Below are 102,195 nucleotides of genomic sequence, written 5' to 3' on the forward strand. Positions count from 1 at the left end.
GGATCGCGGTATCGGCATTGTCCTTCAGCGGCACCGGCTTGCCGCCGCGCACGCCCTCGTCGCAGGTGATGATGAACGTCGAACCACAGTCGACGATACGTCCGGCAAGCGCTTCCGGCGAGAAGCCACCGAAGACGACAGAATGCACGGCGCCGATGCGGGCACAGGCGAGCATGGCATAGGCNGCTTCGGGTATCATCGGCATATAGATGGTGACGCGGTCACCCTTCTTGACGCCATGCTTCTTCAACACGTTCGCCATGCGGCAGACATGCTCGTAAAGCTAGTTGTAGGTGATCTTCATGTGGAGCGAGGGATCGTCCCCCTCCCAGATTATCGCGACCTGGTCGCCGTGGTCCTTCAGGTGTCTATCGATGCAGTTATGTGAGACATTGGTTTCGCCGTCCTCGAACCACTTGATCGAGACATTGCCCTCAAAGGACGCGTTCTTGACTTTGGTGAAGGGCTTCGACCAGTCGATGCGCTTGCCATGTTCGGCCCAGAAGGCATCGGGATTTTCGACGCTTTCCCTATACCATTCGAGATAAGCCTCATTGTCGACAAGCGTTCGTGTCTTTACGGACTCCAGTACAGGGTAACGATGGGATGCCACGAAATACTCCTCGGATTGTCTGAGTTGGCTTTGCGCTGCGATCGCAGCGCTACTCCATTACGCTTTGCTTAGGGTCTCGCCGCGCGTTGGCCCGATCATGCTTTGCGGATCAAGCAATTCGCCAAGTTCATCGGCACTCAACAAACCTTCCGCCAAGACCACGTCGGCGACCGGCCGCCCCGATCTCTGGGCAAGCGTCGCGATGCGCGTTGCGTTTTCATAACCAATGCGCGGATTGAGGACCGTGACGATGGCCAGACTGTTTGTCACCAGCTCGTGGCAATGTTGCTCCTCCGCAGTGATGCCCTTAACGCATCGTTCTGTGAGCGCTTCAATCGCGCGCGTCAGCATCCGAATAGACTGCAATATGTCGAAAGCGATCACCGGCTCGAAAGCGTTCAGCTGTAGCTGCCCGGCCTCGGCGGCAAATGTCACGGTCAGATCGTGCCCAATAACCTGATAGGCCACCTGGTTGACCACCTCGGGAATAACTGGATTGACCTTGCCCGGCATGATGGACGAGCCAGGCTGCACCGCTGGCAGCCGGATTTCGCCCAATCCGGTTCGGGGGCCACTCGAAAGCAGACGCAAGTCGTTGCAGATCTTCGACAGCTTGACAGCAATGCGCTTGAGGACGCTCGAGAAGCTCACGAACGCGCCGGTATCGGATGTTGCTTCGATGAGGTCGGGGCAAGGGACGAGCTCTTCGCCGCTCAACGTCGACAACACTTCAATCACTGTCTCGGAATAGCCGATCGGACTGTTGATGCCCGTTCCGATCGCCGTCGCGCCCATGTTCACCTCGCGGAAGAGGCGGGCGGCCTCATCAAGGCGGGCGATATCCTCCCCGATCGTGGTCGCAAAGCTCGAAAATTCCTGACCGAGCGTCATCGGCACGGCGTCTTGAAGCTGGGTGCGGCCCATTTTTACGATGTGCCGGAACTCTTCGCCCTTGGCTTGCATAGCGAGCCTGAGCTCGTCCATGCGACCGCGCAGATCACCATAGCTACGAAGAATGCAAAGTCGAACTGCCGTCGGGTAGACGTCATTGGTCGACTGGGACAGATTCACATGATTGTTTGGATGGAGCGCAGAGTATTCACCCTTGCCGTGGCCCAGAAGTTCAAGGGCACGGTTGGCAATAACCTCGTTGGCATTCATGTTGGTCGATGTGCCGGCGCCTCCCTGGATCATGTCGACCACGAACTGATCATGCAGACTTCCTGCAATGATCTCGTCGCAGGCTTCGGAAATCGCCTCCTCGTGCGCATCGCTCAAAATACCAAACTTGCGATTGGCGCGCGCCGCAGCCTTTTTCACCATCGCCAACGCGGCTACGAGATGCGGGAAATCCGACAGCTTAATGCCCGTGATGCGGAAATTCTCCAAAGCACGCGCCGTCTGTACGCCGTAATAGCGGTCAGCAGGCAACGCGAAGTCTCCGAGCAGATCGTGCTCGATACGCACGACGGGTTTTTCGATCGGCTCGCAGAGCGGGATGGCCGCCATGGATGCTTACCTCCCCAGGCAGGACAGATTGAGTTCGATCAGCCGAGTGTGTGGCTAGCGAGCGCGTAGGTTCTGGGCTCGCGTGGCCCATCACCTCGACGTATAGCGAGCCAACGTCGCCCGAGCGACATGGTTGTCACCGTGTCGTAGACCGGAAGACCGCAGCGGGACAGAAACTCGGAAAACCTCCCGTCCTTTTCGCGGGTGTCGAGCCGTAGGAAGGAGGCGGCATGTCGGGTGGCGTGCGGATGAACCACGGCGATTGCATCCTCGTCTCTGGCGGCCACAACAGGCCCGATGACGTGGCCACGCCCGAACGGCCGACAAAGCGAAAAAGCCTCGATCTTGCCGCCGCGCATCAGTGCGATGCCCTTGGAGCATGTCAGCAGTCGGGCCAGCAATATCCGGCGATCTGCACCGAAGGCAGCCTTGTCTAACTCGGCGATGGCATCAAGATCCCCGGGCTCCAACGCCCGCAGCACGCTGCCGACCGGTGGATCAAGTTCCGGCGGAGCGATCGCTTCGCCATTGCACTGGTAGACAGTCCCCTCTCGAGTGAAATTCAGGGATTGGTACAGACGCCGCGCGGCTCGCGTGGCATTGAGCCCAAGGTCACGCCCTTCAAGCCGATCCAGCACATGGCCCATCAGCCATTGCCCGGCACCGTTCGATTGCAGACGGGGAGAGGTGATCACCATGCCGATCGTGGCAAAATGCACATCATAGGGAAACCACATCGCAGAGCCCATTATGCGGCCGATTTCGTCCATCGCAACGATGCCCTCGCCGATTTCCCGCAGCAACTGCCAGTCTTCGGCGCGATGCGGCCATCCGACAGAAATCGATAGCGCATGCAGCCGATCGAGATCTGTGGTGCTGAGATCGGCAATACGCATATCGAAACTGTCGACAACTCTCGATTCCTTTGGAACCACGTGCGTTTCTCCTGAACACCGATCTTCACGCCGAGCGCGATCCACGCTTCGGCAGGGCGACTGAATGGTATGCCAAGGCAACCGACAGAAATTGCTTGTGAGGCTACTGGAAACACAACAATCGACCAAATCTTGCGTGATTTCGGCATGTAACGTCTGGGTTGATGTCTAGACTCAACGAAACTGGCTCGAACCGGCGGCACCGCCGTGAAAGTTAAGAGATTAGAGATGTCGCCTCCGGTTAGTCCCGTTTCCAGTGCCTCCACGATCCCGTCCCGTATCGATGTCGTCGTCATTGGTGGCGGCATGGCTGGCGTGGCTGCAGGCTATGAACTCGCGCGCCGAGGAACCTCTGTCGCCATCGTCGAGAAAGGCCTGGTTTCGGGCGAGCAGTCGAGCCGCAATTGGGGATGGTGTCGCCAGCAGAACCGTGATCCGCGCGAACTGCCGCTCGCCCAGCTCGCGATGCGTATCTGGGCTGGTCTGAATGCTGACCTCGGCGAAGAAACCGGCTTTCGCCGCACGGGCCTTGTTTACGCTTCCGGCAATCCAGCAGATATCGCAAGTTGGGAGAAATGGAGCCAAATCGCTCGTGCTTTCGATGTCGATACGCGCATGCTAACCACTGCCGAGACGGCCGCCCTCTTGCCTGGAAACAGCCGCAACTGGGTCGGCGGCGTGCATTCCCCTACGGACGGCCGCGCCGAGCCGCAGCTTGCGGTTCCCGCTCTTGCCCGCGCCGCCCAGCGCGCCGGCGCCGTCATCGTGCAGAACTGCGCCGTACGCGCATTCGAGACCGAGGCCGGCCGCCTATCCGGCGTGGTGACGGAACAGGGCCCGATCCGCTGCTCGGCCGTGCTCGTCGCTGGAGGCGCCTGGAGCGGCATGTTGCTGCGTCATCACGGCGTCCGCTTCTTGCAGGCCTCGGTGAAATCGACGTGCTTCTACACGGAACCCGCCGCAGCGGTGACCGAAGGCGGAATTTCAATGCAGAACGTCGCGCTGCGCCGCCGCCTCGACGGCGGCTACACGGTGGGCTTGAGTGGTCAAGGTCAGTTGCAGATCGCGCCCTGGGGCTTGATGCAGGCGAAGGCCTTCTGGCCGACCTTCCGGGCGCGCCGCAAGGGGCTCACCTTCGCGATCGGACGTCAGTTTTTCGAAGGACCGGAAGCGTTTTCGCGCTGGCGGGCCGACAGTGTCTCGCCCTTCGAACGCGTCCGCGTGCTGAATCCGGCGCCCGACCGGCGCCTGATCGACAAGGGGCTCGAAAGACTGCGCAACATCTATCCGCAGCTTGCCGGCCTCAAGGTCGCGCAGGCCTGGGGTGGCATGGTAGATTCGACCCCGGACGCGATCCCGGTTATTGCTCCGGTCAAGGCGCAGCCGGGCCTTTTCATCGCCTCCGGTTTCAGCGGTCACGGCTTCGGCATCGGTCCGGCGGCCGGGCGCCTCGCGGCCGACCTCATCCGGGATGACGCGCCCTGCGTCGATCCGACACCATATCGCTACGAACGCATGATCGACGGCACCGATTTCGGCAACCCGGGTATGCTTTGAGGACCACAATAATGCAGGCAATGGAAATCCTTGAAGCGCTCGTTGGCTTCCCCTCCGTTGTCGGCACGCCCAATGCCGGGATCGTAGCCTGGATCCGCGACTATTTGCAAAACCACGGCATCGACGTCACGATCCTTCCCGGCCCGGAGGGTGACCGATCGAACCTCTTCGCCACCATCGGACCGAGGGACGTGCCGGGCTACATCCTTTCGGGCCATATGGACGTGGTCCCGGCTGCCGAGAGCGGCTGGACGAGCGACCCCTTCCGGCTGCGCGCCGAAGCGGGCCGCCTATATGGTCGCGGCGCAACCGACATGAAGGGTTTCCTTGCCGCCTGTCTTGCTGCCGCTCCGGGCCTCGCGCAGGCGCCGCTCCGGCGTCCGATCCACTTCGCTTTCTCCTACGACGAAGAGGCGGGCTGCCGAGGGGTACCGCATATGATCGCGCGCCTGCCTGAGCTCTGTAAAACCCCGCTCGGCGCCGTCATCGGCGAGCCGAGCGGCATGCGCGCGATCCGTGCGCACAAGGGCAAGGCTGCCGCCCGGCTGACGGTCAACGGTCGTTCCGGTCATTCCTCTCGGCCGGACCAGGGGTTGAATGCCATTCACGCCATCGCCGGCGTGCTCGCCCAAACGGTGACGGAAGCCGACCGGCTGGCACGAGGCCCGTTCGAGCACGTTTTCGAGCCACCCTATTCCTCTCTCCAGATTGGCACGCTGAGGGGCGGACAGGCGGTCAACATTATTCCGGATTCGTGCGAAGCCGAGTTCGAGGCGCGCGCAATTTCCGGCGTTGATCCCGTCGGGCTGCTCGCACCCGTCCGTGCCGCGGCCGAAGCGCTGACGGAACACGGCTTCAAGGTTGAATGGCAGGAACTCAGTGCCTATCCGGCGCTTTCGCTTGACGCCGATGCGCCGCTTGCAACGCTATTTGCGGACCTGACCGGGTGCGCGCCGCTCGCCGCCGTCAGCTATGGTACGGAAGCCGGGCTTTTCCAGCGGGCGGGCATCGATGCGATCATTTGCGGGCCTGGCGACATCGGTCGTGCCCACAAGCCGGACGAATTCATCTGCGCAGACGAACTCTTCGCCTGCCAGGCGGTGATCGAGGCGCTCGGCGCCCGCTGCAGCGCCTGACCATCACGAAGGAACTACGATGACCTTCCTCTTTAACTCCGACGCCAAGCGCGGCGCAATTTTCGCCGAAGCGTTTGCGCACGAACTGCCCGACATTCCCTTTTCACTGGACCCGCAGACAGTCGATCCGGACGCGGTGCGCTACCTGATCACCTGGACGGTGCCGGAAAATCTCGCGCGCTATCGCAATCTCGAGGTACTCTTTTCCATCGGCGCCGGCGTCGACCAATTCCGCATCGATGCCGTCCCGGCGCATGTGAAGGTGGTACGCATGGTCGAGGACGGCATCGTCCGGATGATGCAGGAATACGTGGCGCTCGCCGTGCTCGCGCTGCATCGCAACCTACCAGCCTATTTCGAGCAACAGAGACGAAAATTCTGGCAGGCGATTGCTCCGGTTCAGGCTCAAGAACGCCGTGTCGGCGTGCTTGGCCTCGGCATGCTCGGCACCGCAGTGCTCGAACGTCTGAGGCCGTTCGGTTTCCCGATGTCCGGCTGGAGCCGCAGCCCGCGCGAAATCGACGGAATCAGGTGCCTGAGCGACCGGGACGGCCTCGATACACTGCTGCGCTCCACCGACATTCTTGTCTGCCTGCTGCCGCTGACGGACGAAACGCGCGGCTTTCTCAGCACAAAGCTCTTTGCGCTGCTCCCGGCCGGTGCCACGCTCGTCCATGTCGGCCGCGGCCCGCAGCTCGACCATCAGGCACTGCTCAACGCCCTCGACAGTGGGCATCTCGCAGGCGCCGTGATCGACGTCACCGATCCAGAGCCGCTCCCCGCAGACCATCCCTTCTGGATCCATCCGAAAATCCTGCTGACGCCGCATATCGCCAGCGTCACCCAACCCGAAACCGCCGCGATGGCGGTGATCGAAAACATCAAGCGCATCCAAGCCGGCCTCGACCCCATCGGGCTGGTCGATCGCCACCGCGGCTACTAAATTATCAACCCACAGGAAAGAAAAGCCATGTCCCTGTTGAAGACTATCGAAACCAACCCGACCTTTGCGCCGCGCGAGTCCGACCCTCTTCCCGAACGGCTGATCTCCGGCAATCCCTCCTTCAAGACCTGGGCTCAGGACGTCGCCCGCGGAGAGATGGTCCATACCGGTGTCTGGGAAGCGACCCCCGGTGAGACTCGCTCGATCAAGGGCGAAACCTTCGAATTCTGCCATATCCTTTCAGGCGTCGTCGAGCTCACCCAGGAAGGCGGCGAGCCGGTCATCTATAAGACCGGCGACAGTTTCGTCATGAAGCCAGGCTTTGTCGGGGTCTGGAAGACGATCGAGACCGTGCGCAAGATTTATGTGACCGTGATGTGACGCCGATGCCGCGCGACCCGATTGTCTTCGAGTCTTCCCGGTACGGCTACATCCTCAGCACGGATCGCGCCCGCCTCGATCCGGCAACGGTCCACCGCTTCCTGGCAGCCGATTCCTACTGGGCGCGCGGCATGACACTGGACCAGTTGCAGCGAGCGCTAGAACATTCGCTGCCGATTGGCGTCTACGCCGAAGACGGCACCCTCGCCGCCTTCGGCCGCGTCGTCACCGACTATGCCGTCTTCGCCTATCTGCGCGATGTCTTCACGCTGCCGACCCACCGTGGCAGAGGGCTCGCCTGCTGGCTCGCCAAAGAGATCCGCAACCATCCGGAGCTCGCCGGCGTCACCAGTTGGGTGCTGGCGACCCGTGACGCGCACGCCGTCTACGAGAAGGCCGGCTACCGTCCGGCTCCGCATCCCGAATATTATATGACCGTTCCGAAGCCGGACGAGGCAGAGCCGCGCGAGCCATAACCGCAGGTTATGGATTCCTTTCATGTCTTTCGTGGTCTCAACGGCTGCCTGCGCGCATCCTGTCATTGATCACACAAGGAGGTGCGCCATGACCTATCGCATTGGCGTCGACGTCGGCGGGTCCTTTACGGACTTCGCCGTGTTCGACACGGGCACGGGAAAACTCGCCACACTGAAGGTCTTCTCGCGGCCGGATGCGCCTGGCGAGGAGATTCTCTCTGCTCTCGACATCCTCTCCGAGCGCGACGGAATTGAGCCGAGCGAGGTTTCGTATTTCACGCATGGAACGACCGTCGGCGTAAATACTGTCATTGAGCGCAACGGCCATGAAATCGCTCTTTTCACCACCAAAAATTTCGAAGACGTGCTGCAGGTCGCGCGTCTCAAGATCCCCGAGATACACAACCTCTATTCCGTGCGGCCGGAACCGTTGGTCAGCCGCGACCGGGTTTTCGGTATCGATGAGCGCATCCTGGCGACCGGCGAGGTTCTGAAGACGCCTGATGAGACGGACGTTGCGTGCGCCGTCCAGGCGGCGATCGAAGCCGGTTGCAAGGGGATCGTGCTCGCCTTTCTGCATTCCTACCGCAATCCCGCCAACGAGGATGCCGTCACGTCGATCATCGAGCGGCTTTCACCGGGGCTGCCGGTCATATCCTCGGCTGCCACCTGGCCGATCATGCGCGAGTACGAACGCACCATCACGGCCGTGATCAGCGGCTACGTTCAGCCGCGTGTCGCCAATTATCTCGACCGCTTCGAAAAGGTCCTGCGCGAGCGCGGCGTCACCTGCCCGCTGTTGATTACCAAGACCAATGGCGGCGTCATGGGTATCGACCAGGCTCGTTCAGAAAGCGTCCAGATGATCCTGTCGGGCACCGCCTCGGGCGTCATCGGTGCCGGCTATCTCGCCAAGGCGAGCGGCTTCGACCGCATCATGAGCCTCGATATCGGCGGCACCAGCGCCGACGTCGCCGTCATTATCGATGGCGAGGCCCAATACGGCACAGGCGAATTGATTGGCGATTTCCAGATCCACGTACCGTCGGTATCGGTAACCTCCGTCGGTCAGGGAGGCGGTTCAGTCGCCTGGATTGATCGGCTTGGACTTCTCCATGTCGGGCCCGAGAGTGCCGGCTCTACTCCCGGTCCCGCGTGCTACGGGCGCGGCGGTACGAGGCCGACGATCACTGACGCAATGGCGGCCGCCAATCTCATCGGCCATATGCCGCTCGGCTATGGCGCCGTGAATGTCGATCACGCCGCATCGCAAGCGGCTCTTGCCCCGCTTGCCGAAAGGCTCGGCACCAGCGTCGAGGAACTTGCCGGAAATATCGTCGATATCTCGGTGTCCGGCATGTATGCGGAGGTGAGCGCGCTCGTCTCGCGGTTTGCCATCGACCCGCGCGAGTTCCACCTTTTTGCCTTCGGCGGTGCCGGCGCGATGCTCGCCTGCTTTCTCGCCAAGGAGCTCGACATGCGGGGCGTCGTGGTGCCGCCGACCGCTGGTGTCGTTTCTGCCTATGGCGGGATCGTCGCCGATCTCAAGAATGACTTCATCCGCACCGTCTATCGCGAGGTGACGGCCGAGGCGCTCGCGGAACTTTGTGCAACATTCGAGGCGCTCGAAGTGGAGGCGCGCGCCTGGCTCGAGACGCAGGGCTACAGCGGCCGCGGCAGCATTCGTCTCTCCGCGGACATGCGTTACCTCGGTCAATCCTTCGAGATCGAAACGCCGATCCAGCCTGCGTGGCTCCGCCAGGGCGATGCCGCTGCGATAAGGGCCGCCTTCCACCAGGAGCACGATCGTCTCTACGGCCACCGTGACGAGAACGCCGACGTCCAGATGGTCAGCCTGCGTCTCGTCATTGCGGGCGCCACGCAGAAGCCGCCGCTCAATCCCATTGCCGTCGCGCAGGCTCCCGCCGAGCCGCGCTTTCACGTCGAGGGCTGGTTTTCGGGCCGCAGTTGGATGACCGGCGTCTATCATCGCGCCGACCTAGCCGCAGGACATCGCTTCCGCGGCCCGGCGATCGTCGCCCAGGACGACACGACCACCGTCGTGCCGCCTGCCTTCGAGGTCCTCGTAGACCGCTTCGGCAATCTCGTTATAACCAAGACGGAGCTCTGATCATGGCCATCGACCGCCGCAATCTGAAGGTGCTCGCAAACTTCTGCTCGGCCGCCGCCGACGCGATGGCCTTCACGCTGATGCGCACCGCCCATTCCGCCTTCGTCAAGGAGACGGAAGACTTCTCCTGCCAGATCGTCACGCGCGAGGGGCTCGCCTTCGCCAATCCGCGCCAGTTCGGTGCGCCCTGGTACAGCGGCATCGACTATGGCCCGCTGCTCGAGGCCTTCAAGGACTATGAGGAGGGCGACATCTGCATCACCAACGATCCCTATTCAGGCTTTGTTGCCACCCATTCGCCCGACATTCACATCTGGAAACCGGTTTTCTTCGAGGGAGAGATCGCCTGCTTCGTCGTCGGCCACATCCATAACACCGATGTTGGCGGCGCCGTTCCGGCCTCGCTCTCGCGGTCCTTGAGCGAGGTCGAGCAGGAGGGGCTGCGCATCCCCCCAACGAAGCTTGTCTCGAAGGGCGAAATGAACCGCTTCGTCCTCGACGTGATCCGCGCCAACGTCCGCCTGCCCGAACAAAATCTAGGCGATCTCCATGCGCAGATCGCTTCTGTCAATGTCGGCGAGCGCAAGATCCGGGAGGTCATAGGCCGCTTCGGTTACCGTACCTTCCTCGAGGGTGTCGCGCAGATCCTCGACTATGCCGAGGCGCAAACGCGCAGTATCCTCGCGCGCGTGCCAGACGGCGATTATTTCTTCGCCGATTATGCTGACGAGGATTCCGTCGGCGGCAAGCCCTGCAGGATCGCGCTCACCCTCAAGATCCGCGGCGATGAGGTCGTGCTCGACTATACCGGCTCCGACCCACAACTCGGCTCCTCGCTCAACATGCCGACCGGCGGACGCGACCGCCATCCGCTGGTCATGGTCGGGTTGACCTATGTGCTTTACACGCTGGACACCAGCCTGCTCCTCAACGCCGGCACACTGAGGCCCGCACGTGCGATCCTGCCCGAGGGCTCGGTCGTCAACTGCAGCCGGCCCGCAGCCGTCGGCATGCGCTCGCTCACATGCGCCATGACCCAGATCGTCACCGTTGGCGCCTTCGTCCAGGCGCTGCCCAACCTGATGCCCGCCGCCTCGCCGGGCGGCAACGCCATCATGAACATCAAGACGACAAGTCGGGCCGGGCGCTCGATCATGGCCTCGATCGGGCCGGTCGGCGGAGGCGGCGGAGGCACGCCTGTCGGTGACGGCAGCGATGGTGCAGGTGGCGCCACGGGGTTTCTACGCAATACGCCGATCGAGATCAGCGAGGCAGAGGTGCCGATCCGCTTCCTGCGCTACGGCCTGGAGCGCGATACGGGCGCGCCCGGGCGGCATCGCGGCGGTCTATCGGCCATCATGGAGTTTGAGATCTCGGCGCCGGAAACCATCGTCACCGCCCGCAACCGCAATCGCTCGATCATGCCGGCCTGGGGCGTGAACGGGGCATATGCCGGCAGCATTTCCCGGTTCCTTCGCAATCCGGGTCGGTCCGACGAGGTCTCGCTCGGCAATACTGATGTCGTCCATTGCGGTCCCGGCGACGTGATCCGCGTCGTCGGTCCCGGCGCCGGTGGCTATGGCGATCCCCTGTCGCGGCCGGCGGGTGCAGTTCTGCAAGACGTGCGCCGCGGCGCCGTCAGCGTTGCAAGCGCCGAGCGGGATTACGGGCTCGTCATTCGCGCCGGCAGCATCGACGAGGAAGCGACCGCGGAAATCCGTTCAGGCCGCAGGCCCGCAGTGCGAGAGGTCATCACCCATGGCCTCGAACGGCGCGCCTTCGAAGCGATCTGGAACCGCGAGCGCTACGACCTCCTGACCGCCTTCCTCGCCTCTCAGCCAGTCGGCTGGCGCTATTTCCTGAAGCATCGGATCTTCGAGGCGGTCGAGAAGGTCGCGGGCGATCGCCCTCCTGTTGCGGACGAAATGCGGATGCTGTTTGAAACAATACGAATCCGCTACCTCTTACCTGAGGAAGAAACCGCCGGAGGCGCCGTGCCATGAACATCCGCCAGCTCGAAGTCTTCCGGGCGATCATGCGCGACGGCACCATCACTGCGGCCGCCAATTCGCTCGGCATTTCGCAGCCGGCAGTCAGCAAGCTGCTCGCCTATCTCGAAGATCAGCTTGGCTATCCCCTTTTCGAAAGGATCGGCGGCCGGCTCGCGCCGACGACCGAGGCGCATATCCTTTATGGCGATGCCGACCACGTCTTTCGGCAACTGGAGGCGCTTTCATCCCTTGCCCGCGATGTCGGCGCCAGCAAGATCGGGCTCATCCGCATCGGTGCGAGCCTGCCGCTCGCCTATTCGGTCCTGCCGGTGACACTCGCCGCTTTCGGCAACCACCATCCCGAGGTGAAAATCCATCTTCATACGCTGCCGAAGCGCGAGATCGCCGAGGCGTTATCGCTCGGTGACGTTGACGTCGGCGTCACACTGTCACCGATCCTGGCCCCGACCATGCGGGTGGAGAAGCTGTTTTCTGCAAAGGTTGTGGCGGTCCTGCCCGCGACCGATCCACTTGCTGCCGAAGCGACGCTTACACCGTCCATGCTCGCCGGCCGCCGGCTCATCTCTTATGGCTCGCATGCGGAATTCGGCGCGGCTCTCGATGAAGCATTCGCATCGGAGGGACAGAGGCGCGACGTCTCGATCCAGATCGCGTCCTCGGTCGGCGCCCTGCCGCTGGTCCGTCAGGGACTTGGCATCGCGCTTGTCGACGAACTTGCGCTATGGAGCCCAATCGAGGGGATTGTCTCCCGCCCTTTTCGTCCGACGGTCCCGACGCCCGTGTCGCTCACGATCAACCAGGCCCGGCCGCAGTCACGGTTCGTAGCATCGTTTTCCGATTGCCTCAGGCAAGCTTTTGCCGGCGCTTCGCAATCTAGCATCGGCGCCACCGCCGAAGATTCGACTGCGGCGTCACGCAAAACGTAATTTTCCGCCGTCCCGGCATCGCCAGTCGATGCATGCTGCTTCTGTTATCGCCCTATCCTCGCCTTTAAGCCACCCAGAGGACGCGCAATGACACTAAGCTTTGATCCGGACAAACTTCCCTTGCCGGTCGGACACTTCATCGGCGACCGGCTGGTAGCGGCCGAAGGCGTCATCGACATGCATCGCCCATCCGATGCCAAGGCCTATGGCGGCTGCCCGGTCGCTGACGAGAACCTGGTTGATCGCGCTGTCCAATCCGCCAAACAGACCTTGAAGGTGAGCAACTGGGGCGGCGTACGCCCGCGCGAGCGTACTGTCGCGCTGCAGCGTTGGGCGGACCTCATCGAGAGCGAGGCCGAAACGCTTGCGAAACTCGAAGCGCTTTCCTCAACACGCCCCGTCGGCCAGCTTGTCTCCGGCGACATTGCCGTCACCGCAGAGCAGATCCGTTTCTTCGCCGAATTCGCCGATAAGGAGGGAAGCGATCTCGTGCCGACGGACGATAGCAATCTCGGCATGATCATGGCGGAACCTTACGGCGTCGTCGGTGCCATCACGCCCTGGAATTTTCCTGTTTCCATGGCTGGCTGGAAGCTTGGTCCGGCACTTGCGGCCGGCAATGCGGTGGTTCTAAAGCCGTCCGAAATGACGCCGTTTTCGACCATTTATCTCGCCGAACTGGCAATCCGGGCCGGCCTGCCGGCAGGTCTCATCAACATCGTCCTTGGCGACGGCCAGGTCACGGGCAATGCCATTACCGGCCACCCGGAGATCGCCAAGATTAGCTTCACCGGCTCGACCGCAGCCGGTTCTGCCATCATGGCCAATATCGCCCGCACGGGCGTCAAGCCGATGACACTGGAACTCGGTGGAAAGAGCCCGCAACTGGTGTTCGCAGATGCTGATCTCGACAAGGCCGCCTTGGTAATTTCCCAAGGCATACTTTCCAATGCCGGGCAGGCCTGTGTCGCCGGCTCCCGGCTGATCGTCGAGGAATCCATTGCTGCACCTCTCGCCGAAGCGATCGTCGCGCGTATGAAGATGGTGAAGGCGGCGCCGACCTGGGACGAGACGAGCCAATATTCGCCGATCATATCCAAGCGCCAGTTGGACCGCATCCATAGCATTGTCGAGTCAGCTGTTTCGGCGGGGGGCGAATGCTTGTTGGGCGGCGCACCGATGGATGCGCCGGGCTATTTTTACCAGCCGACATTGATCGCCGTTCGCGACGCGTTCTCACCAGCAGTCAGCGAAGAAATCTTCGGACCCGTCCTCACCCTACAGACCTTTGCCGACGAGGAGGAGGCGTTGACGCTGGCCGATCACCCAACCTATGGACTTGCGGCCGGACTCTTCACTCGCGATCTTTCCCGAGCGATCCGGGTCACCCGCCGCCTGCAGGCGGGCACTATCTGGGTTAACCGTTTCAGTCGCTCACGCGACCACATACTGCCGACCGGCGGCTACAAGCAATCCGGCATCGGCAAAGATCTCGGCCGCGAAGCCTATCTTGCCAACCGCAAGAGCAAAAGCGTGCTCATCAGCCTGTAAGGACCTGCGATGAAAACCTACAAGATCGCCCTTCTGCCCGGAGACGGAATCGGCCGCGACGTGACGGAAGCAGCCTGGGCCGTGCTCGAAAAGACGGCGCGCCCGAACGGATTTTCTCTTGATGCAACCAGCTATCCCTGGTCCTGCGACTTCTATCTGGAGAACGGCAGCATGATGCCCGCCGACGGCATCGAAACGCTCAGATCCTTCGATGCCATCCTGCTCGGCGCGGTCGGCTGGCCGGCGAAAGTGCCGGATTCGGTCTCGCTACACGGGCTTCTCCTGCCCATCCGCAAGGCCTTCGTGCAATATGCCAATATCCGCCCGCACCGGCTGCTGCCCGGTGTGCAGGGGCCATTAAGGGCCGACGGATTCGACATCCTCTGCATTCGTGAAAATACCGAGGGCGAATATTCCGGCGCCGGTGGCCGCGTCCATCAGGGCGCTGACAATGAAGTGGCGGTCGAGACCTCGATCTTCACCCGCAAGGGCGTAGAGCGCATCCTTCGCTTCGGCTTCGAACAGGCGCGCGCACGTCGCGGCAAGCTCGCTTCTGTCACCAAGTCCAATGCGCAGAAATATTCAATGGTGTTCTGGGACGAGATCACCCAGAGGCTTTCCGCCGAATATCCCGATGTCGAGGTGACCAGCTATCATATCGACGCCATGGCCGCCCGCATGGTCATGGCGCCGGAAAGCCTCGACGTCGTGGTCGCCTCCAACCTGTTCGGCGATATCCTCACCGACCTTGGCGCCGCCATCCATGGCGGACTCGGCTTTGCAGCCTCCGCCAATATCAATCCGGACCGCTCGGCGCCCTCCATGTTCGAACCCGTCCACGGCTCGGCGCCAGACATTGCCCATCTCGGCATCGCCAATCCGATCGCCGCCATCTGGTCAGGCGCGATGATGCTGGAGCATCTCGGAGAAACGGCTGCCGCCGGAAAGGTGATGGCCGCAATCGGGACGACGACGGCACGCGGCATCGGCGCAGTTCCTGGCAAGGACAAGACCGACGCGATCACGGCATCGGTGCTTTCGGCACTCAACTAAAGCAATTCCAGCAAAAGTACGCAGCGGCTTTGCGATCGGAATTGTAGAAACGGAATGCTCTGATGAAAGAGGATGGAATGAACGGATTGAGAGATAGCAGCCTGCTTCGCCAAAAAGGGCTGATCGACGGTGAATGGCGCGGGGCGGCAGCCGGGTGCACGATCGAGGTGATCGACCCGGCGACGCAGCATGTGCTGGGCACGGTGCCCGACATGGACGGAGCCGATACGAGGGCGGCAATCACCGCGGCGGAAAAGGCCTTTGGTCCGTGGCGCGCAAAGACCAATGCCGAGCGTGCCGCGTTGCTGGAGGCCTGGCACGATCTGATGCTCGAAAATATCGAGGATCTGGCGCTGATCCTCACCCGGGAGCAGGGCAAGCCGCTCACGGAGGCGCGCGGCGAAATCCGCTACGGCGCCTCATTCATCAAATGGTTCTCCGAGGAGGCGCGCCGCATCGGCGGAACGACCATTCCCTCCCCGACGGCCGACCGACGGATCGTCGTTCTGAAGGAGCCTGTCGGCGTGTCGGCGATCATCACGCCGTGGAATTTTCCCAATGCGATGATCACTCGCAAGGCGGGGCCGGCGCTCGCCGCAGGCTGCACGGTCGTCGTCAAGCCATCGGACCTGACCCCCTATTCGGCACTGGCCCTCGGCGTCCTGGCTGAGCGCGCCGGCATCCCCAAGGGCGTGATCAATATCGTCACAGGCATGCCGGCCGCCATCGGCGACGAACTGATGGCGAACCAGACCGTCCGCAAGATCTCTTTCACCGGCTCGACCCGCGTCGGCTCGCTGCTGATGCGCGGCGCAGCCGACAGCGTCAAGCGGCTCAGCCTCGAACTCGGCGGCAATGCGCCCTTCATCGTCTTTGACGATGCCGATCTCGATCTTGCCGTGGAAGGCGCAATCGCATCGAAATTCCGCAATGGCGGGCAGACCTGTGTCTGCGCCAACCGCCTTCTCGTCCAGTCGGGTGTCTACGAGGCCTTTGCCGCCAAACTTTGCGCACGCGTATCGGCCATGAAGGTTGGGGCCGGCACGGATGCCGACACGGATATCGGGCCGATGATCAACAAGGCGGCGATCGAGAAGATCAATCGTCACGTGGACGATGCGGTAAAAAAGGGAGCAAAGATCCTCACCACCGCGGGCTCCATGCCGGCAGGCGATCAATATGCGGCACCTATGGTGCTTGGCGGTGCGACGACAGACATGCAGCTTGCCAGCGAAGAGACCTTCGGACCTGTTGCCCCGCTTTTCCGTTTTGACAGCGAGGAAGAGGCAATCGTCATTGCCAACGCCACGCCTTTCGGCCTTGCGGCCTATTTCTACACAGAGAGCCTGAAACGCTCCTGGCGTGTCGGCGAAGCACTCGAATTCGGCATGATCGGCCTGAATACAGGGGCCATTTCGACCGAGGTCGCTCCCTTCGGCGGCGTCAAACAGTCCGGCCTTGGCCGGGAGGGGGCGCAATGCGGCATCGAGGAATATCTCGAAATGAAAAGCTTTCACATCGGCGGGCTCGCCTGACCAACCGGTGAGAGCGAATGGAGACGGGCGCCGGTGAACTCAACCTGGCGCCCTGTCTCATTGGCGCAATTTGAGTCAGTTGTGGATTCAGCCGATTCGGTTGCTCCGGAACGGGCTGGAGCGTAGTGTTGCGGCCGCTATTGGAGCGGCAAAATGGACGATCTGGTCGAGAGGCTGAAGGCGAGCGTGGCGGAGCAACTTGATCCGGCGCAATGCCTGGGCTTTTCCGAACCGCTGCGGCGCTTGGCTCGTGCTCGGCTCGGTGACATTGCCATCGAACGCCGGCCCCAGATGGTGCTCGAGAACCGCAAGTGTTCCTATTGCGGCCATACCGATGTCGTGAAGCACGGCCGCGACGGCGGCCGCCAGCGCTTTCGATGCCGCAGCAGCTTCACTGAGGATGATGAAGTCCTCGGCTGCGAGCTGTTCGACACGCTCATCCATACCTATCTGCCGAACCCACCACATACGCCGGAAATGCTATGAGCGGACCACTGTTCCACAAGATCGATTGCGTGATGCTCAAGGTGGCGGACCTGGACGCCGCTCTGGGGTTCTACTCTGAAGCCCTTGGGCATCCGCTTCTCTGGCGTTCGCCAGAGGCAGCTGGGTTGGGAATGCCAGGAACGGACGCGGAGCTTGTCCTGCATACCGATCTGGGTCCCGAGGTGGACCTGCTTGTGGAGAGTGTCGACGCCGCGCTGGAGCGCTTCGTCGAAGCTGGCGGCACGATCATCAAGAAGCCGTTCGACATCCCGATCGGCCGTTGCGCCGTCGTTCGTGATCCGTTTGGCAATGCCCTGGTGATGCTTGACCAAACCAAAGGCACCTTCGTCACCGATGCGACCGGCCTGGTGCTGCGCGTCGAGTAAGTCCGAGCGACGGAAGGTCGGCGGATGCTACGAAAACTGCGTGGATTCCTATAAATCCGCAGCTAACTTGGATTGCACCTTCTCGTTTCTCGCTGACCTTTGCTATTGAAACCGGTCCAGCGTCTTGTAGTACAGGCCGACCAACGGCAGGAACCAGGGTTTGCCGAAGTGGCCAGGAACGGCCGGCCAGTCGAGGCCCTTGATCGGGTTGCGATCAGCCTTGCCGAGGATGGCGTCGGCCATGATCATGCCGAGATGCGTGGACAGCTGTGCCCCGTGGCCGGAATAGCCCATGGCGTACCAGACACCATTGACGTAACCGGCACGCGGATAACGGTCCTTGGTCATATCGACGAGCCCGCCCCAGCAATAGTCGATCTCAACGCCCGAAAGTTGCGGAAAAATCTGAAGCAGGTTCGCCCGGAGGATTTCTCCGCTCTTTGCATCCGAATTCTGGTCGGATGTCGCCGAAAACCGCGCGCGGCCGCCGAAGATCAGCCGTTTATCGGGCGCCAGCCGGAAATAGTTGCCGATATTCATCGACGTCACGCAGGTCCGGTTTCCAGGCATCGTCGCTGCAATTTCGGCATCAGTCAGCGGGCGCGTGGCGATAATGAAGCTGCCGACCGAAACGATCCTGCGGCGGAAGTAGCCAAAGATCGGAGGCGTGTAAGCACCTGTCGCCACGAGAACATGATCGGCCGTCACTGTCCCCCGAGGCGTCGTCAGGCTGTGCCGTCCGTTACCCTGCCGATGTTCGGTCACCGCTGCCTTTTCGAAGGTGATCGCGCCATGGCGAGCGGCTGCATCGGCAAGCCCCACGACATAGCGTCCCATATGCATCATCGCGCTCTTTTTCGACAGCATGGCGCCATGAAAAGGCGAGCCGATTTCACCCTTGAGATCAGCCGCAGTCAGAAGTGCCGTGTCCGGATCGACCTCGGCGTGGACAGCCTCGAAATTGCGGGCAATGGCATCGAAATGCTGCGGCTTGGACGCGAGCTTCAGTTTTCCCGCCCGACGGAAATCGCAGTCGATCCCCTCCTCGGCGACAATCGCTTCGATCGTGTCGATGGAATCGTCGAACGCCTTATAGAGGGCGACGGCCCGCTCCACGCCGAGTGCAGCCTTGGCGGACAGGAAACTGTGAGCAAGGCCGTTGTTTAGGTGTCCGCCATTGCGTCCCGATGCCCCCCAGCCAATCCGTTCCGCCTCCAGCACCGCGACCTTGGCGCCCGCTTTCGCAAGGTGGCGCGCCGCGGCAAGCCCGGTGAAGCCGGCGCCGATGACGGCGACGTCATAATGTCCCTCGACAGGGCCTTGCACGGCGCCTTGAAAGGTGGGCGCCGTGTCGTGCCAGTAGGATTTGAATTTCATCGCCATGTCCCCGTCAGAGCCCGACGACGCCAGGCAGGCCCGAGATATCCGGGATTTCGACATAGCCGTAATAGGGGTTGGCTGGCTCGTGGCCGCGATTGACCCAAACCTTGTTCCTGATACCGAGATCGTGCGCCGACATCAGATCGTAGCGGAATGAGGACGAGCAGTGAAGAATGTCCTCAGGCCCGCAGCCCAGCATATCAAGCATGTATTCGAAGCCCTTGAAGCGTGGCTTGTAGGATTGCGCCTGCTCGGCGGTATAAACGGCATGAAATGGTGCGCCGAGCTTTTCCACATTCGACATGATCTGTGAATTCATCGCGTTGGAAAGGATGACCAGCGGAATTTCCTTGGCAACCCTGGCAAGACCTTCCGTTACATCCGGATGCGGCCCCCAGGTCGGCACGCGCTCGTAGACCATCTGCGCGGCTGCCTCGTGGAATTTTATGCCGTTGCGCTTGCAGGTCCGCTCAAGCGAATTGTGAACCACCTCGCTGTACGGTTTCCAATCGCCGAGGATCTCGTCGAGACGGTAGGCGGCAAAGTTCTTGATGAACTCAGCCATGCGCGGCTCGTCGAGCTCTTCGCCGTAAAGATCGCGCGCCGCTTCCGCCATCTGGAAGTTGGTCAGCGTGCCATAGCAGTCGAAGGTGATGTATTTCGGACGGAAGTGAGTCATGACCTGATCCTAAACTGTGGCGGTTTCATCTGTAGCCATCATAGGCCGGGGTTGATCCTGCAGCTCGACTGAAATCCGAACGATCAAAGCAGATTCTTTCGTATCCAAAGCCGGCTTTGGCAGAAGGTTGTGCGCCTTGGGTGCGGTTTGCGCTCCCTTCCGGGACAACGCATCTCTCGCGCGTGTCCCAGCCAGCATAAGATGCGGCGGCATGCGGGTGCAAAGCCATAAGATACCGTCCGGGCAGCGTCCTTCAGACGATCTTCCGGCCGACACTGCCTCACACTTGCGAGCAGAAACGAAGGACATTCCAATGCAAACAAGTCAGGTCGACCTTGTGACTTTCGGGCCCGAACACCTTGGGGCCGCCATCAACCTCTCTCGGCAGGCAGGCTGGCCGCACCGGCCGGAAGACTGGGCCATGGTGCTTTCATTGAGCAGCGGCGTCGTGGCCCTCGAGGATAAAGGCCGCGTCGTCGGGACCGTGCTTGTGACCCCTTATGGCGACAATTGTGCAACGATCAACATGGTCATAGTCGATGAAGCCATGCGCGGCCGCGGTCTTGGCCGAAAGCTGATGGATTGCGCCATGACGATCGCGGGGAACAGGCCACTTCGTCTGGTCGCGACGAGCGATGGCCTGCCGCTTTATGAGAAGCTCGGCTTCCGGGAAACCGGTTCGGTGCTGCAGTATCAGGGCAGTGTGCCTGCAATCGACCGTCCAGATGGCGTAGTGCCTGCCAAACAAGATGATCTCGCTGACATCGTGGCGCTCGACCGCGCAGCCTTCGGCGCCGAGCGCCGCAGCCTCCTCGAATTTATCGCAAAGGTCGGGCAGTTCGCTGTGATACGCCAAGCTGGTGAAGTTCGGGGGTTTGCTGCCCTTCGCACCTTCGGCCGCGGCGAAGTGATCGGGCCTGTCGCCGCCGCACATGCCAGCGATGCCCGTGCCCTGATTTCCTTTTTCATTGCCAGCCGTCCAGGCGCTTTCCTGCGCATCGACACGACGGCTGATGCTGGTCTTGCGCCCTGGCTTGCCGAACGCGGCTTTGCCCATGCCGGCGGCGGCATCGCCATGGCCAAGCCGCAGATCCACCACCTCGCAGATCGTGCTGCCGCCACTTTTGCCCTCGCCAACCAAGCCCTAGGCTGACCTGGAGACCGTCATGTTTAGCAATTCCCTGATCGAACTCGACCGCGCGCACCTCGTTCATCCGGTCGCCTCCTATCGCAGCCACGAAAATCTGGGCGTGCGGGTTCTCGCGTCCGCCTCCGGCGCAACCATCACCGATGCGAGCGGCAAGCAATTGATCGACGGCTTTGCCGGCCTGTGGTGCGTCAATGCGGGCTATGGCCATGACAGCATCGTCGAGGCCGCGGCAAGGCAGATGCGGGAGCTTCCTTACGCGACCGCCTATTTCGGCCTCGGCTCCGAGCCGGCAATCCGGCTCGCTGCCGAACTCGCCGAGCGCGCGCCAGGCGACCTCAACCACGTCTATTTCACGCTCGGTGGTTCGGATGCCGTCGACAGCACGATCCGTTTCATCCGCTACTATTGGAATGCGCGCGGACGGCCCGGGAAAGACCAGTTCATCTCAGTCGAACAGGGCTATCACGGCTCCTCGACAGTTGGAGCCGGCCTGACGGCCCTGCCAGCCTTTCATGCCGGTTTCGGCCTGCCTTTCGACTGGCAGCACAAGATTCCATCCCATTACGCCTATCGAAACCCCGCCGGCCCTGACCCTGAGGCCATCATCGCTGCCTCTGTTGCCGCATTGAAACAGAAGATCGAAGAGTTGGGCGGCGCCGATCGCGTTGCGGCATTCTATGCCGAGCCGATCCAGGGATCGGGCGGCGTGCTCGTGCCACCCAGAGGCTGGATGAAGGCGATGCGCGACCTTTGCCGCGATCTCGATATCCTCTTTGTCGCCGATGAAGTCATCACCGCCTTCGGCCGCACCGGCCCGCTGTTTGCCTGCTCACAGGACGAGATCGTGCCGGACTTCCTGACGGTCGCCAAAGGCCTCACCTCCGGCTACGTGCCGATGGGTGCCCTCTTCATGTCCGAGCATGTCTACCAGACAATCGCCGACGGCGCCGGCACGTCTGCTGTCGGGCATGGCTATACCTATTCGGCCCATCCCGTCAGCGCCGCCGTTGGCCTTGAGGTTCTGCGGCTCTACGAGGGCGGCCTGCTCGAAAACGGCCGGAAGGCAGGAGCGCGCCTGATGGCTGGGCTTGAGAGCCTGAAGGATCATCCCCTCGTCGGCGATGTCCGCGGCCGCGGCATGCTGGCGGCCGTCGAGCTCGTCGTCGACAAAGAGCGCAAGACACCCCTGCCGGCCGACGCCGAGCCGGCACGCCGCATCTTTGACCGTGCCTGGAACAACGGTCTCGTCATCCGCGCCTTCACCCATGGCGTGCTCGGCTACGCCCCGCCGCTCTGCTGCACGGAAGCGGAAATCGACGCAATCGTCGAACGCACGCGGCAGACGCTCGACGAGACGCTCGCGGACACCGATGTCCGGCGTGCCCTTATGGGCTGAGAATGCCGACCGTAAAATGTCGCGGAACCGTCATCTTCGGTATTTTGTGCCGCGCAGCGGCGTAATTTCGGAGACTCTGGTTCGGGACAGCTGCCAAACTCAATTCCAGAAAAAGGCCGGATCCCAGGAGCATGTGCCTTTTCACCAAGAGCGGGAACATCATCCCGCCAGGGAACAGAATATCCTTCTTCACGTAGCCGGCCTTCCCTTGGAAGGCCGAGAACTGGGGATTTGCAAATGCGCAAGAGCCTTCCGGACTTCAAGTATCTGACTTTCGATGTCGTCGGCACGCTGATTGATTTCGAGGGCGGTCTTACGGAGTGTCTCGCCGGCATCGCCGCTGACGCGGGCGTCGCCATCGACGGTGAAGAGGCGCTGAGCCTTTACCGAGCAGCGCGCTACTCCAGGGATGCCGACCTCTTCCCGGATGATCTCGTTCGCGTCTATCTGGCGATCGCGCCAAAGCTCGGCCTGCCGGTCGAGCGGAAATACGGCGAGCGGCTGCGCGATTCCGCAAAACGCTGGAAAGCCTTTAGCGACAGCGCCGAAGCACTGGCACGGCTCGGCAAGGACTACCGCCTGGTGGCCATGACCAATGCACGTCGATGGGCCTTCGATTTCTTCGCCAAGGAACTGGGAAGCCCGTTTTACGCCGCCTTTACCGCCGATGACACTGGCACTGAAAAGCCCGACCCCGCCTTCTTCGAGAAGGTTTTCGACTTCGTAGCCTCTGAAGGAAGTTCAAAGCACGAAATCCTGCATGTTGCCCAAAGCCAGTACCACGATATCGGGATTTCGCGGGAGCTAGGGATCAGTAATTGTTGGATCGAGCGACGCCACGGACAGAAAGGATATGGCGGCACCATTGAGCCGGCCAAATTCACCGAGCCCGACTACCACTTCACCTCCATGGCCGGCCTCGCCAATGCAGTGGCCGCTGCGCGGGGTGAATGAGAATCTTGAACGCGAGACTGAACTCCGCACCAAGACGAAGACCTGCCAATCAAACCACGAAAAGGGGAATGCCATGAACGACAAGATCACAAACTGGACCACATCCGACGACACGATGGTCGAAAATGCGATCCGCCGTGGCGCGACGCGTCGAGAATTGCTTCACATGATGCTGGCCGGCGGTGTGGCGATGTCGGCGGGCGGCCTCATCCTCGGTCGCGCCTCGCGGGCGCTCGCCGCCACGCCGGTTTCCGGCGGCGCGCTGAAGGCGGCGGGATGGTCGTCGTCGACCGCCGATACGCTCGACCCGGCCAAGGCATCGCTTTCGACGGACTATGTCCGTTGCTGCTCCTTTTACAATCGTCTCACTTTCCTCGACCAGGCCGGCGTCCCACAGATGGAGCTTGCGGAAGCAATCGAATCCAAGGATGCAAAGACCTGGACCGTCAAGCTCAGGAGCGGCGTTACTTTCCACGACGGCAAGCCGCTGACGGCAGAGGACGTCATCTTTTCGCTGAAGCGCCACCTCGACCCGGCGGTCGGTTCGAAGGTCGCGAAAATCGCCGCCCAAATGACGAGCTTCAAGGCAGTCGACAAACAGACCGTTGAGATTACCCTCGCCGATGCGAACGCGGACCTGCCGACCATCCTATCGATGCACCACTTCATGATCGTCGCCGACGGGACCACCGATTTCTCGAAGGCAAACGGCACCGGCGCCTTCGTCAAGGAAGCCTTCGAGCCCGGCGTGCGGTCGATCGGGGTCAAGAACAAGAACTACTGGAAGTCGGGGCCGAACGTGGACTCCTTCGAGTATTTTGCCATCAGCGACGACAATGCGCGCGTCAACGCACTGCTTTCGGGTGACATTCATCTTGCCGCCTCGATCAATCCCCGCTCGATGCGCTTGGTCGAGACGCAGGGGGACGCTTTCGTGCTGTCGAAGACGACTTCCGGCAACTACACCAACCTCAACATGCGGCTCGACATGGAGCCTGGCAGCAAGCGAGACTTCATCGAAGGCATGAAGTTTCTCGTCAACCGCGAGCAGATCGTCAAGTCGGCGCTCCGGGGGTTGGCTGAGGTCGGCAACGACCAGCCGGTGTCGCCCGCGAACTTTTATCATAATGCAGACCTAAAGGCGCGGGCATTCGATCCCGAAAAGGCAAAGTTCCATTTCGAAAAGGCCGGCGTTCTGGGTCAGTCCATCCCGGTGATCGCCTCCGACGCAGCGACCTCCTCAATCGACATGGCGATGATCATCCAGGCGGCCGGTGCCGAAATCGGCATGAAGCTTGACGTCCAGCGCGTACCGTCCGACGGTTATTGGGACAATTATTGGCTGAAGGCCCCCGTCCATTTCGGCAACATTAATCCGCGCCCGACACCGGACATCCTGTTCTCGCTGCTCTACGCTTCCGAAGCGCCGTGGAACGAGAGCCAGTACAAGTCCGAGAAGTTCGACAAGATGCTGATCGAGGCGCGCGGTTCGCTCGACCAGGACAGGCGAAAGGCCATCTACAACGACATGCAGGTTATGGTCGCCCAAGAGGCTGGCACGATCATTCCGGCTTATATTTCGAACGTCGATGCCACCACGGCAAAACTCAAAGGCCTGAAAGCGAACCCGCTGGGCGGCCAGATGGGCTATGCCTTTGCCGAATACGTCTGGCTTGAGGCCTGACGAAGCGACTGGCCACGGGGCTCTCCGCACTGGGTAGCCCCGGGCATCTTTGGATGCGGAACACCATCTCGAACGCTGAAAGGGAACGCGTGTGAAAAACCCGGTCCTATCGCTTGTCCTTGGCAGATTGCTCATTGCCGTGGTCACATTGCTGATCGTTTCCTTCGCAGTGTTCTTCGCGACGACACTGCTGCCGGGCGACACGGCAACCATCCTTCTCGGCCAGGCTGCCACACCCGAGGCCGTCGCCGGTCTGCGCACCGCGATGCACCTCGACGAACCGGCGCTCTTCCGTTTCCTGCGCTGGATTGTCGGCCTGTTGCATGGCGATCTCGGCACCTCCTATGCCAACGACATGCCCATTGCCGATCTTATTGCCGGACGTTTCATCAACACCATGAAGCTTGCCGGCGTGACCGCCCTGTTCTCGGTCCCGATCGCACTGACGCTCGGAATCACCGCTGCCATGCTGCGCGGCTCGCTCTATGACCGGATTGTCACCATTTTGACGATCGGCGTAATCTCCGTCCCAGAATTCATGGTCGCGACGTCCGCCGTGCTGATCTTCGCCGTCTACCTGAAATGGCTGCCGGCGCTCTCTTTCGCCAACGAAGTCCACAGCTTGAGCGATCTGCTGAGAGTCTATGCCATGCCGGTGATCACGCTGACCTTCGTCGTCTCGGCGCAGATGATAAGGATGACGCGCGCTGCAGTCATCGAGACGCTCAACACGCCTTACGTTGAGATGGCGCTACTCAAGGGGGCCTCCCGACCGCGCATTGTCTTTCGTCACGCGCTGCCCAATGCGCTCGGGCCGATCGTTAATGCCGTTGCGCTCTCACTTTCATATCTGCTGGGTGGCGTGATCATCGTTGAGACGATTTTCAACTATCCCGGGATTGCCAAGCTCATGGTCGACGCCGTCGCCACCCGCGACCTACCGCTGATCCAAAGCTGCGCGATGATCTTCTGTCTCGGCTACCTAATCCTGATCACGGCTGCCGACATCATCGCCATTCTTTCCAATCCGAGGCTCCGATGACAATGACGACTTCAAGCACGTCGACACCCGCCGGGAAATTTGGAATCCGGTTTGGCTATCGCTTCAACGTCGTGGGCATGATTGGCCTTGCGATCATCCTGTTCTGGGCGCTCGTTGCCATCTTCGCGCCGCTCGTAATCCCCTACTCGGTCGGTGAAATCATTGATGTCGACTATTTCGGCCCGATGAGCCGGGATCTTTGGTTCGGCTCCGACTATCTCGGCCGCGACATGCTCTCGCGAATCCTGATGGGCGCGCGCTATACCGTCGGCATCTCGCTTGCAGCCGTGACGATTGCCTGTTTCAGCGGCGTGGTTCTTGGCATGATCGCCGCCGTCACTGGAGGCTGGATTGATACGATCTTAAGCCGCTTCCTCGACGCGCTGAATTCCATACCAAGCAAGCTCTTCGGGCTTGTGGTCGTTGCGGCCGTCGGCTCCTCGATCCCGGTGCTGATTTTGACGCTGTCGGTCATCTACATTCCTGGATCCTACCGCTTCGCTCGCGCACTTGCCGTCAATATTAACGCGATGGACTTCATCACCGTCGCGCGTATCCGTGGGGAGAGCACCCTCTATCTCATTCGATCCGAAATTCTACCCAACATCGTCGGGCCAGTGCTCGCTGATCTGGGCCTTCGTTTCGTATTCATCGTGTTGCTTTTATCCGGCCTGTCATTCCTCGGCCTCGGTGTTCAGCCGCCCTATGCCGACTGGGGCGCACTTGTCCGCGAGAATATCGGCGGCCTGCCTTTCGGCGCACCGGCCGTCATGTTCCCGTCGATTGCGATCGCCAGCCTCACGATCAGCGTCAATCTGCTGATAGACAACCTCCCGCAGAAGATCCGAGATCGGAGCGAATGATGACCAATCTCGTCGAAATCTGTGACCTGAAGGTCGAAGCAACCACCGATTCCGGACGCCGCATCGAAATCATCAAGGGCGTCAGCCTGACAATCGCTGAAGGCGAAATAGTCGCCCTGATCGGGGAAAGCGGTTCGGGAAAGACCACGATTGCATTGACGTTGATGGGTCACGCGCGCCCAGGCTGTCGTATTTCGGGTGGCACTGTTTCAGTCGCCGGCAAGAACCTAGTCGCGCTCACGGAAAAGCAGCGCGCCAGGATACGCGGCACCGAGGTCGCTTACGTACCACAATCGGCTGCCGCCGCCTTTAATCCTGCCGCCACCATCATGGACCAGGTCATAGAGGTCACCCGCATCCATGGCCTCATGTCGCCGGACGACGCTCGCATCCATGCCGTCGAGCTCTTCCGCGCACTGTCGTTGCCCGAGCCGGAGACGATCGGCAGCCGCTATCCGCATCAGGTTTCCGGCGGGCAGTTGCAGCGCCTAGCAGCCGCCATGGCCCTGATCGGCGACCCGAAGCTCGTCATCTTCGACGAGCCGACGACGGCACTCGACGTGACCACGCAGATCGAGGTGCTGCGCGCCTTCAAGGCCGTCATGAAGAAGGGCGGGATCGCCGGGGTCTATGTCTCGCACGACCTTGCTGTCGTCGCCCAGATCGCCGACCGCATCGTCGTTCTGAAAGGCGGCGAGACGCAGGAGACCGGCACGACCGAGGAAATCCTCAGCGCTGCGAAACATCCCTATACGCGGGAGTTGCTCGCCGCGTTCGAGCCGAAGGCGCGCGGGCCCGTCAATCCTTCCGAGGCTCTGCCCGTTCCGCTTCTAAGGATCGACGACCTTGTCGCCGGTTACGGCCAGCGTCAGAGCGACGGGCTGCCGCTGGTGCGCGCCGTGGAGCACGTGAGCCTCAAGGTGGAGAAGGGTCGTAACCTCGGCATCATCGGCGAATCCGGTTGCGGGAAGTCGACGCTCGCCCGCGCCATAGCCGGCATCTTGCCGGCCGCCGTCGGCAAGATCGTCTTCGATGGCAAGGAACTTGGCCGCAACGCACGCGAGCGCTCGCGCGACCAACTGCGCCAGATGCAAATCGTCTTCCAATATGCTGACACCGCGCTCAATCCCGCAAAGTCCGTCGAGGACATCCTCGACCGACCTCTCGTCTTTTACCATGGCATGGACAGAAAGGCGCGGAGCGCCCGCATCGACCAATTGCTCGATATGGTGCGCCTGCCGCGCAATCTGCGCCACCGGCGCCCGGGAGAGCTTTCCGGCGGTCAAAAGCAGCGCGTGAACTTTGCCCGGGCATTGGCCGCTGACCCGAAGTTGATCCTTTGCGACGAGATCACCTCGGCACTCGATACTGTTGTCGCCGCCGCGGTTATCGACCTCCTCAAGGAATTGCAACGCGACCTCGGACTCTCCTACATTTTCATCAGCCACGACCTGTCCGTGGTCGAGGCGATTTGCGACGAGATCGTTGTGATGTATGGCGGCAGAAAGGTCGAGGAAATCACGCCGGCCGAGGTCAAGACTCCGCAGCACCCCTATTCGCAATTGCTGTTTTCCTCGGTGCCGAAGCTCGACCCCGCCTGGCTCGACGGACTCGAGCAGGACGCGGAGTTGGTTCGGGCCTATTGCCGGCGCTGAGGCGCCGGCGTTTCGTGTTCAATCAGGGTGATGGAGAGCATACGCAAAGCAAGATTGCCTTACATCGGAAACAGGCTGGTCAGTGGCATGTGCGCCTTTACGATCGGCGACTTCAAAACGACGAAGCTGAAATATTTGTCGATGCCGACGTCCATGTCGGTGAGGCGTTCCATGATAGTTTGATACTCGCCGATTCCGGCAGTCACGAATTTCAGCAGATAATCGTACCCGCCAGAGACCAGGTGGCACTCGATCACATTATCAATTTTCTCGATCGCGGCGAGAAATCGGGCAAAGTCTACCTGCCGGTGGTTCTTCAGTGTGATCTCAGTGAAAACGGTAAGCGTCTGACCCAGCTTGCCGACATTGATCTGCGCAGCGTAACCTCCGATGTAACCCTCCGACTGGAGCTTCTTCACCCGCATCAGGCAGGGGCTCGGCGAAAGAGCAACAAGCTCAGCAAGCTCCACATTGGTGATGCGTCCGTTCTTCTGCAGTTCGTAGAGAATCTTGATGTCAATCCTGTCCAGCTTCATGGGCCACCTTTTCGGATCGTCTACCTCAGCCAATGGCGCAGCAGATTCTGCTGCGGACACCTTTCGCTGAACCTAGCACACAGAACGTGTCTGTCGATTCATTCTGCCCCATGTGTTCAAGCACAAAGGCCTGAGCACATTTGACTAGACAGAATTTTCTGCTGCCATCGCCCGAAGTCCGGCAACGCTGGGGCAAAGAAACCGCTAGACTGCGTTCGAAACGGAGACCATGCCATGCCTGCACCGCTGAAATTTGTCGCTACATCCACGGAGCTGCCCGCTGCTGCCGACGCGGTGATCATCGGCGGCGGTATCGTCGGTGTCTTTGCGGCCTATTATCTGGCCCAACGCGGGTTGAAGGTGGCGCTCGTCGAAAAAGGTCGGATCGGCGCGGAACAATCGAGCCGCAACTGGGGCTGGTGCCGCCAGCAAAACCGCGATGCTCGCGAACTCCCCATGGCCACAAAGAGCCTCGACCTCTGGGAGAGCTTTGCCGCCGAAACGGGAGAGGACACGGGCTTTCGCCGCTGCGGGCTCTTCTATTTGAGCAACAGTGACGAGGAACTGGCCGGCTGGGCGCGCTGGCGCGACTTCGCCCGCACCACCGGGGTCACAACACATATGCTCGACAGTGCCGCAGCGACGGAGCGCGGCCGCGCGACCGGCAGGACTTGGAAGGGTGGTGTCTTTTCGCCGACCGACGGCACCGCCGATCCGGCGTCCGCAGCACCGGCCGTCGCGGCCGCGCTCCTGAAGCTCGGAGGAACGGTCCACCAATCCTGTGCCGCCCGCGGTCTTGAGACCGAAGGTGGTCGAGTCTGCGCCGTTGTCACCGAACACGGCACAATTCGCACTAAAATCGCGGTCCTTGCCGGCGGTGCCTGGGCCTCCTCGTTCTGCCATCAGCTTGGCGTCCGCTTTCCCCAAGCCTCTGTCCGCTCTTCGATCCTTTCCGTCTCGCCTGGCGCCACTGGCCTGCCAGACGCGCTGCATACGACGGCTGTTTCTGCCACCCGTCGCCGCGACGGCGGCTATACCCTGGCAATCAGCGGCGGCGGCCGCGTCGATCTGACGCCGCAACAGTTCCGCTTCGCGCCGCAGTTCCTGCCAATGTTCGTCCGGCGCTGGCGCAGCCTAGCGCCGGGTGGATTGGAGGGAATTCGATCTGGACATGAGACACTGACACGCTGGCGGCTGGACGCGCCAACGCCGATGGAGCGGATGCGTATCCTCGATCCGGCCATCGATAAACGGACCATTCGCATTACCCATTCGCGCGCCCTCGGATTGTTGCCTGCTTTGAAGAACACCAAGATTGCTGCCGCCTGGGCAGGCTATGTCGACAGCACCCCCGATGGGGTGCCGGGGATCGGCGAAATAACGAGCGTTCCCGGCTTCATCTTGGCCGCCGGCTTCAGCGGTCACGGTTTCGGCATCGGGCCGGGCGCGGGTCACCTGATTGCCGATATCGTCACAGGCGGCGAGCCGATCGTCGATCCTCGGCCCTACCATCCAGACCGCTTCTTAAAATCCGCCTGGGGGAAAGTGGCTGATTTCTGAGCGGTGACGCCCACAAATTTGAGTCTGGGCCGCAGCAAAAAAGCTCTCGTGTGACGCGTCAATGGTCAAACCTGCCTCTTCTCCACGATCATGGATGCCCGGAAACGTTCGATCCATCCGCCTGTACAGTCAACTGCCAAACATTCAGGGACCCCATGAAGAACGCTCACAGGTTCTATATCGACGGTGAATGGATCGAACCCGAGATTTCAAGGAAGCTCGAGGTCATTGATCCATCGACCGAGCAGGCGATTGGGACCATCGCGATCGGCAGCGCGGCCGACGCGGAAAAAGCGATCAAAGCCGCGCGGAATGCCTTTGCCGACTTCTCGAAGACAACGAAGGAAGATCGGCTTGCGCTGCTGAAGCGGATTGTCACAATCCTGAAGCGTCGCAAGGATGAAATCGGCGACATCATATCCCGAGAGATGGGGGCGCCGCTCATCATGGCCCGGGCAGAACAGGCTGGTCTCGGCGCTGCCCATTTCGAGGAGACGGTTCGCGCTCTCGAAACATTCGATCTTGAATACATGCAAGGCTCGACCCGGATCCTCCATGAACCCGTTGGGGTCGTGGCGATGATCACGCCCTGGAACTGGCCGATCAACCAGATTGCCTGCAAGGTGGCTCCCGCACTCGCCACGGGCTGTACAATGGTGCTCAAGCCTTCTGAGATCGCTCCATTCAATGCCATCATCCTGGCGGAGATCATGCACGAGGCGGGCGTCCCCAAAGGGGTCTTCAACTTGGTTCAGGGCGATGGCCCGACGGTCGGTGCAGCGCTCGCCAGCCATCCGGACGTGGACATGGTGTCCTTCACCGGCTCAACGCGCGCCGGGATTGCCGTCGCGCAAGCGGCAGCGCCCACGGTTAAGAGAGTCCATCAGGAGCTCGGCGGCAAGTCGCCGAATATCATATTGCGAAGTGCCGATCTTGCCGCCGCAGTCAGGGCCGGCGTTCGCCGATGCTTTGCCAATTCCGGTCAGTCGTGCAATGCGCCGACGCGGATGCTCGTACCTGCAGAGCGTATGGAAGAAGCAAGCGCTGTCGCGGCGCGAGAAGCAGCAGCCCTCATCGTGGGTCCTCCATCCGATCCTCGTACCGCCATCGGTCCGGTCGCAAGCGCTGCCCAGTTTGAAAAGATCCAGGCGCTGATCGAGAAGGGTATCGCGGAAGGAGCAGAGCTTGCTGCCGGCGGACCGGGCCGGCCATCGCATCTCAATTCGGGTTACTACGTGCGCCCAACCGTGTTTTCGCGCGTTGCCAATTCAATGACGATCGCTCGCGAGGAGATCTTCGGTCCGGTGCTATCCATCATCGGCTACGAAACCGAGGATGATGCGGTGGCGATCGCCAACGACACGCCATATGGCCTCGCGTCATTCATCCATGGCACTGCCTCGGAAGCGCGGACGCTTGCACGCCGATTGCGCGCCGGCACTGTTCGCATCAACGGCCCTGCCTGGGATGGTGCGGCCCCCTTCGGAGGTTACAAGCAATCGGGAAACGGCCGGGAATACGGAAAATTCGGACTCCATGAGTTTACTGAGATCAAGGGCATCGTCGGATATGCGATAGACTGAGGGATTGATCCCTGCCGCGGATCCAAACGAGAGGCCCTACAACCTACGATTTTTAGAGCACCTGTTCGTTGACGAAGAGTCGGACAAGCGCAGGCAGCAAAGGTCGGAAGACTAGCAAATTTACTGGGTGAGGTGGCGCATGGTTTGCCGGATTGCCACATGAATGCGGAAGCGTTTCGGCTTCGTTTTTCTATCAAGTTGAATTTGTTGCATTTTTATGGTGCCCAGAGCCGGAATCGAACCAGCGACACGCGGATTTTCAATCCGCTGCTCTACCAACTGAGCTATCTGGGCATCCGCGCTTCGCAGTACATTCTTCGTTGAAAGAAGTGCGGGGCCTTGGTTCGCCCCGGAAGCGAGCGGGGTTATAGCATCTTGTCCGGCCATGGCAAGCATCAAATGACAGTTTTTTGCCAACCGGAGATATTTTGCGGATTCACAAGCAAATTGAAGGGGTTCGCTGTGGATTTTCGCGCTACTTTTCGTCGTCGTAGTCCGTCTTCTTCTCGTCTTCGGCAACCGGAATGGCATAGGCGCCGTTCAGCCAGCGGGAGAGGTCGACCTCGCGGCATCGGTTCGAACAGAAAGGGTAGTGATCGCGGTGCGAGGGCTTGCCGCATTCCGGGCAAGGGCGCGTCTTGCGCAGCGGTTCGACCTTGGCGGTGGTTTTATTCTCTTCGGGCACGGTGATCTTCCTCCGGGCTCAGCCCTCGGGCCACCGGCTATGCACGTCGAAGCCTTCGCCGGTCAGCAGCAGGATTGTTTCATAAAGCGGCAGGCCGACGACATTGGTGTAGGAGCCCACCATTTTCTGCACGAAGCTGCCGGCCAGCCCCTGGATGCCATAGGCACCCGCCTTGCCACGCCACTGGCCAGAGGCAAGATAGTTCTCGATCTCGAAACCGGAAAGGCGCTTGAAGCGTACTTTCGTCTCGGCGATCTTCTGGCGGATCTTGCGGTCGGGCGTCACCAGGCAGACGCCGGTGTAGACCCAGTGGCTGCGGCCGGAAAGCAAATGCAGCGAGGCGGAAGCCTCGTCGGCGAACTCGGCCTTGCCAAGAATGCGGCGGCCGACGGCAACCACAGTGTCGGCAGCAAGGATATAGCTGCCCTTCCAGGCCATGTCGCTCTTGATCGCGGCAAGGGCCGCCTCGGCCTTTTCCGTCGACAGGCGCCGGGCAAGCGAACGCGGATGCTCGGATTTCCTCGGCGTCTCGTCGATATCCATCGGCATCAGGCGCGAGGGCTCGATGCCTGCCTGGTTGAGCAGGTCGACACGGCGCGGCGAGCCGGAAGCCAGGATGAGCTTGTATGTGAGCGCCATGGACCCTCGACCGGAAACGGAAGCCCTTGAGGCTTCCGGGCCAAGCCTATTTGAAGCGATAGGTGATGCGGCCCTTCGTGAGATCGTAAGGCGTCATTTCCACAAGAACCTTGTCGCCGGCGAGAACGCGGATGCGGTTCTTGCGCATGCGGCCCGCCGTGTGGGCGATGATTTCGTGCTCGTTTTCGAGCTTCACGCGAAAGGTCGCGTTCGGCAGAAGTTCGGTCACAATACCCGGGAATTCGAGGACTTCTTCTTTAGGCATATAAAGGTTTTCTTCCTGTCGGTTGAGATGACGGCATTGGCCGCCTTAAAATTTTCGCGGAAACTACACAATCAGGGGTCATTTGTGAACCTTGTTGATCGGGCTTTCTTCCTTTTGTTTCACGCCGATTGCGCCGCGATGCCATTTCTCCTGACGAGCCGTGTTTCGATGAGCATCTCAAGGTGATCACGCACCTCACGGTAGGCGTCAAGAATCTGCTCTCGTGTCCCGGTTGTGACCGTCGGATCCATCGTCGGCCAATAGATCACGTCGACGGCGCTCGACCGCGTCAGTTCCAGTGCGGCGTGATGGGCCTGCGGCGAGAGCGTGATAATCAGATCGAAGTAGTCATCCTCGAGCTCGTCAAGCGTCTGCGGCTGGCGACGCCCGAGCGAAAGGCCGATTTCATCGAGCACGACATCCACAAAGGGATCGCGCTCGCCGGCGCGAACGCCTGCGGAACGTATATAGGTATTCCTGGGCAGGATGCTACGGGCGATCACTTCGGCGATCGGCGAGCGGATGGCGTTCAGCCCGCACATGAAGAGAATCGCGCCGGGCGCCTTTCCTTCTGCCGTGGTCGGAGCCGGCGCCATCGCCGTCATCCGCGCCAGTAGAGCACGCAGACGAGCGTGAAGATGCGGCGCGCCGTGTCGAAATCGACCTCGATCTTGCCGGCAAGCCGGTCCTTCAATGTCTGCGAGCCCTCGTTGTGGATGCCGCGCCGTCCCATGTCGATCGCCTCGATGCGGCTTGGCGAGGCAGAGCGGATCGCCTCGTAATAGCTTTCGCAGATCATGAAATAGTCCTTCACGAGCCGGCGGAAGGGGGTCAGTGACAGGATGTGGGTCGCAACATCCCGTCCGTCTTCCGTGGTGATCGCAAAGACGAGCTTGGAATCGACCAGCGAAATCTTCAGCCGGTAGGGTCCGCCGCTGTGACCGACCGGCTCGAAGCTGTTTTCCTCGATGAGATCGAAGATCGCGACGGCGCGCTCGTGCTCGACATCAGGCGTCGAACGGCCGATCGTATCGTCAAGGACGATATCTGAGAGCCGGAAGTCGCCCTTCGTCATGCCTCACCTTTCGAGATTGAGACGGATCGCGACCGATCGCGCATGGGCGTCGAGGCCCTCGCAGACCGCGAGGGCGATCGCCGCCGGACCGAGATCGCGAAGCTGCTGTGGACCGAGCCGGAGGATCGAGGTGCGCTTGACGAAGTCGAGCACGGAAAGGCCGGAAGAGAAGCGGGCAGAGCGCGCGGTCGGCAGGACATGGTTCGAGCCGCCGACATAATCGCCGATCACTTCCGGGGTATGGGCGCCGATGAAGATCGCGCCGGCATTGCGGATTCCGTCGAGCAGCGCATCTGGATCGGCAACCGCGAGCTCCAGATGCTCAGCGGCGATGCGGTTAGCAAGCGGTATCGCATCCTTAAGGTCCTTCACCAGGATGACCGCACCGAAATCACGCCAGCTGCGGGCGGCGGTTTCCGCACGGTTCAAAGTCTTCAGCTGCTCCTCGACGGCGACTTCGACGGCCTTGCCGAATTCGGCATTATCGGTGACCAGGATCGCCTGGGCACTTGCATCATGTTCGGCTTGGGCCAGAAGGTCAGCGGCGATCCAGTCCGGGTTGTTATCCTTGTCTGCGATCACCAGCACTTCCGACGGGCCGGCGATCATGTCGATGCCGACCGTGCCGAAGACGTGGCGCTTGGCGGCAGCAACATAGGCGTTGCCCGGGCCGGTGATCTTTGCGACCGGTGCGATCGTCTCCGTGCCGTAGGCAAGCGCGGCAATAGCCTGTGCACCGCTGACACGGTAGATTTCCGAAACACCGGCAAGCTTGGCCGCAGCAAGTACGGCCGGATTGACCGCACCGCCCGTTGCCGGCACCGCAATGACGATGCGCTCGACGCCTGCGACCTTTGCTGGCACCGCATTCATCAGCACCGAGCTCGGATAGCTTGCCGTGCCGCCCGGTACGTAGAGGCCGACCGCCTCGATCGCCGTCCAGCGCGAGCCGAGCCCGACGCCCATGGCATCCTCGTAGATATCGTCCTTCGGCAGCTGGCGGCGATGATGGGATTCGATGCGGACGGCCGCAACCTTCAGCGCGCCGAGCACTTCGGAAGGCACTGCTTCCACCGCGGCATCGATTTCCGCTTCGGTCACGCGCATCGGCACGTCGGCAAAATCGATGCCGTCGAATTTCTTGCAATATTCGGCGAGCGCTTCATCACCGCGGGCGCGCACGTCGTCGATGATCGTGCGCACGGCCGCGTTCACGTCTTCTGAAACTTCCCGCTTGGTTGTCAGAAACGCGGCGAAGCGCTGCTCGAAACCGTCCGATGTCTGATCCAGCCAGATTGCCAACGCAGATATTCCTTCTCAATTCGACACGGGGACGTCTTCACGCACCGGGATGGCGGGGCTTGGAGGCGGTTTCCCATGCCCCACCAATATCCGCAAGCTGCACTTCGATGCATTCGACGTCGAGGACGATCTCGGCTGCGCCGGCAAGCGTCAGCTCGATCGTGCCATCCGGCCCCTCGCCCTTCTGTTCGAAGCCGACGGACAGCAGGGACAGTACATCGTCCCGCCGCTCGCGGTCGATCCCGGTGGAGCGGACGGCCAGAACGCGCTTGAAGATCAGCGCCGCCCGGTGGCGCTCAAAGCCCTTGCGCTTGTTGAGGGCATCTTCCCAGACAAAGCGGTTGGCGGCTATCGAAAACTGCCCGTCCCGCGGCGACCAGGCCATGTCCCCGACCTTGAAGACGCTGTCCTGCATATGGGCGGAGACCACGGCAAGGTCTTCACTATCGAGCGCAAGAAGCTTCAAATCGGTCATGCAGGCAAAACCCCAGGGTCTATCGCGCACCGCCGGGATGGCGATGCGTTCGACAAGGGAAATAGGATGCCGCGGCTAAATGCGCAACCGGAATAAAGGGCGTACAACCGCCCTTTCCTATTCGCTGACGCGCTCGACGATCGCGCCGCAGCGGGTGAGCTTTTCTTCCAGCCGCTCGAAGCCGCGATCGAGGTGATAGACGCGCGACACCATGGTCTCGCCTTCGGCGGCAAGACCGGCGATCACCAGCGAAACCGAAGCACGAAGGTCCGTTGCCATCACCGGAGCGCCCTTCAGCCGCGGCACGCCCTCGATCTTCGCCGTCTGGCCGGAAAGCGAAATCTTCGCGCCGAGGCGGGCAAGCTCCTGCACATGCATGAAGCGGTTTTCGAAGATGGTTTCCGTCACATGCGAAATGCCCGACGAGCGCGTCATCAGTGCCATGAACTGCGCCTGCAGGTCCGTCGGGAAGCCGGGGAACGGATCGGTCACGACATCGACCGGCCTGATGCCGGCACCATTGCGCCTGACGCGCACGCCGTTGTTGGTCGGCGAGATTTCCGCACCGGCACGGCGGAGGGTCTCGAATGCCGTTTCGAGCAGAGCAGCATCGGTGTTTTCCAGAACGACGTCGCCCCCGGTCATCGCGACGGCCATGGCATAGGTGCCGGTCTCGATGCGGTCCGGCAGGACGCGGTGGCGCGCACCGGAAAGCGACTGCACGCCTTCGATGGTGATCGTCGAGGTGCCCTGGCCGGAAATCTTCGCGCCCATGGCGTTCAGGCAGTTGGCGAGGTCGACGACTTCCGGTTCGCGGGCGGCATTGCCGATGATCGTGGTGCCGCGGGCAAGCGTTGCCGCCATCATCATTACATGGGTCGCACCGACGGATACTTTCGGGAACGTGTAGCGCGTGCCGATCAGGCCTCCGTTGGGTGCCGTCGCGTTGATATAGCCACCGTCGATTTCGAGGTTCGCGCCGAGCGCTGCCAGTCCTTCGAGAAAGAGATCCACCGGACGCGTGCCGATGGCGCAGCCGCCCGGCAACGAGACGCGGCAGTGGCCCTCGCGCGCGAGCAGCGGTCCGATGACCCAGAACGAAGCGCGCATCTTCGAGACCAGCTCATAGGGCGCGGTCGTATCGACGATGGTGCGGCAGGTGAAGTGGATCGTGCGTGCATAGGAGTCTTCCTGGCGCTCGCGGCGGCCGTTGACGGCAACGTCGACACCATGATTGCCGAGGATGCGCATCAAAAGCTCGACATCCGCCAGATGAGGGACGTTTTCGAGCGTCAAGGTATCGCTGGTCAAAAGCGAGGCGATCATCAGCGGCAAGGCAGCATTCTTAGCGCCGGAAATCGGAATGATGCCATTGAGCTCATTACCGCCGACAATTCTGATACGATCCATATGGGCTTACGGGCTGTGCCCGCCTTTCTGAAAGTTCTGCCTTTAAAAGGGATGGGGGTCTTTAGACGAATTCCGGGTAGGCTTCAATTCGTCGTGAACCGAACATTACGATTCGTCCATTTTTGCGGCAGGAAGCCCATTTGTCTCGTCCGCCTGGCCGGAGCGGCGCGCCCTTGTCTGCTGTTTGCGGCGAGCGAGATTTTCGCGAAGCTTTTCGGCAGCGCGTTCGCGGCGCAGTTTCGCCTGCTCTTCGATCACCGCCTTGCGGCCCTTTGCGGCGTTTTCCATCTTGTCGTCCATGCTTGATGTTTAGCGGATTCCGCCTCACGCAAAAAGGGCCTTGGCCTTAATACATGCGAAGTTGGAATTTGCGGCTTGCGCTTATCAAGAAGCTGTGGCAATAGGCCCCCCGTTCACGCAATGCAGCCGTCCGGCTCATGCGTCCTGGTCCTGCTGCCGTAGCTCAGTGGTAGAGCACACCCTTGGTAAGGGTGAGGTCGGTGGTTCAATCCCACTCGGCAGCACCAGTTTTCCGGCAAAAAGCCATTTTCGTGATCCCTCTCATGGTGACGCGTGGTCACAGCCTTCGCTCAACTCCTTGTGATCGAACCATCTCCCGCGGACTGCGGTTCTATGACTAGACAATGGAGGATGCCCTCATGTTTATTCGTTTTATCGCGAGCTCGATCGTGGCGGTTGCTGCCGCAACCTCTGCTTTCGCACAAACGACCGGCGCCCAAGGAGGGTCAGGTGGCGGAACCACGATAGCTCCTACTCCCAACAATACCGGCTCGGGCACGACCCGCACGGATCCCGGCATTACCAACAGCACGATCAATTCCGGTGCCGTCGATCTGAACAGGAGCGGGAGCACCATCAACCCAAGAGGCGTCAACCCCGCGATCCCGTCATCGCCTGGCTGCGCGAATGTAACGGGGCAGCAGGACAACGCAGCAAGCGGGACCTCCGGGCTCGGCTGCCCGCCTCTTCCTCGATGAGGTCGCGAGACGCCAATCCGGCTTTAAGAGCGCCCTGATTGCAAAAAGCGAGCGGTCACCTGGCAAGCGCGACCGGCCCGGCGGCATCATTTCTGCCAAAAGATTCAATCCCCCGTCGCATCTCCCCCATCTGCCGCATCAAACCCGATTGCCGGCGACAAATATCCCGCTAATATATCCGTGTGCACGGTCCTTGCTAGGGGAACGCAAAGGGCTGGATGCGCGTTTTGGCGTAAACACTGGAGGAATACGCCTATGGCAACGGAAAGATGGGGAAATCCGGTCAGGGTCGGCTTCGAAAACGCCGATGCGCGAACTGTCAACGGCCCGTTCGATGCACTGAAATGCCTTACTGATCTTTGGCCCGCAAACCGCGGGCTTCGTTATCTTAAGGCCCGCAGCGTCTGCCGCGCGGCGCTCGATGGACGCAAGACCGCCGAGGAGGCCCGCGCCGAGTTTCTGGCGGCGGCGGAAGAAGCTAAGCTGAAGCTGCACTGACGGGTGCCCTCGGCCGACTGTTATCGGTAATTGCTGCCCTGTGCCGTTTAGGCATGGTTGTTCATTTTCATTAACTCTTGAAGCAGGACAGGCTGGAAACCCGCTCCAACGGCGTTGCACACTGGCGCTCACTACCCGTAAAACACCGCAGCCATCATGATGATGGTCAGAGGCTCGTTCCCTCAGCCATGCGCAGGAGAGCCTCGTCCAGGCAGAATCCCCATAATCTTGCTCTTCAGCAGCTGCTGTCGCTTTCTATCTCGAGATAGCCGACGCCGATGATGGTGCCGTCCGGAGCACGGATGAAGGATGGCAGATAATGCGGGTCGGCCGGCTCGCAGGCAGGCGCGCTGGTATATTCATTGAGCGCAATCTGATCCTGCGGCAATGCCGAATAATAATCGATATCGGTTTCGAGTGAGGCGGATGCAGGTGTGGCAAATGCGGCGGATGCAACAAGAAGGGCGGCAGCGCCCAGACGGAATGTCGTCCTCATAACAATCTCCGGCGTTGAATTCAGACGATCAAACACGTGAGATGCAGTTTTTGTTCCCGCTTTTTCTTGTGGATGCTCGCGCGAATCTTTTGGAACTATTTTTTCGCTTGAAAAAGTTTAATTGAATCGTCCCAAATCACGTTTCTCGAAGTAGAAATTGCCATGAGAACACTGATGCTTATCATTATTGCAGCGATGATCGCCTCGATTCTCAGTATCCTGGTGGTCAAACCTTTCGACAAGGGCGGGGGAAAAGACGACACGCCACCGGAGACGATCCAGCAGCTAGAACCGAATTGACCGGGCGCCGCCGCAGCAGTGGCTTTGACGCTCCAAATCGGTCTTCCGTTGCATACCGGCACCACGAGCTGATGGGGACGTCAAGCACTGTCCTTGAAACCACCCTTGGCGTGCGGTGGCAGGTGGCCCATATGCAATGGATCGAAAGCCGGGGTCGAAAGTGATGGTTTCGGCAATTCTCGCCGCGGTTCTGCTCTGTGCCTGCACATCCTCCGGCGCATCAGAACCCACGCCCATTCCCGGCAGCTTGACGTATGGCGGGCAGCCGCGAACCGAACTGACTAAATCGCCCGTCGGCAGCGCCTTTACAACAATTTCTACAATTCAAGCGGCAACCGGGTGCGGGAAACCTACATTCTCCAGCCAGATCGGGGCTTGAAACTCATGCGGCGGGAAGTGGTGTCCGCCGTTCACCAAAGCTTGCGCTTGACAGGAATCATTATCGAGAACATTCAAGGAACGCCTAATCTGTCCGCGCCGCCATTGCGTGCGGGCGCCAACCGGATGGCTGGATGTATCTCGAAAAGCTCAATCCACAGCAGCGCATGGCGGTCGAACACGGCACGCTTGCCGGCGGCAGCCATATTGCAGGTCCGCTTCTGGTGATCGCCGGCGCGGGTTCCGGCAAGACCAACACGCTGGCGCACCGCGTTGCGCATCTGATCGTTAAGGGAGCGGATCCGCGCCGCATCCTGCTGATGACCTTCTCCCGCCGGGCGGCTTCCGAGATGGCTCGCCGCGTCGAGCGGATTTGCGCTGAGGTCCTTGGCGGCAATTCCGGCGTCATGGCCGATGCGCTGGCCTGGAGCGGTACCTTCCATGGGATCGGCGCGCGGCTGCTTCGCGATTATGCCGAGCAGATCGGGGTTGACCCCGCCTTCACCATCCATGACCGGGAAGACAGCGCCGACCTGATGAACCTCATTCGTCACGAGCTCGGCTTCTCGAAAATGGAGAGCCGTTTCCCGACCAAGGGTACCTGCCTTGCGATCTATTCCCGGGCCGTGAATTCGCAGACGGAACTGCCTTTGGTCCTGCGTGACGCCTTCCCCTGGTGTGGCGCATGGGAAAAGCAGCTCCGCGAACTTTTCGCCGCCTATGTCGAGGCCAAGCAGACCCAGAACGTCCTCGACTATGACGACCTGCTCCTCTACTGGGCGCAGATGGTTGCCGAACCGCTGATTGCCGAGGATATCGGCGGCCGCTTCGATCATGTGCTCGTCGACGAATATCAGGATACGAACCGCCTGCAGGCCTCCATCCTGCTTGCTTTGAAGCCTGAGGGACAGGGGCTGACCGTCGTCGGCGACGATGCACAGTCGATCTATTCCTTCCGCGCCGCCACAGTCCGCAACATTCTCGATTTCCCGGCCTCATTCAGCCCGGCAGCCAATATTGTCACGCTCGATCGCAACTACCGTTCGACGCAACCTATTCTCGCCGCGGCCAATGCGGTCATTGATCTTGCCTCGGAGCGCTTCACCAAGAACCTATGGACGGAGCGGCAATCGGGTGAGCGTCCGCGCCTCGTCACCGTGCGCGAGGAGGCCGACCAGGCCCGGTATGTTGCCGACAAGGTTCTGGAGAACCGCGAAGAGGGCACGCGGCTGAAGAGCCAGGCGGTGCTTTTCCGCGCCTCGCACCACAGCGGCGCGCTGGAAGTCGAGCTTACCCGCCGTAACATTCCCTTCGTGAAATTCGGCGGTCTGAAATTTCTCGACAGCGCGCATGTCAAGGACATGCTGGCCGTCCTGCGCTTTGCGCTCAATCCGCGCGACCGGGTCGCCGGCTTCCGGCTGATGCAGATCCTGCCGGGCGTCGGACCTTCGACGGCCCAGCGGGCACTCGACCAGATGGCTGAGGATCCAAGCCCCTTGCAGGCCCTCGCCGCCATGCCCGCCCCGCCGCGCGCCGGCGAGGATTGGACCTCCTTCGTTTCGGTCATGCAGGAACTGAGATCCGGGAAAGCCGGCTGGCCCGCCGAAATCGGCCTGGTCCGAGAATGGTATCAGCCGCATCTCGAGCGGCTGCACGAAGATGCCGCAACGCGTCAGGCCGATCTCCTGCAGCTCGAGCAAATCGCCGGCGGCTATCCGTCGCGCGAACGCTTCCTGACCGAACTGACGCTCGATCCGCCGGATGCGACCAGCGACCAGGCGGGCGTGCCGTTGCTCGACGAGGACTATCTGATCCTCTCGACGATCCATTCGGCCAAGGGTCAGGAGTGGACCAAGGTCTTCATGTTGAACGTTGTCGACGGCTGCATTCCGTCCGACCTCGGCGTTGGCACCAGCGCAGAAATAGAGGAGGAGCGGCGCCTGCTTTATGTCGCGATGACGCGCGCCAGGGACAATCTCGATCTCGTCGTCCCGCAGCGCTTCTTCACGCACGGGCAGAATGCGCAGGGCGACCGCCACGTCTATGCCTCGCGCACCCGCTTCATCCCGGCGACGCTACTGCAATTTTTCGAGGTCTGCGGCTGGCCGCAGGTCAAGAGCGAAAGCGCCTCAGCGCAACAGGCGCGCCAAGTCCGCATCGACGTCGGCGCCCGCATGCGCGGTATGTGGCGCTAGAGGGCAAGAGGGCGATCGGCCGGTTTGAAGAACGGCGCGAGCACCTCTGCGTTCACCGCCTCGATGGTCGAAGGCGACCATTTCGGATTTCGATCCTTGTCGATCACCGCCGCCCGCACGCCCTCGTAAAAGTCCGCGGATTTCAATATCTGCATACAGGCCGCTAACTCACGGTTCAGGCAGGCGGCGAGATTGACGCTCTGCCGTCCTTCCCTCAGCAGACGCAGAGTCAATTTCAGGCTCGTCGGCGAGCGCGTCTGCAGGGTCTTCCGTGTCTTGGCGGCGAATTCGCCTTCGACAGCGGCGAGCGCTTCCAGAACCTCTTCGATCCGATCGAAACAGAAGGCATGGTCGATCAACGGCCGAACGGCCTGCAGGCGGCTTTCGGTCGCCTTGCCGGCAAGATGCTTCAGCAGAGCCTCGCAAGCGACCGGCGATGACCCGACCGGCAGCCGAGCCAACGCGTCGATGACATCCGGCAGCCGCGACGACGAGATCTCAAAATCGGCAAGGCCGGCATAGATGGCATCCGCCGCATTCAGCTCCTGGCCGGTCAATCCTGCCCATGTTCCCGTCTCGCCGGGCATGCGCGGCAGCAGCCAGGTCGCTCCGACATCCGGGAAATAGCCGATGCCGGTTTCCGGCATCGCAAGCCTCGTCCGCTCCGTCACGATGCGGTGCCGCCCATGTGCGGAAAGGCCGACGCCGCCGCCCATGGTGATACCATCCATCAGGGCGACATAGGGTTTAGCGTAGCTTGCGATGCGGTGGTTGAGCGTGAATTCCTCGCGCCAGAACGACTCCGCAAGCTCGGAACCCGAGCACCCGCTTTTGTGAAGTGCACGAATATCGCCGCCGGCGCAGAAGCCGCGATCGCCCTCACCCGTCACCACCACGCTTGCAACGCCGTCATCGTCCGCGAATTCGTCGAGCGCCGCATCGATCATGCGCACCATGCCGAGCGTCAGGCTGTTCAGCGCCTTCGGTCGATTGAGGCGGATGATCCCCGCCGTGCCGCGCCGTTCGATAATGACTTCCCGTTCGTGATTGTTCTGCATGTCCTTCGTCCACCCTCGATTGACCTCCCATCAATAAACAGAGGGAGCGCTTCGTTCCAGTGGACTTTGCGTCGAAAAACAGGGGTAATCGCGTTTAGAAGGAAGCCGCGGCAAGGGCGCGGTGCACTCCGTGCAGATCCCCGACCCTGCGGTTGATCAGCGCCAGCTCCCAGTCCAGTGCACTGCGAACGATCGTCTCCAGCGAATCGTATTTCGGTGTCCAGTCCAGCACGCGATGCGCCAAGGTGGCGTCGGCGACGACACTTGCGGCATCGCCCGGGCGACGTGGCGCCATATGAATCTTGAACGCGTGGCCGTGCAGGCGCACCACCATGTTCAGCACGTCGAGCACCGTATAGCCGGAACCATAGCCACAATTCGCGACCAACGATCCCTTGCCCTTGCGCAGATGCTGCAGCGCCTTCAGGTGAGCCTCGGCAAGATCAGTGACATGGATATAGTCGCGCACGCCAGTGCCGTCATGCGTCGGATAGTCGATGCCGTAGACATGCACGCTGTCGCGCTTGCCGAAGGCTGCCTCGCAGGCGACCTTGATGAGGTGCGTCGCGCCGCTCGTGGATTGTCCGGCACGGCCGCGCGGATCGGCACCTGCAACGTTGAAGTAGCGGAGCGCCACATAGTCGAAATCATAGGCTGCAGCAGCGTCGCGCAGCATGAACTCCGTCATCAGCTTCGACTGGCCATAAGGATTTTCCGGGTTGAGCGGCGCGGTTTCCTTGACCGGATCGGAAGTCTTCTGCGGACCGTAGACCGCCGCCGTCGACGAGAAGACGAAATGGCGCACACCGGCAGCGATCGCCGCGCTCAGGAGCGCACGCGTCTTGCCGGAATTGTTGTCGTAATAGGAAAGCGGATCGGCAACCGAAGCCGGAACCACCGCGGAGCCTGCAAAATGGATGATCGCCTCGATGTCGTTCTCGATGAAGATCGTCTTCAGGACCTCGGCATCGGCGATATCCCCAAGGTAGAAGCGCGCAGCAGGCGCGACCGCCCAGCGAAAGCCTGTGGAAAGGCGATCGAGCACGACGACGTTCTCGCCTGCATCGAGCAGTGCCCACACCATGTGGCTGCCGATGTAGCCGGCGCCGCCTGTCACCAAAATTGCCATGTCCCGTTCCCTGTTTAATCGGACAGGGCATCTGACGCGGTTTTTCCTTTCAGATATTCTTATCAGGCACCCGTTCGGACGCCTTTGAACCGGTAAGTTTGCTGCTGTGGTTAGAAGCTGATTTCCGCCTTTGCTACAATTTTAGCGAACGACCGTTTCCGACATCAAAATGGCCCGGCTGCGACGGCCGGGCCATGAGCGTCAAAGCTTCAGAATGTAATCGCAGAGCTTGTCGGCTGCTGCTTTGACCTGTAGCGGATCGCGCAGGAAACAGGCTCGCAGGAAAAGCTCGCCGCCTGCGCCGAAGGCGGTTCCGGGCGCCAGGCCGACACCCGTCTTGTCGACGATATCCAGCGCTGCTTTGCGGCTGTCGGTGACGCCGTCAATCTTCAGAAAGGCGTAGAGCGCACCGTCCGGCTTCAACGTCTCGACGCGGTTCGTGGCAATCAGCGCATCGCAGAGGATGTCGCGCGAAAGAGCCGCCTTCCGGATATTGGCCTCGACGAACCCATCGCCCTCGTTGAGGGCTGCCACCGCACCCTTCTGCATGAATTGCGCAACGCCCGAGGTCGAATATTGGATCAGGTTTTCGAGCACCTGCCCCGTTTCCGGCGGCGCCACGATCCAGCCGACACGCCAGCCGGTCATCGACCAGTTCTTCGAGAAGGAATTGACGAACATGACCTTGTCGCCCGGTACCATGATTTCAAGGAAAGAAGGCGCACGGGTGCCGGCGTAGAAATAGCGAGCGTAAATTTCATCCGCCATGATCCAGAGATCGTTCTTTCTGGCAAGTTCAAGGATGTCAGCGAGATCCCTCTTCGTCGCGGTCCACCCAGTCGGATTGGATGGCGTATTGATGAACAGCGCTCTTGTCTTCGGAGTGATTGCTGCTTCGATGCGGTTGAGATCGACCGCCCATTTGCCGCCTTCGAACTGAAGCTCAACCCCGACCGAGCGGGCACCGGCAATTTCCAACGCAGCGGCGATATTCGGCCAGGCGGGCGTCAGATAGACCAGTTCGTCGTCCGGCGACGTCAATGCCTGCACCGCAATCTGGATCGCCTGCATGCCTGAACCGGTGACATAGAAATGCTCCGCCGGCAGGCTGATGCCGAAATGCCGGGCGTAATAGTTGGATAGCGCGTCACGAAGCTGCGGAATGCCGCGCTGCCAGGTATAGAAGGTCTCTCCCGCTGCCAGCGCGTCCATTGCCGCCCGGCTGATGAAATCCGGTGTCGGAAGATCGCCCTCGCCGACCCAGAGCGGCAGCAGGCCATCGCGGCCCCGGGCATAATTGACGACTTCGACGATCCCGCTTTCTGGCGCCGAAACGGCGCGCGGGCTGAGGCTGTTCATAATCGACATGCAGATCTCCGGTTTTCGCTTTCATAAAACAAAACCGGGCGCAAATCCCATGAGAATGCGTGATGCCGTATCGATTTTCGTTATGAATCAACTTCGCAAAATACGGGGCTGCGATGCCTTGATCAGACCGCCGGACGCTTGGCCAGCAGATCGCGGATTTCGGTGAGGAGCGCGACATCGGCCGGCGGGGGCGCCTCTTCGGCTGCCTTTTGCTCGTTGCGCTCGACCTGCCTGCGCAGCATATTCACGCCCTTGATCATCAGGAAGATGATCCAGGCAAGGATCAGGAAATTGATGACCACGGTGATGAAATTGCCATAGGCGAAGACAGCACCCTGCGCGCGGGCCGCAGCAAGCGTCGGCGCGTTGACCGCAGACGAAAGACCGAAGAAGTAGTTGGAAAAATCGAAACCTCCGAAAAGGGCACCGACGACCGGCATGATGATATCGTCGACCAGCGATTTGACGATGCCGCCGAAAGCACCGCCGATGATGACGCCGACGGCAAGGTCCATGACGTTGCCTCGGGCGATAAAGGCCTTGAACTCATTGAGCATCCGATCTGTCTCCCTCTGATGCGCTCTCACGGACGGTCCGTTGTGTTATTAGCTACATCTCTTGATTGTTTATTCAATTGCAAAAGTGAAACAACCAGGACCTTCCTGCGCCTTGGACTTAATGCCTAGATCATCGCAATTTCCAAGACAGACGATTTCCCCTAGTCTTGATGTCTTTTGGGAGAACCGGCGGTGAGTGCGCCGGTGGAGGGTCGATGCTTCAAGGCTGGGTCATCATCGCGTTTGCCTTCGGCTATCTGCTGCTTTTGTTTGCGGTCGCAAGCTACGGCGACCGTAGAAGCCAGAGGCTGGGCATACCGGACGGCGGCTGGCCGATCGTCTATGCGCTGAGCCTTGCGATCTACTGCACCTCCTGGACCTATTTCGGCGGCGTCGGGCTCGCCTCGCAGCGCGGCCTTGAATTTGCCGGGATCTATATCGGCCCGATCCTCGTCTTCACGCTCGGCATGCCAGTGCTGCGGCGGATCATCGAACTTGCCAAGGCCGAAAAGCTTACCTCCGTCGCGGACTTCCTCGCCGCCCGCTATGGGAAGAATCCCACGGTCGCAACGATCGTGGCGCTGATCTCGCTCATTGGCACGATTCCTTACATCGCACTGCAGCTGAAGGCGATCAGCAGCACGGTGACCGCGATGGTCAATCCTTCGGATTATGGCATCGGCAGCGGCAACCTCTACTTCCTCGACCTGCCGCTGATCGCAACCCTGGTGCTTGCCTGCTTCGCCGTGATGTTCGGCACGCGGCATACCGATGCGACAGAGCACCAGGACGGCCTGATCCTCGCCGTTTCGATGGAATCGCTGGTCAAGCTCGTCGCCTTCCTGACCGCCGGCATCTGCGTCATCTGGTTTTTGTTCGATGGGCCCGCCGACCTTTGGCGGAAAAGCGTGGACAACCAGTTGGTCAACGCAACCCTCGACTACAAGACGCCGATCAGCCGCTGGATCACGCTGATACTGCTGTCGGCCGTTGCAATCATCATGCTACCGCGCCAGTTTCACGTCACCGTCGTCGAAAACCGCTCGGCGAAACAGCTGCGGCTCGCCGGCTATCTCTTCCCGCTCTATCTCATCGCCATCAATCTCTTCGTGCTGCCAGTGGCGATCGGCGGCCTGCTGACCTTCGGCGGCACGGGCAATGCCGACTTTTACGTACTGTCCCTGCCGCTTGCGGGGCAGATGCAGATCGTTTCGCTGATCACCTTCATCGGCGGCTTTTCGGCGGCCACTGCAATGGTCATCGTCGATTCCGTTGCGCTTTCGATCATGGTGTCGAACGACATCATCATGCCGATCTTCCTGCGCAGGAAGCTTGCCGGACGTGCCGGCCAGCGCGATGACTTCGCGAAAAGCCTGCTCAACATCCGCCGCAGCGCGATCTTCGCCGTCCTGCTGCTCGGCTATGCCTATTACCGCTCGACCGACAGCACGGCCGGCCTTGCCTCGATCGGCCTTTTGTCCTTCGCCGCGATCGCACAGATCGCACCCGCCTTCTTCGGCGGTCTTATCTGGCGGCGTGCGAATGCACGCGGCGCCATTCTCGGCCTTACGTCGGGTTTCGTCATCTGGTTCTACCTGCTCTTTCTGCCTTCGCTCGGCGGGCCGGATTATTCCTATGTCGCGACCGCCTTCCTCAGCTTCATCTTCCCGGGCACGGCGCTTTTTGCAGCAGCGGATGCCGATCCGCTCGTCAACGCCACAGCGATGAGCCTGCTTATCAATACCGCCTTCTTCATCGTCGGCTCGATGACGCGCAACGCCCGTCCGCTGGAGCGCATCCAGGCAGGCATCTTCGTGAAGGGGCAGTCGCGCTCGCAATTTGCGACCCGCGGATGGAAGACCCGCATCAGCGTCGGCGACCTGAAAACGGCAATCGCGCGCTATCTCGGCGAAGAGCGCATGCAGCGATCGCTTGCGACATACGAGCAGAATTCCGGCCGCAAGCTGGAGGACGACCAGCCGGCCGACATGGCGCTCATCCACTTCACCGAACAACTGCTCGGCAGCGCCATCGGATCCTCCTCCGCGCGGTTGGTGCTTTCGCTGATCCTGCAGAAGACCGAGGACGCTTCTGCCGACACGGCATGGCTGCTCGACCAGGCAAGCGAGGCGCTGCAATATAACCAGGACATGCTGCAGACGGCGCTCTCGCAGATGGACCAGGGCATTGCCGTCTTCGACAGCTCCAACCAGCTGACGATCTGGAACCGGCGCTTCCGCCAGCTTCTCGACCTGCCGGAGGATGTCGGCCGTGTCGGCTTTCCGCTTTCGGAAATCGTGGCGATCTTGAGCCAGCGCGGTGACGTGCCAGCCGCCGAACTCAGCCAGACGGTGCGGCATTTCCTGACGCTCGACAAACCCTTCTCGCTCGTTCTCGGCGGCGGCGAACGGATCATCGAAGTGCGGTCCAACGCCATGCCCGACAAGGGCATCGTGGCGACCTTTACCGACATTACCCAGCGTGTTGCGGCCGACCAGGCGTTGAAGCAGGCAAACGAGACGCTGGAGCAGCGCGTTGCCGAGCGAACGGCGGAGCTGACGCGGGTAAACCGCGAACTCGGCGAGGCGCGAGCGGCCGCCGATGAAGCAAATATCGGCAAGACCCGCTTCTTTGCCGCTGCCGGCCACGACATCCTACAGCCGCTGAATGCGGCGCGGCTTTATTCCTCCGCCCTCGTCGAACGTATCGCGCAGTCCGAAAACGGGCCGATCGTGCGCAATATCGATTCCGCACTGGAATCGGTCGAAACCATTCTGGGGGCCGTTCTCGACATCTCGCGGCTTGATACGGGTGCGATGCGGCCGCGGCTGACCTCCGTGCCGCTGGCCGGCCTGCTGGAGCGCATCGAGACCGATTTTGCGCCGATTGCCCGGGCGAAGAAGCTGAAGCTTGTCGTGATGCCGACATCACTGCGGGTCCGCTCCGATCCCAACCTGCTGCGGCGCCTCGTGCAGAACCTTGTTTCCAACGCCATCAAATATACGTTGACTGGCAAGGTGCTGGTCGGCGCCCGGCGGCGGGGAAACCAGGTGGTGATCCAGGTGATGGATTCCGGCATCGGCATTCCGCCCTCGAAATTCCGCACGGTCTTTAAGGAATTCGCGCGGCTCGACGAAGGCGCGAAAACGGCCTCCGGCCTCGGCCTCGGCCTTTCGATCGTCGACCGCATCGCCCGCGTCCTCAACCATCCGGTCGAGCTGCATTCGACGCACGGCAAGGGCACGGATTTCCGCATCGTCATGCCGCTCGATGTTTCCAAGGCCGGCGCGGCACCGCCCTCCGCAGCGCCGACCGATCGGTTGCCGCAACCGCTCAAGGGATTAAGGATCCTTTGCATCGACAACGAGCCGAAGATCCTCGAGGGCATGCGGCTCTTGATTTCCGGCTGGGGTTGCGAGGTGGAGGCTATCGACTCTTTGGCCACGGCTTCGGGTTTCGAAACGCGTCAGCCCGCGCCCGATCTCATCATCGCGGACTATCATCTCGGCGACGGGACCGGAATTTCCGCGATCCTGAATTTGCGGGAATGCTTCGGGACCGATCTCCCGGCGCTGCTGGTGACCGCCGACCGGACGCCGGAGGTCAGGGCGGAGGCGGAGCGCCACGGCATCGCGATCCAGCACAAGCCGGTGCGCCCGGCCGCCCTTCGCGCCTTCATCACGCAGATTTCCGGGCTGAAGCGTGCCGCGGCGGAGTGATATCCATGCCGCTTCGCGCGCAAAACGAAAAAAAGGCCGGGCTAACCCGACCTTCCTGCCATCTCGACGAAACGTGCCAGTACATCCGTGGTCACGTTCCGGAGATGATATTCTCAAGCCTTGGGAGGCTCAGGCCGCCTGAAGACGGTCTGCCGACATCTTGCCCGAACGCTTGTCGGAAACGAGCTCGTAGGAAAGCTTCTGGCCTTCCTGGAGGTCGCGCATTCCGGCGCGCTCGACAGCGGAGATGTGGACGAAAACGTCGGCTGCGCCGTCATCCGGCTGAATGAAGCCGAAGCCCTTGGTTGCGTTGAACCACTTAACGGTACCTGTGTTCATGACGATATCCTTTAAAAATCGTAGGTAGAAGATAACGCACCGACCAAAGCCGACGCGCGATGAAGACCGATTTTGGAGGAAGTTCGCCAGGAACGGCACAAATGGCCGAAACAAAGTCCATCTAGCAAGATCGATGTGCGCGCTTCTACGCGAAAATTGTCTCCAGTGCAAGACGGAACGAGACGGAGCGCAATTTTCGTTCCTTATGCGCCAGTCCTCCTGCATCGGCGTTCCTCACCCCGTCCGGCACTTTCATGCACCGGCTTCCTCATCCTCCGCGTCGCGCAGACGGCTTTTGCTGATCTGCGCAAGGCTCGTTTTATCTCGCAGGCACGATGCAGAACTGATTGCCTTCCGGGTCCTTCATCACCGTATAGCCTGGTTCCCTTCGCTGGATGCTGCCACCAAGCGCGGTGATGCGTTCGATTGCGGTTGGAACATCATCGACGGCAATATCCAGATGGACCCGGTTGTTGCTGTAATCGCGCAGCCGGACGCGCTGGAAACAGAGAGACGGGCCGGGACCGTCCACCATCACCGTCGGGTCCGTCTTCGGCGCAAACCCAAGCTTCGCCAGCCGGCCGATTTCGGCGTCGTCATAGGGACGGACCTGATAGCCATCGAGAATTGCCGCCCAGAAGGCGGCGAGGCGCGAGGGGGTCTCAGCTTCGACGACGATTTCGGCGATAGTGGCCATGAAAAGTCTCCTGGGCAGCGGCGCGCCCCTTGCTCCGTCACCCTGAGGCTTAACAGACTAAGCGCAAACCATGAGGCGGCTTACGCCGCCTCCTTCTCCTTTGCATACGGATCAAACCGCCCATAAAACGTCTCGCCCTTCGCGGCCATATCCTTCAGCAGCGACGTCGGCTTGAAATGCGGTCCGTAAGAAATGGCTAACGTTTCGCACAAGTCCACGAACTTCTTGGCGCCCATGCCGTCGATGTAGCTGAGCGCGCCGCCAGTATAAGGCGCGAAGCCGAAGCCGAGGATGGAGCCGACGTCGGCTTCGCGGGGGTCGGTGACGATGCCTTCTTCGACCGTGCGGGCGGCTTCGAGCGCGATGGTGACCAGGAAGCGCTGCTTGAGGGTGTTGACGTCCACGTCCTCGGCCTTCTTCTGCGGGTAGAAGGACTTGAGTTCCGGCCAGAGGAACTTCTTGGCGGGCTTGGGAGGGTAATCGTAGAAGCCCTTGGAGTTCTTGCGGCCGAAGCGGCCTTCCTTTTCCACCATGCGGGAAACGAGCTCCATGTGGCGGGGGTCGATCGCCTTTTCTCCCAAGTCCGCGACCGTGGCCCTGAGGATCTTCAGCGACAAGTCGATGGCGACCTCGTCGTTCAGCGCCAACGGGCCGACCGGCATGCCGGCCATCTTGGCGGCGTTCTCGATCATCGCAGGCGGCACGCCTTCGATGAGCATGTCATAGCTTTCGGCCATGTAGCGCAGCACGCAGCGATTGACGAAGAAGCCGCGGGTGTCGTTGACGACGATCGGGGTCTTCTTGATGGCGGCGACATAATCCAGCGCCACGGCGAGCGCCTTGTCGGCGCTTTCCTCGCCGAGGATGACTTCGGTCAGCATCATCTTTTCGACCGGCGAGAAAAAGTGGATGCCGATGAAATTTTCCGGGCGTTTCGAATTTTTTGCCAGGCCGGTGATCGGCAGGGTCGAGGTGTTGGAGGCGAAGATCGCGCCTTCAGGAAGCACTTCCTCAACGGCTTCGATGACGTCCTTCTTGACCTCGCGATCTTCGAAGACGGCTTCGATGACGAGATTGGCGTCCTTCAGATCGGCGTAATCGGCAGACGGGGTGATGCGGGAGAGGATGGCGGCACCCTCTTCCTGCGTAAGGCGTCCCTTACCGATGGACTCCTTTACCAAGCCTTCGCCGGTCGCCTTGCCCTTGTTGGCGGCGTCCATATCGCGATCGATCAGGATGACGTCGATACCGGCGGCGGCCGTAACATAGGCGATCGAGGCGCCCATGAAGCCGGCGCCGACGACGCCGACTTTCTTCAGCTCGGTCTTGGGCACGTCTGCCGGGCGGCGGGCCCCCTTGCCGAGCTCCTGCATGGATATGAAGAGCGAGCGGATCATCGAGAAGGCTTCGGTGGTCTGCAGCACCTGCGTGAAATAGCGCTGCTCGATCTTCAGCGCCGTATCGAAAGGCACCTGCAGGCCTTCATAGACGCATTTGAGGATGGCAAGCGCGCCTGGATAGTTCCCGGCAGTCTCGCGGCGCAGGATCGCGGGAGCGGCGGGCCACAGCTGTGCGGAAGCAGGCGTCCAGATGCCGCCGCCAGGCGCCTTGAAGCCTTTCTCATCCCAAGGAGCGACGGGCTTCAGGCCGTCCTTGATCATCTGCTTGGCAGCCGGGATGAGCTGGTCCGGCTCGACCACCTGATGCACGAGATTCATTGCCTTGGCGCGGGAGGCAGAGAGCGACTGGCCGGTCGTCATCATCTGCAGTGCGGACTGGGCATCGGCCAGGCGCGCGACGCGCTGCGTGCCGCCCGCCCCCGGGAAGATGCCGACCTTGACCTCGGGCAGCGCGATCTTCACCGACTTGGCATTGGAGGCGACGCGGCCATGGCAGGCGAGCGACATTTCCAAGGCGCCGCCCATGCAGGTGCCGTTGATCGCCGAGACCCAGGGCTTGCCGCAGGTTTCGAGCTTGCGGAAGAGGCCGGTCATGCGGCCGACGAGATCGAAGAGTTTCTGCGCAGCGGTCTGCGGGTTTGCGGCCTTCTCCTGCTGGTAGAGGGTAAACATCGACTTGATCATCGACAGGTCCGCTCCGCCGGAGAAGGTGGACTTGCCGGAGGTGATGACGACGCCCTTGACGGCGGTATCGGCAACCGTGGCATCGACGATGGCGTTCAGCTCGTCCATGACCTCTTCGGTGAAGACGTTCATGGACTTGCCGGGCATATCCCAGGTGACGAGCGCAATGCCGTCGGCGTCGGTTCTGACGGTGAAGTTCTTGTAGGTATTCATGGCGGGACTCCTCTCCCTTGTAATCTCTTCCAGCAGTGCGGCCTTGTACGGCCCCTTTCTCCTCCGTCATGGTCGGGCTTGACCCGACCATCCAGCCCTTGGGCGGTGGATCCCCGGGTCAAGCCCGAGGATGACGGACATAAGCGAGCGGGCCGCCCGAAAGGCTTCCGCGACTAAACTCTCTCGATCACCGTCGCCGTGCCCATGCCGGCGCCGATGCACAGCGTGACGAGCGCGGTATTGAGATCGCGGCGTTCGAGCTCGTCCAACACGGTGCCGAGGATCATCGCGCCGGTGGCGCCGAGCGGGTGCCCCATGGCGATGGCGCCGCCATTGACGTTCATCCGGTCGTGCGAAATGTCGAAAGCCTGCATGTAGCGCAGCACGACGGCGGCGAAGGCTTCGTTGAGTTCGAAGAGATCGATGTCGGAAAGCTGCATGCCGGTGCGCTTCAGCAGCTTTTCCGTGACGTCGACGGGGCCGGTCAGCATCAGCGCCGGGTCGGAGCCGATATTGGCGAAGGCCTTGATGCGGCCGCGGGGTTTGAGGCCCATCGTTTCGCCGCCGGCCTTGGAGCCGAGCAGCACGGCAGCGGCGCCATCGACGATACCCGAGGAATTGCCGGCGTGATGGACGTAGTTGATGCGCTCGACCTCCGGATGGGCCTGGATGCCGACAGCCTCGAAACCGCCCATTTCGCCGGGCATCTGGAACGACGGATTGAGCGAGGCCAGCGCCTGCATATCGGTGCCGGGGCGCATGTGTTCGTCATGGGCAAGGATCGTCAGGCCGTTCTGGTCCGTCACCGGAATGACGGAATTCTTGAAGTAGCCCTTTTCCCAGGCATTGGCGGCGCGCTTCTGGCTTTCGACGGCATAGGCGTCGACGTCGTCGCGGGAGAAGCCGTATTTGGTGGCGATGAGATCGGCCGAGACGCCCTGCGGCATGAAATAGGCGGGGAAATTAACCGACGGGTCCATGAACCAGGCGCCGCCAGACATGCCGAGGCCGACGCGTGACATGCTTTCGACGCCGCCGGAAATCACGATGTCATCGGCCCCTTGCGAAATCTTGCCGGCCGCAAGGTTCACGGCATCGAGGCCGGAGGCGCAGAAGCGGGAGATCTGGATGCCGGGGACGTGCGTCGAATACCCGGCCTCGAAGGCTGCGGCCTTGGGAATGACGGCGCCGGCATCCATCACCGGGTCGACGCAGCCCATGATGATGTCGTCGACCGTCTTCGTGTCGAGCCCGTTGCGGTCACGGATCGCCTCCAGGGTCTTGGCGGCGAGGCGGACGGAGGGCACTTCGTGCAGCGAGCCATCCTTCTTGCCGCGGCCGCGCGGCGTGCGGACGTGATCGTAAATGAAAACCTCGGTCATAGTCTCATCTCCCTATCGGCCGGGTGGCCGTTGAATTCTTTCTCTTGCCTTCTCCCCAGCCGGGAGAAGTGCCGAACAAAGCGAGGCGATAAGGATCTCCGGCAAAGCCGGAGCCTGAAGAAAGCCGCGCCTGCGGTGCGTCCCCGCATCCGGCCCTTCGGGCTACCATCTCCCCGGCGGGGAGAAGCGGCAACTCCAATCAAAACGCCTCGGCCGGCAAGGTCATCATCGTCTCGGCGCCTGTCTCGATGCGGGCCTTGCGCAGCGCGGTTTCCGGCATGATGCGCTCCATGAAGAAGCGGGCGGTCACAAGCTTGTTCCTGAGATAGCTTTCGCGCGGCGTATCGCCGCTCGCAAGGCCATCCTCTGCGGCTTTCGCCATCTTCCCCCACATATAGCCCAGAACGACGAGACCGAAGAGATGCATGTAATCCGTCGAGCCGGCGCCGGCATTGTCAGGCTTTGCCATCGCATGCTGCATGAACCACATGGTCGCCGCCTGCACGTCGTTCAAGCCCTTCTTCAGGTTCTTGGTGAAGAAGGTCATCTTCTCGTCGTTGCGGTTCTCCTCGCAGAAATCGCCGATCTCCTTGAAGAGCGCCATGACGGCGCGGCCGCCGTTGAGACCCAGCTTGCGGCCGACGAGATCGAGCGCCTGGATGCCGTTGGCACCCTCGTAGATCATCGCGATGCGGGCGTCGCGCACGTACTGGCTCATGCCATGCTCTTCGATATAGCCGTGACCGCCGAAGATCTGCTGGGCCATGACGGCGTGATCGAAGCCCTTGTCGGTCATCACGCCCTTGAGGATCGGGGTGACGAGGCCGAGGATGTCATCCGCCGTCTGGCGCTCGGCATCGCTCGCGGAGCGGTGGGCGATGTCGGATTTCAGCGCTGTCCAGAGGAGGAACGCGCGGCCGGCCTCGTTGAAGGCGCGAATGGTCATCAGCGTGCGGCGGATATCCGGATGAACGATGATCGGATCGGCCTTCTTGTCCGGCGCCTTCGGGCCGGAGAGCGAACGGCCCTGGATGCGCTCGCGGGCGTAGTTCACGGCGTTCTGATAGGCGATTTCCGAGATCGAGAGGCCCTGCAGGCCGACGCCGAGGCGCGCCTCGTTCATCATCACGAACATGGCGTTCAGGCCGCGGTTTTCCGCCCCGATCAGGAAGCCGGTCGCCTCGTCATAGTTCATGACGCAGGTGGCATTGCCGTGAATGCCCATCTTGTGCTCGATCGCGCCGCAGGAGACGGCGTTGCGGTCACCCGGCGTGCCGTCGGCAGTGACCAGGAACTTCGGCACGATGAAGAGCGAGATGCCCTTGGTGCCTTCCGGCGCGCCCTCGATGCGGGCGAGCACGAGATGGACGATATTGTCCGTCATGTCGTGCTCGCCGGCGGAGATGAAGATCTTCTGGCCGGAAATCTTGTAGCTGCCGTCACGCTGCGGCACGGCCTTGGTGCGGAGCAGGCCGAGATCGGTGCCGCAATGCGGTTCGGTGAGGTTCATGGTGCCCGACCATTCGCCGGCAACCATCTTTGGCAGATAGGTCTGCTTCTGCTCGTCCGACCCGTGGACGACGATCGCCGCAATGGCGCCCTGCGTCAGCCCCGGATACATCATCAGCGACATGTTCGCCGCGGAGGTATATTCGCCGACTGCGGCATGCAGCGTGTAGGGAAGGCCCTGGCCGCCGAATTCCTCCGGCACGGCAAGACCGGTCCAGCCGCCTTCGCAATAGGTCTTGTAAGCTTGCCTGAAGCCCTTCGGCGTCGTGACCGAGCCGTCGTCCGCCCGCCTGCAGCCTTCCTGATCGCCGGAATAATTCAGCGGGAAGAGCACTTCCTCTGCCACCTTTGCCGCCTCGCCCAGAATGGCCTCGATCATATCCGGCGTCGCATCGGCAAAACCCGGCAGGTTGTTGTAGCGCTCGATGCCTAGCACGTCGTTCAGCACGAACAGCGTATCGTTAACCGGAGCCTTGTAGACGGGCATTGTTCGAATTCCTCCAATTCGGCAACCGGACGGGACCGGCATTTGAGAGTCTCTTACAAAATATTGACGTTTGCGTAAACGTCAAATTCTGCATTCGGGCAAATTTTTGGAAAGAACCTTTACGCCTGTCGGATGACTCCCGCTTGAAACGTCCTTCGGCTGTCAGACAGTGTCAGCAAATAGACGAGGAGACTATCCAATGACCAAGGTCAGCACGAATATCTGGTTCGAAAAGAACGCAAAGGAAGCCGTCGAATTTTATGTCTCGATGGTGCCTAATTCTTCGATCCGGCGCACGACCGTAATTCCCGCGGATACGCCCAGCGGGCCGGAGGGCAGCTGCAAGGTGATCGAGTTCAGGCTTGGCGATCAGGAGTTCACGGCGCTGGAGGCCGGGCCGCTCGATCCGCTCAATCATTCGTTTTCGATCGTCGTCGCATGCGAGACGCAGGCCGAGATCGACCGGCTCTGGGATGGCTTCCTGCAAAACGGCGGCGTGCAGGAGGCATGCGGCTGGCTGAAGGACCGCTGGGGGCTTTCCTGGCAGGTCGTGCCGCGCGTGCTCGGCGAGATGATGGCCGACCCGGACCGGGCCAAGGCGCGACGCATGACCGAAGTCATGCTGCAGATGGTCAAGCTCGATGTCGCGAAGCTTGAAGCGGCATTCCGAGGCTAAGCGGGATGCCGGATGATTCAGGCGGAGCCGTAGTTCCGCCCGCTGCTCTATCGCGCAAATTTCTTCGCGCCAGCAACGCAGGCCACGACGGCCAGCGTGACAGCAAACATGCTTAGGCTCACCTTCTCATGAAGCAGCACAGCCGCAAGTGCCAGGCTGAAGAAGGGCTGCAGCAATTGCAGTTGGCCGACGGCTGCGATACCGCCGAGCGCAAGTCCGCGATACCAGAATATGAAGCCGATCAGCATGCTGAAGAGGGAGACATAAGCAAGACCGATCCAAGACGTGCTTGCTGCATCCGGGAAGGACGGCGGCATGACGACGAGTGACAGCATGAGCATGACCGGCAGCGAGAGAACGAGCGCCCAGGAAATAACCTGCCAGCCGCCCAGCTTGCGCGACAGCCGGCCCCCTTCCGCATAACCCAGCCCGCAGACGATGATCGCCGCGAGCATCAAGAGATCGCCGACCGAGGATGCGGCATCCTCGCGCATCAGCGCAAAGCCCGCGACGGTGGCGCTGCCGAGGCAGGAAAACAGCCAGAAGACCGGCCGTGGTCGCTCGCCGCCGCGCAGCACGCCAAAGACGGCCGTCGCCAGTGGCAGAAGGCCGATGAAAACTGTCGAGTGGGCCGAAGTGATATGCTTCAGCGCAAATGCGGTGAGCAGCGGAAAGCCGATGACCACGCCCAGCGACACCACAAGGAGCGAGACAAGATCGGCGCGGCCAGGACGCTTTTCGCGAAAGGCGAGCAGCAAGCATAAGGCAAGTATGCCAGCGATCGCGGCGCGGGCGACGGTAAGGAACAGCGGATCGAAATTTGCAACCGCAACGCGCGTCGCCGGAAGCGATCCGCTGAAGATCAATACTCCCAGAAACCCGTTGATCCAGCCGCCTGTCCTGTCCATCGCCATGCTCCCGTGTTTTCATCGCTATCGACCGCAAGGGCTGGAACCGCCAGAGACAGTGCTATACAATCACCACAAACTGTTATGGATACGGATGCAGTACAGATGGATCAACAATCGGCGAAGCGCGAGAGCGGCGGCAAGCGCATAGAAGGCGTCATGGCGGAAATCCGCAGCAGGATCGCAGCTCGCGGGCTGGTGCCGGGATCCCGCCTGCCCTCGGTGCGCGCCTTCGCAAAGACGATGCAGGTCTCGCCTTCGACTGTCGTGGAAGCCTATGAACGGCTGGCCGGCGAAGGCCTGATCCGTTCGCGGCCGGGTTCCGGCTTCTACGTTTCGAGCCCGCTTGCGCCGCTTACGCTTTCCGAGATCGGGCCGAAGCTCGATCGGGCGATCGATCCATTGTGGGTCTACCGACAGTCACTGGAAGACGCACCCGAACTGCTGAAGCCCGGATGCGGCTGGCTGCCGGCAAGCTGGATGCCGCAGGTAGCAATACGGAAGGCGCTTCGCGCGATCTCCCGCGGCGAAGGGCGGGTACTCGTAGATTATGGAACGCCGCTTGGGCTGCCGCAGCTAAGGCAACTGCTCTCGCGCCGCATGGGCGAGCGCGGCATTGCAGCAGCTCCCGACCACATCATTCTGACGGAGTCGGGCACGCAGGCGATCGACCTTCTGTGCCGTTTTCTGATCGAGCCGGGTGATGGCGTATTGGTGGACGACCCCTGCTATTTCAATTTCCATGCACTGTTGCGCGCTCACCGGGCGAACGCCATTGGCGTTCCGATGACGCCCAGCGGGCCGGATATCGAGGCATTCGAGCGGGCGATCGATGAGCACCGGCCGCGGCTCTACATCACCAACTCATCAATCCATAACCCGACAGGCGCGACGTGTTCACCTGTTGTGGCACACCGCCTGCTGAAGCTTGCCGAGCGCGCCGGCCTGACAATCATCGAAGACGATATCTTCGCCGATCTCGAGCATGAGCCGGCTCCTCGTCTCGCCGCATTCGACGGGCTGGAGCGTGTGGTCCATATCGGCAGCTTCTCCAAGACGCTTTCTGCTTCTGTCCGTTGCGGCTTCATAGCCGCGAGAGCGGACTGGATCGAGCCGCTCACCGATCTCAAGATGGCGACAAGTATCGGCGGCGGGCGGCTGTCGTCCGAACTGATCCTGCTGCTTTTGAAGGATGGCAGCTACCGCAAACATCTGGACGCACTGCGCGTTCGCCTTTCAAGAGCGATGGACGAGACGGCAGCGCGGCTTGCGCCGCTCGGCATCACACCATGGATAAGGCCGCAGGCGGGCATGTTTGTCTGGTGTAAGTTGCCGGACGGCATAGACGCTGCCGATATCGCGCAAGCCTGCCTTGCCGACAACGTCGTCTTAGCGCCGGGCAATGCCTTCAGTCTGTCGCAGACAGCACGCGGTTTCCTTCGCTTCAATGTCGCCCAGTCGGATGATCCGAGGATATTCCGGTCGCTTGAGAGAGCGCTGAAGAATGCGGCGCGCAGTCCCGGCCTGCTGACTGGCAATCGCTGACTGAAAGCAGCGTTTGCTTCTGCGGGCGAACACGCTACATTTCGCTGGCTAACCGAAGAGAGCCCTGGGAGGAGCGATTTCATGAGACGGATGTGGCCTGAGGAGTTCAATTCCATCCTGGACGGCGCAGAGGAAGTGACGCTGACGCTTTCGGCGATCGTCCACGAGGACGGATCGCGCAGCGAGGCGATCAGCAGGCAGGCCCTGAAAGTCCGCATTCCGATGGAGGATTACGAGCGTATCTGGCCATTGGCGGAAGCCCGCTACCGGCTCGGCGGAAAATTCGCCGGCAAGGCGATCACGCTGATCACCACCAATCCGCATTACCATGCCTGGCACCCGGCTGACGGCGGCAGTATCGAGAACACCTCCGATAGTGGCAGGCACTACAGGACGAATTACATCGTCGCGCATTTCCTGCTCGATGATGTGCGCGAGACGGCGGCCGCCTAACGCCACCTGCCCCTTAAGCTTCGTCCAGAGCGAGCGCCAGATCGGCGATCAGATCGTCCGGATGCTCGATGCCGATCGACAGCCGGATGGTCGATTCCAGAACGCCGATGCGCTGGCGCACATCTGCCGGAACCCCGGAATGGGTCATCGCGGCCGGATGGCTGGCGAGCGATTCCGTGCCGCCGAGGCTGACGGCAAGCTTGAAGATCTTCAGCGCGTTCAGGAACTTGAAGGAGGCCGGCTGGCCACCCTTGATATCGAAAGAGAAGGTGGAGCCGGCGCCCGTGCACTGCGCGGCAAAGGTGCGGCCGAGTGGCGATTCCGGATCATGGTAGGGCAGATAGTGGATCTTGTCGACCTTCGGGTGGTCGCGGAGAAAATCGGCAACGGCGCGCGCATTGCTGTTGGCCCGCTCCATACGGATCTGCAGCGTTTCCAGCGAGCGCCCGAGCATCCAGCAGGAATGCGGATCGAGCTGCGTGCCGATCGAGCCGCGAAGCGCCTTCACCTGTTTGATCACCGCTTTGGGGCCGAGGACAGCGCCGGCGATGAGGTCCGAATGGCCGCCGACATATTTGGTCAGCGAATAAAGCGAGATATCCGCGCCATGTTCGATCGGGCGCTGGAAGACCGGGCCGAGCAGCGTGTTGTCGCAGACGACAATTGGCTTGTGGTCCTGCGTTTTTCCAATCGCATCCGCGATGCGGCGGATCATGGCGACATCGACGAGGCTGTTGGTGGGATTGGCGGGCGTTTCGACGAGGATGACCGAGACCCGGCCTTTCGACATAGCTTCTTCTGCAGCCGCTTTTACCGATGCCTCGCTGACGCCATCGGCGAAGCCGACGGCGGAAACGCCAAGATTGAGGAAGGTCTTCGCCAGCAGCGTCTCGGTGCCGCCATAGAGCGGCTGCGAATGAAGGATCGCATCGCCGGGCCGGACGAAGGCAAGCAGCGTGGTTGCGATCGCCGCCATGCCGGAGGAAAAGAGCGCGCCGCTTTCCGTCCGCTCATAGACGGCGAGCCTGTCTTCGACGATCTCGCTGTTCGGGTGGTTGAAGCGCGAATAGACAAGGCCGGCACCCTTGCCTGCCGGCGGTTCGCGGCGGCCCGACACATAATCGAAGAAATCGCGGCCATCCTCGGCGGTGTTGAAGACGAAGGTCGAGGTCAGGAAGACCGGCGGCTTGACCGCGCCTTCGGAAAGCTCCGGATCGTACCCGTAGTTCAGCATCAGTGTTTCCGGATGCAGCGCGTGATTGCCGATATGGGTTCTCGAAGGGTGGGGCGCGGTCATTGACGGTCTCCTCAGGCCGATGGATTGGAACTGAAACAGCAAATTATATCAAATGCGGAGGCACGTTCTTGCTATTTGGCGCAGGAGGATGTCTTTGGAAGCAACTTCCTGCGGAGCAATCTGAAATATGGCGCAGAAAATTGCCGATGAGACGGACCGGCGTATCCTGAAGGAACTGACGGCCGATGCGCGGATCACCAACAACGAGCTTGCCGAGCGCGTGGGGCTTTCAGCTTCCGCCTGCCTTCGCCGGCTGCGGCGACTGGAGGAGACGGGCGTCATAAAGGGCTACACGGCGCTGGTCGATCCGACCGCGGAAGGCTGGACGATGACGGCAATCGCCTCCGTACGGCTCAGCCGCCAGAACGAGGACGAGATCGAGATGTTCGAGACTGCCGTACGCAGCTGGGACGAAGTGCTCGAGTGCCATCTTGTCACCGGCTCGCGCGACTATGTCCTGAAGGTGATGAGCGCGGGGCTGGATCAATACGAGCGCTTCATCAAGGAGAAGATCGCGCGGTTGAGATGCGTCGATACGATTGAGACCAGCTTTGTGATGAACACCATCAAGGAGCGGCGCATCTAGCTCAAAATGTGTGCCGATTTACCGAAACATTAAAAAATTCTCACGGAAGTTAACGGCTTGTTTACCACGTTTCGTGAAAGGTGCGGGGTGAGCAGTGGTGATCCGCATTCCTTTTTCAAGTCTCGCGTTTACTTGGAGTGCCGCTACGCCGTTCAAGTTGAGAAAAGTCTAATAAACTGCTCTCCGGTGAACGGTCTCTCAAGCCAATGGCCTGGCCCTGACGAGGGTCCCGAGCAGACGAAGCGAGCAGGAAGATGAACGGATCGCGATCCAATATCCCCCGGCATTCCGACAGAGCATCGCTCGATGCGCTGAACCGCACGATCGAGGGGCTTGAGGCACGCATCGAAGGGCTGATGGGCAAGGGAAGCCGCGAGCCGAGGCAGCAGCCGGCCGCCGCGGAGCGCGAAAGCTACGGCAGACCTTACGAACCGGCTTACATGAGGCCGGAAGCGCGGCCTGACCCGCTCGCAGAAATTCGCGAGCGCCAGCGCACGCTCGATGCCGGTCGTGAACGCGCAGCCGCCGAACGTGCAGTTTACCGCGAACCGGCATCGGCCCCGCGCATGCCGGCACCGCAGGCTGCACCTGCTTACGCTACCTCGCCCGACACGATGACCGAAATTGCCCAGGCGCTCGTCAACCTGCGCCAGGACCTGAAGCGCGACATTTCGGACGGCGTAGCGCGCGAGATGGATGCGCTGCGCACGGAACTGCGCGAGATCAAGACGAGCGCGCAGGACCGGCATTTCGCCGACGACATCCGCGAAGACATGGGCCGGCTCGCCCAAAGCATCAACCAGCTCTCCAGTCGTTCGGCTGGCCCCGAGGCTGCGGGCCTGCGAAATGAATTCGAAGAGCTGCGCTCACTGATGGACGGGCTTGCCCGCGAGGATTCCATCCGCCACATGGAACACCGCTGGGACGGCTTCGAGAACCAGCTGCATGCGCTGGACACAGCAGGCCTGCAGGAAGAGCTGGTGTCGCTCGCCTATCGGCTCGAGGATATCAAGCGCCATATCGGCGGCATGGGCGAGAGCCCGGCAGTGCGCGCCCTGGAAGACAAGCTGATTGCGATCGCCACCGCGATGGAGCAATTCGGCAGCATGATCCAGCCGCATGACCGCGCCATGGCCGAGCAGTTTGCCGCGATGGATATGCGCCTTGACGAGATCAGCCGTGCGATCGCGGCAAGCGGGCGCAGCGCGGCAAGCGGCGACCCGGCGCTGATGCATCGCCTCGAAGGCCGGCTGAATGCGCTGGCCGAGCAGATCGATATGGTGGGCCGCAGTGCGGAAAGCCACGCCCTGCCCGCCGAGGGCCTTGCCGACCGGCTGGAAATGCTGACGCGGCGCGTCGAGGAACTCGCCAATACCAAGGCGACGGCACGCCTCGACGAGCGGCTCGAGCAGCTTTCCTTCATGCTCGAGCGTGCCCAGAAGACGGTTCCGCAGGCAGATCTCAACGGCACGCTCGCCGACATCTCCCGCAAGATCGACGCGCTGGAAAGCGGCGCAGTCAACGACGCGCTGGCGGAACGGCTGGACTATCTTGCGCGCCGCATCGACCAGATGGACGTGCAGCCTGCGCCTGGCGCGGCTACCGATGACGGTGCATTCCGCCGCATCGAGGGGCGCCTCAGCGACATCGCGGCACGCCTCGAGGAAAGTACGGCGGCGGCGCCGACCGATTCGCGAGCCCTGAAGAACCTCGAAGACCAGATTGCCGGTCTTTCAGCGCTGATGAACACGCCGCGCGCCGGCGGTGACGGCATTCCCGTCGAGCTCGACCGCCGCATGGGTGCGATCGAAGACTATATGGCGACCAGCGACGAATACATCATCGAGGCGGCCCGCCAGGCGGCCGAAGCCGTCGTCGAGGCCTATTCCCGCAACGGCGGTCTTCAGGTCGGCGGAGTCCCAGCCGCCGATATGTCGGCGCTCAATGCGCTCGCCGAAGATCTGCGGCATCTGGAAGAGCTTAGCCGCAGCAGCGATGAACGCACGCACAAGACATTCCAGGCGCTGCACGAGACACTGGTGCAGATCGCCGACAGGCTCGACGACATGGAAACCCGCAGCCGGCCGGCCGCACGAATGCCCGCCGCAAATGCCGATTTCGAGATCGATCCTTACGCGCTGGTCCCCGCCGGTGCCGAGGAAAGCGAGACGCAGGCCGTGTTCGGCCAGAAGGGTGCCTCGCCGCTCCTGCGCACGGCGGAAAGCGTCAGCGAGCCTGTCGTGCCTGCGCATGTTGTGCCCACGGCCGATACGAGCGCGAGCGCAATCGAAGCCGCAACCAATCCCGCTCGAGCCGCCACGCCCGCAAAAGGCAGCCTGCTTGCAGCACTCGGCAAGCGGCTGATTCCGGGCAAGAAGACGGAGAAGGCCAAGGCTGTCGAGCGGACCGTCATCGATCCCGCGCCGTCGATCGATCCGGTCGATCTGATGCCTGGCGAGGAAGCATCGAACGAGCCGCTGGAGCCAGGCTCGGGCGCACCGGACGTGAAGAAGATCCTGGAGCGCGTGCGCGCCAGCCAGGCCGCCGCACGCAACAATCCGAAGCCGGCAACGGAAAACGAGCGCGCCGACTATATCGCCGCCGCCCGCCGCGCAGCCCAGGCCGCCGCCATGGAAGCCGATCCAAAGGCCCAGCCGGTCAAGGCGGAGAAGAAATCCAAGGCGCCAAAGCCTGCCGGCGGTGCCAGCGCCTTCAGCCGCTTCCGCCGTCCACTTCTACTTGCTGCAGGCGCCGTGCTGCTCGCCATCATGGCCTTCCCCCTTGCCCGCACGCTGACCAGCGGTGAACAGGCCCCTCCGGCCGAAGTCTCGGTGCTTTCGGATGCAGCGCAGAACCCCGTTGCAGCCAATAGTTCGGCCATGCCGGAACAGAGTGCGGAAGCAACCGCAGCCGTCACTCCGACGGAATCCGCAGAACCCGAGGCCGCAGCACCGCCCGCCTTAGGGACGGCACAGACCGAGCCCGAAGCCGCCATGCAGCCCGCGCCAGCCGGCCACCTGACCGACGTCGCACCGCTTGACGGCGAAGGTGCCTCGACGCTGACGCCAGGCGCACCGGCACAGGATGCTGCGGCGTTTTCGCCCAATGATGTTCCCGCTTCCATGAATGCCTCGCCCGCGGCACCTTCCATATCCGTGCCGGACACCGTTCAGCCGCAGGCGCTTGCAGACGCCGCCCGCAACGGCGACCAGCTCGCGCTCTTCGAGATCGGCGCACGCTATACCGAGGGCCGCAACGGCCTGGCGGCCGACCAGGCGCAGGCCGCAAACTGGTATCAGCTTGCCGCCGACAAGGGCTTTGCTCCGGCGCAATACCGTCTCGGCAGCATGTACGAGAAGGGGACCGGCGTCTCGCGCGATATCGGCAAGGCCAAGGCCTTCTACGAGCAGGCCGCCAATCAGGGCAATGCCAGCGCCATGCACAATCTGGCCGTGCTCTACGCCTCCGGCGCGCTCGGCGAGCAGGATTACACGGCCGCGGCAAAATGGTTCACAAAGGCCGCCGATCTTGGCATCACCGACAGCCAATTCAACCTGGCGATCCTTTGCGCCCGCGGCAACGGCGTGGCGCAGGACCTCGGCGAAAGCTACAAGTGGTTCGCCATCGCTGCCCAGGGCGGCGACAAGGACGCCGGCGCCAAGCGCGACGAAGTGGCAAAGGCGATGAAGCCCGCCGACCTTGAAAAGGCACGGGCTGCAACGAGTGCCTGGAAGCCGCAGCCGCTCGACAACAAGGCCAACGGCATCGAAATCCCGGACGGCTGGGCGAGCAACGGCACGAAGACCTCGACCGTCGATATGAAGAAGGCGATCCGCAACATTCAGGCGATCCTCAACAACAACGGCTTCGACGCCGGCGCGCCGGACGGCGAGATGGGCGCGAAGACGACCGCCGCGATCAAGAGCTTCCAGAAGTCGGTCGGCCAGGAGCCGAGTGGCAGGATCAACGACGACACGGTAAAGGCGCTCCTGGAGCGCAACGCCAAGAACACGACCAAAGCTTGACGGAAGGACAACAAAAGCGTTCGAAACTGATCGGGATTGAGCACTGCTTCTACGTCCGTCAGCTCACGGGCCGTCGACCGAGAGCAATCGCCAACGAGCGTGATACGCGTCAGGTTTTCGTCTGAACAATTCCGGCTGAGGCAACCGGACGTCAACAGGATTCTCTCTGACGTAAGCGAAGAACTGCGGCTCTGTTGCATTTGCCTATACCGATTTTGAACGACCCTTTGCGCCCGCCGCAAAAGGGTCGTTTTGCTTGTGGAATTTCCCGACGCGATTTGATCACCGATGGGGGATTCGTGAATATTCAGCGGGCCGAAGTGCCCTATTTCAGCCAATGGGAAACGCCCGAGATGACGCTGCCGGTCGTGGCGGAGGGCTCTGCGGCGCTCATGCGCGATCCGCTGTGGCGGCATTCCGGCGCGCAGACGGTCGAGGAATATGCCCGCTGGGCCGTCAATGTCTGCGGTATGGCCTGCCTGAAGATGATCCTTGCCGCGCGCGGTGAACTCCATCCGACGCTCGATCTTGCCCGCGGCTGCGCGGCCTATGGCGGCTATGTCGTCAATGAGGCCGATGCCTCGATCAAGGGGCTGATCTATGCGCCTTTCGTCAAGTTCGTCACGCAACGTTTCGGGCTGGGCGCGGAGACAATGACGAATGTCGATACGGCCGCCATTCCCGAACTTCTTTCGAAGCGGCAGTTCTTCATCGCCTCGGTGCATCACGCAATTCGCTGGCCAGAGCGTGAGCCGCCATCGAAGGGCGGCCATCTGGTGCTGGTGACGGCCGCCTCGCCCGAGGCCATCCGCTTCCACAATCCTTCAGGACACAATCCCGAAAGCCAGGCGCATGTGACGCTGCCGCTCGCCGTCTTCGACCGCTTCTTCGCCAACCGCGGCGTCGCCGTCGGCTTCTAAGTCTTTTCAACACCAAGTCATTCCGGAGAATTGACATGATTGATGCATCAAACAGACTGCGCATTGCCGTGCTCTTCGGCGGACGCTCGAGCGAGCACGACGTCTCGGTGCTTTCGGCTACGAATGTGATGCGCGCGCTGGAGCCTCAAAAATACGACGCCATTCCGGTGTTCGTCACCCGCGAAGGACAATGGCTGTTGAGCAGCTTCGACGATGGTGCGCTTGCGAAACCGGAAAAGGGAGCCGAGGTCTGCCTCGTACCGGGCGGACGCGGACGTATGTTTGCAATTCCCGCCGGCGGATCGGCTTACGAACTGCCAGCGATCGACATCCTCTTTCCGGTCCTTCACGGCCTGCATGGCGAGGACGGCTCCGTACAGGGCCTTGCGGAGGTTGCCCGCGTGCCCCTTGCCGGCTGCGGCATTCTCGGATCGGCGACCGCGCTGGACAAGGACATCGCCAAGCAACTTATGAAGGCGGCCGGGGTGCCGATCGCCCGCTCCGTGACAATTCACGAGGGCGCACAGCCTCCCTTCGCCGCGCTGGAAAACGAACTCGGCCTGCCGCTCTTCATCAAGCCGGCGCGACAAGGTTCATCGGTCGGCGTCAGGAAGGTCCATGCCAGCCAGGAATTCGACGGGGCGCTTGCGGAAGGCTTCCGGCACGACCGCAAGCTGCTTGCGGAGGAGTTCGTTCGTGGGCGCGAGATCGAATTTAGCGTGCTGGAGGACACGGCAGGCAACCTCTTCGTTTCACGGCCGGGCGAGATCGTGCCGGCGGAGAGCCATGGCTTCTACAGCTACAATGCGAAATATATCGACGAGAACGGTGCAGCGCTGAAAATACCGGCAGAATTGCCGCCGCAGGTCGAGGCCGGAATGCGGGATATGGCCGCAAGGGCGTTCAGGGCCGTCGGCTGCGACAGCATGGCGCGTGTCGACTTTTTCCTGACACCGGACATGCGGTTCCTCGTCAACGAGATCAACACCATCCCCGGCTTCACCGATATCAGCATGTATTCCAAGGCAATGGCGGCAAGCGGAGTGAGTTATGCCGAAGTCATCGACCGCCTCGTGGCGCACGGGCTGGCACGGGCCGGGCAGTGAGGATGCGATAGCCCTCAGGCGCGGTTGTCGACTTGCCTTGCAAGCTGCTCGATAACCGTGCCCCAGCCATCGTGGGAGCCCATTTCGGCGTGCAGGTTGCGGTCGGCGCTGTCTGAAGGACGAGAGCCAAGTCGAACGGCTCTGCGAGGTCGCTGATGCTGGCCGGGCGTTTGCCCAAACGGCCGAGCACTGCACGGCGCGTCGGGTCCGCAAGCGCGAGAAAGATGCCGCTCGGCTGTTCATGAATACTGATCCATTACGCTAAGTATCGCGGGAGAATACTTAGCGTAATGGCTAAGTATTCTCCCGCGAACAAAACTCCTCGCGCGCCGTCGTCACAAAATCTGAAAAAAGCCCAATTAATCGGAACTTATCGCTCGCGTAATGCGCGGATCGCATGTCGTTTATCGAAAGCCTCTGGCAACGATTTCACCGTATGATGCGCCATTCGAACGGGACGCAAGATACCTGCCCGGCGGGGGCAGTTCATAATTCGGGGTCGGCTGTGACAATCTATCTGCCCATCGCAGAATTGTCGGTGAACATCTTCATCATCCTCGGCATGGGTGCGGCCGTCGGCTTCCTGTCCGGCATGTTCGGCGTCGGCGGCGGCTTTCTGATCACGCCGCTCCTGATCTTCTATAACATTCCGCCCGTGGTTGCCGTTGCGACCGGCGCAAACCAGGTGGTCGCGTCCTCGATCTCCGGCGCGATCACGCATTTCAGGCGCGGGACGCTGGACGTCAAGCTCGGGACCGTATTGCTTGTCGGCGGTCTTGCGGGCGCAACGATCGGCATCTGGATTTTCTCGCTGTTGAGACGGGTCGGTCAGCTCGATCTCATCATCTCGCTGATGTACGTCATCTTCCTCGGCGCCGTCGGCGGGCTGATGCTACTCGAAAGCATCAACGCCATGCGTCGGGCGGCCAAGAACGTACCGCCGACACCGCGCAGGCCCGGACATCACCACTGGGTCCACCGCCTGCCGCTGAAGGTGCGGTTCAAGAAATCGAAGATTTTCCTCAGCGTCATCCCGATCGTCGCGCTCGGCTTTGGGATCGGCATCCTGACCTCCATCATGGGCGTCGGCGGCGGCTTCATCATGGTGCCGGCGATGATCTACCTGCTGCGCATCCCGACCAATGTCGTCGTCGGCACATCGCTGTTCCAGATCATCTTCGTGACCGCCTACACAACCGTGGTGCAGGCTGCGACGAACTTTTCCGTCGATATCGTGCTTGCCTTCATCCTGATGGTGGCCGGCGTCGTCGGCGCGCAATACGGCGTGCGCGTCGGTCAGAAACTGCGCGGCGAACAATTGCGGGCGCTACTCGGGCTGCTCGTTCTCGCCGTCGGCATCCGCCTGGCGGTGGCGCTGGTGGTGACGCCCGCGGACATCTATTCCGTCGTGATGGGGGCGTACTGATGAAGCGGCTGCGCCTTTGCCTTTTCGGTCTCTTCTACTTGCTGCCGGGGATTGCCGCAGCGCAGATGCTGCTGCCGGGACAGAATTCCGAAGAAGAGCGCGAGGGGCTGGAGATCGGCACGTCCAGTAGCGAAATCGCCATCACGTCCGATTTCCGCGGCGCGGACCTGACGATCTTCGGGGCGCTGACCAATACCGACAACCTTTTGCTTGCTGTTGGCCAATACGACGTCGTCGTCGTTCTGGAGGGGCCGCGCGAAGATGCGACGGTGCGCAAGAAGGAGCGCGTCTTCGGCATCTGGATCAATACCGACTCGATGACGTTCGAGGGCGTGCCCCATTCCTATTCGATGTCGAGCTCGCGCTCGATCGACGACGTCGTGACACCGCTCGACCTCACCGATCAGGGGATCGGCATCGACCATATTCCACTGACGCCCGTCGGCTTCGTCGGAGACGGCAGCAGCCTCGGCGAGTTCCGCACCGCATTCCGGCGGCTGCAGCAGACCGGCGGGCTCTACGAGCGCGACCCGACCGGCGTGCGCTTCGTCAGTTCCAATCTTTTCAAGGCAAGCCTTCGCCTGCCGGCCAACATTCCGAACGGCGTGCATACGGTTCGTGCCTATCTCTTCAAGAGCGGCGTGTTCGTGACGCAAAAGTCGGTGCCGCTGCGCGTCATCAAGACCGGTATCGAGCAGATGCTTACCGATGCGGCTCATGGACAGCCGATTCCCTACGGCATGTTCGCCGTGTTCCTGGCGATCGTGACCGGCTGGGGCGCAAGCATCGTCTTCCGCAAGGATTGATCAGGCGGACTTTTTCTTTTTCGCAAGGACGTCGAGATAGGCTTCGGTCAGACGGCCGAGCACCGAGGGCGTTCCGGGTGGCAGTTGCTTGCCCAGGTGTTTGGCCCGCAATTCATCCATGAAATCCTCCCAAAGGCGCAGGCCGCCATTTTCCAACAACTCGGCGCGAATGGAGAGCTCTTCAGACACCGGCAGATGCCTGCGGCCCCACGCGCCCATATGGGCAAAGAGAGGCACGAGGTCGATCGCCATTTCGGTGAGACTATAGATGGCTTTCTGTTTATGCGTGGGATCGCCCTCCCGGGTGAGCAAGCCCTTGTCCACGAGGCGGCGCAGGCGATCGGCAAGGATGTTCGAGGCGATGCCCTCCTCCGAATTCTGGAGCAGCTCGCGGAAGTGACGGCGATTGCCGAACATGATGTCGCGGATGACGATCAGGCTCCACCGGTCGCCGAGGATTTCCAGCGTCAGATTGATCGGGCAGCCGGAGCGGTGAAGGTCGTCCATTTTTCATTCTCCAAAAAAACTACTTGCATTTTGCCATCGGTTTATCTAGCTTTCAACCAGTTGCTGATTGCAACCGGTGCTGATGTGGTATGGACTATCGGATGGAGGAAATCGACATGAGAAAGCTTGTTGTCTGGAATCTGATGACACTCGACGGCTATTTCGAAGGCACGAAGCCGTGGGACATCGACTTCCACAATCTGGTCTGGGGGCCGGAACTGCAGAAATACTCCGAACAATTGGGCGAGGAAGGCGACCTGCTCGTCTTCGGCCGGAAGACCTACGAGGGCATGGCCGCCTATTGGCCGACGGCGGAAGAGAATGACAACATCAAGCAATACATGAACAACACCGCAAAGATCGCCGTGTCGCGGACGATGAAAGAGCCGGGCTGGAACAATGCCCGCATCGTCAGCGATCCGGTTTCCGAGCTTCAAAAGCTCAAGGAGCAGGACGGCAAAACGATTTTCATCTTCGGCAGCGCCGAACTCTGCGACGCGATGCTGAAGGCCGGTCTTGTCGACGAGATCCGCATCTGCCTGGTGCCGGTGGTTCTCGGCGCGGGCAATCCGCACTTCAAGGCGGCGACGGCGCAACGACCGCTAAAGCTGCTGGAAGCGACACCGTTGAAGACCGGCGCGGTGATCTTGCGTTACGAACCGGCGAGCGCAGCGTGACGCCGACATTCGCGACAGTTTGATGCAGATCAACGTGTTAAGCTGGTTCCTCCGTCAATATGCGAGCGTTGGAGGAGGAGCCAGCCCATGCAAACACATTCTCATCCCGACCGAAGGTTCGCAGCTTTCCACCGATGCGCTGGAAAAGGCGCTTCCCTTTGCCAAGGAGATCGGCGCCAAGGCAACGGTCCTGACCGTCGTCGAACCGTTCCATATCTTTTCCACGAATATCGATCAGCTGGAATCCACGCGCGAAGAATATGACCGGCACAGCCAGCAAGCAGCAGACCGGATCCTGGCGGATGCGGGTGCCCGGGCCAGAACGCATGGCGTCGATTGCCATACGACCCAGGTGACCAACCACGAACCCGCGAAGGCCATCATCGACACAGCCGCGCAGCGCGGCTGCGACCTGATCGCCATGGCATCGCACGGACGCGAAGGCTTCACCGCATTCATGGTCGGCAGCGTGACGATGAAGGTGCTCGCCCATTCAAAGACCCGGTTCTGGTCTACCGCTGATGAGACCCGGCGCTTGCGGCAGCGGGGCAAGCCTCGGTGCGGAGTGCATGTTCGCCTTTGACTAAAAACCGAGTGTTAAGATTTACGAGTTAGTAATCTCTCGAAAACGAGAGGTTCTGTTTTGCGTACCCGTACTCTTCTCGCCCTGGTGTTGCTGGCGCTCGCTGCTGGCTGCGCCACGGCGCCTCGCCAGACCAGAAACATCTGCGCTGTCTTCGAACAGCGCAACGGCTTCTTCAGCAACTGGCAGCACGCGGCCGAGCGCGCCGAGAAGAAATACGCCGTGCCGGTGCCGATCCTGATGGCGACGATGTATGTGGAATCCGGTTTCCAGCCGAACGCCCGCCCGCCGCGCACGAAGCTTTTTGGCTTCATTCCCTGGACGCGTCCGTCGACCGCCTACGGCTATTCGCAGGCGCTCGACGGCACCTGGGACCACTATCAGTCGGCGACCGGCAATTGGGCTGCGCGGCGCACCAATTTCGCCGACGCGATCGACTTCATCGGCTGGTACCACTACAGCAACAGCCAGGCGACGGGCATCCAGCTCAACGACGCCTACAGGCTCTACATCGCTTACTATTCGGGGCCGAAGGGTTACAAGCGCGGCGACTGGCGCTCGAACGCGCAGTTGCAGAAGACGGCACAGAGGTTTGCCGATATGGCAGCGACCTATCAGCGGCAGTTGCAGGGGTGTAATTGAGCTCCGATTTCTATGGCGTGGTGGCCATTGTCGTCTTTCGGGGCTTCGCCCTTGGAGCAAGCGCAGAATTGTCTATCGAAAAGCAACGGCGGCGAGAGCCCTCATCCTGAGGTGCCAGAAGGGCCTCGATGGACGAGGGCGGGCGCTCAACTTCAGCTGCGCAAATTCCCGAATCTCACCGAATAAATCCGATCCCGCCCCAGAAGATGAGCGACCAGGGACGACCTGTCGAACAGGCCCGCCAACGCCTTGTGGCCGAGATCCAGTCCGCCGGTCGTGACGCCGAAGGCGGGCATGAGGAGGCGGGCGCCGTCGGTGGCAAAGCAGGGGCGGCGGACGGCTTTTTCCCGCCGGCGGACGGTGGCCGCGGGGTGCAGGTGACCGGCGATTTCACCGCTCTGCAGCCCACCTTTCGGCTCATGACGGAAGGTCAGGGCGGCGTAGTGCATTTCATCGACCGAAGAGCCGGGCAGATCGACCGTGCCGTCAGGGTCGTGATTGCCGTTGATCCAGATCCATTCGCGGCCGCGGGCCATGTTGTCGATCAGGGAGCGAAAGGTATCGGGTAGATGCGCTGAGCCGACGCGGTCGTGGAAATTGTCGCCGAGGGAGACGACAAGCTTCGGATTGTAGCGGGTGATGACGGCGCAGAGCACGGTCAGCGTCGCCAACGTGTCGTAGGGCGGCAGTAGCATGCCGCGGCGGGCGAAGGCGGCACCCTTTTCGAGATGCAGGTCGGAAACGACGAGGATGCCGGCATCGGGCAGGTAGAGCGCGCCGAGCGGATCGCAGACGGCCGCAACGCCATGAACACTGGTTTCGACGCCCGGCATCGGAACCAATCCGTTCAATTCACGCGCAAGCGCCAGGCGGTTCATCAATTTCGTCTATCCTGCATTATCAAGCCATAGCTTCGGCGATCAGATCCCCGGCCGCTTCGGCGAGCACGGCATCGTGGGCCTCGCCGTGAACAGGCTCCTTGCCGATCTCCAGCATCACCGGCACTGCGAGCGGGGAAATATGATCCAGCGCGCGATGCGTAATGTGGCCCTTGATTCGTCTCAGCATATCGCCAAGCCGGGAAATATCCAAAAGGCCGCTCGCGGCATCCTGGCGCGTCGCCTGTAGCAGGATATGGTCCGGCTCGTGGCTGCGCAGCACGTCGTAGATCAGATCGGCGGACACCGTGACCTGCCGTCCGGTCTTTTCCTTGCCAGGGTGACGGCGCTCGATCAAGCCTGCAATCACGGCACAATTGCGGAAGGTGCGCTTCAGCAGGAAAGATTCGTCGAGCCAGGCTTCGAGATCGTCACCGAGCATATCCTCGTCGAAGAGATCGGAAAGGCTGAGATGGTCGTTGCGGATCATCAGGCCCATGTCTTCCAGCCCCCAGATGCCGAGCGAATAGTCCGTTGCGACGAAACCGAGCGGCTTGGCGCCGGCCCGCTCCAGGCGCCGGGTGAGCAGCATGCCGAGCGTCTGATGCGCAAGGCGGCCTTCGAATGGATAGGCCACCATGTAGGCACGGCTGCCGCGCGGAAAAGTCTCGATCAGCAGTTCGTCGCGCTTCGGGAGCATCGACTTGTCCTTCTGCAGCGACAGCCAGTCGCGGACCTGATCCGGCAGATGGTGCCAACGGTCGGGATCGGCGAGCATCGATCGCACCTGATCGGCAAGATAGGTCGAAAGCGGAAACTTTCCGCCGGCATAGGACGGGATTTTCGGATCAAAGGAGAAGGCCTGGGAGACAAGCGCCTCGTTTTCGCGGATGCCTTCGAAGCGGAGCACCTTGCCGGAGAAGATGAAGGTGTCGCCCGCAGAAAGCTGTTCGAGGAAATATTCCTCCACCTTGCCGAGGGTGCCGCCGCCGCGGCCAATCTTGCCTGTCTCGCCGCGCTTCACCATCCGGATGTTCAGCATCGGGCTTTCGACGATGGTGCCAAGATTCAAGCGGTACTGCTGGGCAACCTGCGGATTGGAAACACGCCAGAGGCCCTCCTTCGTTTTGCGGATGCGCGCATATCGTTCGTAGGTGCGCAGCGCATAGCCGCCGGTCGCGACGAAATCGACGATCTGCTCGAAGGTTTCCCAAGAGAGATCGGCATAGGGCGAAGCGCTCCTCGCCTCATCGTAGAGTTCCAGCATGTCGAAAGGTTCGGCGCAGGCCATGCCGAGCACGTGCTGGGCAAGCGCATCGAGCGCGCCGCGGCCGACGGGCGGGGTGTCCTGTGCGCCGATATAATTGGCGTCGAGGGCTGCCTGGCATTCCATGACCTCGAAACAGTTGGCGGGAACGAGGATCGCCTTGGAGGGCTCGTCCATGCGGTGATTGGCACGGCCGATGCGCTGGGCAAGGCGCGAGGCACCCTTCGGTGCACCGACATGGATGACGAGATCGACATCGCCCCAGTCGATCCCGAGATCAAGCGTCGAGGTGGCGACGACAGCGCGCAGCCTGTTGGCCGCCATCGCGGCCTCCACCTTGCGGCGCTGGGCGACATCGAGCGAGCCGTGATGCAACGCGATCGGCAGATTTTCCTCGTTGACCGTCCAGAGTTCCTGGAAAAGCATTTCGGCCTGCGATCGCGTGTTGACGAAAAGCAGCGTCGTTTGATGCTCGGTCAGCTGCCTGTAGATATCGGGAATCGCGTATCTGGCGGAATGGCCGGCCCAAGGGATGTGCTCATCCGTCGAAAGGATCGAGATATCCGGTTTGGCACCGCCTTCGACGGTCACGAGACCGGCGTGCCGTTCCCTGCCCTCCTCCTGCGCAACCAGCCATTTCTGAAGGTCGATCGGTTCGGCAACCGTGGCGGAGAGGCCGATGGTGCTGAGGCCTGGCGCAAGGCGGCGTAGCCGGGCAAGACCAAGGGAGAGCATGTGGCCACGCTTCGACGTGACCAGAGAATGGAGCTCGTCGAAAACGACATATTTCAAGTCCTTGAAGAAGCGTTCGGCTTCCTTGTTGGCGAGCAAAAGCGCTACCTGCTCCGGCGTCGTCAGCAGGATATCGGGCGGATTGAGCTTCTGGCGCTGTCGCTTGGCGTTCGGCGTATCTCCGGTGCGGTTCTCCACGGTGACGGGCAGGCCCATCTCCCCTACCGGCTTCATGAGGTTGCGCTCGATATCGACAGCAAGTGCCTTCAGTGGCGAAACATAGAGCGTGTGGATGCCTTTAAAGCCGGCACCCGGCCGGCGCTTGCCGCGGCGGGTGAGATCGGTCAGCGCCGGCAAGAAACCGGCAAGCGTCTTGCCGGCACCGGTCGGCGCGATCAGCAGCGTACTCTCGCCTGCTTCGGCGCGGGCCAGCAATTCCAGCTGATGAGCGCGCGGCCGCCAACCCTTTTCCGCGAACCAGCGGATGAAGGGGGCGGGCAAGGCGGCGCGGGCTTCGATATCGATCTGGTCCACGGGACAAAGGTAATGAAACCGACGTGAAATAGAAGAGCGGCCGCGCTTCACATGGCGATATAGCGGTCCTTGCGATGGTTGATGGCGAGCGTGAGGTTGAGCACCACGGCGCCGAGCACCGAGCAGGCGACGATGAAGGGGCTGGCGACGAAGAAGGAGAGCGCCAGGACAAGGCCATCGAAACCGAGCTGTACAAAGCCCGCGCGCCAGCCGAAGCGGTCCTGGATGTAAAGCGCCAGGATGCCGATGCCACCGAGGCTTGCGCGATGGCGGAAAAGCGCCAGCATGCCCGCGCCGATGACAAGGCCGCCGAAGAGAGCACCGGCGACGGGATCGACGTGCGAGAGCCCGATGAAACGTGGCGCGATTTCCGAAAGCACGGAGGTAAGTGCAATCGCCACAAAAGTCTTGACTGTGAAGGCGGGGCCGAGGCGGCGGAAGGCGAGATAATAGAACGGCAGGTTCACCGCAAAGAAGCAGAGGCCGAAGCTCCAGCCCGTCGCGTAGTGCAACAGGAATGCCATGCCCGCCGTGCCGCCTGCCAGAAGGCCGGCGCTGGAGAGAAGCGAGACGCCGAGCACAGCGAGCATGCTGCCCGCGACAAGTCCCTGTGCGTCATCGAAAAGCGAGTGTCTGTCCGACGACGAGTTCACAAGTCCGGCGAGAGCGGCTTTTTCTGCCATTGTTTTCCCCTTGGTATTTCGGCTGTTCTATCCGGCCATTCGGGCTTGGCAAGCAGGATTTCGATCGGCTGTTGACACATCGACTAATCGTCGATATTTTTTATCCACGATTCGAAGAGGACCCCGCATGAAAATGGGTGACGGCGTCGAACAGGCGATCCACAGCGTCGCGATGCTTTCCGGGCTTTCGGAAGGCGGCGTGCTGTCGGCGGCTGCGATCGCAGAGTTTCATGGCGTTTCGACGAGTTACCTGCTGAAGCACCTGCAGGCGCTATCCGGCGCGGGCATTCTCGACACGGTGCCGGGGCCGAAGGGCGGATATAAGCTTGCGAAAGTGCCAGAGGACATTACCCTGCTCGATATCGTGCTTGCCGTTGAAGGACCGGCACCGGCTTTCCGCTGTGCTGAAATCCGAAAGCGCGGGCCAAACCCGCTGCCGCAGCGCTATTTCGCCAAGCCCTGCCAGATCAGCGCTGCGATGCAGAAAGCCGAGCGCGCCTACCGCACCGAACTCGCCAAGATCAGTATCGCCGACATCCTGACCGAGCTCTCCGCCGCAGATGATGGCGGGATCGCCGCACGCGGCTGCGCATTCCTTGAGACCCACGAACGCAAAAGGGCTTACTGAGCCATAACCCAAAGGAGAAAATTTATGCAGGCACGTTTCAACTTCGCAAAGGCCTCGCCGGAAGCCTACAAGGCGGTTGCCGCCCTGGAGCAATATGTCCAGAGCTCCGGCCTCGAGCGCCGCTTCATCCACCTCATCAAGCTGCGCGCCTCGCAGATCAATGGCTGCGCCTACTGCGTCGACATGCATGTCAAGGAAGCCCGCCATGACGGCCTTGGCGAACAGTGGATCAACCTGATCTGCGCCTGGAAGGAATCGCCGGTCTACGACGCGAAGGAACGCGTCCTGCTCGGCTGGGTCGATGCTGTCACGAAGATCGCGGAGACCGGCGCACCGGATGCGGACTTCGAAGCCCTCAAGACGCATTTCAGCGAGGAGGAAATCACCAAGATCACGGTCGCGATCGGCACGATCAACGTCTGGAACCGGCTGGCCGTCGGCTTCCGCAGCCAGCATCCGATCGATCAGCCGGCGAAGGCTGCGTGAGGAATTTTGCGCACAGCAAAAAGCTTGAGGCACTGCTTGAAGCGACCGACCCGATGAAAATCGGGTCGGCAAAATATCGATCAGTTGCTACGGGCACCTGATCCATCGAAGTTATTGATAATCTCACGGATGACTTGGGCGATCTTTTCCGCTGAGGAGCCCTTGGCGTACTCCTGTTCATGCGGCGTCTGATAAGTTTTTCCAACTCTGACATGTCTTCACCTCATCTATCCGGCGCCGGGCGAGTGTCGCTCTCAGCCTGAGAGGAGGCAAGTTACGATTTGTTTATGATTGAACTGCCGCTTTGGGGCCCTATAGCGCGATATAGCGATCCGCGCGGTGGTTGATGGTCAGGAAAAGATTGAGGACGACAGCGCCGAGAACGGAATAGATGACCACCGGCGGCGTGGTGACGAAAAAAGCGGCGGCAAGAACGCACATGTCGACGGAAAGCTGCACGAGACCGGCGCGGATGCCGAAACGCTCCTGCATGTAGATGCCGAGAATGCCGACGCCGCCGAGACTGGCGCGGTGGCGGTAAAGCGCAAGGAGGCCGAAGCCGAGCAGCAGGCCGCCGAGTAGTGCTGCCCAGGCCGGATGGATGCTGGAAATCTCGAAAAAACGCGACTGCACATCGGCAAGAATCGATGTGAGAGCGATGGCGACAAAGGTCTTGATCGTGAAGGCGATGCCGAGACGCTTCCAGGAGAGATAGAAAAACGGCAGGTTGAGCAGGAAGAAGGCAAGGCCGAAATTCACGCCGAAAGTATAGTGCAGCAGGAAGGCGATGCCGGCCGTACTGCCGGTGAGAAGCCCGGCGCTGGCGAGCACGTAAAGGCCGAGTGCAGACACGAGGCTGCCGGAGAATATGCCCTGCACATCTTCGAGCGGCGTATGGCGCGTTGCGCTGGTGTTCCAGAAACCAAGGGCACCGATGCGTTGAGCCATGGCGGCAATCTCCAACAGCAGAAGAGTTCAGAGCGCCGGAGAAGTCCCCGCGCAACGGATTGTGTATGGTGAACAGGCTGAGGCGTTCCTGCTTGTTCTTCCGCGGCGCCGGTCGGCTATGATGGGAATTATCGAGCTTTTCGCAGTTGCGAGCAAGCGAAATATGTAAGTAATGCTGACCTATTTTCAAATCGCAACATTTGTGCGCAAAAGGCTATCGCCGTGCAAGGAATAGAATGCCGGCGACCGGTTTGCCGCCATCCTTTCGAATCGTGGTTCTGACGGTTTCGATGATTTCGAAACCGTAACGGCGACAAAGGCTGCGAACATAGGCTTCCGTGTGAGCGTAGCGCAGCGACGGCGCGAGATGAAAACCGTCTCCCTCGCCCGCGTCTTCGACCGAGAAGGCGAAATCCGCACCGGATATGGCGAGGCGATCGACGATCGCGAAGGTGCTTTCGAGATTGCCGAGATACATGAGCACATCGGCAGCCGCGATCAGATCAGCGCGATATTCTGCGCCATCCGCAAAGATGCCTGAGCCTTCTGGCGCAAGAGAAAGATCGGCCTGGGCCAAGTGATCGTAGATTGCCTTCTCCTCGGCCTTGGCGAGCATGTTCTGCGAGAGGTCGTAGCCTTCAAGCCGCCCGGCACGGGCGCAAATTTCCGCACCAAGCAGGCCTGTGCCGCAGCCGAGATCAACGGCCAGCGAATATTTGCGGCCGGTGGCGGCGACAAGTGCTGCGAGTTTCTGCGGAACGGTATAGTCCAGCTTTTCGACGAGCGAGGTTTCGAAACGGGCGGCATAATCATCGAACAGCCGCTCGACATAGCGGCTCGGAGGCCGGTCCGGCGTTTCGGAATCACCGAGCAGGGCGAGCTTTAGACTTGCGCCGAAGATATCCTCGGGATCGAGCGCCAGCGTCTTGCGATAGGCTTCGATCGCGGATTCCACTTTGCCGGCCGTCTCCCGGTAGGTCGCGAGGCGATACCAGCCGGCAGCCCAGACGGGCGTCAGTTCCAGCGCCTGCTCCATCAGTTCGGCGGCCGCATCCGGCTCGCCGCCCTCGTTAAGCATTTTCGCATAGTCGGCGCGGCGGTCGGCGATGACGTCGCCGGAGGAAAGCTGGCTTTGCTGCATGATGTGGCCCGTTGAATGCCTGCGCATTTGGCGGCGGCCACAAAAAAACTCAAGTCCTATTTCAGAGGCGGAACGGCCAGTTCCGGAAAAGGCTTGCGGGCGACGCGCCGCAACCGTATTTCAGGGCAAACAGGAGATGGCGCATGTCCGATCAGGTAAACAAATTTCTGGGCGACTCGCTCGGTCGCACATTGGTGAAGCTCTTGGTCGTTTCGCTGATTGTCGGTTTCGTGATGACCGTTTTCGGATGGGCGCCGCTGGACCTCGTCTATAGCATCCGCGATTTCATCCGCGAGATCTGGTACCGGGGTTTTTCGGCTCTCGGCCGCATCGGGGATTATCTGCTGCTTGGTGCAACGGTCGTCATTCCAATCTTCATTATCATCCGACTTTTCAACTTCCGCCGGTAAACATGACATCCATCGATCTTTCCAGGCGCAATCTGCTGCGCATTTCAGGCCTTTTCCTCCTGACGGGTGTCGCAAGCTGCACGACCGCACCCAGAATGTCCTCCACGCCTTCGGACGGGGAGGACGAGACGGCGACGGCGCTGCCGCTTGTCAACCAGCTTCGTGCCAAAAACGGCCTGGCGGCGCTTCGCGTCGATCCGGCGGCAAGCGCTGCGGCAATCTACCAGGCCAAGCGAATGGCAAGCGCCGGCAAGATGAAGCACCTGATGGGCATGGCCGACAGTTTCGGCGCACGCGTGACGAAAAGCGGCGTGCAGCTTCCAGCGGCCGAAAACATCGCCGCCGGCCAACAGAGCGTCGAGGCCGCGGTAACGGCCTGGATCAACTCGCAACACCATCTCGAAAACATGCTGGGACGCTATAACGGGCTCGGCGTGGCCGTTGCGCACAATACGTCTTCCCGGAACATACCTTATTGGGCCATGGTTCTTTCTAGCTGAGGCGATTCTGCCTCTCGAGGCAGAACTGGATACCTTAACTCGCGAAAACCGGCTGGCATTCGACGTGACGCACGGGCTGGTGCTGTCGATCGTTGTGCCATTTTCCATTTGCCAATCCTATCGCGCCCCTGTGCGGAGGCACTCATCTCATTGAGGCGGCTAGACGGTTCAGTAGGAAATCTGCCCGTCCACAATCTGTCCGCCGCCCGCGGAAAGCTCCCGCTTCAAGAGCTCGCGCTTCAAGACCTCGCGCGCCTCCGGACTGATGACCGCGACTGGAGCCGCAACAGCTACTCGCGCTGCCGAACCGGCGAAATTGGCCGCAGTCATTCCGATCTGGTTCGTAACGCTCGCCTTTCCTCCATCAAGGCTCTGTCCCGCCAGCCGCCGCCCGAGCAGGCGCACGATCTCGGGGGTGTCGGCAAAGGCATTGTGGCCGAGTGGATCACTCGTTGCGATAGCGGTCGTGTCGATGACAGAAACGCCGAGTTCTTCGAGCACCGGTGCATAGGGCCTGAGATCGGATCCACCGACGCGGTCGACCCCGCCCGACAGCCAACTGGAGACCTCCAGGGCCTTGTCGCGTGTCGACGTCAAGATTGCAAAATGCGGCCGTTTTGGCCCCATTTCAACGAATTGACGACGAAACACGTCGATATCGATGTCCGGCGAGGCCAGTATGACATTCTTGACCTTCGCCGGGATTGATCTCTCGCGCATGGCGACGCCGCGCAGCGCCTCTGCCGCAAGCCAGCCTCCCATGGAATGAGCGAGAATCGTTACGTCTTGAACATCAGGACTTCTTGCGGTCTGAAGGATGAGATCCTCCAGAGCCCGACGCGAGTAGTTGGCGCTCTCCTTGTCATAGAGGTAGTCGAACGCGCGGCCGCGCGACGGCCAGGTGAAGAGGATCGGCGCGGCATCGGTTCCGGAGTCATGGACAATCTGCGCGAAGCGGAAGACCGCGTCGGCATAGGTGTTGTTGAATCCATGTACGAAAATGATGACCTGACGCCTGGAATTTCGATTCCTGCGGTACCAGTCCAGGGCCTGGCCGTCGGACTGGACTTTCGCGACCTTCGTGACCGCAAACTCCCTTTCCGGCTTGGGCGGCATGCGTGAAGGCCACTGCACCTCCCCGATCTTGCGGTTGCGGTCGGGAGGTATGGACACATCGACGCTGTTGAGGGAAATCGCCGTCCCGCGGTCGCCGGAATAGAGCTTGCCAGGATCTTGCGACGGTTTGCGCGTCGTGGCGACCAGCATGGTGACCCGGTTCGTGTCCGTCGGGGCTACGGCGAGAGGCTGAAGGACATCCTGCACCCGGTTGGCGCAACCCGATTGAACGAGACATAGGATTAAAAGAAAAGGGACGGTTCGCCCGATGCACGCGCGATGGATGGCAGCGATCGTCTGAGCGAACCCAAGCAGGGTGAGACCCTGGGCATTGCGCCCAGGGAGCGAGTGCGCTGTTGTCATCTCAGGGCTGCTCGATTTCACGGGGTATCCGGAACCAGGCAACGTAGAGCGCCGGCAAGAAGAGGAGTGTCAGCGCCGTTCCGACGACGATCCCACCCATCATCGCGTAGGCCATCGGACCCCAGAAAATTTCATGCGAGATCGGGATCAGGGCCAGGGTCGCGGCCGCAGCAGTGAGCATGATCGGCCGCATGCGGTGCTCGGTCGCCTCCACCACCGCCTTCCACGCCGACATTCCCTCTGCGCGCAACTCCTCGATCTGCACGATCAGGATCACGGAGTTGCGGATGAGAATTCCGACCAGCGCGAGCACACCCAGGAGCGCGACGAACCCAAGCGGCGAGTTGCTGGCGAGCAGCGCCACGACGACGCCGATCAGCGCCAGCGGGGCAACCGAGAAGACCAGGAACAGCCTGTGGAAGCTCTGAAGCTGGATCATCAGCAGCGTCGCCATGATGACGAACATGGCCGGCGCCACCTTGGCGATCGGACCCTGCGACTTGGCGCTTTCCTCGACCGCGCCGCCGATCTTCACGGAATACCCGGCCGGCATCGTCTTTTCGAAAGCCGAAACCTTGTCGGAGAGCGCCTTCACAACGGTCGCCGGCTGCGTCGCATCGCCGATCCCGGCCTTGATCGTGATCGTCGGAATTCTGTCGCGCCGCCAGATTGTCGGCTGTTCGAGCTCATAGTGGAAGGTTGCGACCGATGACAGCGGGACGGATTGACCACTGCTGCTTTGCAGTTGCAGATCAAGCAGGGTGTCGATCGAGCCGCGCTCCTTTTCTGCGGCACGGCCGATGACATCGACCAGGTAGATGTTGTCCCGGACCTGCGTCACCGCGTTTCCCTGTACGACGGTATTGAGCGCCATTGCGATATCCTGGGACGAGACGCCGAGCTGTCGGGCCTTGTCCTGTAGCACGTCTATCTTCACGACGCGGGCCGGCTCGTTCCAGTCGAAGGCGATGTTCCTGAGGGAAGGGTCAGTGCCGACGATCGATCCAAGCTTCCGTGCCAGGTCGCGCACCGTCTGCAGATTATCGCCGGACACACGGTACTGAATCGGCTTGCCGACCGGCGGTCCGATTTCCAGCAGCTTCACATAGGCATCCGTTCCGGGAAAGGTCTTCTGAAGGTAAGCTTCCGCTTCTTGCTTCAGCTTGTCGCGGGCGTCGAGTCCCTTGGCAACGATGATCGTCTGACCGAAGGAAACGTCAGCCGGCTGCACGTCGAAGGAAAGGATGAAGCGCGGCGCGCCTCTCCCGACATATGTCGACCAGTGCTCGACCGTAGGGTTGCCGGCCAGCATCTCGTGTTCGAACTGAGCCATTTGACGGCTCGTTTCGGCAATTGAGCTGTTCTGCGGCAGGTTCCAGTCAACGATCAGTTCCGGCCGATCCGAACTCGGGAAGAACTGCTGTTGCACCATCGTCAGGCCGACGATCGATCCTGCGAAGAGAACGACTGTGGCGACGATCGTCATCCAGCGCCAGCGCAGGCAGAATTGCAGCATGCTCGAGAATGCTTTCGCAACCCGGCCCTTGTGTTCGGCATGCTTCTTCATCGTCTTCGGCAGCAAGGTCACGCCGATGAGAGGCGTGAACAGGACGGCAACGATCCAGGAGACGACAAGCGATACGGCGATAACGACGAAGAGGGTGAAAGTGAACTCGCCGGCGCTGCTCTTGTTGAATGCGACGGGGATGAATCCCGCGACAGTCACGAGCGTACCGGTCAGCATCGGAAAGGCCGTGGACGTGTAGACGTAAGTGGCGGCTTTCCTGAGACTGTCACCCATTTCCAGCCGTGCCACCATCATCTCGACGGCGATCATGGCGTCGTCGACGAGGAGGCCGAGCGCAATGATCAGCGCCCCGAGCGAGATGCGCTGCAAGGATATGCCGGTGTAGAACATGACCATGAAGGTGATGGCGAGAACGAGCGGGATCGCGATCGCCACTACCAGGCCGGCCCTCATCCCCAGACTGATGAAGCTGATCGCGAGCACGATCGCGACTGCCTCGAACAGGGCCTTCGTGAAGCCGCCGACTGCCTCCTCGACCACCTTCGGTTGGTCGGACACCTGTTCGACGGAGACGCCGACCGGAAGCTCCTGGGTGATTTTGCTCATCGTCTTTTCAAGCGCTTCGCCGAAGGCAAGCACATTGCCGCCCGTCTTCATGCCGATCGCGAGCCCGATGGCGGGCTTTCCGTTAAAGCGGAAGAGCGACGTCGCCGGATCGACGGTGCCGCGGGTGATCGTTGCGACGTCGGTCAGCGGGAAGAAGCGGTCGTTTACCCGAAGATTGATCCCACGCAAGGTGTCTTCGGAGATGAAGCGCCCGCCGACCCGCAAAGCGACGCGCTCGGGCCCGGTTTCCACAAAGCCGGACTGGGTGACGGCGTTTTGCGCCTGCAGCGTGGCAATGATCGCGGAGCGGTCGATGCCGAGGGCGGCGATCTTGCGGGTGGAGAATTCCAGGTAGATCACCTCGTCCTGCGCCCCGACGATGTCGACCTTGCCGACGTCGGGGATCTTGAGGATCTGCGTTCGGGCGTTCTCCGCGAAATCACGCAGTTCCCTCTGGCTAAGTCCGCTGGCGCCCGTAAAGGCAAAGATATTGCCGTAGACGTCGCCGAACTGATCGTCGAAGAAGGGTCCGACCACGCCTTGGGGGAATTCGTGCTTAATATCATCAATCAAGTTGCGGACGCGCGACCAGGTGGGCTTTACGTCCCGCGCGTTCGTTTCCGGCAGCAGGTCGACGAAGACGATCGTTTGATCGGCGGTCGTGATGCTGCGGGTATGTTCCAGCTTGTCGAGTTCCTGGAGCTTCTTTTCGATGCGGTCGGTAACCTGCTGCGTCACCTCCTGGGCAGAAGCGCCTGGCCACTGGGCCTGGATCACCATCGTCTTGATCGTGAAGGACGGATCTTCCTCGCGGCCGAGTCCGAGATAGGCAAAGGCGCCCGCCACCGCGAACATGATCATGAAGTACCAGACAAGCGAACGATGCTCGAGCGCCCAGTCAGAAAGGTTGAATCTATTCACGGGCGTGGCTCCTGTCCGAGTTGCACTTTCTGTCCATCGGTGAGTTCATCGACTCCGGCGATGACGATCTCTTCCCCTGCCCGTAGGCCCGCGTGAACCAGGACAGAACGGGGTGCGGACGCCGGACCTTCCAGTTCAACCGCTCTCGGAGCGACAGTAGCTGTCGAGCGATCTACCACCCATACCTGGCTGATACCGCCTTCATGGCGGATGGCGGAGAGCGGCAGCGTGATCGCCTGCTTCCTTTCTCCGACAAGCGGCGTCGCAGTGACCACGGCGCCAAGGCGGAAGATGTCCGGCGCCTGATCGATCCCGATCTTCAGCCGATAGGTGCGGGTATTGGGATCGGCCTGCGGTGCGATCTCGCGGACCACGCCAGTGGCCTGGATCCTGCTGTCGAGCTGGAGGGCGACGTTGAAGCGGTCGTCCAGGCGAACGCGACTGAACTGCGCTTCCGGCACGTCGACGACCACGTCGCGCTGCTCGAGACGTGCCAGTTTCAAGACCGGTTGGCCGGCCGAAACGGTCTGGCCCATTTCTGCGGACGTGGCGGTCACGACGCCATCGAACTCGGCCCTCAGCTCGGCGTAGCCTAGCTGCTCGCGCGCCTTCGCAAGGCTGGCCGTCGCTTTCGCAACATTGGCGGTAGCCGACTTGAGCTGCTGTTCGGCAAGATCGTGATCAGCAATGCTCGCTGCATTGCTCTGAACGAGCCTTCGCTTGCGGGTTTCCGTCGTTGCGGCGTTCTCCAACTGCGCTTGGGCGTTGCGGAGTTCGGCCTCCGCGCTCGTGACCGCGAGCTGCAGACTGAGAGGATCGATTTCCGCTAGGACATCGCCCTTGTGCACCAGGTCGCCGACATCGACCTTGCGAGAGACCATTCGCCCGAGCGTCCGAAACGCCAGGTCAGTCTCGATGCGAGCCCGCACCACGCCGGGCGAGCTTGCCGCTTTGTCCTGTTCGGCCGCAGCCATGACGACTTTGACAGGACGGGGAGCCGTCTCCTCCCCTGCCACGGAGTTCTGATCGCAGCCTGCAAGCAGCGACACTGACAGAAGAAGCGGGAGAGAGGTGCATATGCGATTGAGGATCATCTCACTTGCCTTCCCAGGCGACCGCCTGGCCTTCCTTGAGGAACTTTCCGCCTTCGGTCACGACCAGGTCGTGCGGGGCGACGCCGCCGGTGACGACGAAATCGCTTTGGCGATATCGGTCGACTGAGATCTTCCGAAGCGAAACGGATTGGTTTTGAGTGTTGACGAGCCACACGGCAGGTTCGCCTTCGGCTGATGCGATCGCGGTGTACGGCAGCACGATTCCGTCGCGCGGCGAGGCGCGCAGCTTGCCCACTACAGGCGTTCCGAGCGGCCATGGCGTACCTTCCTGGAGCCCCACCTTGATCCGGATCGTGCCTGCCTTCGCGTCTATGACGGGAGAGACCTCGCGAATGCTGGCGTGGACGTCGCTCGCAAGGTCGGAGACCGGTGCGACCTCGACGTCGTTCAGCGGCCGGCCATCCAGAAAGAACGCCTCGAAGACGTCGAACACTGCGTCTCGTGGCCCGTCATGGGCGAGCGTGAAGGCGGACTGTGCTGCAGACACCACCTGCCCGGCTTCGATGCCGCGCGCCGTGATGATGCCGTCCGCGGCGGCCTTCAGCTCGGTGTAGGACAGAGCGTCCTCTGCCGTCGCGAGCGCGGCCTCGGCGGCCTCGCGGGAAGCCTGTGCGCTCAGCAGCTCCTTCTGGGCATCATCAAAGACCGCCCTCGGAACGGCCTGCGACTGCAGGAGCGACTTCGCCCGGTCAAAGGCGAGCGTCTTCTGCGCAACGACGGCCTGCGCCGACGCCAGCGCGGCACGGGCGACGCTGACGTCCGCCTGCTGTTCCGTGTCGTTGAGCCGGGCGAGGACGTCGCCGGCGTGGACATGCGATCCAACATCGACCTTTCTCTCAAGAACCCGACCACTGACGCGAAAGGAAAGTTCGGTCTGAACTCTCGCCTTCACCTCACCGGTGATTTCCGCACCCTGTTGATACTGAGCCTCGGCGGCCGCAACGACGCGCACTTGCTGCGGCGGCGGCGCCACTTCGGCTTTGTCTTCGCAAGCAGCCAGACATGCACAGGCGAGACCAATTCCCAGCAATCGAAAGGACTGCATTTTTTTCTCCGGTACGGTTTGCGACCAAAAGTGAGCTGCGTTGTTCGTCGCAGTCTCCAATCTGATGCGTGTAATGGGCCATCGCCCGATGTTGACACCGGCCACTTAAGGGCTAGAGTGGGCATTGTCAACATCACTTGGGTAAAAAGTTGACACGCGCAACTTAAAAACCTAAATGGACGATCATGACCAAAGACATGTCCAGCACAGATCAGCGCCCCTACCACCATGGTGACCTGCACAGGGCGATCGTAGGGGCCGCACTCGATGTCCTCAGCGAATCCCAAAGCACAGAGTTCTCGCTTCGGGAGCTCGCGCGTCGAGCGGGCGTCAGTCATAACGCCCCATACAAGCATTTCGCCGACAAGCGTGAATTGCTGGCGGCCGTCTCGGCGGTAGGGTTCGAGCTCCTTGCAAAGCAGATGACCGACGCGACGAAAGAACTCGACAGTCCGCGCGAGCGGCTGGCAGCTATTGCGCGAGCTTATGTTTACGGCGGCGTCGACAATCCTGCGCTCTACAGATTGATGTTCGGCGGCTATCTTACCGGTCAGGACAATGGACGACCTGCTGTCGAAAGAACTGCGGCAGAGAACATGAAAGCGCTTCTGGTGGATGCGATAAGCGACGGGGCGCTCGGGCGGCTCATTCCGAACACGGCCGCAAATACACGGAAGATTGACGGTGCTATTCTAATTTTCTGGTCGCAAATGCATGGTCTCACTTTGCTGCTGGTAGACCGCCTCGTCGGCCCCAACGACAAGATGGAGGCGCTGACCGAGAGCGTCTTGCAAGGCATGCTCGACGGATTGGCAAATAGTATCCCCGCGATACCAGCGGGCGTGTGGGTAGGACCTCGGCCCACCTAATAAAACGCCCCAAGCCTCGCGCTCGGCAACCAGCTGACATTTTGGCGAAGATGCTTGTATTGGGGCTGATGTTTTGCTGGCGACCGCAGGTGATTTTCGCACTCAAATCGACATTGCCCAGGATTGAGTGCAGCGCTCGTAGTCCCCTGCCCGAGGCTGGAAATATCCGACCGATCTTAGCCTAAGCCGCTGTCAACACATCTCCGGCCTGAATATACGACGACTTGGCCTTCGCAACCTTCTTCCTCAGAGCAGCCAACTCTTCAGCAAGCAGTTCCACCGCGATCTTCTGGACGGCCGTCTTCAACCGATCCTCGACTTCGAAACTGTCCAGCATGTAACTGGTTATTGCGTCTTTCATCAGTTCTTCGATGGCAGGATCATTCTGCTCCAGCGTGTCAGTCATATTGTGCTTCCTTTGGTTGCAGGCATTCCCCTTCAGTTGGCACCTTAGAGGCTAGTCCCAAGCGTTATCTCGGTCCATAATACTTGCGGAAGACTTTCTGAATTCTAGGCATGCTCATTTGCGCCTTTGGTTTAACCCGCTCCACCAGAATGCCGGAATCCATCGAGCTCAAACTTCCTCAGGGGGCGCCGTCATACTGGACGAAAGACCGATGGCGGACAGAAATGTGCGGCTTAGTGAAGACGGGGACACGCACGACATCCGCGTCATAGTTGGTTAGCAATCATGCCCGAAATCATCTCGACCGACCCCTCCCTCGACCGTTTGCCAACCGACCAGGATCTGGGGCGGCTGCAATTCACCACCTTGCTATATTATCTCCAATGCACGAACCCGGACAACGGTCTGGTTCGCGACAAAACCGAACCGAATGCCCCGGCAAGCATCGCGGCAATTGGCATGGCCCTGGCGACAATCCCCGTTGTTGTCGAGCGCGGGGTAATCATCCGCGAATTCGCTGCAAAGATCACCCGCAAGCGAATGCGGTTTTTGATGGAATGTCCGCAGGGGCCAGAGCCCGATGCATCCGGGTACATGGGCTTTTTTTATCATTTTCTGGACATCGAAACGGGCCGCCGGGCCCGGCAATGCGAATTGTCCACCATCGATTCGGCTTTCCTGTTCGCCGGAGCCCTGACCGCAGCGACCTATTTTGATGGCGATACGGCCGATGAGGCAGAAATCCGCCAGCTTGCGGCGGCGCTTTACGAGCGAGCCGACTGGATGTGGGCTTGCGATGGCGACCCCACTTTGACGCATGGCTGGCACCCGGAAAGCGGGTTTATTCCCCATCGTTGGCGCGGCTACGATGAGGGTCTGCTGCTGTACATTCTCGGGTTGGGATCGCCAACCCATCCATTGCCGCCGGAGAGTTACGCCGCCTACACCGCGAGCTATGAATGGAGAAACATCTATGGTCGCGAATTGCTTTATTCGGGGCCGCTTTTCACCCACCAGTTGTCGCACATGTGGGTAGACTTTCGAGGCATTCGTGACGGGTTCATGCGCCAGCACCACAGCGACTACTTTGAAAACAGCCGGCAGGCATCGTTCGTGCAGCAGGAATATGCAATTCGCAACCCAATGCGTTTTGCGGGTTACGGGGAATATTGTTGGGGGTTTACCGCCTGTGACGGACCAGGTTGGGGTAAGCGGGCGATCAATGGCGTCGACCGGGAGTTCTTCGACTACATCGCCCGTGGCGCGCCCTTCGGACCTGACGATGGCACCGTCGCGCCATGGGTCGTTGTCGCCTCACTGCCGTTCGCGCCGGAGATCGTCGTGCCAACAGTCCTCAACTTTGCGCGAATGAAGCTCGGCATGACGCGGCTTTACGGTTTCAAACCGTCGTTCAACCAGACCTATGCCGTGGAAAACAGTCCGACCGGATGGTGGGTGAGTCCCTATCACTTTGGCATTGACCAAGGCCCGGTCGTGCTGATGATCGAAAACTACCGAACCGGTTTGCTCTGGAACATCATGCGTCGATGCAAGCCTCTGGTGATCGGATTGCGACGCGCGGGATTTTCAGGGGGGTGGCTTTAGATTGGATGCGCTCCGATCCCAAGCGTTACCGCGCCCGCCAGTTGGTACCGCCCCTCGCCTGAGTTTTCTTGACCTGCTGCGGCGGATCGAAGCCCACAGGTCGTGGTTACGTCGAGGCCGTTGGACCTCGGATTAAAACAGAGTTGCAGCGCGCTTTGCCTAGCAGAGGTCTTTGCGACCTCATGAACCCCTTTCCCCCTCGTTACCGAGAGCCAGCGCAGTATGGATGCAATCAAGCAAAACCTGTTCGCCAAACGGTTTTGTCAGGCAGCCGACGATGTCCGCGCCCAACGCAGACGCGCGCACATTCTTTTCCGGAAAGGCGGTGATCAAAACAGTCGGAATGCTCTTGCCCAGCGCGACGAGCCGGCGGTGCAGATCGATCCCGCTCATTCCGGGCATATTGATGTCCGTCACCAGGCAGGCCGTGCGGCGGATATGGGGGAATCTCAAGAAATCATCCGCGGATGAAAAGGTCTCGGCATCAAAACCCATCGACCTCATGAGCCCCTTGATAGCCTCGCGCATCGACTCGTCGTCGTCGACGATCGCAATCAGAGGTCTCTTGGTTAGCACTGCCGCCTCCCGACTTCGCCGATCGGCCTCGTGCCGAATTAGCGTTGTGGCGCGCTTGACTGGATGGATTGAGTATCCAACCGCGACGAAGGCATCGCAAGCTATACGATCGTATAGATGCCTAAGACTTGCGGCAACGAGCGGGGCATTTGCCCCGGAGCGCCCGGAACATGAAGATGAGACAGTCGATGTAGTTTCGAGATCGACGCGCCCTGCGAAAGCGGCACCAGGCGCGCGTCGGGCCAGTCGGTGATGCAGAAGAGGTGGGTGGGAGAAGGTCTCGAAGGTCTCGACGGTGCCGCGCGGACGGGTGGCGAAATGGCCGGACAGCGGCGCGACCACCAGGCGCTTTGGCTGCGGCTTGGCCCGGTGCGGCGCCTGGTCGAACTCAATCGCTGACGTCTCATCAATGTATGCCGGATTCACTCGGCACAGCGTCGCTAGTGCTTGAGGTTTGCTTGCCTCGCGCCGCCCTGATACTTGCGGCATCCGTGTCCCCTTGTGACGGCAGACGCCGGCCATGTGGCGCATCGGCACGCCATGGCAGACCGCAGGCCGCCCAAGCGCTCTCTTGGGCAGCCCGCATTTAGCCTTGTGGCCGAGGCAATTAGCGCGCATTCTGGTGTGTGAAAAAACTCCGTTTCGGCAGCGACGAAGGAGAGAGGAGGAGTGTTCTCATCGCGTCATTGGCGCTCTGCTGGTTGGGCTTTGCCCGCTGCTGCTGCAGTGGGTGCAGATCCTGCACGTCCCAAAGCTTCGGTTGACCTTGGGGGGCGCTGGCGATGACCGAGGCAACCGTCATTGTCATCGATGATGACCCGGATATCCGCGAGGCGCTTGGCAGCCTGCTGCGGTCCGTCGGTTTTGACGTGAAACTCCTCACCTCTGTGGACGACTTCCTCAGGTCTGGACGACCCAACGGACCGACCTGTCTCGTGCTCGATGTCCGGCTTCCGGGACAAAGTGGTCTTGATTTTCAGCTCGAGCTGTCGCGAGAAAATATTCAGCTGCCGATCGTCTTCATCACCGGGCATGGCGACATTCCCATGTCCGTCCAGGCGATGAAGGGGGGCGCGGTCGAGTTCCTGACGAAACCGTTCCGAGACCAGGATTTGCTCGACGCCGTTTACGTCGGCCTGGAGCGCGACCGCGTGTGGCTTGAAAATGAAAGGGCATTGGCGACGGTGCGCGCGCGTTTCGATAGCCTGACCCCGCGGGAGCGCGAGGTGATGGCTTTGGTGGTGACCGGACGGCTGAACAAGCAGATTGCCGGCGATCTAGGCGTGAGCGAGATTACCGTGAAGGTTCACCGCAGCCAGGTCATGCAGAAGATGGGTACCAGGTCCTTGCCCGAACTCGCGCGTATGGCCGACAAGCTGATGCTCGGGCCGGGAAAGCCGCAAACGCACTCATAAAGGTCTTGGCCGCGCGTATAGGTCACCCCCTCCTCATTGGTAATCGATCCTTCCTGGTGGCCAATAGCCCGGGCGGGAGCCCTCCTCTATGGTACGGGTTCCTTTCTCCTCCCAGGCCGTATCGCCCCCGATCGGCCCGCCTTGAGCCTCCCAACCCCCGGGAGGCTTCTTTTTGGACCTCTCGCATGGCAGACAAGGTCGCTCCCTCAAGACCGGCCGGGGTTCACGGTTACACGTGCTCTGCCAAGTTCGGGTTGTTGAAGACAAGCCTGAAGGAACAGATGGCAGGCGAGTGATCAACAATGGCGATGTCGGGGGAGAATGGCCGTGCGATTCGGGGGACCAACCCTCGTCAAAAAGTACTGTCGGCCGGATAGGATATGAGCGCACCAATGTGGTCCGCATGAGCGCAGAGGTGCCGGGGCGCCATCGCTAGTGCAGCTTCGGCCAAAACTGGTCCGCCACCGCTGAACTATCTTTTTGTTTTACGCAATTCCGGACCGAAAAGCGATCCATACTATTCCCGGATTTGCTCTAGGCGGCCGGGGCTCCGTGCTGACGACGAACGCAATCTTTGTCTGCGGCGTTTCGATCATACGAGACGCCGCTGGGGTGGCAGCTGAACTCAAGTTATCTATAGTGAGAAGGAATCCCGCGCCATGATGCGTTGGAGGCTTCTTCGATGCATACAAAGTGTGCGCGCAGTGCGCGATACGTTCGCCCCGCACATGGTGTAAATTCTCTTGATATGCTCGATGCGAACGGCCTCGGGCCGCGAAATCGTATCGGGGATCGGCGCGGAATCGAGATTTCGTCCAAGCAGCACGGCCAGCACGACATCGACCTCCATCGGCTTCGGCAAAACGTCACTGGCTCCCTCTCTGACCGCACGGACCGCCGTGCTGATGTTGCAGTAGTTACTTTGGACCACGACGCGTGTAGTGCCCAGATTTGCCAACGCTTCGACGATCTCAAAACCATTGCCGTCAACGTATTTGAGTTCAATCAATGCGAAATCGGGCACGTCGCTTTCAAGCTGCGCCTTGGCTCCAGCAACGCTCGTGGCCAGCCGAACCGCCAGTCCCTCAGAAAGGAGACGTGCAACAAGAGGGGAAAAAACGTCGATTTCCGGATCCGCGACCAACACACTGACTTTCCTGGTGTTGGATGTCGACGACGCGTGGGGGACAAAGTATGGGGATACCATCATGACCGCTCCCTGTTTCAGGATCGCTCGAGTCTAAGACAAGGCGGCTGGAGAGGACATTATACGCTTGGATAGTTTTCAATAGCCGATGGTTGTTGACAGTCCCTGCTTACGCGCCTGGAGCGACGGTGGTATCGCCGATCGATGAACATGTCACTCGCTGAGCACGTTCGGGGATGGGCTCGATGCCGGTATTCCAAGGTATCGCAAGGAGAAACCACAGTATAATTTTCCGTCGTCTTTTTAATCGCTAGTCTCTAGTCGTTGCCTCAAGACAGGCAGGTAGCGAATTTCCCCCTTGCTACCAACAAGCTTCGCCGGCTCCTCCCTCCGAAGCTCTGCGGGTCCACGATCCGCCCAGCCGCCCAGCCGCCGCTGGGCGGTCTTTCGTCGGCAGAGGCGGACCATGCATCGAAGGGGCGGGGTGATAGCCGCTCGGTTGATCCGCTGGGACGAACAGGCGAGATGTGGTAAGAAGGCAGGGAAGTGGTTACGGTTCATCATGTGTGCTCGCTTTGGCCAATGTGATTGGACGGATCTCCGAAACGAGAGTGGCAGTGCCAAATGAGACAGGCGAGGTGACGAAGTCGGCAAATAAGCACATCCTCTTTCTTCGGCGTTGGTGGAGATAGCAGTTTGGAGGTTCTTTGGGAGGATGGTGATCGCGTGTTCCACCGGGAACGGCGCAGAGGCGCCGACGGCAAGTGGAACCCGGTACTGGTCGTGCTTCCGGCCCTCGAGCACCCGACACTTTCAAGCCTCGAACGCCTCGACCATGAATATGAATTGAAGGATGAGCTCGATAGCGCATGGGCGGTGCGACCGCTTGAGTTGGTGCGCGAAGGCGGCCGGACCATGCTGGTGCTTGAAGATCCGGGCGGCGAGCCGCTCGCCCGGCGGCTCGGAACCGCAATGGAAACGGAGCTTTTCCTGCGCCTCGCGATCGGCATCGCCGCTGCGCTCGGCAGGACCCACCAGCGCGGCCTCGTCCACAAGGACATCAAACCGACCAATATCCTGGTAACGGGCTCGGGCGCCGAGGTGCGGCTCACCGGCTTCGGCATCGCCACGCGCCTCTCCCGCGAACGGCAGGCGCCCGAGCCGCCCGAAGTGATCGCCGGAACGCTTGCCTATATGGCCCCCGAGCAGACCGGGCGCATGAACCGCTCGATCGATTCCCGCAGCGACCTTTATGCGCTCGGCGTGACCCTCTACGAAATGCTGACCGGGAGCCTGCCCTTCGCCGCTTCCGACCCGATGGAATGGGTGCATTGCCACATTGCACGGCAGGCGATGCCGCCCAACGAGCGGACGGCGGATGTTTCACCGGCAGTCTCGGCCATCGTCATGAAGCTGCTCGCCAAGACGGCCGAGGAACGATACCAGACGGCAGGCGGCGTCGAGCACGATCTGAGGCGCTGTCTCAGCCAATGGGAAATGCAGGGCCGGATTGATGCGTTCCCGCTCGGCGAACGCGATATCCCGGACCGACTGCTGATTCCCGAGAAGCTATACGGGCGGGAGCGCGAGGTCGAGACATTGCTCACGGCCTTCGACCGCGTAGTGTTGAGCGGGGCGCCGGAGTTGGTGCTCGTCTCTGGCTATTCCGGCATCGGCAAGTCGGCGGTGGTCAATGAACTCCACAAAGTACTGGTGCCGCCGCGCGGGCTGTTCGCGTCCGGCAAATTCGACCAGTACAAGAAGGACATCCCTTACGCAACCCTGGCGCAGGCCTTTCAGGGCCTGCTCAAGGGGCTCCTCGCCAAGAGCGAGGCCGATTTGGCACCGTGGCGCGAGGCGCTGAGCGAGACGCTGGGGCCGAACGGACAGCTGATGGTCGATCTCGTCCCCGAACTGAAGCTCATCATCGGCGACCAGCCGCCGGTCGCTGAACTTTCGCCACAGGACGCGCAACGGCGATTCCAGCTGATATTCCGGCGGTTCATCAGCGTCTTTGCCCGGCCCGAACATCCGCTAGCGCTGTTCCTCGACGATCTCCAATGGCTCGACGCGGCGACACTCGACCTGCTGGAGGATCTGCTGACCCGGTCGGATCTGCAGCATCTCATGCTGATCGGTGCCTATCGCGACAACGAAGTCACTGCCGCCCATCCTTTGATGCGGAAGCTTGACGCGATCAAGACCGCCGGCGGCAAGGTCGCGGAAATCACGCTTGCGCCGCTTACTCAAGACTATCTCCAACAGCTGATTGCGGATGCGCTCCACTGTCAGCCCGAGCGTGCAGCCCCGCTCGCACAGATGATGCTCGACAAGACCGGCGGCAATCCGTTCTTCGTCCGTCAGTTCCTGTTTTCGCTCGCCGAAGAGGGAATGCTCACCTTCGATCATGACGCGGCATGCTGGTCCTGGGATCTCGAGCGCATTCACGCCAAGGGATACACCGACAACGTCGTGCACCTCATGGTCGGCAAGCTCGCGCGCCTGCCGCCCGAAACGCGGGAGGCGTTGCAGCAGTTCGCCTGTCTTGGAAACATCGCAGATACCACGATGCTTTCACTCGTCCTCGAGACGCCGGAGGAACAAGTCCCCGAGGCCTTGTGGCCTGCCGTCGCTCATGAACTGCTCGAGCGTCTGGCAGGCGCCTACCGGTTCGTCCACGATCGCGTTCAGGAAGCTGCCTATTCGCTGATCCCGGAAGAGCGACGTGGCGAGTTGCACCTTCGCATAGGGAGACTGCTTGCGGCGAACACGGCGCCGGAGCTAATTGAGGATTATGTTTTCGAGATTGTCAGCCAGCTCAATCGCGGAGCCGCACTGATCACCTCAGCTGAGGAGCGCGAGCAACTGGCGAAGTTCAATCTGCTGGCCGGCAGACGCGCCAAGGCCTCGACGGCATATGCCTCGGCGCTCAACTATTTTGTTGCCGGCACGACACTGCTGCCGGAAGACGCCTGGGAGCGCCAGCACCAACTGGCGTTCGCGCTTGAGCTGAACCGAGCCGAATGCGAGTTCCTCATTGGTGCGCTGGCGGACGCGGAGGAGCGGCTGGCACAGCTTGCCAATTGTGCTGTCTGCTCCGACGACCAGGCTGCTGTGGCCTGCCTACGCATCGATCTCTATGCTGCGCTCGGTCAGACCAGCCGCTCCGCCGCCGTCGGTCTCGACTACCTGAGGCAGCATCTCGGCATCGACTGGTCGCCGCATCCGGTCGACGAGGAGGTGCAACGAGAATACGGCCGGATCTGGTCGCAGCTCGGGAGCCGCGCAATCGAGGAGCTCATTGATCTCCCGTTGATGAGCGACCCAGCATCCTCCGCGACGCTGGATATCCTCACCCGGCTCGTTGGGGCGGTATGGCATACCGATGCGAATCTTGCATGCATGGCGATCTGCCTGGCTGTTAATCTGAGCCTCGAGCGAGGCAACAGCGACGGTTCCTGCTACCATTATGTGTCGCTTGGCTATATTGCCGGACCGCGCTTCGGCGACTATGCGGCCGGATTTCGATTCGGTCGGCTTGGCTGCCAACTGGTTGAAGAGCGCGAACTGAAGCGCTTCCAAGCCAGGACTTATAAAGACTTCGGGGCCCACGTCATACCGTGGACGAGACATGTCCGAACCGCCCGCGACATCTTGCGGCGAGCGCTTGAAATCGCCAACCAGAGCGGCGACCTCACGTTTGCCGGATACAGCTATGCCAGTTTGAATTCGAACCTGCTGGCGGCGGGAGATCCGCTTATGGAAGTGCAACGCCAGGCGGAGATTGGCCTTGCGTTTGCGCAGAAGGTGCGGTTCCAGTTCGTCATAGACCTCGTCAGCGCGCAACTCGGCCTCGTCCGGACGCTGCGCGGGTTGACCCGGAAATTCGGCTCCTTCGACGACGACGGATTTGACGAACTTGAGATCGAACGCCGGTTTTCCGACGATCCGAATTTGATTCTTGCGGAAACCTGCTACTTCGTCAGAAAACTCCAGGCGCGGTTCTTTGCGGGCGACTATGAGGCGGCCGTCGATGCGTCATTGCGGGCGCAGAGGCTACCATGGACATCGGTGTCGCATTTCGAAGAAACGCCGGAACATCATTTCTATGGCGCCTTGGCCCGCGCCGCATGCTGCGACTTTGCTGTGGCTGACCAGCGGGCGCGGCATACGGAGGCTCTGGTCGCCCACCACCGACAGCTTCAGATCTATGCGAAGAATTGCCCGGAGAACTTCGAGAACCGAGCCGCGCTGGTCGGCGCCGAGATAGCACGCCTTGAAGGCCGCGAAATCGACGCCGTGCGGCTTTACGAACAAGCGATCCGCTCGGCGCGTGCCAACGGCTTCATTCATCATGAAGCCCTCGCATATGAACTCGCCGCCCGCTTTTATGCGCAGGGAGGTTTCGAGGACTTCACTCGTCTCTATCTGCGCAACGCGCGTGGCTGCTATCTGCGCTGGGGCGCCGACGGTAAGGTGCGGCAACTCGACCAACTTTATCCTGACCTGAGAGGGGAAGAACGCGCTCCTGCTCCAACCAGCACCATTGGTGCACCGATCGAGCAACTCGATCTTGCAACCGTTATCAAGATCTCGCAAGCCGTGTCTGGCGAGATTGTCCTTCAAAAGCTGATCGACACGGTCTTGCGCACCGCCGTTGAGCAGGCGGGGGCCGAGCGCGGCCTGTTGATCCTGCCGCGTGGCGGTGAGTCACGGATCACGGCGGAGGCCACGACCGGCGGCGAAACGGTCGTGGTGCAGCTGCGTGACGAGATCGTTACCGCGATCACGCTGCCGGAATCGCTCCTTCATTATGTCTTGCGCACAAACGAAAGCGTGGTTCTCGGCGACGCCATAGCTCAAAATCCATTTTCCGCGGACCCCTACATCTGTCAGCGCCATGCTCGTTCCATTCTCTGTGTGCCGTTGCTCAACCAGGGCCAACTGACCGGAGTACTCTATCTTGAGAACAACCTCGCCCCTCGGGTCTTCGCGCCGGCCCGGATCGCGGTGCTGAAGCTGCTCGCCTCTCAGGCAGCGATCTCACTGGAGAATACCCGGTTGTACCGCGATCTCGCTGAACGCGAAGCCAAGATCCGTCGCCTCGTCAAGGCCAACATCATCGGGATCGTCATCTGGGATATCGAAGGTCGTATTCTTGAGGCCAACGACGCGTTCCTCTGCATGGTGGGATACGACCGAGAGGATCTTGCCTCGGGTCGGCTATCCTGGACGGACCTGACGCCGGCCGAATGGCGCGACCGCGACGCACGGACCATCGCAGAGCTGAAGCTGATCGGGGCAGTTCAACCGTTCGAGAAGGAGTACTTTCGGAAAGATGGCAGCCGTCTGCCCGTGTTGATCGGCGGTGCAATGCTGGAAGGAAGCAGGAACGAAGGTGTCTCTTTCGTCCTCGATTTGACGGAGCGCCGACAGGCGGAAGAGGCGTTACGCGAGAGCGAGGAAGCCTTGCGCGAGGCGCAGGGGCAACTGGCCCACGCGAACCGCGTCGCCACCATGGGGCAGCTCACAGCCTCCATCGCCCATGAAGTCAATCAGCCGCTCGCCGCGTCGCTCACCAACGCCCAGGCGGCCTTGCGCTGGCTCGGTACCTATCCGCCGAATCTGGAGGAGGTGGCTCAGGCGCTCGGCCGGATCGTCGAGAACGCCAATCGGGCCGGTGATGTCATTGGCCGGATCCGCGCCTTGGTCAAGAAGGAGCCCCCTCGCAAGGGGCAGTTCGACCTCAATGAAGCCATTCGTCACGTGATCGCCTTGACCGGCAGTGAAGTGCTCCGGCAAGGCGTCACGCTGCAGACCGAATTCGCGACGAGCCTCCCGTCCGTGGAAGGGGATCGCGTTCAGCTGCAACAGGTGATCCTAAACCTGATCATGAACGCCATCGAGGCGATGAGCGGCATTAATGAAGAAGAGCGCAAGTTGCTGATCAGCACCGAGACAGAGGCCTCAGGAGGCGTGGTCGTCGGGGTGCGCGACTCGGGTCCAGGCCTGGACCCGCAAAGTATGGACCGCCTTTTTGAGGCCTTCTACACGACCAAATCCACCGGTATGGGTATGGGCCTGGCGATCTGCCGTTCGATCATCGAGGCTCACGGGGGCCGGCTATGGGCCACCGCGAATAAACCTCGTGGGGCAGTGTTCCTGTTCACTCTGCCTCTCGAACGAGATGAACCCGCTGGCGCAAAGCATGCCGACCAAATGGCAATGTTGGGAAACTAATGGGGCGAACGGCTGGCTGAACCTCTCGCAGCTAGTGCAGGTCTCTGCGAAGAGTGAAGGCCGTCGGCCTGGCCCCTCTCCACCGCGAGACGACTGAGGCGGGCCGAAGCTGAATTCATCGTCATGACGCGCCAGTGTTGTCGGGCGAAATGAGAAACGGACCCCCTACCGCGCTTATCCGGCGCCTTTAGGCAGATATACAGGCTGTAGGGGCCAAGCTCGAAGCCGGTCGCCTTCCTTGGTCGCGGTCGAGGCGAGCTTTACCCAGTCGTCATAGGCTTTGGTCCCACGACGAGCGCCGCCGTTGGCCTACAGCGGGTTCACGGATGGCGGGAACGGAAGATGAAGCCGGATCATATGCGGTTCCATTCCGGCTGGCCGGCGCAACCAACATATGAGATGAGTTTTGGTCGCGATGGCTTGGGAGCGGGCTTAGCCTTGACCTTGCGGGCTCTTGCCTTCAGCTTCTTGGGCTTGCCGGCTTGAACGGGATTGGTTGATCCCTTCGCCCTGCCCTTGCGCGCGATAATGACGACTTCGCAGTCTTCCGGCCTCGCATAGCATCGGAACGCCGTCTTGCCGTTATAGCCTTCGCCCTTCAGCATCTGGGCCAAGCCCATGTCGCGAAGCTGGTAGTAGAGGTAATAGATCGAGCGGCGATGACGGTAGCCGAGGTCCGTAGCTGCGTCTTCGATGCTAAAGGCTATGTCCGTGCCGATTGGTCCCCATGACGACATATAAGCAAGGAAGGTTTCCTGAGCTTCTGTTATTCTCAAAGGCGCGGTCATGATCACGCTCCCTGGTTCGGAACGAATAGGCAAAGCGTATGGTCGCCTAGCTCAAAGTTGGCGCCCTTCGCACATTGGTGGAATTTGCCATCGGGCGATTGCCCAATACGTTTGTCATTGTAAGGGATGGTTCGTGCGTGGTGGCGACGTACCAGCCGGTAGGTCATCGGAACGCCGATCGCTTGGCTTGATGCCATGGTCACGAAACTCACTGAAGGGCAAAGATCCTCGAAGTCCTCTACAAGGCGGACAAACCCGAGCGAGTAGCACGATAGACCGAACCGCGTCCCAGACACGTACAGGGTAAAGGCTGATCTCCGGGCGTGCAAAGCTTGTCCCCCGGGAGGGGATTGTTTCGCGCGGCATGACGGAAAACGTCATCAAATGTGCTTCAGGGTCCAAATTCGGCACTGATGGATAGGCGGCATCTGGATCGAATTACCTGATGGCATCGTCCAGCCTTCTGACATGCGCTGCAGATCGATTTCGATGCGGTTGAGGTCTTGTGTCATGGTGACAATCCCTAGAAGGAGCGCGGAGGAACGAACAGGCAAATGGTGCGACCCGTGGGCTCGCCGGCCACCGTGCATTGGTGAAACTGNCCGTCCGGACTGTTCTTGATGCGAGTATCCAGTGGCGTTATGAGCTCCCCAGTGAGCTTGATGACATATCCGCGCGGGCCTTCGAGAACCCCTTGATCGTGGATCTCGCGGCAATCCAT

At 61.1% G+C, this 102,195-nt stretch carries 89 protein-coding genes, 2 tRNA genes and 3 pseudogenes; 50 read left to right on the forward strand and 44 right to left on the reverse strand.

Translation table 11 applies throughout. The features are described 5' to 3' along the window. The 3 genes and pseudogenes from A3C3_RS44080 to A3C3_RS0129730 all read right to left on the reverse strand — a co-directional run. Positions 1–613 (reverse strand): annotated as a pseudogene (locus A3C3_RS44080) (AMP-binding protein); the annotation flags it as partial. A gap of 57 nt (positions 614–670) precedes the next feature. Beyond that, positions 671–2,122 (reverse strand): aspartate ammonia-lyase, encoded by a 1,452-nt coding sequence (locus A3C3_RS0129725; protein ID WP_022718218.1) that lies wholly within the window; start codon positions 2,120–2,122, stop codon positions 671–673. Between the two features lie 38 nt (positions 2,123–2,160). Then, entirely contained in the window at positions 2,161–3,018 is an 858-nt protein-coding gene (locus A3C3_RS0129730) for a GNAT family N-acetyltransferase (RefSeq protein ID WP_084797069.1), read from the reverse strand. Between the two features lie 267 nt (positions 3,019–3,285). Here A3C3_RS0129730 and A3C3_RS0129735 point away from each other — a divergent pair, with 267 nt between their 5' ends. From A3C3_RS0129735 to A3C3_RS0129795, 13 genes are all read left to right on the forward strand, one after another. Continuing rightward, a complete protein-coding gene (locus tag A3C3_RS0129735; protein ID WP_028740119.1) occupies positions 3,286–4,614 on the forward strand; it encodes an NAD(P)/FAD-dependent oxidoreductase in 1,329 nt (442 codons plus the stop codon). Positions 4,615–4,625: 11 nt separating this feature from the next. Next, the gene (gene argE, locus A3C3_RS0129740) at positions 4,626–5,750 is read left to right on the forward strand and encodes an acetylornithine deacetylase (RefSeq protein ID WP_022718220.1); all 1,125 of its coding nucleotides are present in this window, start codon (positions 4,626–4,628) and stop codon (positions 5,748–5,750) included. Positions 5,751–5,769: 19 nt separating this feature from the next. Continuing rightward, positions 5,770–6,693 carry a 2-hydroxyacid dehydrogenase gene (locus A3C3_RS0129745; RefSeq protein ID WP_022718221.1) on the forward strand — a complete coding sequence of 308 codons (924 nt, stop codon included), beginning with the start codon at positions 5,770–5,772 and terminating at the stop codon, positions 6,691–6,693. A gap of 27 nt (positions 6,694–6,720) precedes the next feature. Further along, a complete protein-coding gene (locus A3C3_RS0129750; protein WP_022718222.1) occupies positions 6,721–7,074 on the forward strand; it encodes a cupin domain-containing protein in 354 nt (117 codons plus the stop codon). Positions 7,075–7,079: 5 nt separating this feature from the next. Then, complete coding sequence (locus A3C3_RS0129755; protein ID WP_028740120.1) at positions 7,080–7,550, forward strand: GNAT family N-acetyltransferase; 471 nt, start codon at positions 7,080–7,082, stop codon at positions 7,548–7,550. 88 nt (positions 7,551–7,638) lie between these two features. After that, positions 7,639–9,681 (forward strand): hydantoinase/oxoprolinase family protein, encoded by a 2,043-nt coding sequence (locus A3C3_RS0129760; protein ID WP_022718224.1) that lies wholly within the window; start codon positions 7,639–7,641, stop codon positions 9,679–9,681. Between the two features lie 2 nt (positions 9,682–9,683). Then, entirely contained in the window at positions 9,684–11,684 is a 2,001-nt protein-coding gene (locus A3C3_RS0129765) for a hydantoinase B/oxoprolinase family protein (RefSeq protein ID WP_022718225.1), read from the forward strand. Continuing rightward, positions 11,681–12,619, forward strand: a complete 939-nt coding sequence (locus A3C3_RS39600; RefSeq protein ID WP_022718226.1) for a LysR family transcriptional regulator — start codon at positions 11,681–11,683, stop codon at positions 12,617–12,619. The genes A3C3_RS0129765 and A3C3_RS39600 overlap by 4 nt, the downstream gene beginning before the upstream one ends. 87 nt (positions 12,620–12,706) lie before the next feature. Further along, complete coding sequence (locus A3C3_RS0129775; RefSeq protein ID WP_022718227.1) at positions 12,707–14,170, forward strand: aldehyde dehydrogenase family protein; 1,464 nt, start codon at positions 12,707–12,709, stop codon at positions 14,168–14,170. 9 nt (positions 14,171–14,179) lie between these two features. After that, on the forward strand, positions 14,180–15,223 hold the full coding sequence (locus A3C3_RS0129780; RefSeq protein WP_022718228.1) for a tartrate dehydrogenase: 1,044 nt from the start codon (positions 14,180–14,182) through the stop codon (positions 15,221–15,223). Between the two features lie 77 nt (positions 15,224–15,300). Next, positions 15,301–16,758 carry an NAD-dependent succinate-semialdehyde dehydrogenase gene (locus A3C3_RS0129785; protein WP_022718229.1) on the forward strand — a complete coding sequence of 486 codons (1,458 nt, stop codon included), beginning with the start codon at positions 15,301–15,303 and terminating at the stop codon, positions 16,756–16,758. 153 nt (positions 16,759–16,911) lie between these two features. Beyond that, on the forward strand, positions 16,912–17,244 hold the full coding sequence (locus tag A3C3_RS0129790; RefSeq protein ID WP_022718230.1) for an IS1/IS1595 family N-terminal zinc-binding domain-containing protein: 333 nt from the start codon (positions 16,912–16,914) through the stop codon (positions 17,242–17,244). After that, the gene (locus A3C3_RS0129795; RefSeq protein ID WP_022718231.1) at positions 17,241–17,630 is read left to right on the forward strand and encodes a VOC family protein; all 390 of its coding nucleotides are present in this window, start codon (positions 17,241–17,243) and stop codon (positions 17,628–17,630) included. Before A3C3_RS0129790 ends, A3C3_RS0129795 begins: the two co-directional genes overlap by 4 nt. A 102-nt stretch (positions 17,631–17,732) precedes the next feature. Here the strand turns inward: A3C3_RS0129795 and A3C3_RS0129800 are convergent, their stop codons facing one another. Beyond that, the gene (locus A3C3_RS0129800) at positions 17,733–19,007 is read right to left on the reverse strand and encodes an NAD(P)/FAD-dependent oxidoreductase (RefSeq protein ID WP_028740121.1); all 1,275 of its coding nucleotides are present in this window, start codon (positions 19,005–19,007) and stop codon (positions 17,733–17,735) included. A gap of 13 nt (positions 19,008–19,020) precedes the next feature. Further along, positions 19,021–19,689 carry a haloacid dehalogenase type II gene (locus A3C3_RS0129805; protein WP_022718233.1) on the reverse strand — a complete coding sequence of 223 codons (669 nt, stop codon included), beginning with the start codon at positions 19,687–19,689 and terminating at the stop codon, positions 19,021–19,023. A gap of 313 nt (positions 19,690–20,002) precedes the next feature. Between A3C3_RS0129805 and A3C3_RS0129810 the strand changes: the two genes are divergently transcribed. From A3C3_RS0129810 to A3C3_RS0129845, 7 genes are all read left to right on the forward strand, one after another. Next, positions 20,003–20,842, forward strand: coding sequence for a GNAT family N-acetyltransferase (locus tag A3C3_RS0129810; protein WP_022718234.1), 840 nt, complete (start codon positions 20,003–20,005; stop codon positions 20,840–20,842). Positions 20,843–20,855: 13 nt separating this feature from the next. Beyond that, complete coding sequence (locus tag A3C3_RS0129815) at positions 20,856–22,235, forward strand: aspartate aminotransferase family protein (protein WP_022718235.1); 1,380 nt, start codon at positions 20,856–20,858, stop codon at positions 22,233–22,235. A gap of 237 nt (positions 22,236–22,472) precedes the next feature. Beyond that, on the forward strand, positions 22,473–23,189 hold the full coding sequence (locus A3C3_RS0129825) for an HAD-IA family hydrolase (protein ID WP_022718237.1): 717 nt from the start codon (positions 22,473–22,475) through the stop codon (positions 23,187–23,189). 73 nt (positions 23,190–23,262) lie between these two features. After that, on the forward strand, positions 23,263–24,873 hold the full coding sequence (locus tag A3C3_RS0129830) for an ABC transporter substrate-binding protein (protein ID WP_028740122.1): 1,611 nt from the start codon (positions 23,263–23,265) through the stop codon (positions 24,871–24,873). Between the two features lie 91 nt (positions 24,874–24,964). Continuing rightward, entirely contained in the window at positions 24,965–25,915 is a 951-nt protein-coding gene (locus A3C3_RS0129835) for an ABC transporter permease (protein WP_022718239.1), read from the forward strand. Beyond that, a complete protein-coding gene (locus A3C3_RS0129840; RefSeq protein WP_022718240.1) occupies positions 25,912–26,778 on the forward strand; it encodes an ABC transporter permease in 867 nt (288 codons plus the stop codon). Before A3C3_RS0129835 ends, A3C3_RS0129840 begins: the two co-directional genes overlap by 4 nt. Continuing rightward, the gene (locus A3C3_RS0129845; protein ID WP_028740123.1) at positions 26,778–28,433 is read left to right on the forward strand and encodes an ABC transporter ATP-binding protein; all 1,656 of its coding nucleotides are present in this window, start codon (positions 26,778–26,780) and stop codon (positions 28,431–28,433) included. Before A3C3_RS0129840 ends, A3C3_RS0129845 begins: the two co-directional genes overlap by 1 nt. Before the next feature lie 59 nt (positions 28,434–28,492). On the opposite strand, the gene A3C3_RS0129850 is transcribed toward A3C3_RS0129845, so the two are convergent. Next, positions 28,493–28,969 carry an Lrp/AsnC family transcriptional regulator gene (locus tag A3C3_RS0129850; protein ID WP_022718242.1) on the reverse strand — a complete coding sequence of 159 codons (477 nt, stop codon included), beginning with the start codon at positions 28,967–28,969 and terminating at the stop codon, positions 28,493–28,495. 234 nt (positions 28,970–29,203) lie between these two features. Here A3C3_RS0129850 and A3C3_RS0129855 point away from each other — a divergent pair, with 234 nt between their 5' ends. Together A3C3_RS0129855 and A3C3_RS0129860 are read left to right on the forward strand one after the other, a co-directional pair. Next, entirely contained in the window at positions 29,204–30,529 is a 1,326-nt protein-coding gene (locus A3C3_RS0129855) for an NAD(P)/FAD-dependent oxidoreductase (protein ID WP_022718243.1), read from the forward strand. Between the two features lie 155 nt (positions 30,530–30,684). Beyond that, positions 30,685–32,112 carry an aldehyde dehydrogenase family protein gene (locus A3C3_RS0129860; RefSeq protein WP_022718244.1) on the forward strand — a complete coding sequence of 476 codons (1,428 nt, stop codon included), beginning with the start codon at positions 30,685–30,687 and terminating at the stop codon, positions 32,110–32,112. Between the two features lie 218 nt (positions 32,113–32,330). Here A3C3_RS0129860 and A3C3_RS0129865 read toward each other — a convergent pair. From A3C3_RS0129865 to A3C3_RS0129910, 10 genes are all read right to left on the reverse strand, one after another. After that, a tRNA-Phe gene (locus A3C3_RS0129865) sits at positions 32,331–32,406 on the reverse strand. A gap of 181 nt (positions 32,407–32,587) precedes the next feature. Beyond that, positions 32,588–32,797 (reverse strand): DNA gyrase inhibitor YacG, encoded by a 210-nt coding sequence (yacG, locus tag A3C3_RS0129870; RefSeq protein WP_022718245.1) that lies wholly within the window; start codon positions 32,795–32,797, stop codon positions 32,588–32,590. An 18-nt stretch (positions 32,798–32,815) separates the two neighbouring features. Continuing rightward, positions 32,816–33,436 carry a Maf-like protein gene (locus tag A3C3_RS0129875; protein ID WP_022718246.1) on the reverse strand — a complete coding sequence of 207 codons (621 nt, stop codon included), beginning with the start codon at positions 33,434–33,436 and terminating at the stop codon, positions 32,816–32,818. A 46-nt stretch (positions 33,437–33,482) separates the two neighbouring features. Continuing rightward, on the reverse strand, positions 33,483–33,701 hold the full coding sequence (infA, locus tag A3C3_RS0129880) for a translation initiation factor IF-1 (protein WP_003545338.1): 219 nt from the start codon (positions 33,699–33,701) through the stop codon (positions 33,483–33,485). 119 nt (positions 33,702–33,820) lie between these two features. Further along, positions 33,821–34,306: an arsenate-mycothiol transferase ArsC gene (locus A3C3_RS0129885; protein ID WP_028740124.1), complete on the reverse strand. Its 486-nt coding sequence runs from the start codon at positions 34,304–34,306 to the stop codon at positions 33,821–33,823. Then, entirely contained in the window at positions 34,303–34,776 is a 474-nt protein-coding gene (locus A3C3_RS0129890; RefSeq protein WP_022718248.1) for a UPF0262 family protein, read from the reverse strand. The genes A3C3_RS0129885 and A3C3_RS0129890 overlap by 4 nt, the downstream gene beginning before the upstream one ends. Positions 34,777–34,779: 3 nt before the next feature. Beyond that, a complete protein-coding gene (gene hisD / locus A3C3_RS0129895; RefSeq protein ID WP_022718249.1) occupies positions 34,780–36,078 on the reverse strand; it encodes a histidinol dehydrogenase in 1,299 nt (432 codons plus the stop codon). A gap of 37 nt (positions 36,079–36,115) precedes the next feature. Beyond that, complete coding sequence (locus A3C3_RS0129900) at positions 36,116–36,553, reverse strand: DUF2948 family protein (RefSeq protein WP_022718250.1); 438 nt, start codon at positions 36,551–36,553, stop codon at positions 36,116–36,118. A 117-nt stretch (positions 36,554–36,670) separates the two neighbouring features. Then, positions 36,671–37,963: a UDP-N-acetylglucosamine 1-carboxyvinyltransferase gene (murA, locus tag A3C3_RS0129905; protein WP_022718251.1), complete on the reverse strand. Its 1,293-nt coding sequence runs from the start codon at positions 37,961–37,963 to the stop codon at positions 36,671–36,673. A gap of 105 nt (positions 37,964–38,068) precedes the next feature. Next, the gene (locus A3C3_RS0129910; protein WP_376773784.1) at positions 38,069–38,251 is read right to left on the reverse strand and encodes a hypothetical protein; all 183 of its coding nucleotides are present in this window, start codon (positions 38,249–38,251) and stop codon (positions 38,069–38,071) included. A 164-nt stretch (positions 38,252–38,415) separates the two neighbouring features. On the opposite strand from A3C3_RS0129910, the gene A3C3_RS0129915 reads away from it, so the two are divergent. From A3C3_RS0129915 to A3C3_RS0129920, 3 genes are all read left to right on the forward strand, one after another. Then, a tRNA-Thr gene (locus tag A3C3_RS0129915) sits at positions 38,416–38,490 on the forward strand. A 132-nt stretch (positions 38,491–38,622) separates the two neighbouring features. Next, positions 38,623–38,961 (forward strand): hypothetical protein, encoded by a 339-nt coding sequence (locus A3C3_RS44085; RefSeq protein ID WP_084797066.1) that lies wholly within the window; start codon positions 38,623–38,625, stop codon positions 38,959–38,961. Positions 38,962–39,216: 255 nt separating this feature from the next. Then, the gene (locus tag A3C3_RS0129920) at positions 39,217–39,459 is read left to right on the forward strand and encodes a DUF982 domain-containing protein (RefSeq protein WP_022718253.1); all 243 of its coding nucleotides are present in this window, start codon (positions 39,217–39,219) and stop codon (positions 39,457–39,459) included. Positions 39,460–39,694: 235 nt separating this feature from the next. On the opposite strand, the gene A3C3_RS0129925 is transcribed toward A3C3_RS0129920, so the two are convergent. After that, positions 39,695–39,955 (reverse strand): hypothetical protein, encoded by a 261-nt coding sequence (locus tag A3C3_RS0129925; protein ID WP_022718254.1) that lies wholly within the window; start codon positions 39,953–39,955, stop codon positions 39,695–39,697. Between the two features lie 174 nt (positions 39,956–40,129). On the opposite strand from A3C3_RS0129925, the gene A3C3_RS47995 reads away from it, so the two are divergent. The 3 genes and pseudogenes from A3C3_RS47995 (at position 40,130) to A3C3_RS0129935 (ending at position 42,828) form a co-directional block, all read left to right on the forward strand. Then, positions 40,130–40,255, forward strand: a complete 126-nt coding sequence (locus A3C3_RS47995; RefSeq protein ID WP_267903863.1) for a hypothetical protein — start codon at positions 40,130–40,132, stop codon at positions 40,253–40,255. Positions 40,256–40,391: 136 nt separating this feature from the next. Then, positions 40,392–40,654, forward strand: a pseudogene (locus tag A3C3_RS47385) (hypothetical protein); the annotation flags it as partial. Positions 40,655–40,767: 113 nt separating this feature from the next. Next, the gene (locus A3C3_RS0129935; RefSeq protein ID WP_022718256.1) at positions 40,768–42,828 is read left to right on the forward strand and encodes an ATP-dependent helicase; all 2,061 of its coding nucleotides are present in this window, start codon (positions 40,768–40,770) and stop codon (positions 42,826–42,828) included. Here the strand turns inward: A3C3_RS0129935 and A3C3_RS0129940 are convergent. From A3C3_RS0129940 to mscL, 4 genes are all read right to left on the reverse strand, one after another. Further along, the gene (locus A3C3_RS0129940) at positions 42,825–43,886 is read right to left on the reverse strand and encodes an enoyl-CoA hydratase/isomerase family protein (protein ID WP_022718257.1); all 1,062 of its coding nucleotides are present in this window, start codon (positions 43,884–43,886) and stop codon (positions 42,825–42,827) included. The two genes, A3C3_RS0129935 and A3C3_RS0129940, sit on opposite strands and share 4 nt — an antisense overlap. Positions 43,887–43,980: 94 nt before the next feature. After that, the gene (gene galE / locus A3C3_RS0129945) at positions 43,981–45,015 is read right to left on the reverse strand and encodes a UDP-glucose 4-epimerase GalE (RefSeq protein WP_022718258.1); all 1,035 of its coding nucleotides are present in this window, start codon (positions 45,013–45,015) and stop codon (positions 43,981–43,983) included. 201 nt (positions 45,016–45,216) lie between these two features. Further along, complete coding sequence (locus A3C3_RS0129950) at positions 45,217–46,383, reverse strand: pyridoxal phosphate-dependent aminotransferase (protein WP_022718259.1); 1,167 nt, start codon at positions 46,381–46,383, stop codon at positions 45,217–45,219. Between the two features lie 122 nt (positions 46,384–46,505). Further along, positions 46,506–46,940 carry a large conductance mechanosensitive channel protein MscL gene (gene mscL, locus A3C3_RS0129955; protein ID WP_022718260.1) on the reverse strand — a complete coding sequence of 145 codons (435 nt, stop codon included), beginning with the start codon at positions 46,938–46,940 and terminating at the stop codon, positions 46,506–46,508. 215 nt (positions 46,941–47,155) lie between these two features. Between mscL and A3C3_RS0129960 the strand changes: the two genes are divergently transcribed. Continuing rightward, positions 47,156–50,659, forward strand: a complete 3,504-nt coding sequence (locus A3C3_RS0129960; protein WP_022718261.1) for a hybrid sensor histidine kinase/response regulator — start codon at positions 47,156–47,158, stop codon at positions 50,657–50,659. A gap of 129 nt (positions 50,660–50,788) precedes the next feature. Here A3C3_RS0129960 and A3C3_RS0129965 read toward each other — a convergent pair whose 3' ends face one another. The 5 genes from A3C3_RS0129965 to A3C3_RS0129985 form a co-directional block, all read right to left on the reverse strand. Next, positions 50,789–50,998 (reverse strand): cold-shock protein, encoded by a 210-nt coding sequence (locus A3C3_RS0129965; RefSeq protein ID WP_022718262.1) that lies wholly within the window; start codon positions 50,996–50,998, stop codon positions 50,789–50,791. Between the two features lie 319 nt (positions 50,999–51,317). Next, a complete protein-coding gene (locus tag A3C3_RS0129970; RefSeq protein WP_022718263.1) occupies positions 51,318–51,695 on the reverse strand; it encodes a VOC family protein in 378 nt (125 codons plus the stop codon). 80 nt (positions 51,696–51,775) lie between these two features. Beyond that, positions 51,776–53,992: a 3-hydroxyacyl-CoA dehydrogenase NAD-binding domain-containing protein gene (locus tag A3C3_RS0129975; protein WP_022718264.1), complete on the reverse strand. Its 2,217-nt coding sequence runs from the start codon at positions 53,990–53,992 to the stop codon at positions 51,776–51,778. A 173-nt stretch (positions 53,993–54,165) separates the two neighbouring features. Continuing rightward, a complete protein-coding gene (locus tag A3C3_RS0129980) occupies positions 54,166–55,374 on the reverse strand; it encodes an acetyl-CoA C-acetyltransferase (protein ID WP_022718265.1) in 1,209 nt (402 codons plus the stop codon). A gap of 199 nt (positions 55,375–55,573) precedes the next feature. Beyond that, positions 55,574–57,370, reverse strand: coding sequence for an acyl-CoA dehydrogenase C-terminal domain-containing protein (locus A3C3_RS0129985; RefSeq protein ID WP_022718266.1), 1,797 nt, complete (start codon positions 57,368–57,370; stop codon positions 55,574–55,576). 199 nt (positions 57,371–57,569) lie between these two features. Here A3C3_RS0129985 and A3C3_RS0129990 point away from each other — a divergent pair, with 199 nt between their 5' ends. Continuing rightward, positions 57,570–58,046 carry a VOC family protein gene (locus A3C3_RS0129990; RefSeq protein WP_022718267.1) on the forward strand — a complete coding sequence of 159 codons (477 nt, stop codon included), beginning with the start codon at positions 57,570–57,572 and terminating at the stop codon, positions 58,044–58,046. 47 nt (positions 58,047–58,093) lie between these two features. On the opposite strand, the gene A3C3_RS0129995 is transcribed toward A3C3_RS0129990, so the two are convergent. Next, entirely contained in the window at positions 58,094–58,954 is an 861-nt protein-coding gene (locus tag A3C3_RS0129995) for a DMT family transporter (RefSeq protein WP_028740125.1), read from the reverse strand. Positions 58,955–59,059: 105 nt separating this feature from the next. Between A3C3_RS0129995 and A3C3_RS39605 the strand changes: the two genes are divergently transcribed. Next, positions 59,060–60,499 (forward strand): aminotransferase-like domain-containing protein, encoded by a 1,440-nt coding sequence (locus A3C3_RS39605; protein WP_022718269.1) that lies wholly within the window; start codon positions 59,060–59,062, stop codon positions 60,497–60,499. A gap of 81 nt (positions 60,500–60,580) precedes the next feature. Beyond that, complete coding sequence (locus A3C3_RS0130005) at positions 60,581–60,952, forward strand: hypothetical protein (protein ID WP_033419880.1); 372 nt, start codon at positions 60,581–60,583, stop codon at positions 60,950–60,952. A gap of 13 nt (positions 60,953–60,965) precedes the next feature. On the opposite strand, the gene A3C3_RS0130010 is transcribed toward A3C3_RS0130005, so the two are convergent. Further along, positions 60,966–62,249 (reverse strand): cystathionine gamma-synthase family protein, encoded by a 1,284-nt coding sequence (locus A3C3_RS0130010; protein ID WP_022718271.1) that lies wholly within the window; start codon positions 62,247–62,249, stop codon positions 60,966–60,968. A 127-nt stretch (positions 62,250–62,376) separates the two neighbouring features. Between A3C3_RS0130010 and A3C3_RS0130015 the strand changes: the two genes are divergently transcribed. From A3C3_RS0130015 to A3C3_RS0130030, 4 genes are all read left to right on the forward strand, one after another. Continuing rightward, positions 62,377–62,835 (forward strand): Lrp/AsnC family transcriptional regulator, encoded by a 459-nt coding sequence (locus tag A3C3_RS0130015; RefSeq protein WP_028740126.1) that lies wholly within the window; start codon positions 62,377–62,379, stop codon positions 62,833–62,835. A gap of 254 nt (positions 62,836–63,089) precedes the next feature. After that, the gene (locus tag A3C3_RS0130020) at positions 63,090–66,860 is read left to right on the forward strand and encodes a peptidoglycan-binding protein (protein WP_022718272.1); all 3,771 of its coding nucleotides are present in this window, start codon (positions 63,090–63,092) and stop codon (positions 66,858–66,860) included. Positions 66,861–67,165: 305 nt separating this feature from the next. Then, on the forward strand, positions 67,166–67,780 hold the full coding sequence (locus A3C3_RS0130025; RefSeq protein WP_028740127.1) for a C39 family peptidase: 615 nt from the start codon (positions 67,166–67,168) through the stop codon (positions 67,778–67,780). Between the two features lie 35 nt (positions 67,781–67,815). Further along, positions 67,816–68,886, forward strand: a complete 1,071-nt coding sequence (locus tag A3C3_RS0130030; RefSeq protein WP_022718274.1) for a D-alanine--D-alanine ligase family protein — start codon at positions 67,816–67,818, stop codon at positions 68,884–68,886. Between the two features lie 121 nt (positions 68,887–69,007). Here the strand turns inward: A3C3_RS0130030 and A3C3_RS47390 are convergent. Continuing rightward, positions 69,008–69,139, reverse strand: a pseudogene (locus tag A3C3_RS47390) (ArsR/SmtB family transcription factor); the annotation flags it as partial. 252 nt (positions 69,140–69,391) lie between these two features. On the opposite strand from A3C3_RS47390, the gene A3C3_RS0130035 reads away from it, so the two are divergent. Both A3C3_RS0130035 and A3C3_RS0130040 read left to right on the forward strand, forming a co-directional pair. Continuing rightward, positions 69,392–70,312: a sulfite exporter TauE/SafE family protein gene (locus tag A3C3_RS0130035; protein ID WP_028740128.1), complete on the forward strand. Its 921-nt coding sequence runs from the start codon at positions 69,392–69,394 to the stop codon at positions 70,310–70,312. Further along, entirely contained in the window at positions 70,312–71,118 is an 807-nt protein-coding gene (locus A3C3_RS0130040) for a TIGR02186 family protein (RefSeq protein WP_022718276.1), read from the forward strand. Before A3C3_RS0130035 ends, A3C3_RS0130040 begins: the two co-directional genes overlap by 1 nt. Here A3C3_RS0130040 and A3C3_RS0130045 read toward each other — a convergent pair whose 3' ends face one another. Further along, entirely contained in the window at positions 71,119–71,625 is a 507-nt protein-coding gene (locus A3C3_RS0130045; protein ID WP_022718277.1) for a winged helix-turn-helix transcriptional regulator, read from the reverse strand. It lies immediately after the preceding gene. A gap of 116 nt (positions 71,626–71,741) precedes the next feature. Here A3C3_RS0130045 and A3C3_RS0130050 point away from each other — a divergent pair, with 116 nt between their 5' ends. The 3 genes from A3C3_RS0130050 to A3C3_RS0130060 are packed head-to-tail and all read left to right on the forward strand — an operon-like array spanning position 71,742 to position 73,527. Next, positions 71,742–72,302: a dihydrofolate reductase family protein gene (locus A3C3_RS0130050; RefSeq protein ID WP_028740129.1), complete on the forward strand. Its 561-nt coding sequence runs from the start codon at positions 71,742–71,744 to the stop codon at positions 72,300–72,302. A 22-nt stretch (positions 72,303–72,324) separates the two neighbouring features. Continuing rightward, positions 72,325–72,885: a universal stress protein gene (locus A3C3_RS41840; protein ID WP_022718279.1), complete on the forward strand. Its 561-nt coding sequence runs from the start codon at positions 72,325–72,327 to the stop codon at positions 72,883–72,885. A gap of 60 nt (positions 72,886–72,945) precedes the next feature. Further along, positions 72,946–73,527 carry a transglycosylase SLT domain-containing protein gene (locus A3C3_RS0130060; protein ID WP_022718280.1) on the forward strand — a complete coding sequence of 194 codons (582 nt, stop codon included), beginning with the start codon at positions 72,946–72,948 and terminating at the stop codon, positions 73,525–73,527. 152 nt (positions 73,528–73,679) lie between these two features. Here the strand turns inward: A3C3_RS0130060 and pdeM are convergent, their stop codons facing one another. Genes pdeM through A3C3_RS0130075 form a run of 3 tightly spaced genes read right to left on the reverse strand, consistent with a single transcriptional unit; the run spans position 73,680 to position 77,621 of the window. Further along, positions 73,680–74,405, reverse strand: coding sequence for a ligase-associated DNA damage response endonuclease PdeM (gene pdeM, locus A3C3_RS0130065; protein WP_022718281.1), 726 nt, complete (start codon positions 74,403–74,405; stop codon positions 73,680–73,682). A gap of 22 nt (positions 74,406–74,427) precedes the next feature. Further along, positions 74,428–76,938 carry a ligase-associated DNA damage response DEXH box helicase gene (locus A3C3_RS0130070; RefSeq protein WP_028740130.1) on the reverse strand — a complete coding sequence of 837 codons (2,511 nt, stop codon included), beginning with the start codon at positions 76,936–76,938 and terminating at the stop codon, positions 74,428–74,430. Positions 76,939–76,985: 47 nt separating this feature from the next. Then, the gene (locus A3C3_RS0130075; RefSeq protein ID WP_022718283.1) at positions 76,986–77,621 is read right to left on the reverse strand and encodes a YitT family protein; all 636 of its coding nucleotides are present in this window, start codon (positions 77,619–77,621) and stop codon (positions 76,986–76,988) included. 127 nt (positions 77,622–77,748) lie between these two features. Between A3C3_RS0130075 and A3C3_RS0130080 the strand changes: the two genes are divergently transcribed. Both A3C3_RS0130080 and A3C3_RS0130085 read left to right on the forward strand, forming a co-directional pair. Beyond that, positions 77,749–78,249: an RrF2 family transcriptional regulator gene (locus A3C3_RS0130080; protein WP_022718284.1), complete on the forward strand. Its 501-nt coding sequence runs from the start codon at positions 77,749–77,751 to the stop codon at positions 78,247–78,249. Positions 78,250–78,273: 24 nt separating this feature from the next. Then, positions 78,274–78,735, forward strand: a complete 462-nt coding sequence (locus A3C3_RS0130085; protein ID WP_022718285.1) for a carboxymuconolactone decarboxylase family protein — start codon at positions 78,274–78,276, stop codon at positions 78,733–78,735. A gap of 312 nt (positions 78,736–79,047) precedes the next feature. Here A3C3_RS0130085 and A3C3_RS0130090 read toward each other — a convergent pair whose 3' ends face one another. Then, positions 79,048–79,683, reverse strand: a complete 636-nt coding sequence (locus tag A3C3_RS0130090) for a YitT family protein (RefSeq protein ID WP_022718286.1) — start codon at positions 79,681–79,683, stop codon at positions 79,048–79,050. 214 nt (positions 79,684–79,897) lie between these two features. Further along, entirely contained in the window at positions 79,898–80,824 is a 927-nt protein-coding gene (locus A3C3_RS0130100) for a class I SAM-dependent DNA methyltransferase (protein ID WP_028740131.1), read from the reverse strand. A gap of 143 nt (positions 80,825–80,967) precedes the next feature. Between A3C3_RS0130100 and A3C3_RS0130105 the strand changes: the two genes are divergently transcribed. Further along, on the forward strand, positions 80,968–81,234 hold the full coding sequence (locus tag A3C3_RS0130105; RefSeq protein ID WP_022718289.1) for a DUF6460 domain-containing protein: 267 nt from the start codon (positions 80,968–80,970) through the stop codon (positions 81,232–81,234). A 2-nt stretch (positions 81,235–81,236) separates the two neighbouring features. Then, positions 81,237–81,734 (forward strand): CAP domain-containing protein, encoded by a 498-nt coding sequence (locus tag A3C3_RS0130110; protein WP_022718290.1) that lies wholly within the window; start codon positions 81,237–81,239, stop codon positions 81,732–81,734. Between the two features lie 168 nt (positions 81,735–81,902). Here A3C3_RS0130110 and A3C3_RS0130115 read toward each other — a convergent pair whose 3' ends face one another. The 4 genes from A3C3_RS0130115 to A3C3_RS0130130 are packed head-to-tail and all read right to left on the reverse strand — an operon-like array spanning position 81,903 to position 88,428. Further along, positions 81,903–83,213: an alpha/beta hydrolase gene (locus A3C3_RS0130115; RefSeq protein ID WP_022718291.1), complete on the reverse strand. Its 1,311-nt coding sequence runs from the start codon at positions 83,211–83,213 to the stop codon at positions 81,903–81,905. A gap of 1 nt (position 83,214) precedes the next feature. Next, complete coding sequence (locus A3C3_RS0130120) at positions 83,215–86,268, reverse strand: efflux RND transporter permease subunit (protein WP_022718292.1); 3,054 nt, start codon at positions 86,266–86,268, stop codon at positions 83,215–83,217. After that, positions 86,265–87,362: an efflux RND transporter periplasmic adaptor subunit gene (locus tag A3C3_RS0130125; RefSeq protein ID WP_022718293.1), complete on the reverse strand. Its 1,098-nt coding sequence runs from the start codon at positions 87,360–87,362 to the stop codon at positions 86,265–86,267. The genes A3C3_RS0130120 and A3C3_RS0130125 overlap by 4 nt, the downstream gene beginning before the upstream one ends. A 1-nt stretch (position 87,363) precedes the next feature. After that, positions 87,364–88,428: an efflux RND transporter periplasmic adaptor subunit gene (locus A3C3_RS0130130; protein WP_022718294.1), complete on the reverse strand. Its 1,065-nt coding sequence runs from the start codon at positions 88,426–88,428 to the stop codon at positions 87,364–87,366. Positions 88,429–88,613: 185 nt separating this feature from the next. On the opposite strand from A3C3_RS0130130, the gene A3C3_RS0130135 reads away from it, so the two are divergent. Further along, positions 88,614–89,297 (forward strand): TetR/AcrR family transcriptional regulator, encoded by a 684-nt coding sequence (locus tag A3C3_RS0130135; RefSeq protein ID WP_022718295.1) that lies wholly within the window; start codon positions 88,614–88,616, stop codon positions 89,295–89,297. Positions 89,298–89,478: 181 nt separating this feature from the next. Here A3C3_RS0130135 and A3C3_RS0130140 read toward each other — a convergent pair whose 3' ends face one another. Continuing rightward, the gene (locus tag A3C3_RS0130140; protein WP_022718296.1) at positions 89,479–89,703 is read right to left on the reverse strand and encodes a hypothetical protein; all 225 of its coding nucleotides are present in this window, start codon (positions 89,701–89,703) and stop codon (positions 89,479–89,481) included. Positions 89,704–89,988: 285 nt separating this feature from the next. Here A3C3_RS0130140 and A3C3_RS0130145 point away from each other — a divergent pair, with 285 nt between their 5' ends. Further along, positions 89,989–91,308 carry a glucoamylase family protein gene (locus A3C3_RS0130145; protein WP_022718297.1) on the forward strand — a complete coding sequence of 440 codons (1,320 nt, stop codon included), beginning with the start codon at positions 89,989–89,991 and terminating at the stop codon, positions 91,306–91,308. 180 nt (positions 91,309–91,488) lie between these two features. Here A3C3_RS0130145 and A3C3_RS0130150 read toward each other — a convergent pair whose 3' ends face one another. Then, complete coding sequence (locus A3C3_RS0130150) at positions 91,489–91,884, reverse strand: response regulator transcription factor (RefSeq protein ID WP_022718298.1); 396 nt, start codon at positions 91,882–91,884, stop codon at positions 91,489–91,491. A gap of 267 nt (positions 91,885–92,151) precedes the next feature. Here A3C3_RS0130150 and A3C3_RS48000 point away from each other — a divergent pair, with 267 nt between their 5' ends. Both A3C3_RS48000 and A3C3_RS0130160 read left to right on the forward strand, forming a co-directional pair. Then, entirely contained in the window at positions 92,152–92,283 is a 132-nt protein-coding gene (locus tag A3C3_RS48000) for a hypothetical protein (RefSeq protein ID WP_022718299.1), read from the forward strand. 383 nt (positions 92,284–92,666) lie between these two features. Next, the gene (locus A3C3_RS0130160) at positions 92,667–93,299 is read left to right on the forward strand and encodes a response regulator transcription factor (RefSeq protein ID WP_022718300.1); all 633 of its coding nucleotides are present in this window, start codon (positions 92,667–92,669) and stop codon (positions 93,297–93,299) included. Between the two features lie 634 nt (positions 93,300–93,933). On the opposite strand, the gene A3C3_RS39615 is transcribed toward A3C3_RS0130160, so the two are convergent. Further along, a complete protein-coding gene (locus A3C3_RS39615) occupies positions 93,934–94,446 on the reverse strand; it encodes a response regulator transcription factor (protein WP_051154535.1) in 513 nt (170 codons plus the stop codon). Between the two features lie 696 nt (positions 94,447–95,142). Here A3C3_RS39615 and A3C3_RS0130170 point away from each other — a divergent pair. Further along, positions 95,143–100,686, forward strand: a complete 5,544-nt coding sequence (locus tag A3C3_RS0130170) for a trifunctional serine/threonine-protein kinase/ATP-binding protein/sensor histidine kinase (RefSeq protein ID WP_022718302.1) — start codon at positions 95,143–95,145, stop codon at positions 100,684–100,686. 353 nt (positions 100,687–101,039) lie between these two features. Here the strand turns inward: A3C3_RS0130170 and A3C3_RS0130175 are convergent, their stop codons facing one another. Together A3C3_RS0130175 and A3C3_RS48005 are read right to left on the reverse strand one after the other, a co-directional pair. Then, positions 101,040–101,474 carry a hypothetical protein gene (locus tag A3C3_RS0130175; RefSeq protein ID WP_084797068.1) on the reverse strand — a complete coding sequence of 145 codons (435 nt, stop codon included), beginning with the start codon at positions 101,472–101,474 and terminating at the stop codon, positions 101,040–101,042. 380 nt (positions 101,475–101,854) lie between these two features. Then, a complete protein-coding gene (locus A3C3_RS48005; RefSeq protein ID WP_267903864.1) occupies positions 101,855–101,986 on the reverse strand; it encodes a hypothetical protein in 132 nt (43 codons plus the stop codon). Positions 101,987–102,195: the final 209 nt, after the last annotated feature.

This window comes from Rhizobium mongolense USDA 1844 (assembly GCF_000419765.1).
In the GTDB taxonomy this organism is placed as follows: domain Bacteria; phylum Pseudomonadota; class Alphaproteobacteria; order Rhizobiales; family Rhizobiaceae; genus Rhizobium; species Rhizobium mongolense.

Bases quoted from the DNA above. Each gene is read 5' to 3' on its own strand.
- A3C3_RS0129725 (WP_022718218.1), bottom strand. From the start codon at position 2,122: ATGGCGGCCATCCCGCTCTGCGAGCCGATCGAAAAACCCGTCGTGCGT.
- A3C3_RS0129730 (WP_084797069.1), bottom strand. From the start codon at position 3,018: ATGCGTATTGCCGATCTCAGCACCACAGATCTCGATCGGCTGCATGCG.
- A3C3_RS0129735 (WP_028740119.1), top strand. From the start codon at position 3,286: ATGTCGCCTCCGGTTAGTCCCGTTTCCAGTGCCTCCACGATCCCGTCC.
- argE (WP_022718220.1), top strand. From the start codon at position 4,626: ATGCAGGCAATGGAAATCCTTGAAGCGCTCGTTGGCTTCCCCTCCGTT.
- A3C3_RS0129745 (WP_022718221.1), top strand. From the start codon at position 5,770: ATGACCTTCCTCTTTAACTCCGACGCCAAGCGCGGCGCAATTTTCGCC.
- A3C3_RS0129750 (WP_022718222.1), top strand. From the start codon at position 6,721: ATGTCCCTGTTGAAGACTATCGAAACCAACCCGACCTTTGCGCCGCGC.
- A3C3_RS0129755 (WP_028740120.1), top strand. From the start codon at position 7,080: ATGCCGCGCGACCCGATTGTCTTCGAGTCTTCCCGGTACGGCTACATC.
- A3C3_RS0129760 (WP_022718224.1), top strand. From the start codon at position 7,639: ATGACCTATCGCATTGGCGTCGACGTCGGCGGGTCCTTTACGGACTTC.
- A3C3_RS0129765 (WP_022718225.1), top strand. From the start codon at position 9,684: ATGGCCATCGACCGCCGCAATCTGAAGGTGCTCGCAAACTTCTGCTCG.
- A3C3_RS39600 (WP_022718226.1), top strand. From the start codon at position 11,681: ATGAACATCCGCCAGCTCGAAGTCTTCCGGGCGATCATGCGCGACGGC.
- A3C3_RS0129775 (WP_022718227.1), top strand. From the start codon at position 12,707: ATGACACTAAGCTTTGATCCGGACAAACTTCCCTTGCCGGTCGGACAC.
- A3C3_RS0129780 (WP_022718228.1), top strand. From the start codon at position 14,180: ATGAAAACCTACAAGATCGCCCTTCTGCCCGGAGACGGAATCGGCCGC.
- A3C3_RS0129785 (WP_022718229.1), top strand. From the start codon at position 15,301: ATGAACGGATTGAGAGATAGCAGCCTGCTTCGCCAAAAAGGGCTGATC.
- A3C3_RS0129790 (WP_022718230.1), top strand. From the start codon at position 16,912: ATGGACGATCTGGTCGAGAGGCTGAAGGCGAGCGTGGCGGAGCAACTT.
- A3C3_RS0129795 (WP_022718231.1), top strand. From the start codon at position 17,241: ATGAGCGGACCACTGTTCCACAAGATCGATTGCGTGATGCTCAAGGTG.
- A3C3_RS0129800 (WP_028740121.1), bottom strand. From the start codon at position 19,007: ATGAAATTCAAATCCTACTGGCACGACACGGCGCCCACCTTTCAAGGC.
- A3C3_RS0129805 (WP_022718233.1), bottom strand. From the start codon at position 19,689: ATGACTCACTTCCGTCCGAAATACATCACCTTCGACTGCTATGGCACG.
- A3C3_RS0129810 (WP_022718234.1), top strand. From the start codon at position 20,003: ATGCAAACAAGTCAGGTCGACCTTGTGACTTTCGGGCCCGAACACCTT.
- A3C3_RS0129815 (WP_022718235.1), top strand. From the start codon at position 20,856: ATGTTTAGCAATTCCCTGATCGAACTCGACCGCGCGCACCTCGTTCAT.
- A3C3_RS0129825 (WP_022718237.1), top strand. From the start codon at position 22,473: ATGCGCAAGAGCCTTCCGGACTTCAAGTATCTGACTTTCGATGTCGTC.
- A3C3_RS0129830 (WP_028740122.1), top strand. From the start codon at position 23,263: ATGAACGACAAGATCACAAACTGGACCACATCCGACGACACGATGGTC.
- A3C3_RS0129840 (WP_022718240.1), top strand. From the start codon at position 25,912: ATGACAATGACGACTTCAAGCACGTCGACACCCGCCGGGAAATTTGGA.
- A3C3_RS0129845 (WP_028740123.1), top strand. From the start codon at position 26,778: ATGACCAATCTCGTCGAAATCTGTGACCTGAAGGTCGAAGCAACCACC.
- A3C3_RS0129850 (WP_022718242.1), bottom strand. From the start codon at position 28,969: ATGAAGCTGGACAGGATTGACATCAAGATTCTCTACGAACTGCAGAAG.
- A3C3_RS0129855 (WP_022718243.1), top strand. From the start codon at position 29,204: ATGCCTGCACCGCTGAAATTTGTCGCTACATCCACGGAGCTGCCCGCT.
- A3C3_RS0129860 (WP_022718244.1), top strand. From the start codon at position 30,685: ATGAAGAACGCTCACAGGTTCTATATCGACGGTGAATGGATCGAACCC.
- A3C3_RS0129875 (WP_022718246.1), bottom strand. From the start codon at position 33,436: ATGGCGCTCACATACAAGCTCATCCTGGCTTCCGGCTCGCCGCGCCGT.
- infA (WP_003545338.1), bottom strand. From the start codon at position 33,701: ATGCCTAAAGAAGAAGTCCTCGAATTCCCGGGTATTGTGACCGAACTT.
- A3C3_RS0129885 (WP_028740124.1), bottom strand. From the start codon at position 34,306: ATGACGGCGATGGCGCCGGCTCCGACCACGGCAGAAGGAAAGGCGCCC.
- A3C3_RS0129890 (WP_022718248.1), bottom strand. From the start codon at position 34,776: ATGACGAAGGGCGACTTCCGGCTCTCAGATATCGTCCTTGACGATACG.
- A3C3_RS0129900 (WP_022718250.1), bottom strand. From the start codon at position 36,553: ATGACCGATTTGAAGCTTCTTGCGCTCGATAGTGAAGACCTTGCCGTG.
- murA (WP_022718251.1), bottom strand. From the start codon at position 37,963: ATGGATCGTATCAGAATTGTCGGCGGTAATGAGCTCAATGGCATCATT.
- A3C3_RS0129910 (WP_376773784.1), bottom strand. From the start codon at position 38,251: ATGGAAAACGCCGCAAAGGGCCGCAAGGCGGTGATCGAAGAGCAGGCG.
- A3C3_RS44085 (WP_084797066.1), top strand. From the start codon at position 38,623: ATGTTTATTCGTTTTATCGCGAGCTCGATCGTGGCGGTTGCTGCCGCA.
- A3C3_RS0129920 (WP_022718253.1), top strand. From the start codon at position 39,217: ATGGCAACGGAAAGATGGGGAAATCCGGTCAGGGTCGGCTTCGAAAAC.
- A3C3_RS0129925 (WP_022718254.1), bottom strand. From the start codon at position 39,955: ATGAGGACGACATTCCGTCTGGGCGCTGCCGCCCTTCTTGTTGCATCC.
- A3C3_RS47995 (WP_267903863.1), top strand. From the start codon at position 40,130: ATGCTTATCATTATTGCAGCGATGATCGCCTCGATTCTCAGTATCCTG.
- A3C3_RS0129935 (WP_022718256.1), top strand. From the start codon at position 40,768: ATGTATCTCGAAAAGCTCAATCCACAGCAGCGCATGGCGGTCGAACAC.
- A3C3_RS0129940 (WP_022718257.1), bottom strand. From the start codon at position 43,886: ATGCAGAACAATCACGAACGGGAAGTCATTATCGAACGGCGCGGCACG.
- galE (WP_022718258.1), bottom strand. From the start codon at position 45,015: ATGGCAATTTTGGTGACAGGCGGCGCCGGCTACATCGGCAGCCACATG.
- A3C3_RS0129950 (WP_022718259.1), bottom strand. From the start codon at position 46,383: ATGTCGATTATGAACAGCCTCAGCCCGCGCGCCGTTTCGGCGCCAGAA.
- mscL (WP_022718260.1), bottom strand. From the start codon at position 46,940: ATGCTCAATGAGTTCAAGGCCTTTATCGCCCGAGGCAACGTCATGGAC.
- A3C3_RS0129960 (WP_022718261.1), top strand. From the start codon at position 47,156: ATGCTTCAAGGCTGGGTCATCATCGCGTTTGCCTTCGGCTATCTGCTG.
- A3C3_RS0129965 (WP_022718262.1), bottom strand. From the start codon at position 50,998: ATGAACACAGGTACCGTTAAGTGGTTCAACGCAACCAAGGGCTTCGGC.
- A3C3_RS0129970 (WP_022718263.1), bottom strand. From the start codon at position 51,695: ATGGCCACTATCGCCGAAATCGTCGTCGAAGCTGAGACCCCCTCGCGC.
- A3C3_RS0129975 (WP_022718264.1), bottom strand. From the start codon at position 53,992: ATGAATACCTACAAGAACTTCACCGTCAGAACCGACGCCGACGGCATT.
- A3C3_RS0129980 (WP_022718265.1), bottom strand. From the start codon at position 55,374: ATGACCGAGGTTTTCATTTACGATCACGTCCGCACGCCGCGCGGCCGC.
- A3C3_RS0129985 (WP_022718266.1), bottom strand. From the start codon at position 57,370: ATGCCCGTCTACAAGGCTCCGGTTAACGATACGCTGTTCGTGCTGAAC.
- A3C3_RS0129990 (WP_022718267.1), top strand. From the start codon at position 57,570: ATGACCAAGGTCAGCACGAATATCTGGTTCGAAAAGAACGCAAAGGAA.
- A3C3_RS0129995 (WP_028740125.1), bottom strand. From the start codon at position 58,954: ATGGACAGGACAGGCGGCTGGATCAACGGGTTTCTGGGAGTATTGATC.
- A3C3_RS39605 (WP_022718269.1), top strand. From the start codon at position 59,060: ATGGATCAACAATCGGCGAAGCGCGAGAGCGGCGGCAAGCGCATAGAA.
- A3C3_RS0130005 (WP_033419880.1), top strand. From the start codon at position 60,581: ATGAGACGGATGTGGCCTGAGGAGTTCAATTCCATCCTGGACGGCGCA.
- A3C3_RS0130010 (WP_022718271.1), bottom strand. From the start codon at position 62,249: ATGACCGCGCCCCACCCTTCGAGAACCCATATCGGCAATCACGCGCTG.
- A3C3_RS0130015 (WP_028740126.1), top strand. From the start codon at position 62,377: ATGGCGCAGAAAATTGCCGATGAGACGGACCGGCGTATCCTGAAGGAA.
- A3C3_RS0130020 (WP_022718272.1), top strand. From the start codon at position 63,090: ATGAACGGATCGCGATCCAATATCCCCCGGCATTCCGACAGAGCATCG.
- A3C3_RS0130030 (WP_022718274.1), top strand. From the start codon at position 67,816: ATGATTGATGCATCAAACAGACTGCGCATTGCCGTGCTCTTCGGCGGA.
- A3C3_RS0130040 (WP_022718276.1), top strand. From the start codon at position 70,312: ATGAAGCGGCTGCGCCTTTGCCTTTTCGGTCTCTTCTACTTGCTGCCG.
- A3C3_RS0130045 (WP_022718277.1), bottom strand. From the start codon at position 71,625: ATGGACGACCTTCACCGCTCCGGCTGCCCGATCAATCTGACGCTGGAA.
- A3C3_RS0130050 (WP_028740129.1), top strand. From the start codon at position 71,742: ATGAGAAAGCTTGTTGTCTGGAATCTGATGACACTCGACGGCTATTTC.
- A3C3_RS41840 (WP_022718279.1), top strand. From the start codon at position 72,325: ATGCAGATCAACGTGTTAAGCTGGTTCCTCCGTCAATATGCGAGCGTT.
- pdeM (WP_022718281.1), bottom strand. From the start codon at position 74,405: ATGAACCGCCTGGCGCTTGCGCGTGAATTGAACGGATTGGTTCCGATG.
- A3C3_RS0130075 (WP_022718283.1), bottom strand. From the start codon at position 77,621: ATGGCAGAAAAAGCCGCTCTCGCCGGACTTGTGAACTCGTCGTCGGAC.
- A3C3_RS0130080 (WP_022718284.1), top strand. From the start codon at position 77,749: ATGAAAATGGGTGACGGCGTCGAACAGGCGATCCACAGCGTCGCGATG.
- A3C3_RS0130085 (WP_022718285.1), top strand. From the start codon at position 78,274: ATGCAGGCACGTTTCAACTTCGCAAAGGCCTCGCCGGAAGCCTACAAG.
- A3C3_RS0130090 (WP_022718286.1), bottom strand. From the start codon at position 79,683: ATGGCTCAACGCATCGGTGCCCTTGGTTTCTGGAACACCAGCGCAACG.
- A3C3_RS0130100 (WP_028740131.1), bottom strand. From the start codon at position 80,824: ATGCAGCAAAGCCAGCTTTCCTCCGGCGACGTCATCGCCGACCGCCGC.
- A3C3_RS0130105 (WP_022718289.1), top strand. From the start codon at position 80,968: ATGTCCGATCAGGTAAACAAATTTCTGGGCGACTCGCTCGGTCGCACA.
- A3C3_RS0130110 (WP_022718290.1), top strand. From the start codon at position 81,237: ATGACATCCATCGATCTTTCCAGGCGCAATCTGCTGCGCATTTCAGGC.
- A3C3_RS0130115 (WP_022718291.1), bottom strand. From the start codon at position 83,213: ATGACAACAGCGCACTCGCTCCCTGGGCGCAATGCCCAGGGTCTCACC.
- A3C3_RS0130125 (WP_022718293.1), bottom strand. From the start codon at position 87,362: ATGATCCTCAATCGCATATGCACCTCTCTCCCGCTTCTTCTGTCAGTG.
- A3C3_RS0130130 (WP_022718294.1), bottom strand. From the start codon at position 88,428: ATGCAGTCCTTTCGATTGCTGGGAATTGGTCTCGCCTGTGCATGTCTG.
- A3C3_RS0130135 (WP_022718295.1), top strand. From the start codon at position 88,614: ATGACCAAAGACATGTCCAGCACAGATCAGCGCCCCTACCACCATGGT.
- A3C3_RS0130140 (WP_022718296.1), bottom strand. From the start codon at position 89,703: ATGACTGACACGCTGGAGCAGAATGATCCTGCCATCGAAGAACTGATG.
- A3C3_RS0130145 (WP_022718297.1), top strand. From the start codon at position 89,989: ATGCCCGAAATCATCTCGACCGACCCCTCCCTCGACCGTTTGCCAACC.
- A3C3_RS0130160 (WP_022718300.1), top strand. From the start codon at position 92,667: ATGACCGAGGCAACCGTCATTGTCATCGATGATGACCCGGATATCCGC.
- A3C3_RS0130175 (WP_084797068.1), bottom strand. From the start codon at position 101,474: ATGACCGCGCCTTTGAGAATAACAGAAGCTCAGGAAACCTTCCTTGCT.
- A3C3_RS48005 (WP_267903864.1), bottom strand. From the start codon at position 101,986: ATGACACAAGACCTCAACCGCATCGAAATCGATCTGCAGCGCATGTCA.